This is a genomic window from Rhizobium sp. NLR22b (assembly GCF_019685295.1).
Taxonomy (GTDB): domain Bacteria; phylum Pseudomonadota; class Alphaproteobacteria; order Rhizobiales; family Rhizobiaceae; genus Rhizobium.
In genome coordinates this window covers 1-106,631 of record NZ_JABDWM010000005.1, presented here as the reverse complement: position 1 = coordinate 106,631, position 106,631 = coordinate 1, and the positions used below count along the sequence as shown (strand labels likewise).

The following is a 106,631-nucleotide window of genomic DNA, read 5'->3' as shown; positions in this document are numbered from 1 at the left end:
CGTTATGCGTGAACGATCTTTTTTAGAAGTGCTAAAAATAATCTCTTTTAAATGGGATAGCAACGCGACGGCGTGCTTTGCAGGCTTTGCGCGAAGGTTCTGGCAAAACACGCGCCGCACCCGCCGCATCTTCGCAGCGGCGGGAACTGCTATTCCTGGTAGCTCCTCACTGTTGTAATGCCGATCCATCAATGATCGGCGTCGCGATTCTCGTTGGCCATCGCCGGACACTTGGCTTAAAAGCGGGGCCACCCGTTTCCGAGACCGATGGATAATCCCGCCATGCCAGCCAAGCTCTCCGTGAACCTCAACGCTATTGCCATGCTGCGCAACCGGCGTGATCTGCCCTGGCCGAGTGTCGAAGTCCTGGGGCGCATAGCCCTTGCATCAGGCGCCAGCGGCCTGACGGTGCATCCGCGCCCCGATCAGCGGCATATCCGTTTTTCCGACCTGCCCGTTATCCGCAACCTGATCGACGATGAATTCCCCAAGGCCGAGTTCAACATCGAGGGATACCCGACTGACGAATTCCTCAATCTCTGCGCCGGCGCTGCACCCGAGCAGGTGACGTTGGTGCCCGACGATCCCTCCCAGGCGACCTCCGATCACGGCTGGGATTTCCGCAAACATCAGGCGTTCCTCACCGATGTCGTCGCCCGGCTGAAGAAGATGGGATGCCGGGTCTCGCTCTTTGCCGACGGCGACGGCGATGCGGAAGCGGTCAAGATCGCCAAGGCGGTCGGCGCCGACCGAATCGAACTCTATACCGGCCCCTATGGCGGCTGCTACGACGCGCCCGAACGGGCGGCTCCCATCCTCGAAGCGCTGGGAAAGACTGCAGACGCGGCGCTGGCGATCGGCCTTGGCGTCAATGCCGGGCACGATCTGACGGTCGCAAACCTGCCTGATCTGGTGAAGCGCATTCCAGCGCTTGCCGAGGTTTCCATTGGCCATGGACTGACTGCCGATGCGCTGGAATATGGCATGGCGGAAACGGTGAGGCGTTTTTGCAGGGCATGCGGGCAGAAGGTTTGAGGAAGGCCGTTGCCTCTGTGTTTTGACCGGAATCGAGTCATGACGTTTCTGGCGGCAGGCGCAGTGGGCGTATTGGGTCGTCAGCGCCCAAGGACTTGGGCGCACTGGATTCCTGCGACAAGCACAGGAATGAGGGAGATCAAAATAAGCGCTGTTGCCAGAATTTCCGGTCGTCATTGAGACAGCAGGTAACGGGAAGCGTTACCTTTCCGCCCCTCATTCCTGTGCTTGTCACAGGAATCCAGCCACGGCGCGTCCGCGCCGTGAATGACTCGTTTGCAGTAACGAGGTTTTCTCATTCAAAACCTGACCGCTCATCCCTGCGACACGCGCAGGGATGAGCGGAATGTTCAATGGGCATCGGCGCCAGCAGCCGTCAACGCAGCCTTATGCGCCACGAAGAAATCCTTCAGCGGCTGCGGCTGTTTACCCGTCAGCTTGATGAAGTCTTCGGTCATGATCTCGAACTTGCCGGCGCGGATGTTGGCGTCGGCGGAGACCAGCATGTCGGCGATGAAGCCGGGGAGGCCGGCGCCGCGGATGCCCTGGCCGAGCTGCTCGTCATTGACGTCGACCACGTCGAGCGGCTTGCCGGCGGCCCCGGAGACGGTGGCGGCGACCTGCCGGTTGGTCAGCAGTTCAGTGCCGGTCAGGGTATAGGTGGCGCTTTCGGAGGTGCCGGAGGCAAGCGCTGCGGCGATCGCCAGGGCGCAGTCGTCGCGTGCAATAGTCGAGATCTTGCCGTCGCCCGTGGCGCTGTACCATTTGCCGCCTTGCAGGTTGTGCGGCATGCCGTGCAGGTAATTGTCGTGATACCAGGCGTTGCGGAAGATCGTATAGGCGATGCCGCTCGCCTTGATAGCGTTTTCGGTGCCGAGGTGGTCGGGTGCGAAGATGACGAGCGAATTGTCCGGGGACGGCATCGAAGTATAGGCAATGTGTTTGACGCCTGCCTTGGCGGCGGCAGCGACGGCAGCCTTGTGCTGGGTGAGGCGCTTGCCGGGGGTATCGAGCGCGTCGGTGCTGATGATCAGCAGCCGGTCGACGCCGGCGAAGGCCTTCTCCAGGCTGGCCGCATCATCGAAATCGGCCTTGCGGGTGGCGACGCCCTTGTTCGCCAGCTCAACGAGCTTTTCCGGGCTGCGCGTTGCCGCGACGATCCTGCCTGGGGCGACCTTGTAGGTGTCGATGAGGTGATGGATGACACGCTGGCCGAGCTGTCCGGCGGCGCCGGTGACCAGGATGGTTTCGCTCATACGTCATTTCCTTCTGCGTTTGATGACAGTCTCAAAAAGAGACTAACACTAGAATAGGAATTGACTTGGCGGTGTAAAGCAGGCAGTTTTTCGGCTCTACGTTACCAAAAGGGAACCAGCAGATGAGCGGCGAGGTCCTCAGTTTGAAGAACAGGATGCCGGAGATGCGGCGCGAGATCGATCTCGCTGGTCTCGATTTTTCCAACTGCCCAGTCAGGGACATGATGCAGCATATCGGCGGCAAATGGTCGACGTTGCTGCTTGAGATATTGGCGGCTCGGCCTTGCCGGTTTGGCGAGTTGCGGCGGATGCTCCCCGATATCTCACAGCGCATGCTGACGCAGACGCTGCGCGACCTGCAGAGGGACGGTTATGTCAATCGCGAAGTCTTCCCCACCAAGCCGCCGAGCGTCGAATATTCGATGACCGATCTCGGCCGTTCGCTCTACCAGCCGCTGTCGCAGCTCTTGAATTGGGCGGAAGCGAACCACGAAGCGGTTCGTGACGCTCGCTTGCGCTTCGATTCTGCAGAGAGCTAAAGCATGTCGCGATCTTTCAGATTCGCTATCATGCTTTAGGTCTTTGTTTTTCCGCATGTCTTAATCGCAAAACCGCTGCACGCTTTTGCGAGACATGCTCTAGGCTTTGTTGCCACGCCCTTCCGTCAGGAACAGCAGGAAGGCCAGCGCAGGGAAGGCGAAGCCGATCCACGACGTCATCGTCCAGCCGCCGGTCGCATAGGCCCAGCCGCCGAGCGCCGAGCCGAGCGCGCCGCCGCCAAAGAAGGTGGCCATGAAGAGGCCGTTCAGTCGGCTGCGATGTTCCGGGTTAAGGCCGTAAATGGCGCGCTGGCCGCAGACGAGATTGGTCGTGACGCCGAAATCGAGCATGATCGCGGCAACGGTGAGAAGGATCAGGGCGGCGAGCGAACCGTCGCTTGCGAGGTGGCTGATCAGGAAGGAGGCCATGCCGAGCAGCATGGCGATCGTCGAGGCGATTCTGGTCATGCCGCGGTCGGCAAGGCGGCCGGCGATTGGCGAGGCGACGGCGCCGGCGGCACCGGCAAGCGCAAAGAGGGCGATGCCGTTCTGCGTCAAGCCAAAAGCCGGGCTCGCGAGCAGCAGCGGCGTCGTCGTCCAGAACAGGCTGAAGGCGCCGAACATGCCGGCCTGGTAAAGGGCGCGGCGCTGCAGCACCCGCGAGGTCAGGGCCAGACGGGCCATGGAGGCCAGCAGTTCGCCATAGCCGAGCCTCGTCTTCGGCACACGGACCGGCAGGTTGGCGCGCAGCACGATGGCGAGCACGAGCATCAACGCTGCCGTGACGTAATAGACCATGTGCCACGAGGAGGCCTCGGCGACGAAGCTCGCGAAGGGCCGCGCCAACATGATGCCGCAGAGCAGGCCGCTCATGACATTGCCGACGACCTGGCCGCGTGTGGCATCCGGCGCCATGTTCGCGGCAAAGGGTACGAGCACCTGGACGGCGACGGAGGCGAGGCCAATGGAGAGCGAGGCGGTGAGAAACATCGCAGGCGTCGTCGACAGGGCGGCGCCGATCAGTGCCACGGCAGAGACGGCGATCAGCAGCAGCACCAGCCGGCGGTTTTCCGTGAGGTCGCCGAGTGGCACGATCAGCAGCAGGCCGAGGCCGTAGCCGATCTGCGTCAGCGTGACGATCAGGCCGGTTGCGGCAGGGGAGAAGCCGAGATCGGCACTGATCGGGCCGGCAAGCGGCTGGCCGTAATAGAGATTGGCGGCGACCAGCCCGCAGGCGGCGGCGAAAAGGAAGGTGAGCCAGGGGGATAGTGCGCGTGGAATGGCTTTATCCGGCGTGGTGGCTGAAATGCTCATCAGAAACTCCGGTATTCAAAGATCGTGAAAGTTGAATGCAAAAATGCTGGCTGCGGCCACCCGATCCTTGAGCGGATGCCACTATTTCGATCGTCTGGACGTACCCGTTCAGGTCACGAGCTTCATCGCCGCTTCGGCTGCGGCAACCATCTCCTGCCTGCTGCGTCCTGTTTTGCCGATGACGCGCAAGCCCTTGGTAAAGCAGAGAAAGGCGAGGGCGGCGGCATCAGGGTCCACCGTCTGCGGGATGGTGTGGTCGGCCTGGCCGATGCGGATGAGATCGGCCATCAGCTTCTCGTCAGCGGCAAAGGCAGTGGCGACATGGGCGGCCGTTTCATCGTCGAGCAGGGCGAAGTCATTGGCACCGCCGACGACGAGGCAGCCTTTGCGGCCGGCCTCGCCATGGGAGAGCTCCGTATAATACATCACCATCTGGAAGACCTTTTCGCGGCCTGTTTCCGCAGACGCGATCATGGCTTCCAGGCGCCGCCGGCCGAGTTGGCGATAACGGGAAAAAGCGGCGACAAAGATACCGCGCTTGTCCTTGAACGCCTTGTAGATGCTGCCCGAGGCAAGGCCCATCCCCTCGGCCAGATCGCTGATGGAGGTGGCGTGATAGCCGCGTTCGGAAAAGACCCGCAGGGCCGCATCCAGGGCCGCGTCCATATCGAACTCCCGCGGACGGCCACGGCTGCGGGTTCTTTGATCTGATGTGAGGTCGGCGATGGTCATGGCCCCTAATTAGGGAACGATCATTTCCAAATCAAGCGGAATTTTCTGCTATGCAGCAAATTCAGAGATCGAGTACCCATGTCTGCCCGTTCGCTTCCGGGCCGAACATCCGATGTCTCTCCTCGGAGACAAGTCGGAAGCCGGCCTTGACGTAGATCGCGCGGGCCGTATCCAGCATGTCGTTCGTCCAGAGCGAAAGCTGGCGATAGCCCTTGTGTCTGGCGAATCGGATGCATTCCTCGACCAGTAGCTTGCCGAGCCCGAGCCCGCGGGCGGATTTGTCGACATAGAGCAGGCGCAGCTTGGCGATGCCGTCGCCGCCATTGGTGACGAGGACCGAGCCGATATTGACGCCGCCGCGCTCGGCGATCCAGCAATATTCCTTCTCGGGATCGAAATTGGCGAGGAATTTGCCGGCGACCTCGGCGATCAGCGCCTCGAAGCGCAGGTCCCAGCCATATTCGTCGGTATAGAAGCGGCTCTGGCTCTCGACGATCCAGCCGATATCGCCGGCGCGATGGGCACGGATGATCGCCGGCACGGGCTTTGCCGCCGGGTCGAGCAGGGCGCGGATCGTGTTCATGGCCGAGACGACCGCCTGCGGCTCGCTGGCTGCAAGCGTGTCGAAACGGGCGGCGATCTGCGCATTGGCGCGTCGGCCGAGTTCTTCGAACTCTTTGCGTCCCCGGTCGGTGATAGTGATGATCTGGCTGCGCAGATCGGCTGGATCGGCGCTGTTATCGATCAGCCCTTCGGCGCGGAAACGCTTGAGGATGCGGCTGAGATAGGCCGGATCGAGATGCAGGTCGCGGGCGAGTGCGGTGGCGCTGACGCCCGCATGCGAGCCGATCTCGAAAAGGATGCGGGCATCCGTCAGTGTGTAGGGCGAGTCGAGATAGGCCTTGTTCAGGAGGCCGAGGAAATTCGTGTAAAAGCGGTTGAAGTCGCGGGCGGTTTCGATGAGGGCGATGTCGGACATGGTGATCTCCAGGGGGAGATCTCGCCAGACTGCTGACAAGGCCCGCTCCTCGCTCGCCGTCATCCTCGGCCTTGTGCCGAGGATCTGCTACCCTATCGACCGGAAGCAGACGCTCGGGACAAGCCCGAGCATGTCGAAAGAAGGGTTGGTCGACTGAGTCAACACACTGACAATAGTCTCCGTATGAAGACTATTGTCATGCATTTAGTTGACTGAGTCAACTACATGTCGACGCGCATCAAGCGGCTTCCTCTTCCACATCTTCCTCTGCGCCAAGGACGAATTCGACCGCAGCCCGTGCATGGATCGCCGTGGTGTCGAAGCCCGGCAGCGGCAGACGGTCGGGATCGAGGATCAGACAAATCTCGGTGCAGCCGAGGATGATACTGTCGGCGCCGTTTTCCACGGCGCGGTCGATGATATCGATGAGCTTCTCGCGCGAGCGGTCATGCACCTTGCCGGCGCACAGTTCGTTGAAGATGATGTCGTGCACAGTGGTGCGGTCGGCGGCGTTGGGCACCATGATGTCGATGCCAAGGTTCTTCATGCGGTCGGCGTAGAAGCCGTGCTCCATCGTGTAGCGGGTGGCAAGCAGCAGCGGGCGCTTGCGGCCGGCCGCATGCAGCGATTTCGCCGTTTCGTCGATGATGTGGATCAGCGGCACGGAAATCCTTGCCGCGACTTCCTCGGCGATCAGGTGCATGGTATTGGTGCAGATGAGGACGCAATTGGCCCCGGCGATCTGCAGGCGCAAGGCCACGTCGGCGAGGCGGCGGGCGGCTCCATCCCAGTTGCCGGCCTTCTGAAGCGCGACGATCTCTTCAAAATTGACGGAATGCATTATGACCTCGGCCGAGGCGAGGCCGCCCTTGCGGGTGCGCACCATCTCGTTGACCAGCCGGTAATAGACCGCCGAACTTTCGAAACTCATGCCGCCGATCAGGCCGATCGTTTCCATCTCTTCATGCTCCCATGCTTCAACTTTCGGAAATGATGCCGCAATGCCCGCGCGACGTGTTTGCGTTGTTTGTCCTGCGCGTCTAATGTGTGCTATTATTTTGCGCGGTTTGGAGGGGTGGCGCAAAATTAAGGCGGAGGGTTCACTTCTCACACATGCTGGATGATCGCGACAGACGTATTCTCGATATGCTGCAGAAGGATGCGGGCATCTCCGTAACCAACCTTGCCGAGCGCGTAGCGCTTTCGGTGTCGGCCTGCTCGCGGCGCATCCAGCGGCTGGAGGAAAGCGGCCATATCGCCCGGCGCATCGTCGTGCTCGACCGCGAAAGGATGGGCGTTCCGACGACGGTCTTCGCGCTGGTGAAGACGGCGCATCATTCCGATGAATGGACGGAAAGCTTCCGCCGGATCATCAGCGACATTCCCGAGATCGTCGAGGCCCACCGGTTGACCGGCAATCACGATTACATCCTGAAGATCGTCCTGCCGCGCGTCGAGCACTACGACGTGATCTACAAGCAGATCGTGCGCAAGCTGGAACTCTTCGACGTCTCGGCGTCGATCTCCATGGAAGAATTGAAACATGGAATGGCGATACCCGTGGGTTACGCCCGGTGAACCGTGCCATGCGGAAAAAATAAGGTCGGAATGCAGGAGGAGCCGATAATCCTCAGTGCCATCGGCAGCGATTAATTTGTCTCGATACGGAACGTTTTTCGTTATATTATGTTCACCTTTGGTTCAGGAGGAGGGGAGGATATTCCTCCTCTTGGAGGAAGAGGAGAACAGTCATGAGAAAGCTGGCAATCGTCACGTTGGCCTTGATCGTGGGTGCCCCCGGCGTCACGCCGGCTCAGGCGTTTCCGGCTATCAACCCACCCAGGATCGAAGCACAGCAGCAAATCGAGCAAGTGCAGTGGCGTGGCCACGGCGGTCATTGGGGTGGCGGTTATCATGGAGGCGGGTATCACGGCCATCATCACCACAATGGATCGGGCTGGGGCTGGGCCTTGGGCGGTCTAGCCGTTGGCACCATCATTGGCGGCGCGTTGGCGCAGCCCTATTACGGCTCGTACTACGGTTCACCCTACGGCTATTACGGTTCGCCTTACCGCTATTATGGCTCGCCCTACGGCTACTACCGCCGGCCTTTCGGGTATTACGGCGGCTATTATGGCCGGCCCTATCGGGCCTATGCGTCGTCTGCCTACTATGGAGGGGGCGGCAGCCACGAGAGCTGGTGCTATGCCCGGTATCGTTCGTACAGAGCGTATGACAATACCTTCCAGCCCTATTCTGGCCCCCGTCGTCAGTGCATCGGTCCCTATTGATCGGCACTGACGCCATCTGCGTTATGATCTGGTTTCAGGCCGCCCAACTTCTTCGGATCCGTCGGGCGGCCTTTTCGGCTGCGATCGGCGCAGGGGAGACATGCCGAAACGGCGGTTGGCAAGCTTTGCGCCGAGGCCCACATTGGCTTTCAGCGAAATGGCGCAAAAGGGGCAGGTCATGGGCGATCATCACGTCGTCGTTGTCGGCGGCGGATTCGGCGGGCTGCAGCTCGTCAACGGGTTGAGAGACGCAGGCGTGAAGATCACGCTCGTCGACCGGCGCAACCACCATCTCTTCCAGCCGCTGCTCTATCAGGTGGCGACGACCATTCTATCCACCTCGGAAATCGCCTGGCCGATTCGCCGCCTCTATGCCGATCGGCCCGACGTGACGGTGCTGCTCGGCGAAGTCACCGATGTCGACAGTGGCGCAAAGACGGTCTCGTTACGCAGCGGCATGACTCTGGGTTACGACACGCTGGTGCTGGCGACCGGGGCGACACATGCCTATTTCGGCCATGACGAATGGGAGCCGGTGGCGCCCGGCCTCAAGACGCTGGAGGACGCGACGACGATCCGCCGGCGGGTGCTGCTCGCCTTCGAGAAGGCGGAGATGGAGGCCGATCCGGCGATACGCGATGCGCTGCTGACCTTCACCATCGTCGGCGCCGGGCCAACCGGGGTCGAGCTTGCCGGCATTATCGCCGAGCTCGCGCATTTCACGCTGCCGGACGAATTCCGCAACATCGATACGCGCAAGACCCGCGTCGTGCTGGTCGAGGCCGGCCCGCGGGTGCTGCCGACCTTCGCCCAGGAGCTTTCGGCTTATGCACAAAAGGCGCTGGAGAAACTCGGGGTCGAGGTCCTCCTCGGCAAGCCGGTGACGGAGTGCGGCGCCGACGGCGTGCAGATCGGGGAGACCTTCATCCCTAGCCGGACGATCGTCTGGGCCGCCGGCGTTACGGCTTCGCCGGCCGCCCGGTGGCTTGACGTGCCGGCCGACCGGGCGGGGCGTGTGGTTGTCGAAAAGGATCTGAGCGCGCCCGGCCTGCCCGATGTCTTCGTCATCGGCGACACGGCCTCCGTGATGCGCGAGGACGGCAAACCGGTGCCGGGTATCGCACCCGCCGCCAAGCAGCAGGGCGCTTATGTCGCCAAGGTCATCCGCGCGCGTCTTTCGGGCAAGCCGGCACCGGCGCCCTTCAAATACTGGCACCAGGGCAGTCTGGCGACGATCGGCAAGAGTGCCGCGATCATCGATTTCGGCCGGATCAAGCTCAAAGGCTGGATTGCCTGGTGGATCTGGGGCCTTGCCCATATCTACTTCCTGATCGGCACCCGCTCGCGCTTCTCCGTCGCCTGGAGCTGGCTGTGGATTTATCTGAGCGGCCAGCACAGCGCCCGGCTGATCACTCAGCGGGAGACGATGCGGGAGGAGGGGTAGGCTGCTTCTTGGGGCAAGTCACAACCGTCCTTGCCGGGGCCATCCAGGTCTCGTTGCTGATCCTGGGCGTTGCCTCGCTGCTTCAAGCCTCGCCGCTTGCTTTCGACATTCTGCGCTGGGCGGGAGCCGCCTATTTGGCCTGGCTGGGCGCCAACCTTATTGCGGAGCAGGCCGACACGGCGCCGGCGCAAGGGCGGCGGCGCGGTCCGTCTCGACTGCGGCAGCGCTTCGCGAGGGTACGATCAACAATCTCACCAATCCGAAGGCGCTCGTCTTTCTCTTTGCCTTCCTTCCGCAATTCGTCAATCCTGAGAGTTCCTGGCCGGTGGCGGTTCAGCTTCTTGTTTTCGGGGCGGTGACGAAACTTTCAAATTTCGTCATCCTCAGTTCCGTCGCATTCGGCGCGAGCACGCTCGGCGGCTGGCTCTCGCGCCGTCCGATGCCGATCGTATGGCAGGAGAGGTTCGCCGGTATCATGATGGTCCTCCTCGGCCTCCGGCTCGCCTTTTCAGGGGATGCCCGAGTTGCCCGATAGCCGTCATCTTCAGCAGACACGAAGACCGCCGCCGAAGTCGAGCTTTCCGACTTCGGCGGCTGCCGGCATGTCACATTGGCGCGGCTGTCGGAGCAGCCGCCTCCCCCTATCTTCAGGCCGCCAGCGAGGCGATGTCGATGACGAAGCGGTAGCGGACGTCGCTCTTCAGGACGCGTTCATAGGCTTCGTTGACCTGGTCGATGTCGATCTTCTCGATCTCGGAGACGATGTTGTGCTTGCCGCAGAAATCCAGCATTTCCTGGGTCTCCTTGATCGAGCCGATCATCGAGCCGGAGATACTCTTGCGGCCGGGGATAATCGAGAAGGCATGCACCGGGATCGGATTCTCCGGCGCCCCGACGACCACGAAGGAGCCGTCCACCTTGAGAAGGCCGAGATAGGCGTTCCAGTCGATCTCGGCGCTGACGGTGCAGATGATCAGATCGAACGTGCCGGCAAGCTTCTTGAAGGTTTCCGGGTCGTTGGTGGCGTAATATTCCTTGGCGCCGAGCTTCAGCCCGTCTTCCTTCTTGGAAAGGCTCTGGGAGAGAACGGTGATATCGGCGCCCATGGCCGAACCCAGTTTTACGCCCATATGGCCGAGGCCGCCCATGCCGACGATCGCGACCTTCTTGCCGGGGCCGGCATTCCAGTGGCGCAGCGGCGAATAGAGGGTGATGCCGGCGCAGAGCAGCGGCGCGGAGGCGTCGAGCGGCAGGTTGTCGGGGATGGACATGACATAGCCCTCCTTGACGACGATCGAGTCGGAGTAACCGCCTTGGGTGCGCGTCTTGCCGTCGGCTTCGAAGTCATTGTAGGTGCCGCTGAGACCCGGCATGTACTGTTCGCGATCGAGGTCGCGCTCGGCGCAGCCGATGCAGGAATCGACGAAGCAGCCGACGCCGACGCGGTCGCCGACCTTGAACTTGGTGACAGCGGAGCCGACGGCCGTGACGATGCCGGCGATCTCATGGCCGGGCACGATCGGATAGACGGCGTTCTTCCATTCGTTGCGGACGGTGTGGATGTCTGAATGACAGATACCGGCAAACTTGATGTCGATGACGACATCATCTGGTCTGGGGTCGCGGCGCTCGAAGGTGAAAGGAGTCAGCGGCTTGGAAGCGTCGGTGGCGGCGTAGCCTCTTGCAATCGGCATGGGAACCTTCCTTTTCGTTTTGGGAGGGGTTGAATGGGATGGCGGACTATTGCCCGGAACGACGGGAGAGGGTTAGAGCGATCCTCTCAGCTTTTTGCACGATCCTGCAAAAGTGAGGCGCCTATCTGTTTGCGAAACGGCCGTGGCACTCTAGATAGAGACGGTATCGCCGGCTCAGACAGTTGACAGAAAGAGTTGCCGCATGACTTTGCCCTTCAGCCCCTATCAGGAAATCGTCGACATCGCGATGCGCTTTGCGCCCAGCGACGGCGAGTTCTCGACTGCCATCGGCAATCTTCATGTCAGTCGCCGGTCCAAGCCGAGCGATCCCTTGCACAGCAGTTATCGGCCCTGTTTCGCCTTCGTGCTGCAGGGCGCCAAGAGCCTGCAGCTTGGGACGGAGCAGATCAGCTACGGGACCGGCGATTATCTCCTGACCTCGCTCGACCTGCCGGTCGCTTGGCGGGTCACGGAGGCGAGCCCCGAGGTGCCGCATCTCTGTCTTGGGCTGGCAATCGATTCCGAGAAGCTGCTGGAGTTGCTCAGCCGCATCGACGTTCCGCGCCCGGCCGCCCATACCGATGGGCAGCGCGGGATGGTGGTGAACGTCGCGCCGCCGGAGCTGATGGATGCCGCCGTCCGCCTGCTGCGCTTGCTCGATCGTCCAGGTGACATTCCGGCCATGGCGCCGCTGATCGAGCAGGAAATCCTTTACCGGGTGCTGACCGGGCCGCACGGCGCGCGGCTGATCAACATCGCCACGGCAGACAGCCACAGCAACCGGATTGCGCGCGCCGTTGCCTGGCTGAAAGAGAATTTCGCGCGGCCGCTGCGCATCGAAGACCTTGCCGAGCGCGTCAATATGAGCGTGTCGTCCTTCCATCACCATTTCAAGTCGGTGACGGCGATGACGCCCGTCCAGTATCAGAAGCAGCTTCGTCTGCACGAGGCGCGCCGGCTGATGCTCGTCGAGCGGCTCGACGCGGGCACGGCTGGCCACCGCGTCGGTTATCAGAGCCCGTCGCAATTCAGCCGCGAATATAGCCGCCTCTATGGCGCGTCGCCGGCCCGCGATGTCGACGGCGTGCGCGAGATCATCGCGGCGGAATAGCGCTGAGGGGCGTCGGCGCGGCTGCCGGCCAGCCATTAAAGGATGTTTGACCTTTCCCGGCTAGGCTGGCGCCATCAAACAAGCAGGCACCGCCGTCCGCATGACGCAAGCACCGTTACTTTCCATCGTCGCGCCTTGTCATAACGAGGAAGACGGCCTGCGCGAATTCTGCCGCCGCGCCGCCGCCGCTGCGCAGAGCGTCGCCGGCGACGCCTTCGAGCTCATTTTGGTCGATGACGGCTCGTCGGACGGCACCTGGGAGATCATTTCGGATCTGGCGGCAAAAGTGCCGCAGGTGCTCGGCGTCCGTCTCCTGCGCAATCACGGCCATCAGCTGGCATCGACGGCCGGCCTTTCGGCGTCGCGGGGCGAGCGCGTGCTTTTGATCGACGCCGATCTTCAGGACCCGCCCGAACTGCTGTTGATGATGATGCCGATCATGGAGCGCGGCGCCGATGTCGTTTACGGCCAGCGCACGCGTCGCGAGGGCGAAACCTGGTTCAAGCTCGCCTCCGCGTCGCTCTTCTATCGCACGCTCTCGAGACTCGCTTCCGTGACCATTCCGCGTGACACCGGCGATTTCCGGCTGATGCGCCGGCGCGTCGTCGATATCCTGCTGGCGATGCCGGAGCGCGATCGTTTCATCCGCGGCATGGTCAGCTGGATCGGCGGCCGGCAGGTGGCTCTGCCTTACGAGCGGGACGCCCGTTTTGCCGGCACTACGAAATATCCACTGCGCAAGATGATCAATTTCGCGCTCGATGCGATCACCAGCTTTTCAACGACGCCGCTGCGCATCGCCACATGGCTCGGCATGATCAGCGCCGGTGTGGCGGTGGCGCTGCTCGTCTATACCCTTGTTCGCTGGCTGCAGGGCGAGACCGTCACCGGCTGGTCGTCGATCATGGCCGCCGTCAGCGTATTCAGCGCCATCCAGCTGATCTGCATCGGCATCATCGGCGAGTATCTTGGTCGTCTCGTCCAGGAGAGCAAGCGGCGGCCGATGTTCATCGTCGAGACGATCCTGCGGGGCAGCTACCATGCCGAACTGCCGACGGCTTTTTCGGAAATGAGCGCCGGCGACCGGCGCGCGGCGCTGGATTCGGCCTTCGCGCCGACAGAGCCGCCGCGGCCGCAAAGGAGCAACCGGACCAAATAATGAATCGAATTGCTGCGCCTATTCATGCCGCGGCCGGGCCGGAGGATTTGATCGCCCGGCAAGACTCCACCATAGCGATCGCCGTGTTCGTCACGCTTGCGGCTGCATTGGTCGGCCTGTTTCACTTCCCGCCGGTTCTCGACTACGCCAATCACTACGCCCGGATCTGGCTGCTTTCGGGCGGCATCGGCGAACAGCCGTTCCCTGAGATCTATGCGATCGATTGGAACCGCACCTTCACCAATGTCGGAATCGATCTTGTCGCCGTCTGGCTGGGGCCGCTCGTCGGCGCCGACAGGCTGGCGCGGGCATTGCTTTTTCTGGCGATCGTGTTGCCGCCGCTTGGTGCGATCGGGCTGCACCGCGCGCTGTTCGGCGGCCGGCACTACTGGCAGATCGCCATGCTCTCGTTTAGCTGGTGCGCCACGATGATCGGCGGCTTCATCAATTTTCAGATCGGCCTCGGCATGGCCTTGTTCTTCTCGTGCATCGATCTGCGGCTGCAGGGCGGAAATCCGGTCTGGATTTTTGCCTGGCGCCTCGCCGCCGCATTGCTGCTGACAGTGATGCACATCTTCTCGCTCGGGTTCTATATCGCCATCGTCTGCGGCCTCGAATTTTCCTGGCGCATCGACATATTGCGATCGAGGGTGGGGTTGGCAAGGCTTGCCGGCCGCTTGGCGCTCGTGGTCAGTGTCTGCGCCCTACCGCCGCTCGCTTTGTACCTCCGTACTGCTGCTTTACCGGATGCCGGCGGGAGCGGCCTTGGACTTGCCTGGAACGATGGCGTCATCCTGATCCTGATAAACATTGTCTCCGCCATCACGACTTATCTTCCGTTGGTTGACGTCGTGCTGCTTCTGCCACTGATCCTCATCTGCACGCGGGCCGCACGGACGGGCGACATTCAGGTGCATGCAGGGCTCGCGGTCACCGCCTGCGGATTGTTGCTTCTTTCCTGTATTTCGCCGCGACACGCTCTCGGCACCGGCTGGATCAGCTGGCGCTTTCCGATCATGACAGCACTCGTGGCCATGGCGATGGTGTGCCCGTTTGCCAATTTGACGCGCCGGCAGGCGCTGTCGCTGGCGCTGATCATCAACCTTGCGGTCTTCGGCCGAGCCGCCTGGATCGGCTGGAATTGGTGGCTGGCGCAGAAAGATGTCGCGGCTGTCGAGACTGCGCTGAGAAAGATGCCTGCCGGCGCGGCCGTGCTGCCCCTGGGGCATGAACCGGAGACCGCCAGCAGCCTTGCCCATTCCAATCGGCACTTCGCCTGGGGATTGGATACCTTCCGGCATCTGCCGACGCTCGCCGTGCCGTTCTCGCATGCTTTCGTGCCGACGCTCTTCACGGCAAAAGGCAAGCAGCCGCTTTCCGTCCTGCCGCCATGGTCTCATATCGCGGTTCCCGAGGGCAATCTGGTGTCGATCGGCGTACTTTCATGCCCGGCAATGATGCGGGAGTATGAGGGCTTTACGCCCTATCTTTCGGATTGGCGCAGGCGTTTCGATTTCATCCTCGTCGCCAATGCCGATATCCCTGACCGCTACGTCGGCAACTCAATGCCGGCGGGGCTGACGCTTATCGAGGATGCCGGTTTCGCCAAGCTTTATGCGATCGACAAGGTAACGCCGGCGGAGCCTCTCTCGCTCCCGGCCGGTTGCGCCAGGGCGTCTTAGACTTAGCTGCCGATGCCGTGCATGTCCGGCTCTACGAACTGCCGCTCGTCCTGAGCTCGCCAGCAAGCTGTTGTGCCTGTCGTGCAGTGTCTTCATCGCAAATCAACACGTTGCCGAGGCCGGACAGCAGCACGGCTGCGATAGCCTGCGCCTTGTTCCAGCCGCCTGACGCGAAGACGACATTGGGAATGGAGCGCAGAGCTTCCAACTCGGGAGCGATCGCGCACCTGTTTATCGCATGGTCGATCGGCCGCCCGATCTTATCGACGAACTGGCCGAGCACGTCACCACAGGCACCGGCTGCGAGCAATTCCTCAATGTTGATGTTGCGCGGCAAGCCGTAGCGCATCAGCAGCGAACGCTCGGTCATGTCGCCGATGCTGAGCACGATGACGTCATTGGTCTCGATCTGTCGAAAGGCCGATTCAAAAACATCCTGTTGGATGATTGCCGTCCGCGATTCCGGGCTGCCGGCGTAGATCGGCGCAGCAAGATAGGAGCATTCGGCATTGAGCTGGCGAGCAAGGTCGCTCGCAATGTCAAAGGTATTGATTTCGATGCCGTGCGTCAGCCCGCCCATGACCGAATTGACGCAGATATCAGGCCGTTTGAGGGAGGGCATATGACGCACCATCTCGCGGAGCGTCGCTCCCCACCCGACGCCAACGCCGCGGATATTGCCGCCGTTCAGCAACTGGACGAGATAATCGGCGGCCGCCTGGCCGAGCAGGACGGGGATCAGTTCCGCATCCTCCGGCGTCGGTACGATAATTGCCCGATTGAGGTTGAATTCTGCCGCCAGCTGCTGCTCCAGGGCGATACAGGAGGTCAGCCGGGAATTGAGGGTGATCGTCACAAGGCCGGATCGGCGCGCCTCGGCGATGATCTTGTTGACGCGAAGCCTGTTGGTCGAAAGCGCTTCGGCGATTTCACCCTGGGTGCGTCCCTCCATGTAATAGAGCCAGACGACGCGCACCTGCATCTGCTCGTCCGGCAGCGCAACGGGCGCGGAAGAAGCACTTCTGTTCTGTGACATGCAATAATCTGCGCCTCCGTTCGACGCCATGGATCTCAAATCCCCGGCGCTTGTCAATCGCAGGGGCCCGTCGTCGGCCGCTTCACCGCGGTCAGTCGGTTCGCCGGCCGGTCGACTTGCTGAAGGGATGCAAACCTTCCATGCGTACATGGCACGAAATGCGGTCGTGTTCCTGCAGACGCCGATCGCTAGGCACGCTCGCGACGATGTGCTTCCGGCTGTCGTCGATGCGCAGATGCACGTTGTTCTCATCGCCAACGGTTTCGATCAATTCGACATAGGCGTCGAACCGGAGATCATGCGCCGATCCGACCCCGAGGTTGATCGAACCAGGTCTGACGCCGACGAGATCGGTGTCTTTCGGAAGCGCGATGTCGCTGAGGCCGAGTTCATCCAGTTCGATCAGATTCATCGGCGGCGAACCGATGAAGCCGGCAACGAAGACGGTTTCGGGACGGCGATACACCTCGATCGGTGTCCCGATCTGCTCGATTCGGCCGCCGTTCATGACGACGAGCCTGTCGGCGAGGGTCATCGCCTCGAGTTGGTCGTGCGTCACATAGAGGCTGGTCGTCTCGAGCTGCCGCTGCAACCTGCGGATTTCGACGCGCATTTGCACGCGAAGCTTCGCATCCAGATTGGACAACGGTTCGTCAAAGAGGAAGGCGGCTGGATCGCGGACGATGGCGCGGCCCATGGCAACGCGTTGGCGCTGTCCGCCTGAGAGCTGACGAGGGCGGCGCTCGAGGAATTCGCCGATTTCCAGAATGTCGGCGGCGTCAGCGATCCGCCGGTCGATCTCGTGGCGAGGAACGCGGCGGTTCTTGAGTCCATATTCGAGATTCTGCCGAACGGTCATATGAGGATAGAGCGCGTAGTTCTGGAAGACCATCGCAATGTTGCGGTCGGCCGGATCGACACGGCCAACGTCGTTGCCTGATATCCTGAGGTGCCCGGAGCTTATGGCTTCGAGCCCCGCGATCATCCGCAGCAAGGTCGATTTCCCACATCCTGATGGCCCGACCAATACGATCATTTCGCCGTCCGCGACGGTCAGATTGATCCCTTTTACCGCGGGAACCGGTCCGTAATTCTTCCTCAGGTCGATCAGTTCGATAGCGGCCATGGCATCCTTCCTCCTGGATCGTCATACATTTGTAACATGCTATTGACATTTGTAACAAGTGACCCCAACCTTGTTTTATCGCCACTCTGGGAGGGGTTGACCGACGCTCGACGCCCGGTCGGCGAACAAGGCAATGGAGAGGAAAACCAAATGACGGCAATGTCTTCGATAAGGTCCCGCATGGGGCTGACGATCCGGTCATTCGCGGCGGGCGCTGCACTGATGACGCTCGGATTGGCAAATGCGGGCGACGCCAGCGCAGCCGATCGCGTCAAGATCGAATGGTGGAATGCGGCAGGCGGCCGCCTGGCTGAAATCACCAATCAGTTGATTAAGGACTTCAACGCCTCGCAGGACAAATACGAGGTCGTCGGCATCGGCAAAGGCAATTATGAAGAGACCATGGCGGCAATGGTGGCAGCCTACCGCGTCCATCAGCAACCGGTGCTGATCCAGGCGGCCGAGCGCGGCTTTCTGACCATGTACAATTCCGGCGCGATCATTCCGGTGCCGGAGCTGATGGAGAAGGAAGACTACAAGATCGACTGGAACGATTTCGTCGCTCCGGTCGCCGGTTTTTATCTCGTCGACGGCAAGCCGGCGGCAATGCCCTTCAACAGCTCGACGCCGATCTTCTGGTACAATGCCGATCACTTCAAGGCAGCCGGGTTCGACAAGCCGGGCGAGACCTGGCAGGAGCTCGACAAGCAGCTGCGCGCCATCAAGGACAAAGGCGTTTCAAAATGCCAGATGGCGCTTGCGAACGACTTCTACTGGAGCCTGATCGAGAACTATGCCGCGATCCAGGATCAGCCTTACGGCACCAAGGCGAATGGTTTCGGCGGCCTCGACACCGAATTCATCTTCAACAAGAGCCCCTTGCTGGTGGGTCAGGTGACGCGCCTCAAGACGTGGATGGACGCCGGCATCCTGCAGATCGCGGGGCAGGGCCTCTCGCCAGACCAACTGTTCACCTCTGGAACCTGCTCGACCTATGTGGCCTCCACCGCGGCGCATGCCGCCGTCGAGAGCGGCGCGAAATTCAATTGGAGCGCAACGTTCCTGCCGCATGAGGAAGGCGTCGAGCCGAAAAACAGCACCATTGGCGGCGGTGCGCTCTGGGTTCTCAAAGGCAAGACCGAGGAAGAATACGCCGGCGCGGCCGCCTTCCTGAATTTCGTCGCCTCGCCGAAGACGCAGGTCTGGTGGAGCAAGCAGACAGGCTACGTCCCGGTTACGAATGCCGCCTATGAGCAGGCCAAGTCCGAGGGCTACTTCAAGGACCACCCGACCCGCGAGATCGCCATTCTCCAGCTCACGCGCGGCACCCCGACCGATAATTCGCGCGGCTTCCGCTTCGGCAATCATAATCAGGCGATGGCGCTTCTGGTGGAAGAGATCCAGGGTGTGTGGACCGGCCAGAAGACACCACAGCAGGCGCTGGATGCCGCGGCGGCCCGCGGAAACCAGATCCTCCGCCAGTATGAGCAGCTTCATGCAGCAAAGTAGAACCCTGGGAAAGATGGAAGGCGCCGCCCGGCGCCTTCGTATCCCCGATCTTCTGTCGACGGGCCGCTCGGTTGCGCAGCCGTCGGAGGCCGGGTTGAAGTCCGCCCACTTCAGCAAGCCGTGGCTCGCCTTCGGCCTGGTTGCGCCGCAACTGGTGATCCTGCTGTTCTTCTTTTTCATCCCATCCTACAAGGCGCTGTCGCTGGCTTTCGTTCAGGTCGATCCCTTCGGCGGCACGCAGATTTTCGTCGGGCTGGAAAATTTCCACAATCTGTTCACAAGCCCGGAATATCGCGCCAGCGCGCTGTTCACGCTCTGGTTCACCGTCGCACAGAACGCCGCAACGCTTCTGCTTGCCGGGCTCTTTGCCTTCGCGACCGATTTCGTGATCAGAGGTAGGGGGATCTACAAGAGCATCATCCTACTTCCCTATGCGATCGCGCCTGTCATATCGGGCGTGATCTGGGCCTTCCTGTTCAATCCGGCGGTGGGGCCGATCGCGCAGCTTCTGCACGGGTTCGGCTTCGAATGGGATCCGAACCGGCGGCCTTTCGATGCGCAGCTTCTGGTGACCATCGCTTCCGTCTGGAAGAATGTCTGCTACGACTACATCTTTCTCGTCGCCGCATTGCTCGCCGTGCCGGTCTCGATTCTGGAAGCGGCAAAGCTCGACGGCGCAAGACCCGTCCGGCGCTTTTTCACGATTTCGCTTCCGCTGATCTCGCCGACGATCTTCTTCCTCGTGGTGATGAACTTCGTCTACGGCTTGTTTGAAACCTTCGGCATCATCGATGCCGTCACGCGCGGCGGCCCAGCGGGGGCGACGAACAGCCTGGTCTACAAGGTCTATCAGGACGGCTTCGTGCAACTGGATCTCGGCGCGTCGGCCGCCCAGTCGGTGCTTTTGATGCTGATCGCCGTCCTGTTCACCATCGTTCAATTCCGCGCCCTCGAGCGCAAGGTCAATTACCAGGTGTAGTCATGCCCGAACGTCATCTCGGTCTGTCGATCTTCTGCCACGCGATCTTGCTCGTCGGCGCGGTTTTCGTCTGCCTGCCTCTTTATTTTGCCTTCGTCGCCGGGTCGCTCACCTTGCAGGAGGTTCAGCAGGCGCCGTTCCCGGTGGTGCCGGGCAGGCATTTCTTTGAAAACCTGGCAGCGGCCTGGCAACAGGGCGAATTCTCCCAGCTGTTCCTGAATTCGATCATCGTCACCGCCGGCATCGTCATCGGCAAGCTGGCGATCTCGCTGATCGCCGCATTCGGCGTGACCTATTTCCGCTTCCCATTTCGCATGACGGCCTTCTGGCTCATCTTCGTGTCGCTGATGCTTCCGGTCGAGGTCCGCATCATTCCGACCTACGAGGCGGTCGCCGATGCCGCCGGCCCGATCCGCTGGCTGGTCGGGACCGTCGGGCTTTCCGGCGTCGTGGAACGGCTGACAGGATACAGCATCGAAGCCTCGTTGAAATGGAACATGGTCAACAGCTATGCCGGCCTGATCCTGCCGCTGATTGCCTCCGCCTCCGCAACATTCCTGTTCCGACAGTTCTTCCTGACAGTTCCGGATGAACTTTGCGAGGCGGCCAAGCTCGACGGCGCCGGTCCGCTGAAATTTTTCAAGGATATCCTTCTTCCGCTGTCGAGCGCCAACATCGCGGCCTTGTCGATCATCCTGTTCCTCTATGGCTGGAACCAGTATTTGTGGCCGCTGCTCTTCACCACGGACAAAGAGATGGGAACAGCGGTGCTCGGGCTGAAGCAACTCGTTCCGGTCTCCGACTCCGCACCCGCCTGGAACATTGCGATGAGTGCTGCGCTGCTCGTCATGCTTCCGCCGGCAGCCGTCATTCTCTTCATGCAACGCTGGTTCACCAAGGGGCTGGTGGACTCCGGGAAGTAAACGCCGAATCTCAAGGATATTCAGACGATGGTGCATATCATCGGCCACCGCGGTGGCCGCAATCTCTGGCCCGAGAACAGCCTCTCGGGCTTCCGTAAACTTGCGCAAATGCCGGTGGATGGCGTGGAATTCGACATCCACCTGACACGATCGGGAGAAATGCTGGTCATTCATGATCCGACGCTCGATCGCACGACCGATGCGCAGGGCATGGTCGCCGATCTCGGCCCCCGACAACATCGCGAAATCCGTCTCAAGGAAAGCGTTGGGGAAACGATCCCGGCGCTGGAAGAGGTCCTCGCCGTCTTCAAGAACACGCCCCTCGAGCTTCATATCGAGCTGAAGACCCAGGCCGATGGGACGCCTTACGAGGGGCTCGCCGCCACGGCATTTGCCGCCGTCGAGCGGCTTGGTCTTGTGGAGCGCTCGATCCTGACGAGCTTTCATCCCGATGTGCTTGCCGATATTCGCAAGGTCGCTCCTGGAATTCGCATCTTGTCGTCCTTCGACACCAAGTCCGCCGAACGCCTCGGCCTTGCGAGCGGCCTCAGCCTGATGAAGCGATGCTCGGATATCATCGCCGTCGAAAAATCTCTCCTGCAGGCGAAGTGGGACGAGATCACCCAAATTGTGCCGCTGGACCGCCTCGGCGCCTGGGTTCCGAACGAACTGAGCGATCTCGACTATTGGCTTGCCAAACCGATCCGGCAGATCACGACGGACCGTCCGGATCTCGCCTTGCAGGCGCGGGGTTGAGACATGCTCAATAGCCGCATCGATTATCCCGGCATCCCAGGCGCCGTGGACAGCATCGACCTCGTGATCTTCGATTGCGACGGCGTGCTGATCGACAGCGAGCCGATCGCCAGCCGCACACTGGCAGATACGCTCCAGGGCGCAGGCATTGCGATCACCGCAGCCGAGGCGCATGTCAAATTCACCGGAAATTCGGAAAGCATCATCGCCGAGATGTGCCGGCGTGAATACGGGATCATCGACGTCGCCGCGCTGTTCGAGAAATGGCATCTTCACCTGTTCGAGGAATTCGCGCGCTCGCTGACGCCCATTGCCGGCATCGCCGAGGTCGTCAACAGTCTCGACCGCCCTAAATGCGTCGCATCGAACAGCACGATGCGGCGGTTGCGCAACAGCCTGGGCAAACTCGATCTCTGGAGCGCCTTCGGCGAAGACGTGTTCAGCGCCGAATTCGTCTCCCGGCCGAAGCCGGCGCCCGATCTGCTGCTATATTGCGCCGAGCGTTTTCGGGCCCGGCCGGCGAGATGCATCATGATCGACGACAGCGTTCATGGTGTGACGGCGGCAATCGCCGCAGGCATGACGGCCATCGGATTCGTCGATCCGGCCGATCCGAGGCCCGGCCGCCGCGCCGTGCTCGATGCCGCCGGAGCCACCGCCGTTGCGAAAGGGGCAGGGGAGCTTACCGCCATTCTGGAAAATGTCGGAGGGAGGCTGTGAGGCGCCCCGGGCGGTGGGCGCGCTCGGTGCCCAGCCTCCTTGCCATGTCGCCGTGACCGCGTAATGTCAGCCTCCCTGGAGGCGGGACTCTTTCCAGACAACAGACTTCGAAATTCGACCCCAGCCGCTAATCAACCCGATCCTTGGCGATCTGAAACGAGAGACCATGAGCGACACATCTCATACAGCGGAAGCCGGCGCTAAATATGTCATCGGCGTCGATGTCGGCACCGGCAGCGCTCGAGCCGGCCTGTTCGATATGGCCGGCCGCATGCTTGCCTCCGCCAAGCGAAATATCAGCCTGTTTCATGAAGCCGGTTCCATCGTCGAACAATCGAGCAGCGAAATCTGGAGCGCCGTTTGCGCGGCCGTGCGAGAGGCGGTTGCCGCAGCCGGCGTCGACCCGGCTTCCGTGGTCGGGCTCGGATTCGACGCCACCTGCTCGCTCGTCGTCCTCGGCGAAGGCGGCAAGTCGCTTCCCATCGGGCCTTCGGAAGATCCGGACCGGGACATCATCGTCTGGATGGACCATCGCGCCGTCTCGCAGGCGGAGCGCATCAATGCGTTTGGGCATGAGGTGCTGCGTTATGTCGGCGGTCGTATTTCGCCCGAAATGGAAACACCCAAACTTCTCTGGCTCAGGGAAAACCGCCCTGGCGTCTTTGATGCTGCCTGGCAGTTTTTCGATCTTGCGGATTTCCTTACCTGGCGGGCGACTGGCGATCTGTCGCGCTCGACCTGTACAGTCACCTGCAAATGGACCTATCTCGCTCATGAAAAGCGGTGGGACAGCGGTTATTTTCATCAGATCGGTCTCGGCGTGCTGGCAGACGAAGGGTTTGCCCGCATCGGAAAAGTCATTGTCGAGCCCGGTTCGGCACTCGGCCAAGGACTGACTGCGGCAGCGGCGAAGGAGCTCGGCCTGACGCCGGGCACGGCCGTAGCAGCCGGGCTGATCGATGCCCATGCCGGCGGTGTCGGAACCGTCGGTGCCGATCCGGAAGCAAATCTTGCTTATGTTTTCGGGACCTCTTCCTGCACGATGACGTCGACGGCAGAACCGTCTTTCGTGCCCGGTGTCTGGGGACCTTACTATTCGGCGATGGTGCCGGGCCTGTGGCTGAACGAAGGCGGCCAGAGTGCCGCCGGCGCGGCGATAGACCACCTCCTCTCCTTCCACCCGGCGGCCGGCGAGGCGAAGGAGCTTGCAAAGAGCGCCGGTATTGCTCTGCCGGTCTTGCTTGCCGACATGGCCACCCGCAAGGCGGGGCGTTCTTCCGGCGCCGTCAAGCTGGTGGCCGGGCTGCACGTCGTACCCGAATTCCTCGGCAACCGTGCGCCCTTTGCTGATCCGCATGCCCGCGCGGTCATTGTCGGTCTCGGCATGGAGCGGGATGTCGACAACCTGGTCGCGCTTTATATCGCGGGGCTTTGCGGCATTGGCTACGGCCTCAGGCAGATCATCGAAACGCAGGGCGAGGCGGGGGTGACCATCGAGAACATCGTCATCAGCGGCGGGGCCGGCCAGCACGATTTCGTCCGCCAATTGCTCGCCGATGCGAGCGGCAAGCCGGTGGTGGCGACGAAGGCCGAGGAGCCGGTATTGCTGGGAGCGGCCATTCTCGGAGCCGTCGCCGGCCGGCAGTTTGCGGATGTCCGAGCAGCGATGAGCGAACTCACCCGGGCGGAAACACGGTTTCAGCCATCGGGGGGCGAAATTTCCAATCTCCACCGCAAGCGTTACCAGGCGTTCAAGGAGCTTCAGACGTTGGCGCGCAAGCTTCGCAGCGATGGCTGACATCGCTGTGCGACAAATGCCGCGGGCTAATTATTGATGGCGATGATCGCCCAATGGCTCTCCTCGCAGGCGTTGTCGTCGCAGACTGCACCCATCCAGGCGGCGCCATTTGCGAGCATCACTCCTTCGCTGCTGACGAAGAGATCCTCATACTGCTGGCGGCCGACAGCGCGGCGGGTCTCCTGGGTCACCAGATCGTCGAAATTCTCGATGAAATCCTCGGCGTTTTCGACATCATAGGTTTCGCCATCTGCCTTTACGCTCAGCGGATATTCGGCAAGGCCTGCGATGGTTTCTGCATCGCCGGCGCGCATCGCCTGGACGAGTTGGCGCAGCGGCCGGTCGAACCCGGCGGCATCGCCGTGCAATTCCTCGATGCGGTTATAGACCTCACTATCCGACTGCGCGGCGGCGCGGCCGGTGAAGGACGTCGTTGCCAGGAGCATCGCTCCCGTCAGGAGAAGGGCGGCAGATGGACGCAATATGGAAGACTCCCGGCAAATGATTTTGCGCGGCATTATGCAATCTGCATCCGGTGTCCGCCTATCCAATTCTGGTGCAGCGCCGGCCTTTCCCGTATAAAAATCTGCCTGGACCTGCTTGACGGCCCGATCGGATTGTCGCATAAAGCTCGCGAACCGTACCGTACGGTACGTATAGGGAGCCTTGACCGTGTCCGTCGATACTGCAGAGCCGAACGAATTTTCGTCGCGCCAGAACGCCGTTCTGGAGCAGGCGCTGCGGCTGCTCGTTGATGGCGGCGAGAAGGCGCTGACGACCTCCGGTGTTGCGCGCGCCGCCAATTGCTCCAAGGAAAGCCTCTACAAGTGGTTCGGCGATCGCGACGGCCTCTTGTCGGCGATGATCGCCTATCAGGCGAGCAAGGTGCGCACCTTCGAGCGCAACGGCGAACGGCTGACGGCGACGAGCCTGCACGATCATGTCGTCATCTTCGCGCGGGACCTGCTGGAGGTGCTCGCCGGCGACGTCTCGCTGGCGCTGAACCGGCTTGCCATTGGCCAGTCGCACCGCGACGGCTCGAAACTCGGCAAGCTTTTGCTCGAACGCGGCCGCCGCCAGATCGACCGGCGCGCCATGGCGCTGATCGACGCCGGAAAGAGGGCAGGGCTGCTGCGGTTTTCCGATGCGGACGAAGCCTATCATACGCTTTACGGCCTTGTCGTTTCCGACCTGCATGTGCGCATGCTGCTCGGCGAACCCGGCCTCAAGGATACCGCGCGCCAGGCGGAGAGGGCGGTCACCGCCTTCCTCCGGCTCTACGGCACGGACAAGGTTCTGGCGGAGATGCCGGCTCTCGGCTGATTTCGCCTTAATGACAGTCAACAGGACAAGCACAAGGGAAGGAACTTCAAATGCGCGTCTATTACGATCGTGATGCCGATCTCAACCTCATCAAGGCCAAGAAGGTCGCCGTCATCGGCTACGGCTCGCAGGGCCGCGCCCATGCGCTGAACCTCAAGGACAGCGGCGCCCAGAACCTCGCCATCGCGCTGAAGGCCGGTTCGCCCACGGTCAAGAAGGCCGAGGCCGATGGCTTCAAGGTCATAACCGTCGCAGAAGCCGCCGGCTGGGCCGACCTGATGATGATGGCAACGCCGGACGAACTGCAGGCCGACATCTACAAGTCGGACATCGCGCCGAACATCCGCGACGGCGCCGCCATCGCTTTCGCCCACGGCCTCAACGTTCACTTCGGCCTGATCGAGCCGAAGGCTTCGGTCGACGTCGTCATGATCGCCCCGAAGGGCCCGGGCCACACGGTTCGCGGCGAATACCAGAAGGGCGGCGGCGTTCCCTGCCTCGTCGCCGTTCATCAGAACGCCTCCGGCAACGCTCTTGAACTCGCTCTCTCCTACGCCTGCGGCGTCGGCGGCGGCCGTTCCGGCATCATCGAAACCAACTTCCGCGAAGAGTGTGAAACCGACCTCTTCGGCGAACAGGTCGTTCTCTGCGGCGGTCTCGTCGAGCTCATCCGCGCCGGTTTCGAAACGCTGGTTGAAGCCGGTTACGCGCCTGAAATGGCCTATTTCGAGTGCCTGCATGAAGTGAAGCTGATCGTCGACCTGATCTATGAAGGCGGCATCGCCAACATGAACTACTCGATCTCCAACACGGCCGAGTGGGGCGAATACGTCACCGGTCCGCGCATCATCACCGAAGAAACCAAGGCTGAGATGAAGCGCGTGCTCAAGGACATCCAGACCGGCAAGTTCACCTCCGAGTGGATGCAGGAATACCGGTCGGGCGCCGCCCGCTTCAAGGGCATCCGCCGCAACAACGACAGCCATCAGATCGAGGAAGTCGGCGCCAAGCTGCGCGGCATGATGCCCTGGATCGGCAAGAACAAGCTGGTCGACAAGTCGGTCAACTAAGCTGTTTCAGCAAGGCCGGAGTGAAAGCTTCAGCCTGCAAACTGCTGATAACCCCCGGCTGAGCTGGGGGTTATCTGATTCATTGCGACATGCTGAAGAAAGCTGCTCCCGAACCAGGAGCGAGCTGCGGTTTGTTGGGAACGGAACTGGAGTTGGTCGGTTAGTGGAATCTATTCGATCTGCTTCAGGGACCAGATGCCTAAGGCCGGAATTCTTACCTTTCATCGCTGCATAAATTACGGCTCCTATTGGCAGGCACGCTGTCTGGCCGAAGGCCTTGCGTCCATGGGAGTGGAAGCCGTTCTTCTGGAACATGTGTCCGATCGCGTGAACCGCGCGGAATGGCGATGCGCGCTGCAACCGCTGCTTCCTGCCGCAACGCCAAAGGAAGACTACCCGCTCTACAAAGCGAAGATCCGGAAATTCCTTCACTCGTTTGCCAGCCTACCTCTTTCATCGCCTTTTCCCTTGGAGAACCCAGCGGCGATGGACGACTATTCGCTCATCGTCGTCGGCAGCGACGAGGTGTGGAACCTTCGCCATCCCTGGTATGGCGGGTATCCGCTGTTTTATGGAGAGGGCCTGCGATGCGGGCGTCTTGTCTCCTATGCCGCGACGTTTGGAAGTCTGGCGTCGTCGGAGCGGCTGGAGGGTTGGGCGGAAAAGCTGCGTAAGTTCTCTCATATTTGGTTCGGGACCTCCATTCGGACCGGATCATCCGCGAGACATTGGGACTGGAGCCCGAACTCGTTCTCGACCCGTGCCTGCAATTTCCGCAGACGATGAAGGCGAGCGGGGATGACGGGGAGGTGGCAGCGTATATAGCCGTCTACGGGCACAGTTTTCCCGTGTGGTTTCAGGACGCAGTGCGCCGATGGGCACGAGACCGGGGTCATCCGCTTGTCAGCATCGGCTATCGGAACGATTGGGCCGACGAACAATGGATTGATGCCGGCCCGGAGGACTTCGCCAGCTTCATTTCCAAAGCAAAGGCTGTCGTAACGAACTTCTTTCATGGATGCGTGTTCTCGCTCGTCAACGACAAGCCATTTGCATGTGTGCTCTCCGATTACCGCTCCAACAAGCTTCGCGATCTAACGCGGCTCGTCCGAGCCGAACATCATGTGCTGACCGAAGATACGACGCTCTCGCATCTGGATGTTATCCTCGGTAACCCACTTCCTATGGGCATTTCGCAGCGCATATCTTCGCTGCGCGATACATCCAACGTCTATCTCAGCCATGCCTTGCAATAGCTCCGCTCGACAGAATCGGCTCACGCCGGGCATCGCTCCCAAGGATATTGCAGGCGCCGGCTTCTGCATCGGCTGCGGCTCCTGTGCCGCAAGGTCAGCGCGACTTGATGTGCGCATGGAACTCGACCGGTACGGGCAGATGAAGCCGACAGGCCCGACGACTTGGTTGCGGGGCCGTGATGAAGAATTTGCGCGAATTTGCCCGTTTTCGCCGGTGGCCCGGGACGAGGACGAATTGGTAGCCGAATATTTTGCCGGTGCGAGAAACCGAGACCCTCTGCTGGGCCGTTTCGAGGCTGCCTTTGTCGGCCATGTCGAGGAAGGGGAATATCGTTCGAGTGGCAGTTCCGGCGGCATGGTCACCTGGGTGGCGGCGGAATTGCTGCGCCTGGGGCTTGTCGACGGTGTTGCTCACGTCAAGGCGAGCGATGATCCGCAATCGGAAGGGCGCCTGTTTCATTATTCGCTGTCACGTAATCTGCAGGAACTTCAGGCCGGCGCTAAATCCCGATATTATCCCGTCGAGCTTTCCGGCGTGCTTCAGTCCATTCGCGAGGCGCCCGGCCGGTACGCCGTGGTTGGCATTCCCTGTTTCATCAAGGCGGTGCGACTGGCCTGTGCCAATGACCCGATATTGAAGGAGCGAATTGCCTTCACGCTTGGGCTGTTTTGCGGCCATATGAAAAGCGCGCGCATGGCCGAGAGCTTCGCATGGCAGATGGGGCAGGACATCAGCAGGGTTAAACGGCTCGACTACAGGAAGAAAGCCCAGGATCGGCCTGCGAATTGGTATCGGGCTGAGTTGACCCTCGAAAACGGAGAGACGTGCGCCCAAGACTGGTGGCATCTGGCCGATGGGGACTGGGGCGCGGGCTTTTTTCAGAATTCCGCCTGCAATTTCTGCGACGACGTCGTTGCGGAAACGGCCGATATCGCTTTCGGGGATGCCTGGAAGGAGCCCTATTCCTCTGATGGAAGAGGAACGAACGTGATGATCGTCCGCTCAACAGCACTTCTGGATGCGATAGATGCGGGGATCGCTGACAAGAGGATCGTACTGTCTTCAGTGGATTCCGACTTCGTTATCGCCACCCAGGCCGCCGGATTCCGCCAGCGTCGCGAGGGCCTCGCATTCCGCTTGACCTGGCCTCGCATGGGTATGCGCCCGCGTAAACGCGTCCGTGCCGGCAGCCCGAACCTGTCTCGGCAGCGCATGGCGGTCTACATCATGCGCTATGGGATCAGTTTCTGGAGTCATCGCGTCTTTTCGATCGCCGTTTTCCTGCATAGCCCCGGACTTTACATTCTGTGGGCTCGTGCTGCCCTGGCATGCTATCAGGGCGTCGCTTATTCCCGGGGACCGATCGGCAAGATAGCCCAGAGCCTGGGTTTAGCCGGCTCCGAGGGACGCACGTGATTCAAGCCCCAGCAGTCGGGCTGCCGACTTGGCAACGCGCGACACATATCCGCTATCCCTGTGCGGCGCGTAACGGTCGACCATTTCTTCGCAGAAGCCGGCGAATTCTTCGGGCACCAGGGGTGCACTGGTATGGTGCGGCGCGATACCTCGATGCTCCGGAGTGAAGCAGAATGTCACCGTTACGTCAAAATCTTCGAGGGCCCGCATCTGTCGGTCGAACCAATCGAGGGCATTGGGCCGGAATCGGTCTGCCCAGGAAAGCCCGGTACGCACAGATTTCACGCCCAGCCGCCTCATCCAGGCAGCGGCCTCATCCAGCCGCGGATCTTCGAAATGGAACCATTGCACCAGTCCGAAATCCGGCGTGTGTTTGGCAAACTCCTCAAGCGCCGGTTTCGGCGTTCCGTCTTCGCGCAAAATGCCCATATAGTAGTGTCGATAGTAGGAGGAGCCTTCGGCTTCGCGATGACGCGTTGTTGCCTCCCATGATCGTGGGAGGTCGTAGAGGCTGTACCATTGGCAGCGCTCGACTTTGCCCTTGAGCAACTCGGCAGTTCGTTGGAGACCCCACAACTGCACTTCCTCCGCGCCGAAGGTCGAGACGCCCACTTCGCTGACCCAGATCGGCAGATCGGTGACGGCGCGTATTTCGTTGATTTTCTCCGGCCAGTCATGAATCTGCCAGAGGTTCCAGTCGAGCGGGAAACCATGCAGCGCGACGGCATTAAGGTGATCGAGCACACCGTAATTCTTCATGCGGCTGATGAAGAAGGGGTCTATCGGAGATATTCCGCCGAGCACCTTCGTCAGTTCCGGATTCTTGGCTGCGATAGCATCGGCCGCCAGGATTGCCATTTGCGCAAACAGGCTCCATTCGGGATCGATCTCAGGATCCCAGTGCGATTTGTTGTTCGGCTCGTTCCAGATCATTGCAGCTTCGATCATTTGACTTCCCCGGGCAGGATTTAACGAACGGGTTATAAGGTCACTTCGTTGAGCGTCATCACTTTTGCACCCCAGTCGCCGATCACAACCGTCGTGACGGAGGCGGGCGCGATATCAAATCTCGGCCAAGCATCGAGCGGCAGTCCCAGAACATGACAGACCGCCGCCTTGATCACATCGGCATGAGACACCAGAGCTATTCGCTTCCCATTCCCGCAGCTGGTAAGGCTCTCCATGAGGCTGAAAATCCGAGCCTGGATGTCCAGCATGGTCTCGCCTCCGGGCGTGCGGGTGAGGCTGCGTGTGGTATTCCAGCGGCGCCACAGGGGATCGTCGTTGAGAACGTCGAACGTCTTTCCGGACCAATTGCCGAAATTCACCTCGTCCAAAGCATCGTCCGTTTGCGGTAGAGACAGGCCACAGGCCGATGCGATACCTTCTGCCGTCTCCCGTGTTCGTTCGCGCGGGCTGGTGTAGATCTCATTGATGTCCTCGCGCCGCAGCCTCTGCCCGAGACGCTGAACTTGCGAGCGGCCGGCTTCGCCAAGCGAAATACCGGCTGTACGGCCCGCCAGGAAATTCCCGACATTGTCGTGCGCGGCGTGACGCACCAGGAAGAACGTTGCCGTCATTCCGCGGCTCCGCGCAGAACATCCTCCTGGTCATCGATGAAGTTCTGCGTTCGGCGGCGGGCCTCGTAATCGGTGAACTGCTGCGGCGGCGATTTCATGAAATAGCTCGACGGCCCTGTCAGAGCTCCGCCTAGGCCTCGGTCGAGGGCCAGTTTGGCGCAGCGTATTGCATCGATGACCACGCCGGCGGAATTGGGCGAGTCCCACACCTCAAGCTTGAGCTCTGCATTGAGCGGCACGCCCCCGAAAGTGGTACCCTCGAGCCGAATATAGGCCCATTTCCTATCGGTGAGCCACGGAACATGGTCACTCGGCCCGACATGTACATCGTCTGCAGGAAGCGGAATGTCCAATTGGCTGGTGACCGACTGGGTCTTGGAGATTTTCTTTGATTCCAGCCGCTCGCGCTCGAGCATATTGAGAAAATCGGTGTTTCCGCCGAAATTGAGCTGGTAGGTCCGATCTACACGGACGCCCCGTTCGCGGAAGAGATTGACGAGCATTCTGTGGACGATGGTCGCCCCCACCTGGCTCTTGATGTCGTCGCCGATGATCGGCAGCTTTCGGGCGGCGAACTTCTGCTGCCATTCCGGTTTGGAGGCTATGAAGACCGGAATGCAATTGATAAAGGCGCAACCTGCCGCGAGCGCCTGTTCGGCGTACCACTTCGTTGCTTCTTCCGAGCCAACGGGAAGATACGAAACCAGCACGTCCGTGCGGGTTTGCCTGAGGATTTCCGCCACGTCCGCTGAAGGCTCCGTCGATTCCTCGATCCGATCCTTAAGATATCTCCCTATCCCATCCATCGTTCTGCCGCGATTCACCTCGACCCCGAGCGGAGCGACATCTGCGAAACGTTGCGTGTTGTTTGGCTCGGCGTAGATCGCTTCCGCGACATCGCGCCCTACCTTTGAAGCCGCGACATCGAAGGCTGCGGATATCTCAATATCGTGCACGTGATATCCACCGAGATCAATGTGCATGAGGCCTGGAACCGGCTCGTTTTCCCGGGCGTTATCATAGTAGGTAAGTCCTTGAACCAATGACGAGGCGCAATTGCCAACTCCCACCAATCCAACGCGAATGGATTTCGAACGCATGGTTCCCTCCAGGGGCTGCTTGCCGAGGCATCTACAAAGCTAACAAGCGGGAGCCGCCACGGTTCCCGGCCCTCCCGATTATTTCAATCACGTCTGGCGGTCGTCGAGTTCGGGCAGGCATTGCCGCAAAGAGGAGGACCGGATGCTGGTCTATGGCGATGTCGAGCACATCGAGAACGCAGCTGCAGTACGCGCATCGATTTCCAAAATGATGATGGCGTGCATCGACATGCAGCCGAGCCGGCAGCGCCACGAAGCCCTGGTTCGTGCATTCATCCTGACTGGGGAACTGGTTCAGGGACTGGCCGATCAGGAATTCGGGAGAAAGGGCGCGGACGATATGTCCGTGTCTCAGGACGCAGGCGCGAAACTTCTGCGCATGCAGGCACGGGCGATCATGCGATCGTGGCGAAACGGTTTTGCCGGCAGTCTGTCCTTTCCAGAGGATTGGCGAGCCAAACTCGATTGTCTTGCCAGTGCCGATCCGGTGCGGACGAAACGCGCAGAGGGCTACGCTTTTTATGCTGTGTATCCCGAGAGCTATATCGAGTCGGCTTCGATCTCCAATTTGACGCCTAAGACAGTCGTCATCGGGATACGAAGCATAGGAACCGGACTCGCGGCCCTGGTTTCTGCAGCCTTGGGTGCCGAGCCGGCTTATTCGTTGCGCCCGACTGGCCACCCCTTCGAGCGGCGTGTACGTGTCGCACCGGCTCTATCGAAGCGCATTCTTGCCGACCCTGAAACCGATTTTGCCATCGTCGATGAGGGGCCGGGGCTATCGGGGAGCTCGTTCGGTTGCGTTGCGGACTGGTTGCAGGAGAACGGCGTGGCGTCTGGCCGGCTTCATTTTTTCCCGAGCCACACGGGTGAACCGGGCCCGCATGCAAGCGAGCCCCATCGGACCCGTTGGCGAGATCGGCCACGCCATGTCGTCAGCTTCGACGATCTTGTCCTCAAGCCCCAAGATCCGAAACACCGTCTGCAGACATGGGCGGCCGATGTTGTCGGAGTTGCGCGTTCATCGTGGCGGGACCTGTCCGGTGGCGCTTGGCGCGGGGTTCGGTATCGCGATCCTTCACATTGGCCGCCGAGCTACATGCAGATGGAAAAACGCAAATTCCTGATGGAGGCCGAAGGACGGGCCTGGCATGTCAAGTTTGCCGGACTCTGCGGGAGCGACGTCGACAAGGCCAGAAGAGGCTCTTTGCTGAGCGAAGCCGGCTTTATCCCGAAGATTGCCGGCACCTGTTACGGATTTCTCATCGACGAGTGGCTGGATGGAACGCCCCTCGACCATAGCGGCGTCAGCAGGCGCGACATCGTGGATCACCTCGGACGTTATCTCGGTTTTCGTGCCCGTCACCTCCCGGCACGAAGCGGCGGCGCCTCGATCCAGAAACTGTATGAGATGGCCACTCACAATATTGCGGAAGCGGCAGGATCGGACACGGCAGAAAATTTGAGGTGCCTGACAGGCACGCCCGGGCGGCTAGCCGGACGATTGCGGCCGGTCGACACGGACAACCGGCTTCACCCCTGGGAATGGCTGACGACCACCGCCGGGCGGCGCATCGTGAAGACGGATGCGCTCGATCACAATGCGGCCCACGATCTGATCGGGTGCCAGGACATTGCCTGGGACGTCGTGGGTGCCTGCGTGGAATTCGAACTCTCGAGCAAGGAGCGTGATCGTCTTGTCGATCTCGTCGGTCGGGAAGGGGACTGCGATCTCAGCGACGACGTGCTCAGGTTTTTTGAGCCCTGCTATCTCGGTTTTCAGATAGGCCTGTGGTCGCAGGCCAGGGCCAGCGTCGATGGCGCGGAGGCAGAGCGCATTGAAAATACCATCAAACGTTACCTGGACCGCCTGCCGCCAATGATTGGACCATGACTGCGGCGATCTGGCAGTTTATCAGCAAATGACGGAGGCGGTTCCGCCATCGGGTGGCGAGTTCCATGTTCCACCAGATAAACTTCACGTTCCGGATTGGCACGAATGACAAACCCGGCGCTTCTCAGCATCGCTTCGACCGCCGCCTTGTTCGGAATGAACCAATTGGTCGGGTCGCCAGCGTAACGTTGTTCCACGAAATACACTTTGGGAAAGCCGCGCTGCTCAAATATTGTCGTGTTGAAGAAGTCGTAGTTTTCGCTGAGTGCCGCGACTTCCTCTTCACCGCGCTGCATGCATTGAAACAGCATCTGGCCGCCGACAACATGCTCATGCAGAAGGTCGAGCGCCAGCAGCGGATGCCGCAGGTGATAAAGGACACCCATGAAAAGGACCAGGTCAAATCTCTCCTTCAGTTTTTCCACCTCGTACACCGACATCAGCTTGAACTCGATATCCTCACCTGTCTGTCTGGCTGCGAACTCGGCTTGCCTGAGGTAATGCGGGTCGGAATCGATTCCGACGACCCGTCCGGCATTTCTTCTTTTCATTTCAAGTGAATAGAACCCGGCGTTGCAGCCGATGTCGAGAACGCTGCACCCCCGGAGATCTTCAGGCACAACCTGCTGAAAGTGGGCCCATTTGAAGGAGGGGTTAGTCACCAAGGAAATGATCAGGTGCTGTCTGAACGCCGTTAATTCGCAGGTTGTGAAACCATGGCCTCAGGGCTGCGATGTCGCTTTCCAGTCGAGCCTTCTCGTTCATTCCGTGCTCCGATCCGCAGCGTCGATCATTGCTTCGACTGTGCCGCCGAGATGTGTGTTCGGTTACGTTTGAATTTTCTGATCGCCGACCGTATCTGCTCGACGGACCGGGGGCCGATCCCCGGGAGTTGGAGGAGTTCAGCGTTCTTCATATCTGCCAATTGGCTCATTCGGTGAATTCCGCTTCTGCCGAGCGAACGGGCGATCCATCCAGCGAGACAGGTGGTCAATAAGGGATCTTCGGTATCTCCCCCTCCAATCTTCGTCCGCTTTTGAGATACCTGCGGCATGTTCAGCTTTGGCCGGCTTCTTCAGATGTGGTCGAACCCTCTTGATGGTTTTCGGTTCCCGCTGAAGAGAAAAACCCGTCAATTCTGTGCGACATTGTCCTTGTCGGCTCACACAAAGATTTCTGGACGGTGAAACTAATCATCAGAATTGTTCGACGGATTGGTATTGGGCGGCATATCTCCCGGACGGATGATGCGCGAATAACCGGTGTCGGGCGCCGGCTCCACCATCTCGGCGTCGCCGACGGGAGGGGGCCTGAGTTCGCCGTTGCATTCGTCCAGTTTCTTGGAGAGATCTTGGTGGTCATCCGCTGAACCGCGGCTCTGGTTTGGCTGTGACGGGGCGACGCATTTGTCAGGCGGCGCCTGCGCGTTCGCCTGGAGCGGTAGGGGAAGGATCGCCACGGCGAGCGACAGCGCGCTTAGGAGTCGTTTGAACTCCCGGGATGTGGTCGGCATGCCTGAAACCTCCGTTTGTAGTTTATCCAGATGTCATCTCAGTCCTTCTTTCGAATTAGGCCTCCACCAAGTCCTTAGGGGCCGGCCGCAGGGGCAATCTGCATCGGCCCAGGCTGAAACTTGTCCGGCAGTCCGGAAAGTGGTTTTTGGCCGGTCAAGCGCTCGTCGACCGAGGCCTGGTGTCCCTGGGTTTGGGCGGTGGAATTCGTCGGTTCCGTTCCGATGCCGGGGTTCGAAGCGAAGGTCGGCGCTGTTTTCGAATTCGTCGAGCCTTGTGGATTCCCCGATAGCTGATCGGTGCCAATTGGCTGCGGCGTGACTTTGCCGTCGGATGAAGCGACGCGCCAAACGGTGTTGCCGGCATCATCTGCAACAAGCAGCGCTCCCGTCCCATCGATCCCCACTCCGACCGGCCGCCCCTTTGCCTGATCGCCCTGGATAAAGCCAGTGACGACGTCCTGGGCCTTGCCAGATGGCTTGCCATTCTGGAACGGTACGAAGACTACTTTGTAGCCATTGAAGCTATTCCGGTTCCAGCTGCCGTGCTCGCCGATGAAGGCGCCGTTGGCGTATGCGGCTGGCAGCGCGGAATTCATCGAGAAGGTCAATCCGAGCGCGGCAACATGGCTGGACAGGGCGTAGTCCGGTCGGATTGCCTTTTCGATCATATCGGTTCGGGGCGGATGAACGCGAGCGTCGACGTGATTGCCGTAGTAGCTCCACGGCCAGCCGTAGAAGGCGCCGTCCTCCACAGAGGTCATATAGTCGGGAACGAGGTTTGGGCCGAGCTCGTCGCGCTCATTGACGACAACCCAGAGCGCCCCCGTTTCGGGATTGAAGGTGAGACCGTTCGGATTGCGCAGACCGGAGGCGAAAACGCGGGCGGCGCCGGTTTGCCGGTCGACCTGCCAGACCGCTGCACGGCCTTTCTCTGCCTCCAGCCCGTTCTCGACGATGTTGGAATTCGAACCGACCGAGACATAGAGCGTCAGGCCGTCGGGGCTGAGGGCCAGATCCTTTGTCCAATGATGATTGATCGGGCCGCCGGGAAGCGGCGTCAGGATTTTCGGCTGCGCGGTGATGTCGTTCCGGCCGAGTTCGTAAGGGTAGGCAAGGATGGCGCTCGTCGTGGCGACGTAAAGCGTATTGTTTATCCAGGCAAGGCCGAAGGGAGAATCGAGCTTCTTCAGCAGGTCATGGCGTTCATCGACGGTGCCGTTGCGATTGGTGTCACGCAGCAGCGTAATGATATTGCTCTCTTTCTGTTCACCGCTGCCGCCGTGGGCGATAGACATGATCCAGCCGCGGATGAGATCCTTCGGCCGCGAGGTCGGTTCGCCGGTCGGGCCGCGGGACTGGACGACGAGCACGTCGCCGTTGGGCAGGGTATGGACCGTGCGCGGATTGGCAAGGCCCTTCGCATAGGCAGTGACCTTCAAGCCATCGGGAACGGCAGGCGTCTCTCCTTCCTTCCAGTCGACCACTTCCGCGACCTTCAGATCAGATATCAGGGAGGAAGACGGCTCAGGCAGAACCGGGTTCGGGCCGATCTGCTGCGACAGATCGAATTCGGCCTCCTGCGCCGACGTGCCGAATCCGAAGAAAAGCAACAGAACCGACGGGCCGAGAATGAGGGACCTCATCATCATATCCTCCAGGCCAATCTGGCATATTTGCGGGCAGAAACAGCGACTGCCACCAGGCAAAGCGCTGATGTAACGGCCGAGAGCGTCAGCCCATAGGGAACCACGGCAGTCCATCCGTCGCCGGCATGGACAAGGCTGTTCAGGAAGGCGAGGACGAGGATGATCAGGTAGAGAAGCACAGACGGAAAAGCCGACCGCAGCGGACGGGTGCGGGGCCGCGCAAGGTCAATCAAGCCAGCCAGGATCGCAATCGCGCCGAACACCAGGCCGGCGCACAACAGCCAGGCGGAGAAGTTCTGCCACATGAGGTTGTTGCTCTGCCAGAAGGCGATATCGGTCGCGAGCGCAAGCGTGAAGCAGACGAAAGGGAACGGGACGAAGAGCGACTGTATCGGATAGGCGGTCGCGTCCCGATCGTTGGGGGAAAGTATAGCCATGGCATGCTCCGAGCGGCAAGAGCGCAGATATGCGATCCAACCGTGGAGGCAGCGGATAGTTCCGTTGCGGCGGCACCGGTTTGTCGATCGCCTCCTCGGCGAAATCGCGGAATTGCGGCGGCCGCCTTTCGCGTTGCACTACCGGAATGACAATGTTTGGAGGCCCCTCTGTCGGTCATGCCTGCGACAGGCGGAGGAATGAAGGAGGGGCAGCGTTTTCGCCTGAAAGGGCGACGGTGCCAAGACTGCCGCCGAACACGGGGACGAAGCGCCGACCTTTATCGTTGCGCACTCACGATGAGCCAGCGGGTCGGCTTGCCGTCATATCCGCCGCCGTCGCTTTCCTCGACGGCGAGGTTGCGCCAGCCGCCTGCCCTCAGAAGCGCCGACAGCCAATCGGCGGATGGATAGTTGTAATAGCGCCCGAAGCCATCATGCCCTTCGGCTTCTCCCGACTTGAAGCTTGCGTGGAGGATGCCGCCGGTTCTGAGCGCGCGGTGAATACGGGCGAAGATGTCGGGCAGGGCCGATCTCGGGACATGAAGGAGACTCGCTTCGGCCCAGACGCCGTCGAACGCGGCCTGGGCGTTGAGATCCTCAAACAGCATGACCTTGACCTTCCTGCCGATTCGCGCCTCGGCCTGTGCTGCGAGTTCGGGTGAGCCGTCGGTTGGCGTCACGTCAAAGCCTTGAGAGAGCATGTAGGCGCTGTCCTGGCCGCCGCCGCAGCCAAGTTCGAGGATCGCGGCTCCCGGCGCAAGTCGGGCAAGAAAGGCGTCGAGCTTCTGTTTCGGCAGGCTGCGCGCGCGGTTGGCGTATATCTCTGCGTTGTTGTCGTAGAAGGCGGAGGTGCTGTTATGGGGCATGGGGGGTGGCCGGTCCGGGTCGTCGGTTGGATTGGAGATGTCTTTCGGCAAGTCGGTCGGCGCCGATGATGTCGATGACGAGTATGCCGTCGGGTATTTCCCGGTAGAAGGCGACGTGGCGCATGTGGAGGAGGCGGCGAAGGCCGGCGCCGAGCGCGTCACACTCGTCGCCCATGGAGGGCACGCGCGAAAGAAGTATGAAAATCCGGTCCCAGTCGAGAAGGTAGGCATCCGCCTGCGCCTCGCCGAAATGCAGATTGGCATACTCGTCAATGCCTGACAGTACGGCGTCGGCCGTTCGGGTCAGCCTATAGGTTGATGTCACGCAGCTTCACCTTCGTTTCCAACAGGATATCGTGAATGCGCCGGTCGCTGATACCGCTCTCCTCGGCCTGCCTCAGGATCTCGCGCAGTTCGTCGTCGTCGAGCTTACGGTGGTCCTGGTCCTTCACGATCAGCTCCGCCACGAATGCGTCGGCGCTGTCGTATCTGCCGCTTGCGACACAGCGCGAGATGTAATCCGCCAGATTATTCGGAAGCGAGATCGTCATTTTCGCCATTGAATTCGCTGCCGTCCGTGCGTGCCGGTTCAGCCGTCCCTGATGCCCGTTACCATTCCCGACCGTTGATAGAAGCGTTGGCACCCGCAGTCGAGCGCTTGGGTCACATGATGGTCAGTCTTCTTAGCGCTGTAGACGGCGCGTTCGAGATCCTTGACACGGGCGTCGCAAGTCAGGATGCCGGCATCGTGGCGCTCGTGGTCGCGTAAACGATCGTATTGGCGTCAGCCCGACTGCTTTGAAGGCGAGGCCGAGAGCGGCGCCTATCATGCCAGTGTTGGCGCCGCCGTTCGCGTGGAAAGCCTGACGTTCAGACCGGGATGAGGCGCGTCCAGCCGTGCTCATCGTTCGTTACGCCCTTCTGCAGACTGACGAGCTGCTGGCGCAGTTCGCTGGTCAGCTTGCCGGTCTGTCCGTCTCCGACCAGAAACTCGCCGCCGGCATGTCGAACCAGGCCGATGCCCGCCAGGACTGCGGCAGTGCCGCAAGCGAAGGCTTCGACGAGCCTGCCACTGGCGGCATCCTCTTGCCATTCCGCGAAGGAGTAGGGACGCTGCTCCACGCGCAAGCCCCTTTCTTCGGCGAGCACGATGACGGAAGCCCGGGTGATGCCCGGCAGGATCGTGCCGCCAAGGGGCGGGGTCACCATCGATCCATCATTCATCACGAAGAAGACGTTCATGCCGCCGAGTTCTTCGACCCAGCGATGCTCCGCGGCATCGAGGAAGACGACCTGATCGCAACCCCTCTTCGCGGCTTCCGCTTGCGCCACCAGGCTGGCAGCGTAATTTCCGCCGCATTTTGCAGCGCCGGTGCCGCCGTTGGCTGCACGGGTGTATTCGGTCTCGACCCACAGGGAGACGGCCTTCGCGCCGCCCTTGAAGTAGGCGCCGACCGGAGAGGCGATGATGCAGAAGACATATTCCTGAGCCGGACGAACGCCGAGAAACGCCTCGTTGGCGAACATGAAGGGGCGGAGGTAAAGGCTGGCGTCGCCGGACGGAATCCAGGCCTTGTCGACGCGGACCAGTGCTTCGACCGCCTTCAAAAAGAGTTCTTCGGGCACAGGAGGCATCGCCATGCGGGTCGCCGACTGCGCGAAGCGGCGTGCGTTCTCTTCAGGCCGAAAGAGCAGAATCCGGCCATCGTCTGCTTTGTAGGCTTTCATGCCCTCGAAGATTTCCTGCGCGTAGTGCAGCACGGCGCTCGCGGGATCGAGCTCCAAGGGCCGCCTGGGCGTAACCTTCGCGTCGTGCCAGCCCTTGTCGGCCGTCCATCGGGCCAGGACCATGTGATCCGTGAAGAGCTTCCCGAAGCCGGGCGTCTCCAGTGCCTGGATGCGGTCGGCATCCGAGACGGGAGACTTGTGGAGTTCGATTTTGATTTCAGGAGAGGCCGACGTCACGGTCATTGCTGGCACCTTGATAGCAAATAAAATGGTGGCGGCGACACTACCGCCGCGGAGCCGGTTTTGGAAAGGTCTGAAGCAGCCGGTTTCGGCTTTGATCAGAGGAATAATCGCTTGAGGTGGCTGACGTCGAGCAACAAATTTGGAACCGAGCGCCTTCGATCAGGGATGCGTCACCATCAAGTGAAACCGCGACATCAGCATTACCCGAAAGGCTTCGGTCGGTTCGGGAATTTCACTCCTATCGGGAATGACGTTCGCGAATTTTGCACCAAGGCCTTGGAATATGAGATCTCCGACTTGTCACCATGACAAGAAAATAGGTCAGCATTATTGACATAATTTCCGCCGCATGATTTGTCGGCGACATAGAAAATACGAGGAAACCTCCATGCTGAACTGGGACACCATGTTTGCGTCGCGATCGTCGCGCATGCGCGCATCCGAAATCCGCGAGCTCCTGAAGCTTCTCGACCAGCCTGACATCATTTCCTTTGCTGGCGGCATTCCGGATCCGGCGCTGTTTCCAGCCGACGAATTCCAGCGGGCCTATGCGGATATCTTCTCGGGTGCTGCGGTCAACTCGGCGCTGCAATATTCGGTCAGCGAAGGATACAAGCCGCTGCGCGAATGGCTGGCCGGGCAGATGGCGGCGCTCGGCATTCCCTGCGAACTCGACAACGTCTTCATCGTTTCCGGCTCGCAGCAGGGGCTCGATTATCTCGGCAAGCTCTTCCTGTCGCCCAATGATACCGCGCTCGTGACCTGGCCGACCTATCTTGGCGCCCTGCAGGCCTTCAACGCCTATGAACCGGCCTACGACCAACTGACGCCGAACGGCAACCGGACACCCGAATCCTATCGCGTTGCCGCGGCCGCTGCCGGCGGCAAGGTGAAGTTCGCCTATCTCTCGGCGGATTTTTCCAATCCGACCGGCGAAACGGTCGATCTCGATGGCCGCAAGAAGGTGTTGGCGCTTGCCGAAGAACTCGACGTCGCCGTCATCGAAGATGCTGCCTATCAGTCGCTGCGTTACGATGGCGATCCGATCCCGCCGATCCTGGCGCTCGAAATAGCCGAAAAGGGCCATATCAACGATACGCGCACGATCTATTGCGGCAGCTTCTCCAAGACCCTCGCGCCCGGCCTTCGCGTCGGCTTCATCGTCGCCAATGCGCCCGTCATCCGCAAGCTGGTGCTGATGAAGCAGGCGGCCGACCTGCATTCCTCGACGATCAACCAGATGGCGATATCGGATGTCGCCGTGCGCGGCTTCAACAAGCAGGTCGCCAAGATCAAAGCGGTCTACAGCCATCGCCGCGACTGCATGCTGGCAGCGCTCCAGAAGTACATGCCCGAGGGCACGGGCTGGACGAAACCGGAAGGCGGCATGTTCATCTGGATCACGCTGCCGGAAGGCATGGACGGCGCCATGCTGCTGGCGAAATCGCTCGAAACGGCCAAGGTCGCCTTCGTGCCCGGCAACGCGTTCTTCGCCGACGGCTCCGGCGCCAACACCTTCCGCGTCAGCTTCTCCTGCGCGAATGAGCAGATGATCGAGGATGGGATTGGTCGGTTGGGTAGGTTGATCGCTGAGGAAATTGGTGGGTGATTGCTTGAGAGATGAGAAGACGCCGCGGCACTCACCGCCGTCCCTCATTCCTGTGCTCGTCACAGGAATGAGGGACGGCGCGTCCGCGCCGTGATGGACTCTTATTCGTGAAAGACTCTCTCGTGCCCAAGTCCTTGGGCACGCTGGATTCCTGTGACGAGCACAGCAACGAGGGAGGGGAGGGAACTACTTCCGCCTTCTTCTCTCAGAGGAAACGGGTAAGCGGTTTATCCTTCCATTGCCATGCTTTCGGCAAGCCAGCCAGGCGGAACAACAATCAAAAAATCGTCGTCCAGCCCTCGTTCGCCGTTTCGCTCTTGCCGTAGCCGACGCGGTCGGCGACCGCTCCGTCGGTGTTGCGCAGGATGATGTCGCCGCCCCGGTTGGCGAGCTGCGGGCCGCCGGCGGCTGCGTCGAGCGCGATGGTGCGGATCTCGCCTGCGGCAAGCGCTCCCGACAGCGTCTGCGTCCGGCCGTTTTCGTCCTCCAGCTTCCAGCCATCGAGCGATACCGATATGTCGGAACGGTTGATAATCGTCACCGTCTCATTCTCGATGCCGCCTGCGCCGTTCACCGGGTTGATCAGCGCGGCGATGATGCGCAGGGATGAGGCGACGACCGGCTGCGGCCGGCGGGTGCCTTCGCCGCGGCCCTGGCCGCCGCGATTTTCCGAAACCGGATGGCCGGTCGCCGCATCGGTGTTCCAGTTCTGCGACTGGAAGCAGAGGAAGATTGCCGCCCATTCGTCGGTATCGGTGAAATGGACGAGCAGCGCTCCGTCCTGGTTGGGCCCGTTGGTGGCCTTGAAACCGCCACTGTCTCCCTGGTTCATATGGATATCGTGGATGCCGTTGCCCGGCTCGAATTCGAAATATTGGTCGGGTTTGTTGCGCTCGGGCCCCCAGGCTTCGCCGAAGGCATAGAAATGGATGTCGGGATCGGCAATGCCTTCGTCGACGATCGGCTCGATGAACTCGCGAAGATCGTTCTTCGGGCCGGAGAGCTGGAAGGGCGCGACGTTCATGTCCTCGCGCTCGATCAGGCCGCCACGGACATAATCGATCGCAAGCTCCGGACGATCCCTGCGGATGTCGGTCAAGCCCATCGGCAGGGCTTCGAGCGCCTCCGTCAGCGTCCCGTGCTTGAAATCGACGACGTTGGCATAGAGCAGGTCGTGCGGCGATTCCTTGGAGCGGACATTCAGCGCGATGCGGTAGCTGACGCCGTTCGCCTCGATGCGGATTTCGAGATGGGGATCGTTGTCGTCATCAAGGGCGAGCGCGCTCGCGGTGCCTTTCAAGACCTTGTAATTCTTCAGCATGAGAACCTCGCGGGAATGGCGGGACCTCACGATAACACGGCGAAAGCGCATCTTTTGTGATGGCTAAATCGCAGCGCGATCCCTCAGATTCGGTGCCACGATTTAGCTTTTTAATTTCACGCATGTCGTCCCCGCGAAACCGCTGAACACTTTTGCGCGACATGCTTGTCTTTCGCCGTGCAATGGCTGACTTGCAGCTTGGTGCTATTGCTGCAGATGTGGGCCAAAAAGCTCGAGGTCGGCTTCGCCGAGCCTGTCGCTCGCCGTGTTCAGCTGGTGCCAGTAGGGATAGATCACCGGCGGCAGGCTGACGGCGTCGAGACGCTTGCGCTCCTCTCCGGTGAGCTTCAGCTCTGCGGCGGCGATGTTGTCGCGGAACTGGGCTTCGGTGCGCCCGCCGATGATGACCGAGGTGACGGCCTTGCGGCCGACCAGCCAGGCGAGCGCCACTTGAGCGGCCGAAACGCCGCGTTCCTCGCCGATCGCCACCAGCGTCTCGACGATGTTCCAGAGGCGGTTTTCGTCGCGGATCGGCGGTTCGGTCCAGCCGGCGAACTGGCGCGTGCCTTCGGGAGCGGCCTGGTTGCGGCGGTGTTTGCCGGAGAGCAGACCGCCGGCAAGCGGGCTCCAGACCAGCACGCCGAGGCCCTGGTCAATCGAAATCGGCAGCAGCTCGTATTCGGCGTCGCGGGCTTCGAGCGTATAATGGATCTGCTGACTCACGAAGCGTTGGTAGCGGTGTTCGTTGGCAATGCCGAGCGCCTTCATGATGTGCCAGCCGGAATAGTTCGAGCAGCCGACATAACGCACCTTGCCCTGCCGGATCAGCGTGTCGAGCGCTTCCATCGTCTCTTCGAGCGGCGTCTGGCCGTCCCATTCATGCACCTGATAGAGGTCGATTACATCGGTCTTCAGGCGCTTCAGGCTGGCCTCGCATTCGCGAATCAGGTGGTGGCGCGACAGGCCGCGGTCGTTCGGGCCGTCGCCCATGCCGAAGCGGGCTTTGGTGGCGAGCAGCACGCCCTGCGGCCGCTTGCCGGCGAGCGCCTCGCCGATGATATTTTCGCATTCGCCTGACGAATAGACGTTGGCGGTGTCGATCAGGTTGATGCCGGCATCGATGCAGATGTCGATCATCTTCTTCGCCTCGGAGACGCCGAGATCGCCGACCATCTTCGCCCAACCGACGCCGCCGAAGGTCATCGTGCCCATGGTCAAAGTCGAAATCTTCAAGCCGGAACGGCCGAGCAGACGATATTCCATTGAAACTCCTCCTTCATCGAAACGCGATTGACGTACCTCGACGCAATAGCATGACAATGGCGGCATGTTCACGCCTGCGTGAGGGGTCGGCGAGATTGCGGGCGCCCGAGGCTAAGATCAATTGCGCGGCGCTGTGGCGCGGGCAGATCGTACAATATGTGATCGGCTTGTCGACGGAAATCGTTCTGGCGTGGAGACGACGCAACGGGGGGCTGCCGCGGATCAGGTCTCGTCCTTGTTCTTCTTGTGAATGTTGTCGCGGAGCGAAGCGATCGTATCGCGAATCTTGCTCACGGTCTCGGCGTCGAGACCGACGGCTTTGCCGATGCAGTCGAACACGTGGGTCGCGCGGCTCTTGAGGGACTGTCCCTTCTGCGTCAGGCGCAAAAGCACCTGGCGCTCGTCGGCGGGATTCCGGTTGCGAGTGACGAGATCGACATTTTCCAGTCGCTTCAAGAGCGGGGTGAGAGTGCTGGAATCGAGGAAAAGCGTCTCGCCGAGATCCTTCACCGTGCGGTCGTCGCGCGCCCACAAGGCGGTCATGACGAGGAATTGCGGATAGGTCAGATCCAACTCGTCGAGCAGGGGGCGGTAAAGCTGATTGAAGGCGTGGCCTGCCGAATAGATTGAAAAGCAAAGCAATTCATCGATCTTCGGCACGTCGGCAAGACCATTCGATGGCGTGTCTTTCATCACGTTCTCCTCTACGCTCAATATAATTTGCGCACGATCTGTTTGCAAGCTATTGACGACGCGAACGATGAGGGTTATTTATATCGCGCACAAATAAATCGTCCACAAATTATATTCCGATTTGGAAACTTGAAGGCACGCGAACGTACCAGTTCGGCTCCTTTGAACTTCAACCGACGAAAGGAAATGACCCATGTTCAAGTTTGCTGCAGTCGTCGCCCTGGCGGGCGCTCTTCTTTCCGGTGCTGCCGTCGCTCAGTCGGCCAAACCTACCGTCGTCCTCGTTCACGGCGCCTTTGCCGATTCATCCAGCTGGAACGGCGTGGTCGAGATCCTGCGCAAGGACGGTTTCCCGGTCGTTGCTGCCGCCAATCCGCTGCGTAGCGTTTCCGGCGACGCCGCCTATGTTTCCGATGTCGTCGGCAGCATTGCCGGCCCCGTCGTCTTGGTCGGCCATTCCTATGGAGGGCAGGTGATCTCGACCGCCGCGAACGGCCATGACAACGTCAAGTCCCTGGTCTATGTCGCGGCCTTCGCGCCGGAGGCAGGGGAATCGGTTGCGGATCTCGCCGGCAAGTTTCCCGGCGGTACGCTGAGCGGAGCGCTGGCGGTTCCGGTGAAGCTCAGTGCAGGCGGCGTCGATCTTTCCATAGACCAGACCAAGTTCCATGACCAGTTCGCCAGCGACGTGCCGGCTGAGCAGGCTGCCCTGATGGCGGCGGCCCAGCGGCCGATCACCGAAGCGGCCCTGACCGAAAAATCCGGCGAGCCTGCCTGGAAGAAACTGCCGTCATGGTTTGTCTACGGCACCAGCGACAAGAACATCCCGGCCGCAGCTCTTGGCTTCATGGCCGAGCGGGCAGGGTCCAAGCTGACCGTCGTGGTCGATGGCGCATCCCACGTCGTGATGGTTTCGCAGCCGCAGAAGGTGGCGGAGCTCATCGAAGAGGCCGCGAAGTAACGTCTCTCTGAAGGGTGACGGCAATTCAGCAGCACAGGGCGCAGCGCAGCCGCTGCGTCCTGTCACATACCTGTCAACGACCCCTAATAAGGGAGGGTGACGCAATCCCGAGGACCCCTCCCATGAAGACGATCGTTTCCGCCGCTGCTCTTCTCGCCGCGAGCCTTTTTGCCATTCCGACCTCGGCCGCAAACCTCGTTCTCTACACCAGCCAGCCGAACGAGGATGCGCAGGCGACGGTCGATGGCTTCATGGTCGCCAATCCCGATATCAAGGTCGACTGGGTGCGCGACGGCACGCCGAAGATCATCGCCAAGCTCCAGGCCGAGATCCAGGCCGGCAACCCGGTCGCCGACCTTCTGCTCATCGCCGACATGGTGACGCTGGAGCGCTTGAAGCAAGACGGCAAGCTGCTCGCCTACAAGTCGCCGGAAGCCGCGCAATACGACGCCAGTCTCTATGACGCCGACGGCTACTATTACTCGACCAAGCTGATCACGACAGGCATCATGTACAACACCTCGGCCGGCATGAAGCCCGCGGGCTGGAAGGACCTGACCAAGCCGGAGGCCAAGGGCCTCGTCACCATGCCGAGCCCGCTCGCCTCGGGTGCGGCGCTCATCCACGCCCAGACACTGGCTGCCGTTCCCGGCCTCGGCTGGGACTTTTACAAGGCGCTTCAGGCAAACGGCGCGATTGCCGCCGGCGGCAACGGCGCCGTGCTGAAGTCGGTCGCCTCGGGCGAAAAGGCTTACGGCATGGTCGTCGATTACCTGCCGATCCGCGAGAAGGCCAAGGGCGCGCCCGTCGAGTTCGTCTTCCCGAGCGAAGGCGTTTCCGCCGTCACCGAGCCGGTCGGCATTCTCGCCAGCACCAAGAATGCGGAGGCGGCGAAGAAATTCGTCGATTACGTGCTCTCGGAAAAGGGCCAGGAAGGCTTCCTCAAGCTCGGCTATATCCCGGCCCGCAACGACATGAAGCTGCCGGAGGGTTTCCCGGCGCGCGACGCCATCAAGGTGCTGCCGATCAAGGCGGAGGAAGCTCTGAAAAATACCGATCAGGATCTGAAGACCTTCTCGGGCATTTACGGTTCGAACTGATCCTTCCATGCATGGTTATGTGAGATCGGGAAACAGCCAGCCCGCCTGGCTGTTTCCTTTTATCGTCATATCAGTCCTGATCCTCAGCGTGCTGCCGCTCGCCCGCCTCGCCATGGTCGGCATTGCGGCCTTCGCCAACGGCGGAGTCATCGATGTGCTGAGCGAACCGTCGCTCTGGCAGGCCACCTATTACACCATCGTCACCGCGGTCTTGGGCACGATCATCTCGCTTCTCATCGGCTGCCTCTTCGCCTTCCTGCTGACGCTGACCGATCTTCCCGGCAAAGGGCCGCTCAGCTTCTTCTTCGTGCTGCCGATGATGATCCCGCCGCAGGTGACGGCGCTTGCCTGGGTGCAGATGTCGGGGCCGTCGAGCCCGTTGTTGAAGGCGCTCTCGCTTGCGCCGCCGCTGGGGTCGCCGCAGCCGCTCTATTCGGTGGGCGGCATCGCGCTGCTCTATGGCGTGCAGCATGCGCCGCTGGTCTATCTGGCGCTCAGGGCCGGGCTGATGACGCTGCCGCGCGACGGTGTCGAGGCCGCGCGGCTTTCCGGCGCCTCGAGCCTCAGGGTGTTCCGCGACATCATCCTGCCGCTGTCGCTGCCCGGCATCATCGCCGGGGCGGCAATCTCCTTCGTCTCCTGCACCGGCAATTTCGGCATTCCCGCCATTCTCGGCATCCCGGCCTCGATCTATACGCTGCCGACGCTCATCTTCACCAAATTCTCAGCCTTCACCAGCCGCACCTTCGGCGATGTCGCCGTGCTCTCGGGCATCATCGCGATGATCTCGGTCGCAGGGCTGATGATCCAGGACCGGGCGCTCAGAGGCCGGGACTATCGTGTCATCGGCCTGTCAGGGGCAAGTGCCGCTTTCCAGCTCGGCCCCTGGCGCTTCCTTGCCACGCCGCTTCTCTGGGCGATCCTGTTCTTCATGCTGGCCGCACCCTTCTCCGCGCTCGTCGCCGGCGCGCTGGTGCCGGCCTATGGCGTGCCGCTCACCTTCAAGACCATGTCGCTGCATGCCCTTCAGGAGATCCTATTCCGGCAGGCGGTCACGCGCACGGCCTTTGTCAATTCGCTGTCGCTTGCCGGCGCCACCGCGCTTGGTCTGCTCGTCGTGACGGTGCTTGCGGCTTATGTGCTGACGCGGCGCAGAGACCTGGCGTCGCGCATCGTCGCCAGCCTGATCGAGATACCCTATTCGCTGCCCGGCATCGTCTTGGCGGTCGCCTTCATCCTGGTCTTCGCCGCACCCGTCCCGGTCCTCAACATCTCGCTTTACGGCACGATCTGGATCATCCTGATCGCCTATTTCTCCTCCTTTTTCGCCGTCAGCCTAAAACCGCTGATCAGCGCCTTCCACCAGCTCGATCCAGCGCTGGAAGAGGCCGCACGGCTTTCCGGCGCCGGCTTCGTCCGCCGACTCTTCGATATCATCGTGCCGCTGATTGCGCCCGCCGTCGGCGCCTCGATCATCCTCGTCTTCCTGATCGCCTGCGACGAGCTGACGATCTCGGCGCTGCTCTGGTCGGCCGGCACCCAGACGCTCGGCGTCGCGATCTACAATCTCGATGACAGCGGCAGTTCCAACCTTGCTTCGGCGCTCTCAGTGCTCGTCGTGCTTATGGTACTCGTCATGATGCTGCTGCTCGAGCTTCTGGCCAAACGCCTTCCGAAAGGGGTGGTCCCATGGCGCAACTGATCCTCAATCAGGTGGCCAAGGATTTCGGCACCGGAAGGGCGGCCGTCAGCGGTTTTTCGCTCGATGTGCGCGAGGGCGGTTTCCTGGCGCTGCTCGGGCCTTCCGGCTGCGGCAAGACGACGGTGCTGCGGATGATCGCCGGTTTCGAGGCGCCTTCCGACGGCTCGATCCATCTCGGGGAGCGGCTGCTTGCCGATGCGGCGCAATCGCTGCCGCCGGAAAAGCGCAATATGGCGATGGTCTTCCAATCCTATGCGCTCTGGCCGCATATGAGCGTGGCCGACAATGTCGGCTATCCCCTCAAGGTGCACGGCATCTCGGGTGAGGCCTACCGGGCGAAAGTACAGGACGCGCTCTCCACCGTCCGGCTCGCCGATTACGCCGGGCGGCGGCCGGCCGATCTCTCCGGCGGCCAACGCCAGCGAGTGGCGCTCGCCCGCTGCCTGGTGACGTCGCCTGACGTCGTGCTGCTCGATGAGCCGCTCGCCAATCTCGACCGGCACCTGAAGCAGGAGATGGAGGAGACCTTCCGCGAGTTCCACCAGCGCTCGGGCGCGACGATGATTTACGTCACCCACGATCAGAGCGAGGCGATGGCGCTCGCGACCGACGTCGCCGTCATGTCGGAGGGCCGGCTGCTGCAGGTGGCATCGCCGGCCGAAATCTATGCCCGGCCGGACGGCCGCATTGTCGGCGGGCTGATCGGGCGCGGCGCGATCCTGACGCTGCCTGTGATGGGCGGCGAACGCCATCTGGAGTGGGATGAGTTGCAGGATGCGCTGCAGGCGGCCAATATCGATGGCGCCGATATTCTGGTGCGGCCGGAGGATGTGATCATCGGCGGCGAGGGCGCTCCCGCGACCGTCGAATCCGTGCTTTTCGAGGGCGAGCGCTACGCCGTCAAACTGACGCTCGGCAACGGCCAGACGCTGCGCGCCTACAGCCGCGTCGTCGTCGAGGCCGGAGAAGCCGTGCGTGTCGTCATCCGCGCGGGGTGGCGGCTCTGATCGAGATAATCGCATCCGGGGGCGGCAAGAGGGGCGTTTGTCCGCAATTTTCTCGGCCCGCCACCTTTTCCTGCAGCGATTGCCGGATAAGGTACTGCGCGCAACCGGACTCATTCCATGTCGCTTCGCCTCGCCACTTTCAACGTCGAAAACCTGCTCACCCGTTTCGATTTTACGGGTTTTCGCAACCAGCTTCGCCAGGACCGCGTCATCAAGCTTTTCGAGGTGAACAGCGAGGGCGTCTATCAGCAGCTCGAGCAGGCGCGCGTGATCGCCGCCACCGATGATACGAGGCAGATGACGGCGCTGGCGATCGCCGATGCCGACGCCGATATCCTCTGCCTGCAGGAAATCGACAATATGGCCGCTCTTCAGGCGTTCGAATACGGCTATCTCTTCCGCATGGTCGGAAACGGCTATCGGCAGAAATTCCTGGTCGAGGGCAATGACAGCCGCGGAATCGATGTCGCCGTACTGATGCGCGAGGAAACGCGCGACGGTCAGAAGATCGAGCTTCGGGATATCAGAAGCCATGCGATGGCGACCTATCGCGATTTCGATCTCTTCGACGAGGAACTGGCGCTTACCAACCGTATCGACGACAAGATCTTCAAGCGCGACTGCCTGGAGCTCGACCTCCTGATCGGCGGCAGGCCTTTCTCGCTCTATGTTGTGCATTTCAAGTCGATGGGCAATCCGCGCGACGGGCTGGACGGGCGGCAATCGACACTGCCGCTCCGTCGCGCCGAGGCGCGCGCCGTGCGTCGCATCATCGAGGACCGCTTCGGCGCCGGCCACACCGCCTCGAAGAGCTTTGCGATCTGCGGCGACATGAACGACTATCAGGAGCGCGTCGCCGTCGTTGGGCGGCGCGGCACCGGTTATCATTTCGAGCATCAGGCGGAGACCGAAAGCGCGCTCGACGTCTTCAGCCATGACAGTTTTGCGGAAAATGTCGTCCGCCGTCGTCAGCCCCTCGACCGCTGGACGCTTTATCATGCGCGCGGGCCGCAGGAGCAGCACCTCTGCCAGCTCGATTATATCTGGCTTTCGCCCGCACTTGCCGCCCATAATGCCGGCCGCCTGCCCGAGATCATCCGCAGCGGCCAACCCTACCGCACCATCTTCCCGCCGGGGCAGGAGGTGGAGCGTTATCCCCGTACCGGCTGGGACCGGCCGAAGGCCTCCGACCATTGCCCCGTCATCATGACACTGGATCTCCCCTGAAAGCGAACATGAAAACGAATTTGAGCAGAAATTTTCCGAACGCCGATTTTCCCGATGATTTCGCCGGCTGGCCGCCGGAGAACACGGTCTTCCCCATCGCCGGCGTTGATCTCCGCGTCCTGCCCGGCACTCATCCTTTCGTCGCCGCCGAGGAGACGGCGATCCGCGAGAATTGGGTGAGGGAGATCGCCGCCAACCCGGCGCTCTTCGATGGGCGGCTGATTTTCCAGCAGCGGCTGTCGCTCGGTAAGGAAGGAATTTCGGGTGAGGGCTACGTCACGCCCTTTTCCGCCTTCATGTACTGGCGCCGCCAGCCCCAACGCCAAGGCGGGCTGCACATCTTCGCCTATCCCGTGCTCGAAAGCTCCGACGGCGCGCTGGTTGCGATCCGCATGGGTGCGCACACCGCCAATCCCGGCCAGGTCTATTTCGCCGCCGGCTCGCTGGAACCCGAGGATATCTTCAACGGGCGCTGCGACATAGAAGCCAATATGCGCCGCGAGGTTCTCGAGGAAACCGGCCTCAATCTTTCCGATTCGGTGGCGGGGCAGCAGCTCTTTTCCAGCCACGCCAGGCGTACGGTGACGTTGCTGAGGCTCTTCCGTTTCGACCTGACGGCAGACGAGATGGTCGATCGGATCGAGGCCCACATGCTGGTCGCCGAAGACAAGGAGATCGCGGGTGCGGTGGCGATCCGTTCGGCTGATCGTGACGCGTATCCGTATAACATCTCCATGCTGCCGGTGATTGACTGGTATTTCGGGAAGAGTGGCGCATAGGGCGCGGCAATCGGAGGCCGCCCTCGTCCTTCGAGGCCCCTTTCGGGGGTACCACACTCGTCAAGCGCTTCCGAGAAAAAATCGATTTTCATTAACGATCCCGCGCAAATTGCGGGCTGCCGACGTCTCGTGCCGGAGACGGGTTGTTCTTACCCGAGTTAGCGCCTTGCACTCGGTCGCATGGTCGGGCAGGTTGGCGGCGCGACGATCGATTCAAGGAGGCCGATGTGGCGCGAAGCTACAGCGTCTATGACGTGTTCACCGATCGAAAGCTTGCGGGCAATCCGCTGGCGGTGGTTTTCGACGGCGACAATCTCAGCGACGAGGCGATGCAGGCGATCACCCGGGAGATCAATCTCTCCGAAACGGTTTTCGTGCAGCCTTCAACCAATCCCGCCTACGCGGCGAAGCTCAGAATCTTCACGCCGGGCCGCGAGCTGCCCTTTGCCGGTCATCCCACAGTCGGCACGGCGGTGGCGCTGGCCGAGCGGGCTCATGGCGCAGCGGCGCTCGATCTCGTCATGGTGCTTGAGGAAAATGTCGGGCCGGTGCGTTGCGCCGTGCGGCTGAGGCAGGGCGAGGCGAGCTTTGCCGAATTTGACCTGCCGCGCAAATCGCAGCAGGCCGTCATGCCGCTCGACAAGCTCGGTATTGCCGATGCGCTGTCGTTGAAGGTCACCGAAATCGGCTTCGAAAACCACGTTCCGTCGGTCTGGAGCGCCGGCGTTCCGTTTCTGCTCATTCCGGTGCACGATGTCGGCACGGCGCAGCGGGTGGAATTCGATCCGCAGCTTTGGGAAAAGATCGTGCCCTTCGTCGATGGCGCGCTGGCCTCGGCCTATGTCTATTGCCGCGGCGGCGTCAACCACGTGGCGAAGTTCCATGCGCGCATGTTCGCCAGCGGCATGGGCATCGTCGAGGATCCGGCCACCGGGGCGGCGGCGGCCGCTCTCTCCGGCGCAATCCGCCATTTTGACCGGCTGACCGACGGGCACCACCCGATCATGATCGAGCAGGGCGTCGAGATGGGCCGTCCGTCCTTCATCCACCTGCATATCGATGTCGAAGGCGGGACGATTTCCAACGCGCGGATCGGCGGTCAGGCGGTGCGACTGGCGAGTGGCACACTCGATCTTTGAGTTTATGAGAGCGCCGCGCTCCGGCAGGCGGGACGCTCTATCACCTTGAATTGGCGCATCATCCCTCGCGGAGATCGTTTCCGATTTTTAGGATTGTGCGCCGCATTTCGGCGCTGCGGAAAAATCTTTGAGATTAACCAAAGAATTTTCGCTGATGCGCTGGACAAGCCTGCCGATCCTGTTTATACGCCCCGTCACACCGCGCAGCCAAGCGCGAACGGGTGATTAGCTCAGTTGGTAGAGCAGCTGACTCTTAATCAGCGGGTCGTAGGTTCGAGCCCTACATCACCCACCAAAAACCTCTTGAAATGATTGCGTGATCTGTAATGGGCCAAGGGCGTTTTGCGTTCTGGTTTCCAATAAATTGGAAACGGTTTCCAATTCACGTTCCGTTCCTGTTCCTGAAAGCGGACGGTTCGATCTCGCTCCAGCGGCTCTCCATGAGCTTCATTGCATCGCGCGCCAGGCTGCGCAGAGCGACTTCTTTCCCATAGTGCTGAACCATCTGCGCCGACATGTTGCAGATCGCGCCGACCTGGTTTTCGGTGCACCCAACCTCCAGCAGATTGATCACCGCGTTCTTCCGCAAGCCGTGAAACACGATTCGTTCCTCGCGGAATCTTTTGAACGCCTCCTCGTCCATCAACCTCTGCCACTCGGTGCGGAAGCTGTCTGCGGTCTTGTAGAATTTGGTCCGAGATCCGGCATGCAGCATAACGCTGTCGTTGGCCGGTACGCGATCGATCCATTTCCGATAGGCCGAATGGATCGGTATCCAGACGGTCTTCTTCGTCTTCTGAGCCTTGACCGCGATCGTGGTTTCCCCGGCCTTCGGCTTCACCATGGCGATCACGTCACCTTGCCGTTGGCCGGTGAAGAACGCCGACATGGCGATCATCTGCATGTGGAAGGGAGCGTGCTCGAACAGGATCTCGAAAGCCCAATTCGGCCATGGAACCCACGGCTCGCCGCCGGGGATCTTCTCGGTATGTTCGACAGGGTTGCCGGAGCAGTATCCGCGCGGGACGCCCCACGCCATGAGGCGGGACAGGAAGGCGCGGAACTGGTTGGCGCTCGCCGGGGTATCTCCCAGCTCATCGATCATCTGCTGGGCGTCAACGGTCGTAAGATCGGCCGGCAGCTCGTCGCCGACCAGCTCGATGATCATCTTCCCGGACGAAGTATAGCCGCGGCGCGTGGATGCCGAGAGGGCCGTCCAGAATGGGTTGTCGTCATTCTGGAACGTCTCGACCATGGACTTGAAATCTTTGACGCCTTCCCGCCCGCGCTTGAGAAGAGCTTCAAAAGCCTTCTCCGCCGTCGGCCAGAAATCCTTTTCCGTGTGGTCGGGAAGTCGCTTGCCGTCCAGCAGAAAGCCCTTCTCGTCGCGCTCCATGGCTTCGCAGATGGCGACACGGGTCTGGAAGTCACGTTCCAAGGGCTCAGGCAGCGCGAGAGATGGCCACGCGTCCTTGGTGTTCCTGGAGCGGGTATAGAAGGTGTAGACCGTCTCTGCGCCGTTCTTCCGCCGCTTGATAACGCGGTGGACGTGCTTAGGCAGTTCGACCGTTCCGCTTTTCCCTGATCTTCTCACGGAATTTAGCTCCAATGCCGGATGCGGTTTCAGCCACGCCGATGTTCATCGCGCGATCCAGATCATCCCGATACCAAAACTTCCGTCGTGTCGTGTCAACCACGCGTGGCGGCGGATATGTCGTGCCGACGCGATCGAGGAAGTCCTCGACGTGCTTTTCACCGCAATAGCCCGCAGCCAACTCCGCGGTCATGCGGGGCGGCCAGCTGCCGGCCGGTATCAGAGAATGGCGGCGGGCCGTCATCTCGTCTCCTCAGCCGGCTTGAAAAGGGGCTTGGGCGGCAACGTTTGTTTGTTCTGCCGGCGCGAAGCCTTCTCGGATTTCGGGAATCCGGCTGACCTAATCTTGCCGACCGGCCGCAAAACGCCTGAGGCCTTATCGCGCTGCCGGTCGGATTTGCGGATCTGCTGGATATCGCCGCGTGTCTTGAACTTGTTGCAGGTGACGCAGATTGCCCTGCAGTTCTCCAGGCTGGCGTCGCCGCCGAGCTGGTCGGGAACATCGTGGTCGAATATGACGCCGAGTGACAGATCGCAGTTGCAGCGCTGACCTTCCTCAAAGCCGTACCGCTTTCCAGAGGCTTCGCAGCGGTGACCGGAGCGTGCCAGGGCGGCGCGCCTGATGGCGCGGGTGAATTCGGTTCGGCTCATTGGCCTATCTCCCGCAATGCTTCTTCACGCGCGCGATTGAGCTCGGCCATGGCATCGTGTGAGCCGCTGGGAGCATCGGGATGCGCTTTCTTCGAGGCTTGCCGGTACGCTGCGTCAACCTGCTCGCGCGTCACCTTGCCCGGATCGAAGCCCAGAATATCGCGCCATGTACGCTTCGAAGCAGCACCAGGAGCTGGCAGCGCAGCGAAACTGGTGAAGGTGGCGCGCACCAGGGCTAAGGTGCCGTGACGCAGCTCGGTCCGCCGGGCCTCGATGATGTGATGGATCGCCTGCAGGTTCGCTTCAACCTTGGCGTATCGGTCGACCGGAATGCAGACAGTCATTCCGTCCCAGACGAACCAGACTGCGACGCCGGGATCAGATGGCTTCTCCGCGCCGAGGGTTACGTTGCTGGAAATGACCACACTGGACAGCGGCTTTCCGCTGTCCGCGGCGAAGCGCTTCAGGCTGTCTTTCACGTTATTGATGGCGCCAGCGAGCGTCGTGCGGAACTGGCCAGCCTCGCGCGCCCTGGTGTAGCGCGCCATCGTCTCTGGCCATTGGAGAGGATAAGGGATCATCAGTGACGGACCTCCCTCGGGTCGGCGGTATCCGCGATGATCCCGGCCGCCTGCGCGAATGCCGCCGGCAAGGATCCGCGGATGGCTTCGATAAGGTGTGTCTCCGGCGCGTTGATCATGATTTTCATGGTGGCGGCCAGGGACACAGTGAGAGCCGTCATGATCGCCTGGGCCTTTGCCTCCGGAGAGAGACCGGCCATCGCCGGCGCCTTCGTCCATTGGCGGTGGATCAGATCGGCGATCTCCTTGCGCATTGCTTCGGTGCCGACCTCGAACGGGTCAGCTGGGTTGAAGGGTTCCATGGTCATGCCACCCTCGCGATCTGGTCGATGTTCTGTTTGACGACGGTGAAGGTGTAGGCGACAACCCAGGGGTTGGCTTCCCACGCACCGGGACCGTTGATCTCAGTCCAGAGAGACGCGTAGGAAGCTACGGCTGTATCTACGTAGCTATTCCAGCCACCGTCGCGGTATCGCTTCCAGTGGCAGCCGTACGGCAAGAAATCCGTGAACGGCTCGATGCCCTCGGCGATGGCGTCTGCCTCGGTAATGTCCTGCAGCCGCTCCACCCGCACGTCGGTGACGGTGAGCATCAGGCGGGAGGCCCAACGGGGCATGTGGATTGATGGACGCCACCGACCGGGCTTCGAGCGATCCCATTCCGCTGCATAAACAGCAGCGTCGTGGTCATCGTCGGGGCGCAATGTCTGCTGGACGCCTTCACTCATCCGATACGCGGTGCGCGGCACGATAGCGGGGTTTTCCTTTACCCACAGACGATCGCCGCGCTTAATCCTGATGTCTAGTTCGCCCGCATAGTTGCCGTAGACGCTGCGCCGCTCGAATGAATGATACGGTGAACCATCGATAGGCCGGATGGTTTTGCGAATGATGCTGATGCCAAGCGCAGGCTGGAACTTCAGTGTGCGCCGCGTTTGCGTCTTGGTCCCGGCGAGGAGGGCTCGGACCATAGGCCCGCTGAACAGAATGGGCCGATCAGCCATTGGCCTTCTCCATTTCCGCGCGGATCGCGGCGCGATTAGCGGCGGAATCCGATTTGAACTTCTGCAGTGCGAGATTGCTCAGCAGCCCTGTGTCCACGAACATGAGGCATCGGCCGTTCGAAAGCTGAAGCTTTGGGATCAACAGATGCAGGATGCTGGAGTCATCATTGCAATCTCGATAGCTGTAGAGGAGATGAGCGAGCCACACCGGGCATTCGTCCTGGTGTAGGCACCGGTCGCAGTATTCCTCCTCGTAGAGCATGCCTTCGGTGCCGTTTGGAAAATACCCCATATCAGCCTCCAAGCTCCTCGACGGAGCTCCCGAGCGCGTCGGCGAAGAAGTCCAGCGCACTCTCGAGGCTCGTGTTTCCATTGAAAATCGCCCGCATCGATCGGGAGATCGCCTTGGCCTTCTCCTGGCCTTCGGCGGACATCTTCTTGATCTCCGGCGCCCATTCCTTCTCGATCGCCGACAGGACAGAGCCGGTCGTTTCCGCGTTTGCGGCAAGCGGCAGGACATCCTTCGCAAAGTCGATCAGGCGCTGCGTTTCGAGATCACGAGCCTCCGGTGACGGCGAGGGGGTGGTACCATCACCGGAGGGCTCGTCAGCCGACACAGGTCCGCCACGGGATTCCGTTGTGTCGGTATTGGTGGGCACTGCGGAGGAGGGGGACTCCGCAGCGCCGGCAGACGAGAATGAGGGGGGAGGCTCATCTGCGTCCGGCGAGTTCGGCGCGCCGGATTGGAAATTATCATCGTCGGTCAGGATTTCGCCCGTCAGGGCGCTATCGGTCTCGGACTGGACGAACGACCGGTCAAAGCCCTCGCGCGTGCCGGCGGGCTCCTGTGTGGCGTTCTGGCGAAGGCGCTGCATGACAGAGGGTTGCGGGGTGATGTCGCGGGCGTTGTCGGGGCCTTGGAACTGTTCGGCTTCCTCACGGTCGTAGACACCGAGGATGACTTCCGGGGTGTAGCGTCGGGCCCAAGAGCGAGCTGAGAAGTAGCCGAGCTGCTGCGCGGTATCAGTCTTCCAGAGCGGCGAGTTCTTCGGGGTGATCGCCCCGACGGGCGGTGACGTGTAGGAATATTCTTCCCCATCGAGCACGCCTGTGACCGTGCATGTCATCTGATCGCCAGCACCGTCATAGCGATATTTGAGACGGCCCTTTATGCCGGACCGGGTGTTGACAACCGCGGCGATAAGCTGCGCCTCATAGGCGATCGTGCCGTTGACCTGATAGGATTTGCCGGCCACAGCGAACGGGTTCATCTGCCAATCGAGAGCCTGCAGAGCCACGGCCATGCATGCGCCGGCATTGCCGCGCAGGTGCTTCGGGAGTGCGATATCGGCTCGGCACATGACCTCCGCGAACTTGACGACCTCGGCCAGGTTTTGCGGAGCGATCTTGGCGCCGGTTGATCCGGTGGACATGCCGACCGAGTCCATAGGGAGGCGTTCGGTGCGTTCTGCGATCTGGTTCATTATGCGGCCTCCAGCTGGGTTTTGATGCGGGTTTTTGCCCACGACGGCATTTCGGTGTAGGAGACTTCCCGATCGAAGCCGTCGTATCCCGGCCACCGGCTCTCGCTCAGGCAGCGCTTGACGATCTCGATCGCGACACGAGCCTGGCGCTCGCCAAGATCGATGTCCTCGTCCTTCAACTGCATGACGCGCACGTCATAGGGCGGGGCTTTCTCGACGAAGACGAAGGTGAAGCTGCTGAACGCCTCCGGCCCGAGAACATTCCGGACTATCATCCGCAGCAAGCCGGCCTGGACGTGGTAGCCGTGGTTGAAAATCGCCTTGGAAACGCTTTCGTCGTCGACCGCCGCGGCGGTCTTCAGATCGACGAAATCGCCGCTGTCGTTCGGCACGACGTCGGGGCGCGCCTTCAGCCAGATGTCGCCGTCCTTGCAGAACAGGCTTCGCTCGATGCGGCCGTTCAGGATGCCGAGGCGGATGGCCTCTTTTTTAGCGAGGGCATCGGCGATGTTGCGAATATGGCCGATCTCGGTCTCGGTGATGACGACCCGGCCCGACTTCGCCTGCTCGGCCAGCCATGCCTTGCACCAGTTCGACTGGCCGCTCCAGGGCTTGTCATTGCCCTTGTCGTCGGGATAGGTGGCGGGCCGAAGTGAATAGCGCTCCTTGAAGCCCTCCTCGCCAAGGAGAAGCATATGAGCGGCCTTCCCGAACTCCAGGCTATCTTTTTCCGGCCTGTCGAACGGTGTCGGATTGTAAGGCGAAAAGCCCCAATATTCAGACGGTCGCCGCAAAACGGCGCGAAGCCCAGTACTGGAAATTGAAAAGCCGTCGAACAGATCGGTCTTGCCGTGATAGTCGTCGATCGGCACACAAGAATAGACGCCGCGGCGGACGATTGGGTTGCCGTTCCATTTTTGCTCGGCTGTCAGGCCGGCGACCAGGCTGCGCTCGACGGAGCCAAGGGACTGCCATGCATCCCTGTCGACGATCTTATCCATGGCGGATGTTCTCCTGATTTGCGAGCTGCTGCTGGCGAATGCCTTCGTTGCAGCTCGGGATCGATACGAATAGGAAGAGGGACGCGACGATCACCAGCAGGTGATAGCCGACGAGGGCGAAGAACTGCCGGTCTCGCGCCGCTTGGGCCACGCCGGCGCGACGGTTGATCTCAGCCAAGCGGTCTTGGATATCGGTCACGACGTTCCCTCTTGTCTGTGGTTGATCAGGCGTAAAGCTGGTCAGCATCGGTGATGCCCATCATGTTGCGGGCGCGCTTGCTGTATTCGGCGCCGTAGAGCGCATTGCCTTCGATGTACCAAGCGATCGCGACGGCATGCTCTCCCTCGCGACGCTCCTTGGCGTCGGCGTATTCTTCAGCCGCCTTTTCCTGCAGGGCGCAGATGTTGAAGAGATCACGCATAGAGCTGATCCTCATCGGTTATGCCCATGATCTCTCGGGCATAGCGGTAGTGCTCGACGACCGATGCCGTGGCGCCGCGCATCCACGACGGGCCGCGAACGGCGTGCTCGGGACGCTGCAGGAAGACGAAGCCGAGAGCGCCCATGCGCTGCGCTTCGATTGCCTGGTAGACGTCACAGTCAGTCAGCGTGCGAGCTACATTCCAGCGAGCATCGCGCTTGCTCTGCTCGGTCTCGATCTTGCGAATGTGCTGCATGGCGCCCCGTCCTCAGTCGGTTCAGCAGGCCGTTTCGCGGACTTCGCTTAAAGCGGTCTCAATCGGCTGCTGTGAGAATGAACGTAAAGATAAACTATACAGAGCGCAAGAGGCGCTAAGAAAAAAGTTTAGTATGACTAGACAGAAAAAATCGACGAGCGTATGTCTCTGCACATGAGGGGCGCTTGCAGCAGCTGGTGATTCCCTTCGAATTGAGGGGCGACCGGGTGCAACTCCCGAGCTGGTGAAGCCCTAAGCGCGGGAAGCGAAAGTCCTTAAGTGCGCTGCCAGAAAATCAGGACGAGGTCGGTGAATAGCCCCTCTGGCGTGCGTCCCATCCCGGCTCCGGCCTTCAGGACTAGCCATGGTTTCCCCGCCTCATGGGTTGAGTTCCATGGGGTAGGGGGAAGCTATGGCAGGAACCCTCCCTCTCGCAACCTTCAAGAGCTTAAAAGTTGAAGTTGAAGAGAATATCTGGGACAGAAGACAGGTAGTGATTACATGAGGGGCAGCTATTCATCCAAGCACTGGGCCTTGATCATGTCCGCGCGGGCCAGGCGGAACTTCTGAAGCTGCTCATCCATCATCTGCGAACAGGCGACGATCACCTCCTCGCGTTTCGCCCCCGGCGAGCTGATCGGGTGGAGTTCTGCATCCTTTTTAGCTTTGGCGTCCAGCTCACCTGCCTTGACGGTGGCGTCTGCAGCCCTGAGGCCGGAATCGCGCAGCAGCATCTCGATGTTGACCGTACTGCTTTGGGCGAGGCCGGCGCCAGTGTAGGGCGCGCACGCCCAGGCAAATCCTTGATGCGCAATGATTGCCTCGAGCGCCTCGTTGAAGCGAGCATCCACCGCAGACTTATCGGCCTGACACTCCTCCGCGGCGATCGGCGCTGCCGCCAACACCGCAATCCAAAAAACACTTGCAAATCGAACGCTGCGCAGCATGAATCGGCCCTCCCGCCGCCCGTGATCGCTGAAGGGTAGCAAGTTCAGAAAAATATGAAAGTGATGCGTGCGTACGTCCGACCTGGGTACTTTGAGGCGATAGCCTATAAGCCTGACTTCGAGACCTTGCGCCGGCGCTCGATCGGCGACCATTTGGCGATGACGATGTCAGTCACCGTGATTTCAGTATCGCCATCGCCGGAAAGCTCGATATCCGCCTGCCAGTCTGGATCCGTGCTTTCTGGGCGTAGAAGCCACCGGCCGTTTTCCCAGATCAGTGTCTTGGCCGTGTATTCGGCAAGCCCATGCTGCAGGCGACGGACGATTACCAGGTCGCCATGTTCCGGCTCCATGCCGCCGGCGTGCAGCTCGACTGCGTGCAGATATTCGCCACTGGCCGCGACCTTGTTGATGCTGTTTCCTGAGACCCTGTAGAGCCGCTGGCCATAGCCCGGATAATCTGGATGCGTGGCGACCGGCTCATAGGTTCTTTCGAAGCGGACACTTGCCTCTTTCCACATCCCGGCCGCGACTTCGCCAACGACCTCGAGGCCGATCCGGGGTGACGACGGATCTTCGCCTTCGATGCCGTTGAGCAGCCAATGAAGGGGCTTCTTTGTCGCCTCGGCGATCGCCTGAAGCGTCGCGTGACGGGGGCGAACTTCCCCGGACTCCCATTGAGCGACAGCGCCGCGCGTCTTCCCAACAGCGGTCGCAAGCTGCTCTTGGGTCATTTTCGCGTCAGATCGCGCTTTGAATATTCGTTGGTTTAGTTCCATGACGGAAACATAGTCGTCAGGCTGTACAAAATCTCCGATAGTCTCACTTGACGTCATGTTAGTTAAACTGTACATCTTGCTCATCCTCGCTAGATAGGGAGTAGGGACGTGCAGAAGCTGACTGGAATGGATGCGGTACGGGACAGGATGCCTCTGGCACGCCTGGCCCGTGAGATCGGCATCACTCGCGGCGCTGTCGCCCAGTGGGACAAGGTTCCGGCGGAGCGCATCGGCGATGTCAGCCGGGTTACCGGCATCGCCTTCGAAATCCTTCGGCCCGATCTGTTCAACGCAGCGGCTCCGGAGAACGTGTCGTGACCTGGCTCTCGGACATGGGCCCCTTCGGCGCTCTTGCCGTCGTCGTGGCCGCCGTCGCGGTCGCAGTCCTCCTCAAAGACATCTACCTCCGGTGACACCATGACCAGTTCCGTTGACGCGGCCCGCAATATCCACAGCAAGCTCCTGCGGCCAACGTTCCACATCTGCAAGTCCTGCAGCCGCACTCTGTCGGTCGCCGAGTTCATCGAGCGCCACTGCGAGAACTGCAAGCGCGACGTCGAGGTCATCGCGACCAAGGAGCCGGCATGACCGACATCACCGCGATTGCTCAAGACCTCATCCGGACCGATCCCGCGCTGGCTGTTGAGGTTCATCGTCTTGTCTCCGATGTTCGCGCGCTCGACGCCATGAACAAGGTGCAGCTGCCTGCACGCCAGCGCGAAGCCCTTCAGGCGATCCGATCCTTTATCGCAGAGAACGAATGCTCGCCGAGCCTCTCGGAGCTCGCTGATCGTCTTGGTCTCGCATCCAGAAGCAACGTCCATCGGATGGTGGTCGACCTGGAGAAGCGAGGGCTCATCAAGCGCAGCAAGGATCACCACCGAGTCATCTCAGTCGTGGAGCACGCGGCATGAGCGACTTCATCACAGGGTTCATCTATTGCGCCGCCGCCGCCGGCTCCATCGCTACCATCATCTTCTGCGCCCGCCGTTGCAGCCGGTCGTCGGTCGATGAACTCGACTATGGCAACGGCAGGCCCGATGGCTGGGTTGAGCATTCGACGGAGGACCATCGGTGACCGCGATCCTGTCCTTGCTGATCTATTCCTCCGCCGTTTTCGCGATCTGCTTCCAGATCAAGCGTTCAGCCGTTCCCGATGCCGACGGCAATCCCATCACCGCCGAGATCATCCAATTCCCACGAAAAGGGGAGGTTTTCAAGCATGAGTTCCGCCATGGCGCTTCGGGTTCCAAGCTTAGCGTCCGGGTGTCCTACCAATCATTCGGCACAACCAAATAGGGCGACCGCATGAGGGGTCATTGCATTCAAAACAGCTTCGGCGCCCACGCCTGCCAGCTTCGGCGCCTTGCTGCTCTGAGTAAGCGTTTCGGGAGGTCTGAGTAGCGTCCTGGGTCCGTCGGTTCCTCCTGATCTGCAAATAAAAATATCAGGAGAGAGCCGAGCATGAACAGGAAAATCCCAGACCGAATTTTGGCAACCATTAACAACCAGGGAAAGTCGAAAGCGATGTTAGTTTCAGTCGATGCGTTCGGCCCCAGAGAAGCCGATCACTTCGCGAGGAAGATGATCCAGGCCGAGAGCCGGGGCTCTGGCGATCAAATGAACGCAATGGAGAGGGTAGCAACTCGTTGCGGGCTCACCGCGCGCCAGCTCCGCAGATTTCTACAAGGTGAAGTCAAAAGCCCAGGTTGGGACCTGGTTAATGGCATCCTCGCCGGATGGTTCTCCCTTTGGGAGGAGAAGATCCGCGCGATGCAGGATGAGGTGAAGGCCGTCAGAGAGAGGTGCACGGGTGATAGTCACGAGGATCTTATGGCTGAAGTTGCGGCTCTGGAAAGTGACATTGCAGCTCTGGCTGCGAGGGTCAGGCAAGCGAAAGGAAGGTGACGAATGACTGCAGCAGCGACAGTCGGCGATAACACGAAGGCGGACCGCGAGCGGCGCGTCCGGTTCAGCTACTATCACCGCAAGGACAGGGAAATCGCGGCGAAGATCCGCGAGCTCAACGAGCAGAAGAAGTCCAACAGGCAGAACGCCAAGGCCGCCGGCTTCCCGTCTGCAAAGCTCGACCACTATCTCAAGGCCTTCCTGGCGGAAGACCAGCAGAAGCCGGTCGATAAGCACCGGTCTGAACGCGAAAATCTGATCTGGCTGGGCCTGATCCACGACAACCCGCAGGGCGACCTTCTTGCCGATCGAGCCTCCAAGGAACAGCTCATCGCCGCTCAGGGCTTCCATGCCGGTCTGAATGGCCTCGACCGCGTCTCCGGCTATTCCGCCGGCAGCAGCGAGGACAAGACCTGGCTCGAGTCCTACGACGCCGGCCGTAAGGAATACGACACGGTTCTTCCCGACATCGAGGCCCGGATCAACGCCGAGGCGGACAAGGAATCGCCCCCGGAAGGCGGCGACGAAGACTAACGAACCTCCCGGCGGCTCGGCACCTCCCAGCCTTGAGCCGCCCACCTAAGCCGCGCGAATGCGGCGCTTTCTTTTTCTACGAGGGCGCATCGTGATTGTGATGGGACTAGATTTGGCCACCCGTTCTGGCTGGAGTGTCAGGAATAGCGACAAGCACCGGTCATCGATCATCTGCGGCACATTTTCGGTCGCCGAGAACAATCAGGGCGACAAGCTGGAGTGGGAAAGCAAGTACCCGGTCGCCGCCAACCTGTTCTATCGCATCGTCAAGGAACATAACCCCGACTTCGTCGCGATCGAGCGCCCCGAGCACGGCGTCCGCCAGTTCAAGAAGAAGGGCAAAGCCGACCTGACCGGCAAGGAAGAGATCGTTTCGACGATCAACCCAGCCGCGCTGCAGCTGACAGGCATCTTCGGCGCCATCGCCGGCGTCTGCCAGATCCGCGGCATTCCCTTCGGCACTATCGCCGCCGTCTCCTGGCGTCCCGTCTACTTCGGCAAGGGCGTAAAGCCGCCGGAAGGCAAGGACTGGAAAGACCTGGCGATCGAATACGCCCAGCGGGAGCACATCGCCCTCCCGTCCACCAAGGCTGAGCAGCGCGACGCAGCCGAGGCAATCGGCATCTGCACGTGCTGGGCCCAGTGCGCCATCCCCGAAATCAAGTGGATGCAGGAGCGGTTCATGGCTCTCAGGACCGGCGCATTCGATGCGAAACGGAGGGCAGTGGCATGAACCAGCTGATCACCCGCGCATCAATCGCTGAGATCGCCAGACATCGTGACGCCGCCCTGACAGCCTTCGAAGCTGCCCGCCAAGCCGAAGGCTTCGCTAAGCAGAAAATGCAGGAGGCGCACAATCTACTGAAGGTCGCCGCTCCCTTCGCCGCCGGCCTGTTCTCCCATTACGATGCTAAAGATCTCACCGATCGGCATTACATCGACGGTCGCGTCTGGGATTCAGTCATCCACTCATCCGCGCTCAATCACCTTATGGACAAGAAGGCGAAGGACGAGTTTCGCCAGCAACTCCTGACCGAAGCTCCGGAGTTCACCGAAGGGAATGCCTACGCCACCATTGAGCAGTTCGCGGCCGAGGCCGGGATGATCTTCCGCCGCGGCATTGCCGAGATGTTCTCAAACCTCGACCGGCGCTTCCGCTCGCACAGCGGCTGGAAGATCGGCGGCCGGGTGATCCTCTCCGGCGCCTTCGACAGCTGGGGGCACTGGAACTACTACCGGGATCATCGGTCCACTCTGCAGGACATCGAACGGACTTTCCTTATCCTCGACGGCCGCAAGCCGGTTTCTGACTACGCCGGTATTGTCGGCGAGATCGATCGCGCCCGGATGACTGACGGATTCAAAAACGCTCGGCGGACGGAAGTCCAGAGCGAGTTCTACACCGTCCGGATCTTCAAGAACGGCAACGCGCACCTGTGGTTCAAGCGTGATGACCTGGTCACCAGGGCAAACCGGATGATCGGCGAATACTATGGCGAGGTGATTCCGGAAGAGCGCAAGCACGAAGACGATGGCGGCCTGCACGAGCCCAAGCGGGAGATGGCGAAGAATTTCGGTTTCTTCCCGACGCCCGATAGTCTTGCTGATCGAACCGTCGATCTCGCGAGCCTCTATAGCCGCGACGGCGTGCTGAAGGTTCTTGAGCCGTCGGCTGGGACCGGACAGCTTTCCAGGCGCGCGGTCATGGCCGGCGCCGTGGTAGATTGCATCGAATGCCAGCCGCATCGGGCGAATGAGCTGAAAGCCGCCGGCATCTATAGCCGGGTGATCTGCGCCGACTTCCTTGCGCTGAACCCGCGCACCACCGATCTCTATGATCGCATCATCATGAACCCGCCGTTCGATCGCGAGCGGGACATTGACCACGTCATGCACGCGCTGAAGTTCATCAAGAGCGACGGCCTGCTGGTCGCGATCATGTCTGCCCACACCGAGTTTGCCGAGAGCCGCAAGGCCATCGCCTTCCGCGAGCACATCTCCAAGCTAAACGGCGTCTTCTCCGACAATCCGATGAACTCTTTCGCGAGCGTGGGCACCAACGTCAACACGATCACGCTGAAGGTCTGGAAGAGCGGGAGGAAGGTCGGGTGACCAGCTGGTTCTTTGATCCGCTCATGCCGCTGCATTACGAGCTCCTCGTTATCGACTCGCCATGGGATTTCGGCCTTTACAGCGACAAGGGCAACCAGAAGGCGGCGCAGCGGCAATATTCCTGCATGAAGGATGACGAGATCCTGGGGATGCCAGTTGGTCAGCTGGCGTCGATAGATTGCCTTCTCTACCTCTGGGCGACAGCTCCACAGCTTCCTTTGGCAATTGAGTGCTGCAGGGCTTGGGGTTTTGAATACAAGTCCTTCATGGTCTGGCGAAAGCTAACTGCCGGCGGCAAAGAGCGAATGGGGACCGGGTACCGCGTCCGCACCACTGCTGAAATCGTCATTGTCGGCGCGCTGGGCAATCCCAAGCAATCGACAATACCCCGCACAGTGTTCGACGGCATTGCACGCGAGCACAGCCGCAAACCCGACGAGTTCTATGACCTGTGCGATCGCGTCATGCCGCAGGCGCGGCGCGCCGATGTCTTTGCTCGCGAAAGCCGCGCGGGCTGGCATTCCTTTGGAAACGAAGCGACGAAGTTCGATGAGGTGGCCGCATGATGCCGATGCAGACACAACGTCGATCAAGGTCTGAGGATGCCGGCTTCCTCGGCCGCGCGAATGAAGGCGAGCTTAGCTGTCGCGCTGTCAACCTTCCCGTCTATCGCGCCGAGACAGGCTCGTCGAGCAGCGGAAAAGGACTTGCCTCCTTTTGTGGGCCACGAGCTCATGAGGTACGCTACAGCATCGCGCGAGTTGCCGACGCTTCGGAAATGATCGGAATCGATCATCAACTCAATTGGCTTGTCCCACAGATCGCTGCTCATCTTGTCTCCTCCAGCGTGCTGACCGCAGAAGAAATACGCAGCAGACCCACTCGTTCCGCAGATTGCCGCTATGGGACCAAGGTCAGGGGTGCATCTGCGACTAAAGGCCCAGGTGCAAGCAGCATGCGTCGCGCCAACCGCTGGGTCACCTCAGGTATGGCTGATGAGAGAGGCCGCGATCGCAGCCTCTCCACTCGCGCGAATGGATCAGGCGGAAACGCGCCCGCCGCCGGCAGGGGTCTTGATCATCCACGGCTGAATAGCCGGCTGCTTCATCAAGATGCCCTTCTTATTCCCGAACGCGCGAATGGCGTCGCGAGCCACCTGAAGTGGCTTATGCCCGTCGTGAGCCATGTAGCAGGTCTTGAGGGTTGCCTCATGGGCAAGGTCCCGGTCGCGCTCGGGCCAATCTTCAAGAAAGTCAATGGCGTCTGCCAGAGAGTTAATTTCTCGAACCGATCCCTGCCGTTCCTTCAGATAGACGGGGCGATCGAAAATCTTGGAGTTCATTGCTACCTCACTGAAAACGTTGGTGATCAACAAGGATGGCGCGGGAATCCAGCGCCAGCCGAAAATCTATTTTCTCGACTTTTTTGTTTCAAGAGCCGTCGGTGCCTGACAGGGCATTTGTTGCCAGTCTCTGGAGCTGCTGTATGAACGCCCATTCCCGCGACTTCATGGATCGCGTCACCGAAGACGATGTTCTCGAGGCAGAGCAGACGCTTATTGCCTCGGCAATGTTCCTGCCGGAATCCTTCGACAACTGCGGCCTCGAGGCTAATGACCTGTCGATTGGGCTGCATCAGATCATCTTCAAGGCGGCATCGGACCTCCGCGCCGCCCACCAGCACGTCAACCCGGTGTCCCTGAAGCCATACGTTCCCAAGGACGTCCAAGGGCTCAATGTTTCGCCAGCGCAGTATCTGACACGCCTCTCGACCATCGGTGCGCCGCTGCGCCCCGTTGACGTCGATCAGGCGGCGGAGATCGTTAAGGGCAGCGTTATCGCCCGAAGGATCGCCCAGGAGGCGCAATACATGGCCGCGGTGGCCAGCGAAGGCCTCGGGCTTCTGACGATCGGCGACGAGCTCGAGCAGCTGGAAAGCCGGTTGAAGGAGCTTCGGGCTCGGTTCGCCGAAACGACGGCGATATCCTCCCCTGGATCATCCTACCTCACCGCCTTCCAAGCGTCGGCCCGACGCGATGGTGTGATCGGGGTCCCCATCGCACTTCCGGAGATCGCGATGGTTCTGTCTGAGCCGGTGTTTGAGGCCGGAAACCTCTATGGGCTGCTGTCTTCATCGGGTGAGGGCAAATCGTCCCTCACGATGCAGCTCATCTACCACGCGGTGAGCGAAGGTCACCCCGTCCTCTTCCTCTCCTATGACCAGTCATCGGCCCAATGCGTGCGCCAGATGATCGCCCAGGTTCACGGCATTGACGTTCGCCAGCAGCGCGAGCCCAGCCGCCTCATGAGCCAGAAGGAGCAAGACCAGTGCGTCTCCTTCGCGACATGGATCGACCGGCAGCCACTCCAGATCATCCGCTGTCAGCGGGAAGGGGTGACACAGCTCGTCGCCTACGCCCGCCGCTTCATCAAGCAGAAGGCCAACGGCAAGACACCATTCGTGGTGATCGACCATATCGGGAAAGTGAAGCCGCGCGATCCGAAGCTATCGCCAGATCGCATTTCCGGCGAGGTCACTGTCGAGCTAAAGGCGCTCGCAGACGAGACGCAGAGCTCGATCCTCATCCTGAACCAGCGCAACAGCTTCGGAACCCGTCGCGACAATCCACGGCCGATCTCAGCCGACTTGTACGGAGGTGAGGGGGCGCGTGCGGATTACGACGCCGTGCTCACCCTCTACCGGCCTGAGAAATACAAGAAGGAGCGGGAGAAGATCGCTTCGAAGCCTTCAGATTGGACAGCGATCAACAGCGTCTTCGGATCGGATATCGAAGGCATCGCCGAACTCGCCACGATCAAGGTTCGCTTCGGAGATCCCTCGATCGTCGAGAAGGTGAAATTCGAGGCCCGCTTCACCCGCTACGTCTCAATGCGGCCAGAACGCGAGAGGGAGTTGCCACTATGATGTCGTTAGCCAGGAAGGCGCCCTGTGTACTTTGCTGCAAGGAGTTGCCGTTGATGAACAGGACCCAGAACGGATATTTCTGCGACCACGCCAACATGATTTTGACGATGGTCTACGACAACGTGATTGGGTGTCATAGCTATCACACTGAGCTGGATATAATTAGGTCGTTTCTGACGGTCTTCCCATCCCTCGATCACGCGTGGAGGATCGAAGACCGACCCGTCTGGACCGGGAACGACGTTGCCATTAATCTTGATCTTCCAGACGACAAACCGCAGTTCGACAGGGTCAATTGTCAACGAATGGAGGAGAATCGTCCTCCGGTTCCAGTTTACAATTCTGACGACCAGCTCTTCGCCGTCACCAAGATTCGGCAGAACGTCGATTGTTGGTGGAGAGTCGCCGAGCTGAAAATCGGTCTGCTTCTGAGCCGCATCGGCCTGACGATAAAGGCTCCTTATAGTCACTCCGGCTGCTGCGGCGGCGGCCCACCCGCTGAGAGCGCTGACCCATGTGACTATGCAGTTCTGAGTTTGGTCACAAAGCGAATGCTGTGTGATGGGATTGCCGAAGATGGCAACACCTCCAAGTGCGAAGACAACGGCGGGTCCGAGCCAACGCATGATGTGATCTGGGACGAAAGACATAGCCTTACCCTTGCAATTACTTCAGCGACGCACCGGCCGACCAGTTTCAATTTTCTTCATCTTTTCATTGAGAGTCGCATTCAAGGTGATGCCGTCTGCCCCATAGTGAATCCTTCGATGACAATTCGGGCAAAGGGCGATCACGAACCGCGGGTCGTCAGGGCCTCCATCAGAGACACGACGAATGTGGTGCGGTTCCAAGTATGGCGAGCCATTTGCTCGGGCAAATGGTGCGTCGAGCTCGCATCCCTCGCATTTGCCATTCGAACGAGCGAGTACGTAGTTTCGCACATCAGCGGCTCTTTGAAATACGGTTCTCGGAGACGTTCGCGTCCCAACCGAAGGGCTCGAGGCGGCGAATGCTCGTTCCCGGAGGAGTGCGAAATCGATGCCGTTGCTCTCCGGTTCAGCATCAACGACACGAGTGATTGTTTCGAGCGGTCGCAGTTCGAAGACTATCGCTTGGCGCTCTCGTCCGTCTTTTCCGATCGATGGTTCTGTGTGCCATCCTTGACAGACCATCTCGTCTCTGAAGACGACATGACGCTCGGGGTACTGTTTCTCAAAGAAGAGCAGCGACTTTCCTTCGGCGACATGGCTCGCAATAGCACGGTTTCCTCCGGTGAGTTTCATGTCGCCATTTTGTCCTTCGCCAAAATACTCGATCATTCCGTCGGCGTGCTGTCGGTCGTTGTAGCCGAACTCCAACCCACGCTTGCCGCTGATAATAAATATTACCGGGTGTCTGGCAGGTGTGATGATGCCGCTCTGCCATTGGCCCCCGAAGATGGAGTGAATATCCCGCCTACGATTGTAGGCGCTGCCGCGCTCGAATCCCCAGCTCAATGTCAGTCCTCTCGATTTCAGACTCGTCAATCAAACATCGTGAACATTGCCTCATCCTGGAGGGGTGTAGCATGAACGAGTTCGCTGGATTTGCTACTCCTCGTGGCGGCGGCTGGTGGGCTATGACGCGCTTTGCTCGCGACGCCAAAGCCAAGCCGATCCTGGGCGAGGGCGGATCGCCTCTCGTATTTCAAGACGAGCTCTCCACCACGAAGGCGGCTCTGCATCACGTCCTTGCATATTTCAACGGCCACCTAGTTGCGTCGCGCGAGATCGCCGGCTCTTCGATTAGGGAAGCCCGCCGTTCCGCGGCCGATCGGCTGTTTCAGCGCAAAGAGGGTGAACGGGTGGGAGGGCAGAGGGCATGACCGAAATTTTCAAGCTCGAAGCACCAAAGCAGAAGCGGGCCCGCATCCGCCGCGGGGGCTGGTCCTGGGGCCCGGTAGAAGGCGCAAAGCTGCGGGTGCTGTCGCTTGGCGCCGGCATCCAGTCGACCACACTGGCGCTGATGGCCGCTCATGGTGAACTCGACCCGATGCCAGACTTGGCAATAGTCGCGGACATGGAGGAATTGGACGCCACGGAAGCAACTCTCTCCTTCCTCCGTTCGCCAAACGTGTTGCCATTCCCGATCGTGAAGGTCGGCAAAGATAGGCTCCTTTCGGAAGACCTGAAACGACGTGCCGAAGGAACTGGGCGAGGCGTGTCGGTCCCCTTCTACACGAGCAGGGGCCAAGCTAGGCGCCAATGCACCCGCGAATTCAAGGTCGAGGTAATCGAAGCTGAGGTTCGCCGGCGTCTCGGTTATCAGCCTCGTCAGCGCATCCCACCAGCGTCTGCCGAAATCTGGATCGGTTATTCCACCGACGAGGTTGTCAGGGCCGGAGCAGCATTCTCCCCATGGGTCGTGCATCGGTTTCCTCTGCTCGAAAAGCGCCTGTCGATGCGCGACTGCATCTCATGGCTTGAGCGCCACGATTACCCGGTTCCCCAGCGAAGCAAATGCGTCTTTTGCCCGTTCCGCACGAACACCGAGTGGCGCTGGATGCAGGAGAACGAGCCTCACAATTGGCAGAAGGCGGTCGATATCGACAACGCAGTAAGGGCTCACGGGCAGCTCCGCGTCGGTGGTTTTCTTCATCCCAGCTTGAGGCCGTTAGATCAAGCCGACCTCTCTACCGCCGAAGAGCGCGGGCAGGGGAACATGCTCATGGTTTGCGAGGGAGGGTGTGGCCTATGAATGCTCCTCTCCCTCAACCCTTCGACGCAGACGCCTACTGCCGTAACGCAGCAGCCGTCAGAAACCGCCTGATGAACCCGCCAATGCGCCCTACTAAGCCAGTTCTGGTCTCTTCCCAGTCGGAACCGGAGCCGCTCCCTGTGCCTCAGCGCCTGCCCATGTGGCAATGGAGCGATAAGCAGCAAGACGCCCACGTGAAAGCGTGGATGAAGTACAAGATGCACCCGACCAAAGACTACATGCGGCGGCGCTGCAAGGAATTGGGCATCACCATGAAGGATCTGTGCGGCCCGCGTCGGGCGCACCCCCTCGTCGACCACCGCCAGCTCATCATGTGGGAATTGAAGATGATCGTTAAGCCGGAGATTAGTTACCCAGAGCTTGGCAGGTTGTTTCGGCGCGATCATACGACGGCGCTATGGGCTGTCCGCAGGGTTGAGGAACTGAAGGCGAGGGGGCTGTTGCCGTGACAGACGTATTCTGGACCGAGGAGCGCATCGCCAAAGCAGAGAAGCTTTGGAGTGAGGGGCTGTCGGCAAGAGCCATTGCCGACATCGTCGGGTCGAAGAAGAACACGGTCATCAACATGGCGTTTCGGCACCGCGACCGGTTTCCGGCCAGACAAGGACCGCGGCGGCGGGGCCCATATACCCCAACCAAGCCGACCCATTATCCCGATCGTGTGACAAGGATCACGACGTCGGGCGCATCAGTGACGATGCCGCGCGTGCCTACCATTGACGGACCGGCGCCGATCATCCTGCAGATTGCAACAGGGGAGGAAATCCAATGACATCTGTCGAGACTGTCCGCATCACCCCTCGGGAAAAGGAAATCCTGAAACTGGTTGCCGCCGGAAAGACCGGCTGGGAGATGTCCACGATCCTCGCACTATCCGAACACACCATCCGCAGCCACATCCTGAGCGCCAAGCGGAAGTTCGATGCGATGACCATAGCGCACATGGTCGCGCTGGCGTTCCGTGGCAAGATTATCGAGTAGGGGCTGCAATGATCGATCTCTTCGGCAACCCGCCGACCTACGATGCGGAGTTCCAAGGCAAGAACCGCCTGACGCTGAGCCGGTGGTGGGGTGGCGGTCCTCGAGCATGCGTGATCGGCTGCAACCCTTCTACCGCCGACGCCAAGAAAGACGACCAGACCTCGATCTGGTGGAACAAGTGGTTCCATACGAACGGCTTCGGCGGGTACGACGCCGTCAACCTCTATCCATTCTGCTCATCCAGCCCCGCCGAATGCCGGCGCATCGTCTCTACCATCGAGGGCGGCGCCTGGGATGTTCGAGACGATCTGCACTTCGTCAACCTCCCTCATGTTGTCGCGAAAGCTAAAGCCGCGGCTCAGGTCTTCGTCTGCTGGGGAGCAATTGCCTGGGATATGGACTGGATCAACCACGTCGTCGAGGAGATCCAGTCAGGCGAAGCGCCCTATCCGGATTTGTGGTGCTGGGGGAGGACGAGCAGCGGGGCCCCTAAGCATCCGATGGCGCGCGGCCCTCATCGCATCCAAGCCGACCAGAAAGCGATCGTCTGGAGGGCTGCGTGACGGACCCGCAAGACCATCCCGAAGCGCTGGCGATCTTCGCCGAATACGGCATAGCGGTCGTGCCGGCGCATGTGATGCCGTCGGTCGGCCAGACGCGAGCGATCGCCACCCTCGACCGCATCAGAAAGCGCCATGGAGACGCACACGCGCGTTTCGTGGTCATGACGCTGGCAGAGACCGCCAACAACAAAGCTTTTATCGACGAGACCTCCCTGTGGGTGGTCAGCGACATGGTTCGGGCGGCGGCCAAGAACTATCCCGATCTCGTCGAGAACAACGTGTCAGCCTGGTTCTCGTTCTTCGACGCTATCCCGCTGGGCTATCTTCAATACTGGGCCTTCGACCTCGACGGAATTGTCTCCAAACGACACGCGCTGGTGGGGATGTTATACGAGAGGATGCGCCGGCAGTTCGGAGCCATGGCGGTCCAACCCGATCTTCTGGACGATAGACGAGGAGCAGCATGATCACAGGACGCGAAATCGGTGAACGCTTCATCCGTGCGGTGGAAATCAGTATGCGTTCATTCGCATCTGTCGGGCCGAAGGTGGCGCGTCGGGCTGTGTGGATAGAATACCAATATACCCAAGGCGACAAGAACGGGTGGGGTGCCGAGCGGCTTGCAGAGGAGCGCAAGGACTTCTGGTCTACAATGCGCACGCCATCTGCCCGTGAGATCAGCGAAGCCGAGGAAACGCAGCAATGGCTCTTCTACATCGACAAAGAACACGAGCGCCAATGCCTCACTGCATGGGCATGGTGCATGGCAAGGCGCCAATCCTTCAAAGACTGGTGTGCCGAGCAGGGCTTCCATGTCGAAACCGGCCGGCGCAGAAAAGAGCGGGCAATCTTACGTATTTTGTTAGCAATGTCCCGCAAGCCGTTGCAGCATAACGAAATCGATGTCAACGCCATGTTGCCTGACATAGGCGAAATGAGCGATAAACATGCCAACATCGCAGAAGGCGTGACGCACTGGCGAGCTGATGATGCGAAACCGAAAATGGTCTGCGATTTCGATCAGCGGCTGATGGTCTTCGACTGGGCCGATAAGCAGAATGAGCGGCGCAAGCAGCGAGACGCCGAGAGGCGCAAGCGCACGGCCGCATGAATTTGCTATACGCGGGTATAGCATATCCCCTCTCGGGGCGCCCACAAGCCAACGATACGATAGTCAATCGGGGCCGTTGGAGCCAATAACGCAGGCAGGGCAAACGGTAAGCCACGCGGCTCATAACCGCGAAATATCCGGTTCAACTCCGGAGCCTGCAACCATTAGGAGGGGAAGCCGACGCGCTTTCCAGTCAGGCCTTCGATTTCTCGGCCAGCGCGTTCGCCTTCTCTCGCGAATTGCCTGCTTCTTTAATGATCTTGCGGGCCTGGTCCTCAGTGAGGCCATGCTTACGTTTGAAGTAGTTGAGTTCGTAGGCCTGCCCCGCGGCAACGCGACTGCGATCGCGTCCAATGTTCTTCTTGTCGTCTGCCATGGATTCCTCCGGGTTCGTGGCAATTCGAACTGCAAAGCCTGAGGAATGTTCCAAGTTCCACCCGTCGGAGTAGAGCAGCCCGGTAGCCCGCCAGCCTCATAAGCTGGAGGCCGGAGGTTGGAATCCTCCCTCCGCAACCTCGGCTGCGCCACCTATCAGTCGCCTGGGCGCGATCTCTGGCGGGCGCTGTATTTTATGCGGTCGTCCGGAAGACCTGTGGGTTTTCTACGACCACAACCAGGTTTGCGAATTCGGCGGGTATGTGCCCCTGCTGGTAGACGGATTCAGGTAGAGGCATCTGCTGAAACATCTGCAGTAGTTCCGGACCAGGAGGAGCCGCGTAGCCGGACGCCATCCTTGGAGCAATTAAGCGAAGTGGGCGGATTTGACCGCCGGCTATGGGTTCGAGCCATATCGGCACTAGCCAGCACCGATTTTGCCAGATCACGTAGTCCATCATCACGACGCCGCCGCCAAACGGTAACATGAGCTGCCCAGCTATTTCGATTTCTTCCATTCTAGAACCTCTGGCATGTGAAACTAGATTACTTCGTTAACGGCGGTTTCGTACGGGTGAAGGCCCAAGGCGCTGCTGTATCATATCCGCATTTGGAGCATTCAAAGACAGGACCACCCTTTGAAACTCGCGACGGATCTGCATAGCCAACCGACAGCATGATGGTTGGAGGGAACTCGCAATGACATAGCTGGTATCCAAGTGACTTTGCCAGTTCCGCCTCGGCTATAGCCAATTGCTTTTCCGAATTTTCGATGGCCAAAGACGCAACAGCTTGTTTGTCTGCAGGCAGCATGTCCTTTGCATCTTTGAAGACGCCCAGGAGTTGCCGGATCGCCTTAAAGGATGCGGACGCGGCGCTCGCGCCAGCTGCAATATTCTCAGGGGTAATATCCATCGCATTTCCTTTCTGCTTTGCATCGGCAGCAGGCCACATGCTGATGAGTCTGGAAATACTGCTTTCTATCTGCGCGGGTGAAAATTCGCAGTTATCCGCCACCTGTGCACATTGTTCGACTTCTCCACGGGAGATCTGCCATGATCCGCGCGCTGGCAATCCTCATCATCCTCGCCCTCGGAGCGCTTGTCTTCATGTCGTTCCTTTCCATGGCTCACGCCAAGCAGGAACAGGTGAGACCGGAAGGACCGGTACCGACTGCCGAGAAGCATATCCCAGCGCCGCCGAAATGCCGCGAGCCGATCCGGATCAACTTCTGGGTTATGGGCTCGGACGGAAAGCTCAAGCTCACCGGATATCGGATTGTCGAAGGGACATGCTGATGGCGAAGACCACAGCCGCAGAGGCCAAGCGCCGGCTCAACGCTGCCACGAAGACGAAGCCCTCGACCGAGAAGCAGTGGGCAAAGGTCATCAAGACCGCCGAGTCCGTGCTGAAGTCGGCCGGGGTCAAGTTCTGATCCATGCCCGTCCTCAAGAATGCCCGTCATGAGACGTTCGCTCAGTCCGTCGCTAAGGGCAATAGCGCGACGGAAGCTTACGAGGCGGCCGGGTTCAAGCCTCACAGGCAGAACGCCGCGCGTCTGATGACAAATGATGACGTCTGCGCACGCATCAAGGAATTGCAGGCAAAGGCCGTCAAGAAGGTCGAGATCACCGTCGACAGCCTCGCCGCAGAGCTTGAGGAGGCGAGGGCGATCGCTATCACCGAGAAGCAGTCATCGGCCGCTGTCAGCGCCACCATGGGCAAGGCAAAGCTCTTCGGCCTCGGTGTCGAGCATCGCAAACTGTCCGGAACAGTGCAGATCGTCACCATCACCGCCAAGCAACTGGATGCATTGACCGACGATGAGCTTGCACTCCTCGAGACAGCCTATCCCGTTCTCCAAAAGCTCGGGATTGTTGATGGCGATCAAGGAGCAGAGGCAGAGGCGTGACGTCGAGCAGCGCAAGGGCGGCTGGGAAGTCGAGAAACAGCGCTGCGCCGCCGACGTCATCTACTGGTTCGACAACTGGGTGTGGACATACGACCCGCGCCTCGTCGGCAAGCCTGGTGGCGCATATGTCCAGTTCAAGCTGTGGCCGAAGCAGCGCGACGTCGTCCTGTGGCTCAAGGATCGCATCGAAGCCTCGGAAGAGGGGCTGATCGAGAAGAGCCGCGATACCGGAGCGACCTATCTCACGGCGGGCCTTGCCCTGCATCAGTGGCTGTTCTCGCCAGGCTTCAAGGCGACGTTCGGCTCTCGCAAGGTCGATTACGTCGACAAGAAGGACAACCCGGACAGCATCTTCGCGAAGCTCCGGATTATGATGCGGCGCTTGCCGCCGGAGATGATGCCGGAAGGCTTCAACTGGTCGCAGCACGACAACTACATGCGCATCGTCAACCCGGAGACCGGCGGGGTCATCTCGGGTGAAGGCGGCGAGGACATGGGCCGCGGCGGCCGATCGTCGATGTACGTCCTCGACGAGGCGGCCTTCGTTCCGAATGCGGAGACGGTCGAGAAGGCGCTGTCCGGTAATACCGATTGCGTCATCTGGGTCTCGTCGGTCAATGGCATGGGCAACCTGTTTGCCCGCAAGCGCCACTCGGTGCTGAAGCCGCATCAGATCATGCGCCTGCACTGGCGTGACGATCCTCGCAAGACCGAGGAATGGGCAGCCAACAAGCAGGCCAGCTTCTCCGACCCGACAACATGGGCGAGCGAGTACGACATCGACTACAGCGCCTCGGTGGAGGGCATTTGCATTCCGGCCCTTTGGGTGGAGAGCGCCAAGCGGCTGAAGGCTCTTGAGCCTCGCCTGAAAGCCTCCGCGGTTGGCGTGCTGGGCGGTGACGTCGGCGCCGGCAAGGCGAAGTCGGTGGTCATCCCTCGCTTCGGCCCGATCGTGAAGCCGCCGAGGAGCCGCGGTGAACCGGACACGACCGAAACTGCACACTGGATGCTGGACGTGGCCAGCGAAACCGGAGCGTCGACGCTGAACTTCGATGCGCCAGGCGTTGGTGCCGGCGTCTCGTCGACGTTGATGAAGAACCCAAAGGCGGGCTTGAAGGTCGTCCCGGTTAACACTGGCCTGCCGCCAACGGATCGCAAATGGCCGGATGGGCGAACCTCGGAAGAGATGTTCGGCAACCTCAAGGCCGAAGTCTGGTGGCTTTCCCGCACGACGCTGCAGCGCACGCATGAGCATGTCCTCTGGCTCGAAGGCAAGGGCGGTCGCGAGCATCCGCTGACGGATCTCATGGCGCTGCCTTCCGGCGACAAGGACAGTGACCAGCTCTGCCTCGAGCTCTCCCTCGTCAAGTGGGGTAGGAACGAGCGCGGCAAGATCGTGATCGAGAGGAAGGATGAGCTGAAGCGCCGGGGCATCAACAGCCCTGACTATGCCGACGCTCTGATGCTGACGAACGTAGACCCGCCCCGCAAGCACACCACGACATCGGAGCAGCTTAGGATATGAGCAACATCGCCACGCCTGCCGCTGCTGTCGCCGACGCCGAGCAGAAGCGCGCATTGCCGCGCACGCTGATGGGTGGCACGGCTGCGATGCGGAAGGCTGGCAAGGTCTATCTGCCGCAGGAGCCGGCCGAGGATGAAGCGGCTTACAAGAACCGCCTGTCGCGCACCTTCCTCTTCAACGGCTTCAAGAAAACCGTGAAGGATATGGCCGGCAAGGTGTTCACCAAGCCCGTCCAGATGGGCAAAGACGTGCCCGCGCAGTTGCAGGAATACGCCGAGAACATCGACCTGACAGGGCAGGGGCTCAACAACTTCGCCTATGCCATCTTCGAGGGGGGCATGGTCGACGGGATCTCTTACATCCTCGTCGAGATGCCGCCGGCGAACCCTGAAGCGACCCGCGCCGATGACATTGCCAGCGGCCGGCGGCCGTACCTCGTCCATATCGAGGCCTGCAAGATTCTCGGCTTCAAGTCGAAGCTGATCGAAGGCCGGCAGGTGCTGACCCAGGTCCGCATCTTGGAGACGGCAACCGAGGATAACCCGGAAGACGAGTTCGCCGAGGTCTGCATCCCGCAGATCCGCGTCTTTGATCGCACCGACCTGGGCGTCGTCACCTTCCGCGTCTATCGCGAGCAGAAGGGCAAGCGGAACAAGGTCGAGTGGGTGCAGGTCGCTTCAGGCTCCATCAGCCTTAAGGACATCCCGCTCGTCCCAGTCTATGCGAACCGCACCGATTACATGATGGGCGAGCCGCCGCTCGCCGATCTCGCCTTCACCAATGAGGCGCACTGGCAGTCATCAAGCGACCAGCGCAACATCCTGCATGTGGCCCGCGTGCCGATGCTGTTTGCCAAGGGGTTCGACGAAGCAGACACGCTCGTTGTCGGCGCCAACAGCTTCACCCGAAGCAGCAACGAAAACGCCGACATGAAATATGTCGAGCACACCGGATCCTCCATCAGCGCCGGCCGGGACGATCTGAAGGACCTCGAGTTCCAGATGCAGACGCTCGGGCTCGAACTGCTGATCCCGAAGCCTGGCGGCCAGTCGGCAACCGGCGCGGTGATCGACCAGGGCAAGATCAATTCGCCGCTGGCGATGATGGCGGACAACCTCAAGGACGCGCTCGAGCAGGCGTTCGGCTACATGGCCCAGTATGCGGGCATGGGCACGGATGCCGGCGGCTCGCTGACGGTCAACACCGATTTCGGGATCACGCTGCGGGATGCGGCCGACCTGCAGACGCTGCTGGCTGCGGTCAATGCCGGCCAGATTAGCCGCGAGACCTTCCTCAGGGAGCTAATGCGCCGCGGCGTGCTGATGGAGATCGAGCCCGACGACGAGATGGAGCGCATCGAGCAGGATGGCGAAGCGCTCGGCCTGAAGCGCGAAGAGGACGATAATGCCGACGGCGAATGAAGCCGCTCTCGACGCTTCTGTTCGTCACCAGATCGGCATCCTTCGCTATTCCTCGTCCGTCGTCCGGAAGGTCGTCTCGCTGCTGAACAAGGTCGACGATCGGCTGGTCACTGAGATTGCCAAGCGCGGCGTCGGCGACGAGAGCTTCACCCAGCGCCGGCTGGAACTGCTCCTGGATTCGGTACGGTCGATCATTGCCGAGGCCTATGGCAAGGCGACGACATCGCTGAGCGACGAACTGAAGGACTTCTCCGGCTATGAGCGGGACTTCCAGATTGATCTGATGCGCAAGGTGGTGCCGATCGACATCAGCTTCATCAAGCCGACGAGCGCGCAGCTCTACGCCGCGGTAACGGCAAGGCCCTTCGATGGCCGGTTGCTGAAGGACTGGTACACCGACCTCGAGGCAGGCGCCTATCGCAGGCTTCGGGACTCGATCCGCATGGGCTATATCGAAGGCCGAACCACGGATCAGATCATCCGCGACATCCGAGGGACGCGGGCGCAGCAATACAAGGACGGCATTCTCGAAATCTCTCGTAGGGGAGCAGAGGCCACCGTCCGCACCGCGATCAACCACACGGCCAATGTGGCGCGGAACGAGACATATAAGGCCAACAGCGACCTCGTGAAGGGCGTCCAATGGATCTCGACCTTGGACGCACGCACCACCGCGGTCTGCCGGGGGCGTGACGGCAACGTCTACCCGCTGGATTCCGGACCTCGGCCGCCAGCCCATGTCAACTGCCGGTCGTCGACGGCACCGGTGCTGAAGTCGTGGAAAGAAATGGGCATCAACCTGAAGGAAGCGCCGGAAGGCACGCGCGCTTCGATGGACGGGCAGGTGCCGGCATCGATGACCTATTCCGACTGGCTGCGGAAGCAGCCGAAGGACGTCCAGGACGACATTCTGGGGGTGGCGAAGGCGAAGCTGTTTCGCAACGGGGATCTGCCGCTCGATCGTTTTATCGACCGGGCCGGCCATGAATACACATTGGATGAGCTGAGGCGGCGGGAAGCCGCGGCATGGCGCAAGGCGTTCGGTGAGCCTGGTTCATCATCCGACGGTCCGCCGCCGGCGCCACCACCACAACGGCGCCAGATCGCGCCGCGCAATGCCATCGAGAAATCCTACACCGACCGGCTCGGCAAGGACATCGATCCGCGGTTCGTCAAGGCGTTCGAGAAGACGACGCCGGTCAAGATGGTCGACAGTGCGACTGGCGGGTTCTATCGCTTCGACGATCACGCGATGCTCATCCCGGCCGATTGGACCCAGACGCGCGATCGGTTGAAGTGGGTGGGCACCTTCGCCCACGAATACGGCCACGCCATCGACCTCGACGGCCGCAAGGTCGACACGCTCCGCTCAGCAGCGATGGCCCAAGCGATCTCCGAGGACCGGCAGGCGCTGATTGCCGGATCCGTGAAGGGGAAGGCGCTCCCGGATGAGGCTCGCAAGCAGCTCCTGTCGATGGTCGGCGACGATGCGAAGGCGGCCGGCGATTTCGAGCGCCTGATGAAGGATGGCGAGTTCGAAAACGCAATGGACGTTATCGTCGAGGAATTGCGGAGACGAAACCGGGAGTCCAATTATCAGCCAAGCGACGAGATGAGGCTCGACAATTATGCGCTCGGCAACATGATGGACTTCCTTGGCGCCGTCAGCGACCTCGAGCGCGGACACGGGCACAGCAAGGGCTATTACAGCCGGTTCCCGTCGCTGCGCGAGGATGGCAGGGGCGGCCAGGTGACGGCAGGGCATACCGCGGAAGCCTTCGCAAACGCCTATATGGCGAATGTGCTGGAAAAACACGCCCTTTGGTCATATATGATTGATCAGATGGGCCCGAGAACGGCGAGAGCCTTCCGGGCCATAATTGATGAGGTGGCAAATGGCTGATCGCTCAGCCACGCTTGAGGCCGCTCGTCGGCGCTACAACGAGCTCTATCCCGATCGCCCGATCACACGCATCGGCGACACGACGGAGCCCTATTATCATCTCGTGGTCATGAACGGCTCCTGGTTGAACGGGAATCCGCTCTCGGACGAGCAGATCGCCGCCGTCGAGATGATCACTCCGGCCGGCATGTTCTCCTGACCCATGGCCGAGCAATCCAAACGCTTTCGAGTGATACCTGGCGGACCTGCCGGGGATGGTACGGCACAGCCGAAGGCGTATAGGGCACGGAAGCGCGGCGAGCCTGAAGTCCTCACCTGCTCCACCTGCGAGCAGGATACGGGCGTGGCTACGGCGCTCACCTTCGAAATGAAGCAGGGCCGGATGATCCGCGACGGTGTGCCGTTCGGCGGATCGAAGATCATCTACTGCGGCCATTGTCTGGCCCGCGGGAAACTCACCCGCCTCGTCTGAACCTATTTCAGGACATCGCTATGACCGATCTGCTGGCCGCTTCCGAGCGGGCCAAATACGAGCGCATGTGGGCTCGGCCGGAGTACCGCGTCTGGTCACCGGGTAAGGACAGCGCGGAAGAGGCAATCGCCACGTTCGGCGCGTCGTCGGTGATCGACTTCGGGTGTGGTGAGGGCAAGGCGCTCGACCAGTTCCTCGCTTCCGGGATGGAGGTGATTGGCATTGATCTCGTGAGCCTCAGAGAGGGCGTTATCGAGGCGTGCCTGTGGGATTTGCCGGCGGACCTGAAACCCGCGTCCTGGGGCTTCTGCGCGGACGTGATGGAGCATATTCCGACCGACAAGGTTGAAGCTGTGCTCTCGAACATCGCCGGCAAGGTGCGGCTCGGCTGCTACTTCCGAATCTCGACGGAACCGGACGGCATGGGCGCGCTGATCGGCGAACGCCTTCACCTGACCGTCAGGGATGCCGTCTGGTGGGGCCACCGCGTGCGGGAGCATTTCGCTCAGGTCGTGGTTATTCCCTGCGGCGGCTACTGCATCGTCGTGGCGCGCAAATGAGATCGGCGCTTGTGCTCGGTGGCGCGGCCTGCGCCTGGGATGATCTGGCAAAAGCAAGGGAGTTCGGCCCCTTTGACGCGACCATCGCCATCAACGACATGCTGGCGCATTACCAGGGCGAGATTGATTTCGCCGTCTCGCTTCATCCCGAGAAATATCACCTCTGGATGTCGGACCGGGACAGCAAGGGACTTGCAAGGCCGAAGAAGTTCGTAGCCCACGCCGGCAATACGCAGGAGGGCCGGAATGCGGCTTTCCCGGTCGACATCGTCACCGACTACCGCTGGCCGGGGATGAATGCATCGGGCTCCTCGGGGCTCTTCGCCGTCAAGGTGGCGCTCGAGCACGGGTTTGACCGCATCATCCTCTGCGGCGTGCCGATGGACGGCAAGCAGTCGCATTTCTTCGACAACACGCCTTGGACGGAGGTTCAATCCTTCACCGAGGCCTGGGGCATCGCTCGCCCCTTCATTGCGGAATTCACCCGTTCGATGAGCGGGAAGACGAGAGATTGGCTCGGCGTTCCTTCCCTGGAGTGGCTGGGCCGATAAGCAGGCAGACCCGACCACCCGACCGCCGCCCGGTGTGAAACCGAGGCGGCTTTTTCATGGGCGCGATGCCCATCAACCAGCGAGAGGCTGACCACATGCCACTGAAATTCTCCGTCGACTCCCTCGATGACATCTCCGAAGCGCACCGAGACCTTTACACCGAGAAGGATGGCAAATTCTTCCTGTCGGTAGACGGTCTCGAAGACAATGCCGGCCTGAAGAAGGCTCTCGAAACCGAGCGCGAAACGCGCAAGAAATACGAGAAGGAAATCAAGGCCTGGCAGCGCACCGGCAAGACTGCCGATGAGATCGCCGAGCTACTGGCCGCCGCCGAAGAGGCAGAGCGCCAGAAGCATGTGAAGGAAGGCAACTTCGACGCCGTCCTGAAGCAGCATCAGGGCAACTGGGAGAAGGAAAAGGCGGATCTTGTTGCGGAGCTTGAGGCTTCGAAGGCTTCCGAAAAGGGCGCCGTGATTGGCAATTCGCTCCTGACCGCCCTCACCAAGGCCGGCGCCACGGAAGAAGGCCTCGACTTGCTGCCTGATCGCCTCTCGCCACGCATCAATTTCGAACGTGACGGCAATAAGCGCGTCATCTCAATCATGGCCGCGGACGGCGTGACGCCGCTTGCAGGCTCGGCAAAGGACGGCATGGCAACCTTCGACGACCTCGTCAAGGAAGCCGTCGACAAATACCCGTCGCTCTTCAAGGGCAGCGGGCAGGGCGGGAGCGGGAAGCACCCGGACAACAAAGGCGGCGGGAGATCCGGCGTCAGCAAACGTTCCGATCTCAAGACGTCGAAGGAGCGGGCTGATTTCATCGATCAGCACGGTCTGGAAGCGTACAAGGCCCTGCCGGCCTGATCGGACAAATCGAAACCCGGTTTGACTGAAAGGATCTCACAATGGCAACCGGCAAAGCATCTGATTTCAAGGTCTACCAGGAGTACCTGCAGACCCGTATGACCGAAATCCTCACCCAGAACGGCGACCTGTTCAACGTCGCTTCGAATGGCGCGATCGTGATGACGTCCGCGTCCAAACGCGGCGACTACGAATACGAAGCCTTCTTCAAGTCGATTTCGGGCTTGGCATCCCGCCGCGACACGACTTCGACCAGCTCCGCAACTGATCTTGCCCTGACCCAGGACGAGTTCGTTCGCGTCAAGCTGAACCGCAAGATCGGTCCGGTAGCCAACACCCGCGACTCGTTCCGCAAGATCATGGCCCGCTACAGCCAGACCGAGTTCACCGATATCGTCGCCGAGCAGGCCTCCAAGGCCCAGCAGCTCGATATGCTGAACTCCACCCTGCGCGCCGGCCGTGCTGCCCTCGTCAACCAGTCGGCGGTCCTCTACACGATCCCGTCGAACGGCACGATGACCACTGCCGGCCTCGTCAACGGTCTCGCCAAGCGCGGCGACCGTGCCGACGATGTCGTCTGCTGGGTCATGCACTCCAAGGTCTATTTCGACCTCGTGCTGCAGCAGATCTCGGCGAACATCGACGGCCTGTCGAACTTCAACGTCCAGACCGGCACGCCGGTCACGCTGAACCGTCCGGTCGTCATCTCCGACTCCGCGGCACTGGCCGTCACCTCCGGTTCGCCGGCAGTGATGACCTACTACACGCTCGGCCTCACGGCGAACGCCCTCCTGGCGGAAAGCTCCGAGGAAGACGACGTCGTCGTCGACGAGGTGACCGGCAACGAAAACCTGATCGTCCGCATCCAGGGTGAATACGCCTTCAATGCCGGCGTGAAGGGCTTCAAGTGGGACGTCGCCAACGGCGGCGCGAACCCGAACGACACGGCGCTCGCCACCGGTTCCAACTGGGATCCGGCAGTCACCGACTACAAGGACTATGCGGGCATCGTCATCGCTTCCCGCTAAGCGCCTTGAGAAACGGGGCGAGGGGCTTCGGCTCCTCGCTCTCCCTCCACTGGAGACCACGACATGAAAGTCATCATCTATTACGGCCACGATGGCGCCGCGGCGAAGGCTTTTGCCGCAGAGCTCCGCGAAGCGAAGCACGCTGCCCAGGTCCGCCATGCTCCGTTCTTCGATCAGCCTGAAAAGGCAGATGACATCGTCATCCTCGAATGCGTGTCCGACTTTGATCGCGGCCGGATTGAGGCGGCTTACAGGGCGGCGCTTGAGGCAACCGGTGTCTTGCGCCAGGACGGCCCCACCGTAGAGGAATACGTGGCAGCCGGGTACTCGGCTTCGGTATACCCGCCCAAGGGCTATGCCTCGCGCAGCACGCCTGAAGAGATCGCAGCGGCGATTGCTGCCCAAATCAATCCGGCGCCGCCGCCGGCAAATCCCGTTGAACCGACCGACGACGAACTCCGAGCAGCCCTCACGGCGGCTGGCAAGCCTCCGCATCCTCAGACCGGGCGCAAGAAGCTCCTCGAGAAGTACAACGCCCTGAAGGCAACGGAGTAACACCCCATGGCCCTTGATTCCACGGTGGGCGGCGCTAACGCCGACAGCTACGCCTCGCTGGCCGAATTCAAGGCCTATGCCGATGCGATCGGCTTCACCTACACCTCGGTGTATACCGATGACGTGATCGAAATCGCCATGCGCAAGGCGACGCAATACCTCGATCGCGCCTACCGCGGGAAGTGGAAGGGGTTTCGCTCCGATCGCGACCAGGCGCTGGCATGGCCGCGGATGTCCACTCAGAACCTGCCGGTCAACTACCTGACGCCTTCCTTCACGACGGGCGTCATCGACGAGGACGGCTATGAAATCCCGTCGAACACCATCCCGAAGCAGGTCAAGGAAGCCGAGTACGAGGCAACCATCATCAGCCTCGGCGGCTCCGATCTTCTGCCCCCCTATCCGCGCGGCAATGCCATCAAGCGCAAGAAGGTCAAGGCTGGGCCGGTGGAAACCGAAACGGAATACATGGACAGCGCGTCGGCGCGCGATCGCTACCTGAAGATCGAGGGGCTGCTCTACGGCCTCACCACCGGGCAGCCTGGCGCGACGTCCGGTTCCGGCAAGCTGGTGAGGGCGTGAACCAGTGAGCACGACTGTTGCTGCCATCGCGGCGGAGGCCTTCGACGCGGTCGCAGAAGAGATTTCCGGCGTCATCCTGTCCTGCACCGTCACCCGCAATACGCAAGGTGCCTATGACGCCACCACGGGCGCCTACAGCGAGGCCACGACGACCTTCACCGGCCGCGCTGTGATCGCAACCGGCAGCACCGTCGAGGGCGTCGGGAACGCCAAGATCGCTGATCTCTTCCCGGCCTATGTCGCAGGGCCTTCGGACACTGTGATGATCCTCGAGGGCCTGACCAGCGCCCCGAAGGAGAACGACACGATCTCGGCGGGCGGCGTCACCCGCACCATCAAGGCGGTCGGCGACGTCGTCGGAGCCGGAACCCTCTTTCTGGTGATAGCAGCATGAGCAACGTGATCAGCCTGAACGGGGGAACGCCTGCCGCTTGCGGTGAGCCGCAGGAAGGGCTGGTGAAGCTGCTGGAACAACTTCTCGACATGGCCAGGGCCGGCCATCTGCAGAGCTTCGTCGGCACGGGCTTCGCTTCGGATGGCGCCCGCGTATCCATGTGGGGCGGCCTGCATGAGAACGTCTATGAGATGCTCGGGGCCATCGCCTGGCTTCAGCACGAGTACGTCGAGCGCGAGACGGACTGATGGCCCAGAAGGCTTACGATTTCGCCGTCGGCCTCGGGCAGCTGGCGGATGAACTGACCGATGACGCCATCCTGGCGGTGACGAAGAAGGTCACGCTGCAGGCGCTGCGCGGCGTCGTGCTGAAGTCTCCGGTCGACACCGGCCGGTTCCGGGGGAATTGGAACGTCTCGGTCAACGTCGCCGATATGAGCACGTCTGACAGTCTCGACAAGAACGGCGGATCGACCATCACCAGAGGCGCGGCCGTTGTCGAAGCCCTCGTGCCTTACACCGTCGTCTGGGTGTCCAATGGACTGCCCTATGCGCGGCGGCTGGAGAATGGGCATTCGAAACAAGCCCCCGCCGGCGTCGTCGCGCTGACCGTTGCTGAAATCGAGAGCCAATTCAGATGAGCCTGGAAACCGAACGCGCGGCGATCGAAGGCCGGTTCAAGACCCTGTGGGCAGCTTCGGCCTATGCGGCGCTGAAGGTGGGCTATGACGGCCACAAGTTCGATTTCGTCTCTGGCCAGACCTCGGTGCGGCTCCGGATCGCCGACGGCGACGCAGAGCAGATCAGCTTCGGCAATCCCGGTGCCAACCTCGTCCGGCATGTGGGCGTCATCTTCTTCCAGATCGCCACTCCGGGCGGGGTAGGGACGGCAACCGTCCGCCCGATCGAGGAGACGCTCATGGGCTTCTTCCGCAACGTCACCTTCGGCGGCGTCCGCTGCCGCATCCCGTACCTCATGGGCCGGGAAGAGGAACCGCCGTTCCTGATCTCAACTGTCGCATGCCCGTTTGAACGGGACGAATACAACGCCTAAGCAGCCTGCCCGGTTGACGGGCTCTTTCCCTGAAAGGATCCCCTCATGTCGATTGCTGATACCTCGGGCACCCGCCTAGCTTATGTCGCAGAAGTGACGGAAGGCACGACGCCAGCCTCTCCCTCCTTCCAGAACCTCCGCTTCACCGGGGAGTCCATCGTCGGCGAGAAGCAGACGGTCACCTCCAACGAGATCCGCCCCGACGGCAACGTCCCCGACGTCACCAAGGTCGGCGGCATGGTCTCGGGCGGCTTCGATTTCGAACTGACCTATGGCACCTTCGACGCTCTGCTCGAAAGCGCGCTGCTCGGCACCTGGGCGTCGAACGTCCTGAAGAACGGCCGCGACCGCCACGCCTTCACGCTGGAAAAGACCTTTGAAACCGGCGGGACGGACGTCTACCGCCGTTACAAGGGCTGCCTGGTCAACACCACGACCCTGAACTTCCAGGCGAAGCAGATCGTCACCGGCAACATGACGGTCATGGGCCGCGACTTCTCCGCCGGTGCGGCTGCACTCTCCGGCGCCACCTATACCGCGGGCAACACCAAGGCGGTAATGAACTGCTCCTCCGACTTCGCGACGCTGTCGATCGGCGGCATCTCCCCGGCACTGACGGTCAAGGGCATTCGCCTCAACCTCAACAACAACCTCCGGGCACAGGACAAGATCGGCTCCTCCGCTCTCGCCGGCGTCGGTCTCGGCCAGCATGTCGTCACCGGCTCGATCGAAGCCTACCTCGAGAACAAGGCGATCCTCGACCTGCTCGACAACCACACGGCATCGTCGCTGTCCTTCACCGTCGGCTCGGTCACCGGTGAGAAATACACGATCAGTCTGCCGAAGCTTTACATGACCTCGGGCGACGCGGCGACACCGGGCAACAACCAGGATGTCATGGTCAACATGGATTTCCAGGCGATCTATTCGACCGCCGGATCTCCGGCCGACAACTGCTCGATCAAGATCACGCGGGCCGTCTCCTGATGGCAGACGTCCGCATAATCCCCACTCAGGACTTCGACGGCTATCCGGACGGGATCAACAAGCGATCCTTCCAGGCAGGCGTCGAGGCTACCGTCTCCGAAGGATATGCCAAGCTCCTCACCGGCAAGGGCGTGGCGGTCCGCAAGGCTCCAAAGGCATCTCCCGACAAGAAATAGCGCGCGCTAGGCCGTGGCGGGTGTCGGGCTCGCCACGGCCGCCATTCCCGACGAAAGGAATCCCGATATGCAGATTGATGGGTTCATCCCCGCCGACAAGACGATCGCGCTCGAGGAGGGTGTCACCTTCGTCTACGACACGCCCTACGGCAATGTGACGATCATCTCCAAGATCGCCGGCGACGACAACGAAGAGTTCACGCAGGCCTTCGTTAAGCTCTCCCAGCGTCACCAGCGCGAGGCCAAGCTCGGGCAGGTCGATCCGGTGAAGCAGTTCTCCGATATCATCCGGCTCTATGCCACGACTGTTGTCCTTAAATGGTCGACGACGGCCAAGTCCGGCGGCAACGCGATCGAGCCATCCGTCGACAACTTTGTGTCGATGATGGAAACCACCGCCTTCCGGCGCGTCTTTGCGCTCTTCCAGGAAGACTGCGGCGACCTCGCCAACTTCCGCAAGGCGCAGGAGGACGAAGCCGCAAAAAACTGATCGAGGCCCTGCTCTGGCATCTGGAGTGGGGCGATCAACTCGAATTCCTTCAGGGCATCGAGGAAGAGACCGGCAAGCGCCCCGCAGCGCTCGCCAGGCGCATTCTGGTCGACGACGGCAACGAACTGTTCTGGAAAGCCTTCCAGACGCTCAGCAAGGCCCGCAGGCCGGCTTTCGACGGTCTCTCCGATATCCTGATCGCCGATATCGTCGCCTTTGCCGATCTGATCGGCCTGCGTGACCTCGATCTGAGATCGCAGCTCTGCCGAATCATCATCGAGATGGATGCGGCGTTCCTTGAATGGGTGCGAGCCCGCAAACCGAAACCGAAGCAAAAGGCCTGAGCGATGGATAGAGGCGTTTCGATTTACATCGATCCGACCGGCGCGCAGACCGGCGGCCGGGTCGTCAAGCGGGAGCTTCAGGAGATCGGGCAGGCGGCCGTGCAAACGCAGCGCCTGACCGATCAGCTTGCCAAGTCGCAGATGGAGGCGGCCAAGTCGGCCCAAGCTTCGGCGCAGGTCATGTTCCAGCAGCTCGACACGCTGCGCGCCAAGTACAATCCGGTATTCGCCGTCATCCAGCGCTACAAGTCGGCGCAGGACGAGATCCGCCAGGCGCACAGGCTCGGGGCTATTTCGACCAATGAAATGGCGGCAGCGCTGTCGCGTGAGCGTCAGGCGTCGCTGTCAGCCATGCAAGCGATCAAGGGGCACACGACCTCAGTCATCGCGGACAATGCCGCATTGCGCGCCGCCTCGTTCCAGCGCCGCAACTTGATCTTCCAGCTGAACGACATTGCCGTCTCGCTCGCCTCGGGCATGAACCCACTGATGGTTGCCGCCCAGCAGGGAAGCCAGATCGGGCAGATCTACATGGGGCAGGGCGGTGTCGTCACGGCGTTGCGTGAGACTGCGGACATGGCTGGCAATCTGGCGGTCAGGTTCGGCCGCATTGGCGTGGCTGCCACCATCGCAGGCGCTGCCGCGGCGGCTGGCCTGTCGCATATTCGCGACGAGGCGCAGAAGGCCCTGGGCTCAACCGTGACTTGGGGGGAAACGCTCACCGCCACGTTCCAGACGATCTGGGATAGCCTTAAATCGGTCTTCGGGCCCGCTGTCTCCACGCTGCTCGACCCGCTGTTCTATGCCTTCGACAAACTGTCGTCGGCCGCCGTCGATATCGCCGAAATGCTGATCAACGTCTTCCGGGCCTGCGGCTATGACATCGCTCTGGTCTTCGATCAGCTTCCGAACATCATCGGCGCCGCGTTCGTCGGCGGGGTGAACGCCGCCATTGAGGAACTCAACAGCCTCGTCAAGTCGACGTCGGATTCGGTGGATCAGATCATCGCGGCGTTCAACAAGATCCCCGGCATCAAAATCCCGTCGATCAACGCGCCGAGCCAGACGATCGCGCCGCGCGATAACACCTATGCCAAGGAACTGGAGCAGGTTGCGAAGGACCGCGACGAGGCAATCAAACGCATTATGTCGGATACGCCCATCCGCGACTTCGGCGGCGCTATCGCTGATCGCATCGGCACCAACCGCGCCCAGTCGCGTCTCTCCGACCTCGCCAACCTCGATTTCTCGAAGTCCATCCAGAGCGCAACCGGGCTTGGTACGGCAGTCACCGGCATCGCCACTGCGGCAAAGCAGGCATCCAGCACCGTCGTCGACGTCAACCAGCAGATGATGGACGCGCGCCGCCAGTCGCTGATCGGCTTCGAACAGCAGGGCGATCAGCTCCGGACGATGAAGACCGAACTGAAGGACATCCAGGCAACGCTCGCCTCTGCAGCCAAGACGCCGGTCTCAGACGTGTTCGGCCGGGACATCGGAGATGCATCCGGAGCGATCGAAGCTGCCGCATCCTCCATCCAGAAGGTGTTCACCGCTCTCGATGGTGGCCAGATAACCGCACAGACGGCTCATGAAAGCCTCGAACTCGTCAGAGCGAGCCTCAAGGCCATGGGCGGGGATTCAAAAGCTGTCGATGCGTGGGTCAATGCCATCATCAACGGCAGCATCCGGGTCCGCGAACTGGACTCCAACATCAAGACGCTCTCCCAGTCGATCATGGGCATCCCCAACAGGGTCATCCAGATCGGCATCCAGCAGTATACGGTCCCCTCATCGGGCGGCGGAACCAAGGGCGTCAACGTCTATGGCGGCAATGCCGATTTCAGCTACCAGCAGTACAATGTCGGCGGCAAGACGATCGGCGTCTCGGGCGGCAACGGCTCCTATGGCCTTCAGCACGGCCTCATCGACGCTGCCGATTACCAGGCGATGTACGAGACGCTCGGCTATGGCGGCGCCCGTGCAGCCGGTGGCCCGACCGATGCCGGCAAGACCTATCTCGTCGGTGAGAAGGGTCCGGAACTGCTGACCATGGGCGGCGCCGGCAACGTCACCAATGCCGACTCCACCGCATCGATCCTCTCCGGCGGCCGGGACACGCTGTCCCTGATTGAGGATCACGACTTCAACACCCTGCAGGAACTCAGGATCCATACCAACTACTTCGAGACATACGAGAGCGACTTCACGGAAATGCTCGCCTGTCTGAAGGCGGTCGAATCCGGCATCGCCTCGGCGGTCACGGCGGCACGCTCGACGGCCAGCGTCTCATATGGCTCCTCGGGCGGCGGTTCTTCCCGTGGCGGCGGTGGCTTCGGCTCGGGCTATGGCTCGGGAGGGACGGGCGGCTCGCCAAATTACAATTCGATCTATTCCGGAATTGGCATTACCTACACCAATGGCACGGGCGCCATTGGCTATGGCACCTACAACATCAGTCCGGGCGTCATTGGCTATCAGAAGAACCCCGGCCTGCATGGCTTTGCGACCGGCGGCCAGATCATGCCGGGTGAAGACCAGAAGGTCGAGTTCTTCAAGAAGAATACCGAGCGGGTGATCGTCGTCGACGACAAGAAGGTCTCGGATAGCCGGAGCGGCGGGCAGGCGGCGGAAAAGCCGACGATCCACGCCCCGATGAACTTCCACTTCAACGGCAATCTCGGCGACCAGAAGTCCCGCCAGGCGATGGCCGACGACATCCGCCGCACCGTCCTCCAAGTCTTGCAGAGCCGATAAATGGTCGATCATCCCAACGCCATCCTCTCCGACAAGCTGGCGGTCGGCTATACCTCGGGCCCTGAGTTCCTCACGGCCATTACGACGGTATCGAGCGGCTTTGAGCGCCGGAACGCACGCAGGGCAAACCCCCGCTGGCGGTTCGATTTCTCCATCGCCGAACTCAATGACGACCAGATCCGGCAGATGCTGGACTTCTACATGGGCCGGCGCGGTCCGCTCTATTCGTGGCTGCTGAAAGACCCGTGGAACTATCAGCTGATCGATGAAACGATCCTGACGGCCGCCGGCGGCGAGACCACAGCGCAGATCATCAAACGCTATGACATCGGCGGCAACCCCTATTCGCGGACCATCCGTTACATAGCCTCCGGCACCCTGAAGGTATTCGTCGACGGCTCGGAAGATACCGGCGCCACGCAGACGAACGGGCTGATCACCCTGTCCGGCGCTCTGTCGGCCCGCGAGGTGGTGACGGTCGGCTCTGAGGCAAGCCCGACCGAATATTACTTTCCGGTCCGGTTCCGCAACGATTTCGCCGGCCTGCAGATGTCATCGCAATCGGCCAATTACGGCTCCATCCAGAGCTTCGACGCGCAGGAGGTGCTGGAATGAGGTCGGCCTCGGCGGCGCTGAAGAGCGCTGCGGCATCGACAGTGACGACGCTCGGCTGGCTGTGCCGTGTCACCACGATCGACGGAGCCGACATCTTCCTCAACAACTTCGGCAAGAACGTCACGGTCGACGGCGACCTCTACCTCGGCAAGCCGGGGTTCGACATTGGCAATATCCGGGTGACCGACGGCCGCGACCCGCCATCTGTCGAACTGATCCTCCCGATCGATGACGGGACACCGATCCTTTTCAATGCGGCGGCGCGGCGGAAGCTCGACCAGGCCCGCATCCGCCTCTATGTCATCGACCACTCGTCGCTCGAGAAGGTCGAGATCGGCTTCCAGTGGTATGTCGGGCAGGTGATTGCGCAGGACAGCCGCAAGGCAACGCTCGACGTCAGGGCAGCCGAGCGGGCGCAGCGCGAGCTGATGCTGAAAGTCTATAAGCCCGGATGCCAGTGGAACCTCGGGGAAGCCGGCTGCGGCGTCAATGTCGCCGGCTCGTGGCAGGACAGCGTTGCCGTCGCCACCTTCACCGATGCCTTCACCTTCACGATCACCGGTGCGCGTCCGGCGGCCATCGATGACTTCTACGCCAACGGCGCGATCAAATTCACCTCCGGCGAGAACGAGGGCTTTTCCTATGCCGTCCGGCGATGGGTGGACGCCACCAACACCGTGAAGCTCTGGGAGCCACTGCGCGCCCCTGTGGCGGCATCTGACACGGCGCTGATCCATGCCGGCTGCGACAAGTCGACCGGCGCCAATGGCTGCGCCCGGTTCTCGAATATCGCTCGGCGGTTTGCCTTCGAGGACCTGCCGACCGGCGATCTAACCTTCAACGTCGTGCAGGTCGTTCCGGTGCAGGCACCGCAGCAAGATGATGACGACTCCGGCGGCGGCTGGGCGTTGGGATATTAACAGAGGCATCTGATGGCGGGTTGGGGTCAAGAACTTCGGTATGGCGTCGGGTTCGGCAGCTACAGCTCGTCGAACGAGCCTGTCGTCACGACAACCCAGACCAGCACCGAGACCAGCATCGGCCTGCCGTCACCGCTGGGCGACAAGATCCCGCAGGGGATCGGCACATTCCCGGTCAACGGTCAGCTCATCGTCGATCCCGATCTGCTCGGCAGCGTCTCCCAGAGCGACACGGCCACGCGGGTCAATCTCGTTCTTGGCTTCTGCGAGACCTCGCTCGGCGGCACGGTCCAGCTGATCAACCTGAAGGCCAACGATGCGTATATCTATCGCACCGAGGCGCCGACCAGGAGCTTTCCCGGCACGATCCGCTTCTATGGCGGCAACCAGGCGGCGCTTGACCCGCTGCTAAGCTCCCATCTCAGCCATCCGACCTATTGGCCGAAGCTCTCCTATGCGGTGCTCGAAGGTTTCGACATCGCGCCCTATGGCAACCAGCTTCCATCCTTCACGGCGGAACTGGCGACCGTCGCAACCGTCAGCACGCTATCCCATGAAGAAGCGACGCTGACCTTCGGCGCCACCTTCGACGGCGGCGGCGCGCATGAGAACGCCATCGATAAGGTCCGGAACCACTATTACACCTCGGATTTCAACGACACGACGGGAGACGTCTATGTCGTCACTTTCGACATCGCGACCAACACCGAGGTCTGCCGCGCCAAGCTGATCCACTCGACGACAATCTATTACACCGGCTATTGGGTGTCGCTCGATGGCTCGGACTATATCGTCGGCGCCCTGAACGAGACGAATCTCGGCCTTTACCGGATGGCCCTGATCAACACCGTCACCGGGCAGGTCGTTACCCTTCTAGCCAACCTTGAGGAGTCGGGAACCACATTCGAGCCTTGTCCGATGGCGGCGCAGCTGATCGCCAGCGATGTGGCGACCAAATACATTGTCTATTCCGACGCGCTCGGCACGATCGACAACGGCAATGCCAGGATGATGGTGACGATCGCCGACATCACGGCTGGCACTCTCACAAACATCGCGCATCAGTTCTCCAACCCTGTCGCGGCGGCCGGTTCGGGCGAAACCTCATCTCTCGCGCTCGGTCCCGTCATCGGCGGCCAGGCGATCATATTCTTCATCGTCGCCGATGTCGGCGGCGGCGAGGACAACGTCGTCTGGAAAGCCCTGTTCTCCCAGGCGGGGCTGGTCTCGGCATCAACCGTCTTCACCGGCACCAACTGCCGAGGCGTGGCCTATGATTTCTCGGACGGTCGGATCGTCATCTATCAGGCAGACGGCCAGCTGACGAAGGTGGATTCCGCCGGCGCCGTGATCTACTCCGTCGCTTCCGGGCTGAGTCTTCTTCGCCTCAACTATCTGGTCTACGAGACCGGCGGCCTGTTCCAGTTCAAGACGCGCATGGGCTTTGCGGCCGGCCGGCTGTTCGGCTCGCATGACATGTACCTGATCGACCTCTCGACCGGGTCGACCACGCTCATCATGGACGGCGATCTGTTCGTCTCGAACTATGACTATTACGACCAGACGACGGGCTATGTCGCGACCTGGGATTCCATCAACGATCCCGGCATGACCCGCTGGACGCTGCCGCAGGCGACGATCCCGACCTCCGATCTGCAGAACATCTACACCAAGCTCGCGGAGTATCGCGGCAAGTTCTCGTCATCGGATCTGATCTTCGACGGCTTCACTGGGGGCGAATGCTATGGCGTCGTCTATTCCTCGGACACGACGCTCGACAATGCCGAGCAGGACGCCAACAACATCTTCGATGTGAAGATCGTCCCGTCCGACGGCAAGCGCAAATATGTGAAGGCGAAGCGCGACGGCTCGTTCGCTCTGGACGATACGATCGATGCTGACGCCATCATCGAGCAGGCGGATTTCAACGTCCAGAAGACCATGGATTCTGACGAGCAGTCTTTGGTCGGAGCGCGCATCTCCTATATCGACAAGAACGCCAATTTCGAACGGACCGATCAGGAATACCGGCGCCCGGTCGGGATCTACTCGGTCACCCGCTCGGACCGGGTCGAAGACGTGTCGACCAACTTCGTCATGTCGTCAGAACAGGCGATGCAGGCGGTCACCACCAAGGTCTACCGCTCCAACTTCGGGCTGGACGTCTATTCCTTCACGCTGGCGCCGGAGAAGTTCTATCTCGAGCCCGCCGACATCGTGCAGTTCGATTTCGAGGGCTTCACGATCGTCGGGCAGATCAACGAAGCCAATCTCTCGGGCGAGCTCTTCACCCAGGAGCTGACCGTCACGCAATATGTGCAGGCGATCGATGCGAGCTTTGCGGGCGTAGACATCAACCTGCCTGACCTGAGCGACCCATCACGGCTGACGCGGTTCCTGTACCTCGATGCGCCGCTGCTCAGCCTCGGCGATGATCTCGGCGGCGCAGCTGTGCGCCAATATGCGATGATGTCTGGCTACGGCTATACCGCGTTCCAGGGCGCCACGCTTTACCGCTCGTTCGATGGCCAGAACTATGGGGTGGTGACCTCCCGTTATGGGGTGACGCCTGTCGTCGGTGTCCTGAAGACCCTCACAGGCTCGCCCGATGCCACCGTCGAAGCCATCGACCACACGACTGTGCTCGAGGTGGCGATCCTGTCCGGCGATACGGACGATCTGGCGACGATCACCGAGGCGCAAATGCTGACGGGTCGGAACAAGGCGCTGATCGGCAAGGCCGGGCGGTGGATCCTGGTCTATTTCCAGACCGTGTCCGTCACGGACAAGATCGCCACGATCTCGAACATCGTCTGGTCATCGCCCTTCTACCAGGCATTCCTGGACGCGCTTGCGGCTGGGGATTATTTCGTTCTGCTTCAGGCTGGCCATCACGTCAGGTTCTCGGGTGATGTGACCAGGCTCGGCGACGAGATTTTCTACAAGGCCGCGACCGATGCTTTCCCGATCACATCGGTGCCGACGGAATCGCATGCCCTCGTCGGTCGCGCGGAAATGCCGTTCCCTCCGCTTCACCTGAACGCGGTCATCGACGGTTCCGATATCGATCTGTCCTGGGATTGGCGCTCGCGCCTCTATGCCGGCTCCATCCTGCCGGGATCGGACAACAGCCCGCTCGGCGAGGCGACGCTGGCCTTCGAAATCGACATCATGGACGGCTCGACGGTCAAGCGGACGCTGACGGCAACGACCAACAGCAAGACCTATCTCGATGCCGACATCACCGCCGACTTCGGCTCTATGCCAGATGAGCTGACATTCCGGGTCTACCAGATCAGCGCGCTCGTCGGCCGCGGCTATGTCGCCGAAAAGACCATCAGCTTCGGCGGGGCAGGATCGGTAGGCGCAGCTGCCGGCGTGGCTGCGGGCGCAGCGGTTGGCCAGGCAAGTATCGCCGCTGTTGGCGCGGCTTCCGGCGTGGGCGCGGCTACTGGTGTCAGCGCAGCCGCTTCGGCATCGGTTGGGGCCTCCAGTGGCACGGCCACCGCGGCAGCAGTTGGCGCAAGTATCGCTGACGCCGTGGCTGCGGCCTCCGGCACCTCGACCGCTGAGGCTGTAGAAGGGCTTCCCGGTGATGGCGCTGGTGATGCAACAGGGACCAGCACCGCGCAAGCTGTTGGTGCATCCGCAGCAGCGGCGACAGCCGGCGCCGCCGGCACTGGAGCGGCGTCTGGAGTCGGTGCAAGTACGGCCGCAGCTACCGCCAGTGCTTCGTCCACAGGGGCGGCTTCGGGTGTTGGTGACTCAAGCCTAAGCGATCCCAACTTCTCGAGTGTCAAGCTGCTCCTCGGCTTCAATGGTACCGACGGTGCAACATCGACAACTGACGAAAGCGGTTCGCCGCACACCATAACCTTCGTTGGTAATGCTCAGCTTGACACGGCGCAGGCCAAGTTCGGTGCCTCCTCGTTGCTGCTGGATGGGTCTGGTGACTATCTCACGCTCACGGATAGCGCTGACTGGGACTTCGGCTCCGGTCAGTTCACTGTCGAGCTCTTTGCGCGACATGCGAGCGGCTTCGGTACCAACGAAGCCTACATCGGTCAGTGGGGTAGCACGAACGCAGAACTGTCGTGGTTCCTGTTCCTCAACGCCGGCTCACTGACGTTCCGGTTCAGGGATACAGGTGGCACTCTTAGAGATACGACTGTTTCTTGGACGCCAACGCAGGATGCCTGGTACCACCTCGCGGTTGATCGTGACGCCAGCAACAAATTCCGCATTTATCGCGACGGCGTGATGGTGGCCAGCAACACCTTCACTCAGACGATACAGAACGGCACAGGCGTCATGGGTATCGGGCGTGTTCCGACATTCACCAGCTTTGATTTCAATGGCTGGTTTGACGAAATACGCATCACCAAGGGCGTTGCCCGCTACGCCAGCGATTCCGGCTTCACCGTTCCAACCTCCGCGTTCCCCCGTTCATAAGAGCGCTCAAGCGCTCGAATACGGCGCTCGAAACCCCAGCAAAAGCCAAGCCTTGAAAGGAAAGGACATCGTATGTCTAAGGGCAACACGTGGGAGAATGATCTCCTGAAACTGATCTTCAATGCGACGGCCATCGCCAACATCGCAGACAACGCAGCGTCGTCGCCGCTCACCAACCTTTACGTCTCGCTGCACACTGCAGATCCTGGCGAGGCTGGCGACCAGACGACGAGCGAGGCGACCTACACCTCCTATGCCCGCGTCGCAGTTGCCCGCACCTCCGGCGGCTGGACGGTCACCAACAACTCGGTGTCGCCGGCCGCTGACATTGTCTTCCCGGCCGCAACCGCCGGCACGAACACCATCACCCATTTCGGCATCGGCACGGCATCATCGGGCGCAGGCAAGCTCCTCTATTCCGGCACGGTCACCCCGAACATCTCGGTATCCAGCGGCGTCACGCCTCGCCTGACGACCGCCTCGACCGTCACCGAGGACTGATCCTCCTCCCGCAGCGGGAACACCCCCTATGAAACTGATCCGCAACAAGCGCCGCGTGCTCACGTGGTCGCTGGCCCTTTGGCCTGTCTACCTCGCAGGCCTGCTGGGTCTCGCGCCTTACATCGTGCCGTTCCTCGACGGGTGGCTGCCCCGGTGGGCGCTGGTCCTCATCCTGGCGCTTTCACCGTTCGGCCGCGTCATCGAGCAGAAGAAACTCAAGGAAACCGACGATGCCGATCAATAAGATTAGCGCCACCAACCGCGGCAAGGCTGCGATCGCGGCTGCCCTCATCGCCGCTGCAGCCGGCGGATGGCAGAGCGTCAAGGACACATCGCCGACGGTTCACCCGCCGGCCGTCATCCTCGCCAAAAAGGCCCTGATCGAAACGTGGGAAGGCATGGTGCTCGAGGCCCATTACGACCCTTTCGCCAAGATCTATGACATCTGCTACGGCAAAACCCGGATCGCCGGCAAGCTGATCGCCAAGGGCATGAAGTTCACCAAGGAGGAATGCGCCGCCTTCCTCGAGGACGACCTCTACGCCGACTATTACCAGCCGCTCGTCAAGAAGGTCCCGGCCTACACGACGTTCCCGGTCAGCGTCCAAGCCTCGCAGCTCTCCGGCGCCTACAACTTCGGTGTCGGCGGCATGGTCAATTCGACGGCAATGGAACTCGCCCGTGAGGGGAAGTTCCGGGAAGCCTGCGAAGCCCAGACCAAATGGAACAGGGCAGGGGGCCGGGTTGTGAACGGCCTCGTGAAGCGGCGCGAGATGGGAGACGCCCAGCGCATCGGCGAAGCTGAGCTTTGCGTCTCAGGACTTTGACATGTGGTCCGTCCTCGTATGGTTTGCCGGGTCCAAGATCGGCCGGCTCATCCTAGGCATCGGGATCATCGCTTTTTTTATCTTCAGCTTCCGTGTGTGGCTCGCCTGGCACGACGCATCCTTGGTCAAGCAGGCCACGGCTCAGATGGTCACGAAGTTCGAGCGCGACGCCATCGCCGCGCAGCTCGCAAAGGAAAGGCGAGACGCGGCTGCGGCGGCACAATCCCTTGAGGAACACAGAAAACGTCTGGACGCGGCCCTGAAGTCCGAAGATGCAGCGGCCGAACGTCGCGAAGCGGAGATCGCCGATTATGAGAAGCGCCTACGTGAGGCTGGCCGCGCCTGCCTGCTTGATGCTGACGATATTAAGTGGTTGCGCCGGAAGCATTGACCGACGGCTGAATATCGCGGCGACTGCCCAGGGGGAGGCTCAAGCCGCGCCCCAAGCGGTGATTGTTCCAGATGACTGCCGGAAGCAGGAACCCCATGCGGCGCTTCCCGAGGGCGCCGAAAAGCTCTCTGTTCTCGATCGGGAGCGCGACGCGCTCGATCGCGCCAACGCGCGGGTGATCCGCTGCGCCGACCATATCGACGATTTCAACGCCCGCCAGACCGGCGGTCAATCCACCCCGAACGCAGATGGGAAAAATAATGCCAGATGATATCCGTTGGCTGATCGGGGCCTTAATCACGGTGTCGACGTTTGTCGGTGGGCTCGTCTTTGCGACCTTCAACAACATCAAGACGCGGATCAATGCTGTGGATGAGCGGCTATCGGGAAAGATCGAAGCGGGCGATGACGTCCTGCATGACCGGCTGAATAGGATCCGGGACGAGTACGTCCGCCGCTCCGATCTCGACGGCCACATCCACCGCCTGGAATCCAGCATTAAGGATCTTCGCGAAGAGCACCGGGAGACGTCCAAGGAAACCACCCGACGGCTCGACGCCATCATCGCGTCACTGGCCAAAAACAACGCGTGAGAGAAAGTCGGGCCGTGCGGAGCGTCGCTTGGGAGCGGACCGGAAAATTGCCTCCGCACGACCCAACTCTGGGGAGTTTGGATCGCTAAGAGGAAGTGCATTATGCGAACTGAAGGTACTGACTTTCCCCCGCGATCCGGTGAGTTAACCTTATTGTCCCAATGTGGTTCCGGTACGATGCCGGACAAAAAAGCCCCGCCGAAAGCGGGGCAAGTTTTGACAACAAAGAGGGACTGACCAAGTTCCACTACGGCGTTGGACATAGTTTAACTCAGCTTGGCAACAAAGGTGTTATTTGCTTTGCCAGGGAGGTTCTGACTGGATACACAGCAACATTGCTAAAACCTCCCTGGCGTCCTCTCGACAAGGATGAAGAAAATCTATCTCGAATCTTACCGAGAAGAAGATGGACTAAGGTCGGGCTATCGGGCGCCGAGGCTTGTATAGCGGTTCCAGTATCAATCCGACAAAAAAGCCCCGCATTTTCGCGGGGGGTGAGCACCATGGGGTTATTTTGTAAGGCATTGCGCACTTAGGCGCCGCACAACAATGTTGCTCGAAATTCTCTTTAATGACAATAAGTAGTACTTTATCATTTAGACTTACAGAACGACCGATATGCACGCGGCCTTTCACATTCAGGCAATCTCCGCGTTACGATTTCGATTTCCGCCAGCCGGCGGTCCAAGCTTCAAACTCGGAGCAGAACCACCGTTCGCCATACTGAGGGCTGATCTTCGTCTGCTCGTAGTATTTCTGCCCCGGCACATGGAAGATGCGCTCGCCAGTCTCGATGGAGATGTTGCCCTTGATCCTGCACGATAGCCCGGAGCCGCCAGATGCGTTCCATGAGGCCAGCATGTCGCTGGCGGTCCACCCGCCGGCCGCACCAAAGGCGACCGCACCGATGACCAAACCCGGCGCCCTTAGCAGCACCGATTTCTTCTGTGGAACGCGATACCCCCGACGCATGCCCCATCCCCGCCATTTCGCGCGAAGATTGTATCCGTGCTAGAGCACGGCGAATATCTATCCAAAAGGCTTATGCGGCAGTGCTGAAGGTCAATAAGAAGCGCATCACCCAGCTTAATGGACCACTGTGACAAGCGTGGGTTCCTGTTTCACGTTGCCCGCTTTGAAGTTGAGTAACGCATATAATCAGGCATAGTCAGGGCATGCTTGATCTCTCGTTCCCTTGGGCCATCGGTCCCATCCCCATAGCCTTAGCTGCCTGGGCATCTTATGGTCTTTACCGTGCAGTTGTTACTCGCGACGGGGTTACGTGGGCGTCAGTAGTTTCACTGCTTGGTCTGGTGCCATTCATGGCTGCACTCACTGTCTATTTAGTGAAGCCAGTTATCGACCAAACACTTGTGCTGATAATAGCCCAAACTATCGCTACGGGAGTGTGCTTCTCGCTCGGAAAGCTGCTTTGGTCCGTTCAAAAAACGAAACCTGAACTGTCTCTCAGGCGTCCCGACGGGAACGTGTTTTACGGCATGTGCATCTGTCTGAGCTTCCTGATTTTCATCGACGGACTTTTCTTTTTATTCCCCAACGCCTGGAAGTGTGAACCTTTCAGAGGAGTCATTGCTAATAAGTGTGTCGGGCAGGAATTGTTTATCGGAATTCGTGACCTTCCAATCGCAGTTTATTTTTGGGTTCTCATGGGCATTCCCCCACTGGCTGGACTGAGTCTCGGAATCTGGGCGCTGCTTACCGGCGACCGAAGTGCGAAAGACAGTGCCGGCTGAGGTCCGTTGGGTTGGCGGTCGGCTGGCTTAGTCGCACCAATCGTTCCTCAGTTTTGGACTCCAACTGCGAGCGAATCCTTCCGTGAGCAGCTTCTTTCCGATCTCTTCCCCGTTCGTTCGATAGATGTTGATGAGCGGTCGGTGCGATGGCGTCCTGTCGACCGCGCCGCTGAAGACGACCCTCAAGCCCTTTTCAGCCAAAAGCTCTTTCAGCCTGCCCTTAGCAATCAGCGCCAGTTTTCGTTCCTTCAAGCACTTCGCGTGGCTCCCGATCTCCGGCGTATCGATGCCCGATACGAACGGAACTCCTTCCCCCAGCAGTCGCATGTTCTGCCCATCGCATTTCACGGTGTCGCCGTCGACGGCCGTCAGCGAGGCGCAGAGGATCAGTCCAGCAATCATATCGAGGAGCTCCGTTTCCTCACTTCATTCCATGTGGTCGCCGCCCGCCAGGCCCCATGCTCCCGTTGTGTGTCGGGGCTGCGGAAAAATAACGCCGTTTCAACTGTAATTGTCTCCCCGCATTTGCGGCATGATATGACTGAGACGGGGCCATATGATGCTGTCGGCTGGTGCCCGCAGCGGCAGCGGTCAAGGCGCGGAACTGTGTCGTCATCCATCTCGATCGGCAGCTTCGAGCTTTCTTCTGAGCGCCTGCTCTTGCTCATAGTTTTTGTACGGGAAATGCTCCCAGCACCACCAGCGGACAGGAATCGCTTTGGATGGGCTATGACCGAAGCCGCCCCACTTCTGGCACCCGGTCTCCTCGCAATAGTGCTCGAAGTGCACGGTCGAGCCGGGTGCGGTTGAATGGTTCGTGATGCTCATTTGCTAAACCAAAGTGAGTTGCGGATCTGCCGCGGCCAAAGTCGCCACAGGCGGTAACAGGACGATTTGACCGTCCGGCAAAGGCCGCTGCAGCTTGCATGCCTCGTCCCATGGGGCTGACAGCCACGTTTCAACTTCATCCTGGCTGGACAATATAACGGGCATCGCCTTTTGATGGATTGGCGCAACGACTGCATTTGGCTCCGTGGTGAGGAAGGCGAACCGGTCGGTCGTGATCAGTCCTTCCTTGATCTTCCGCACGCTCGTCCACTGCGGGACCCAAAGCCCTGCGAAGAACATCAGAGTCCCGTCAGGCGCGCCAAACCACGCATTCGGCGTCCTTCCGCCTTCCGGCTTATTCGTTGGGTCCGGCTCGGCAAAGCGCGTGAATGGAACCACACAACGATTTTCAATGCCAAGCCAGCGTCGCCAATGTTTGCTGCTCACATTGCGGACGTTTGTCGTGCCGCCATCTGGCTCCATCTTCAGGAGTTCGTCGAAGTCGACGGCCTTTCCCTTCTTGCGCAACCCGTCAGCGCGTTTGGTCGTTGCGTCGAATAGAGCCTTCGACGAGCTCGGCAGCCCCCATCGAACGTTGGCCAGTTCTCGGCCCGCCGGCGTGTTGCGGACGATCGGCGCCATCCGGTCCGGCCAGATCTCTTGTTGCGGCTCCATATTGCCGGTGCTGTCGACCATCGCGCGGGTGATGGCTCGGATTTCCTCTTGGTTACTCATCACCCGGTACAGATTGCACACATCGCCCTCCTTCGGCGTCCACACGCCTTTGCTGCTCACTTCGTCCGTGTCGATGAATTGACCGTTCCAACGGTCCCTGAACTGCCTTGCAGCTTCGCGGCTGCCAAAGCAAAAGACAAGATAGGTGTCCCACTCCACATGCGCCCAATAGGACTTTGAAGCGCGATCGATGGCCGGCGCAGAGTTGATGATTTCACCTCGTTGGCGGAAGGCGTGGGCAGCCTCGCCCGCTTCATAGTTGCCCCACCATATGATCACGTGGTGCGGAAGATCGGCATTCAGGCGCCAGCGGGCGAGGGGGTTGTTTCGTCGGCTAGCCATCTCTCAACCCCTCGTTCAGGCTCGATCGTATGTCGGCCGCCAGCCGCGCGTCATGCCTCGGCCCATCGCGCCTTCGGTCAATACCAGCTGCCAGCGAAGGTGACGGATGTCTGCGAGGAGGGTTCCAATGGCGGCCTGCGCGTCGCCTTTGTGATAAGCAAGCACCTCTCCAATCTCATCATCAACCATGGCTTCGCCAATCGGCTGCTCGCGCATATCCGTCTCCATACTTCCAGTTTTCAGATTGGCGGCCGCCTCGCCGATGTTCTTATTATGTTCACGTCAGCGATGGAGTCAATAATGCTCTGTCGCTTTTTAGGGGCTTATGTGTCCTGGATGCGTGCCCAGCAAATGCCAAAATCAATTAATACTACATTCGATCATAAAAAATGCCCCGCCGAAGCGGGGCAAGTTACACAACACGGATCGCACAGGAGGAACACCCGTGCTTTCCTAGCGATTAACGAAGTAGCGTTGAGCTATGTTCCACTACGTTGTCAATAGAATTTATTGCGCGGCGACGGATTAATACCTATTCCGGGTCAATTGCTTTTTATGACGTTGCTGCTGAACTGCGGGGATGACAAAGCCGCCACGCAAGCCTTCACAGCCGCTGCTCGGTGAACCCGAAGCGCCGATCCGCAGCCGCCCGCGTAAGAAGCGTGACCCGGCGCAGCATCAGCTCACCCTCGATCCAATGCCGGCGCGCATCGATCCCTGCCTGGCGCTGCTGAAGCCGCGGCCGCCGAAAGGCCGGCAATGGGCGTTCGAGGTGAAATGGGACGGGTACCGTCTGGCCGTTCATATCGAACCGAAGGGCGTCAGGATCCTGACACGCGGCGGCCACGACTGGTCCGACCGCTTCCCTGCCATCGTGGCCCAGGCGAAACGTCTTCCTGTCTCGACAGCGATATTGGACGGCGAGGCTGTCGTATTCGACGAGCACGGCCGGTCTGACTTTGGAAAGCTTCAGCAATCGCTCGGCGGCCGCGGCGGAAAGCGGACATCGTGGGAATCGGTCCTGATGGCCTTCGACCTGCTCTACCTCGACGGCCATGATCTCACCGGGACAGAGCTCACCGCTCGGCGTCATCTCCTCGAGGGGATAGTCCCGGCCGGCGGTGAGGAGGCTATTCGTCTCTCCGAGGAGATCGAGGCGGATGGTGACAAGCTCTTTCGCATCGCGTGTGAGCATGGGCTCGAGGGCATCATCGCGAAAGACCGGAACAGCACCTATCGCAGCGGCCGCGGCGGCGAATGGCAGAAGATCAAATGCATCCAGAGCGGCGGCTTCGCCATCGTCGGCTATCAGAAGTCCAGCTCGGCATTCGGGAATATCCGCGCGCTGCTGCTTGCGGCGCGAAAAGAAGGCGAGCTGGTCTATGTCGGATCAGTCGGAACTGGCTTTAAGGCAAACCAGGCATTGGAGCTTCGCGCTGCGATGGACAAGCTTAACGTGTCGGCGCCTGCTGTGAGATATTCCGGCGGCCGCAAGAATCTGGCTTGGATCAAGCCTACACTCGTCGCCGAGATTGAATTTCGTGCCTGGACGCATGACGGAAAGCTGCGGCATCCGTCATATAAGGGGCTCCGGGATACGGCTGATGAGGCGACGGTTTATGAGATACCCACTGAGCCATGATAGCGCTGCGCTAACGATGCGCGCAGTCGTATCGCGATATATCGAAGCGATGTCTTCGTTTCGGAGATTTCGGCTTAGACATTGAGAGATCGAGTTATATTTGGTATATTTTTCCGTTCTCTAAAATAGTGAGGAGGAATTGGTCATGGCATTTACTAAATATCCCGATATGCCCGAGCCGATTAAGTTCGATGAGGCAGCAATAAAGAAAATGATCGAAGAAGCGATTGGAAAATGGATTGATATTCCGATCAACAAATACATCGGACTTGATCCACCACGGCAAAAAGAGGTGATGGACTCTGTTGTAGCCAACTTGCAAGAGCTTCAGTCTCAAATTCCCGACAGTAGCGAGGTTCTGAATTCAGCAGTTCAGGGTGTGACTGATGCGTAAGCGCGAATTTCTATGCGCCTTTTGAAGCGGAGTGCTCTGATGCATGAAGTGTCCACCAAAAACAGGTGGACACCAAATCATGGACGATGCTCCTAAACTGCAGGTGCGGCTTGTTGGCCGCGA

130 protein-coding genes, 3 tRNA genes and 2 pseudogenes are annotated in these 106,631 nt (G+C 60.8%); 85 read left to right on the top strand and 50 right to left on the bottom strand.

Annotated features, from left to right (window positions below; all coding sequences use genetic code 11):
* The first annotated feature begins 282 nt into the window (after positions 1-282).
* Positions 283-1,035 carry a pyridoxine 5'-phosphate synthase gene (locus HJC00_RS10420; RefSeq protein ID WP_210630696.1) on the top strand — a complete coding sequence of 251 codons (753 nt, stop codon included), beginning with the start codon at positions 283-285 and terminating at the stop codon, positions 1,033-1,035.
* 350 nt (positions 1,036-1,385) lie between these two features.
* Here the strand turns inward: HJC00_RS10420 and HJC00_RS10415 are convergent, their stop codons facing one another.
* Entirely contained in the window at positions 1,386-2,291 is a 906-nt protein-coding gene (locus tag HJC00_RS10415; RefSeq protein WP_221145481.1) for an SDR family oxidoreductase, read from the bottom strand.
* A 122-nt stretch (positions 2,292-2,413) separates the two neighbouring features.
* Here HJC00_RS10415 and HJC00_RS10410 point away from each other — a divergent pair, with 122 nt between their 5' ends.
* Entirely contained in the window at positions 2,414-2,830 is a 417-nt protein-coding gene (locus HJC00_RS10410; RefSeq protein ID WP_210630699.1) for a helix-turn-helix domain-containing protein, read from the top strand.
* Positions 2,831-2,929: 99 nt separating this feature from the next.
* Here the strand turns inward: HJC00_RS10410 and HJC00_RS10405 are convergent, their stop codons facing one another.
* The 4 genes from HJC00_RS10405 to HJC00_RS10390 all read right to left on the bottom strand — a co-directional run bounded on the left by HJC00_RS10405 (position 2,930) and on the right by HJC00_RS10390 (position 6,813).
* Positions 2,930-4,144 (bottom strand): MFS transporter, encoded by a 1,215-nt coding sequence (locus HJC00_RS10405; RefSeq protein ID WP_221163992.1) that lies wholly within the window; start codon positions 4,142-4,144, stop codon positions 2,930-2,932.
* A gap of 108 nt (positions 4,145-4,252) precedes the next feature.
* Positions 4,253-4,876 carry a TetR/AcrR family transcriptional regulator gene (locus tag HJC00_RS10400; protein WP_221163991.1) on the bottom strand — a complete coding sequence of 208 codons (624 nt, stop codon included), beginning with the start codon at positions 4,874-4,876 and terminating at the stop codon, positions 4,253-4,255.
* A gap of 61 nt (positions 4,877-4,937) precedes the next feature.
* Positions 4,938-5,855 (bottom strand): helix-turn-helix domain-containing GNAT family N-acetyltransferase, encoded by a 918-nt coding sequence (locus tag HJC00_RS10395; RefSeq protein WP_210630705.1) that lies wholly within the window; start codon positions 5,853-5,855, stop codon positions 4,938-4,940.
* Positions 5,856-6,093: 238 nt separating this feature from the next.
* Entirely contained in the window at positions 6,094-6,813 is a 720-nt protein-coding gene (locus HJC00_RS10390; RefSeq protein WP_221163990.1) for an aspartate/glutamate racemase family protein, read from the bottom strand.
* 155 nt (positions 6,814-6,968) lie between these two features.
* On the opposite strand from HJC00_RS10390, the gene HJC00_RS10385 reads away from it, so the two are divergent.
* The 5 genes from HJC00_RS10385 to HJC00_RS32420 all read left to right on the top strand — a co-directional run bounded on the left by HJC00_RS10385 (position 6,969) and on the right by HJC00_RS32420 (position 10,125).
* Positions 6,969-7,433: an Lrp/AsnC family transcriptional regulator gene (locus tag HJC00_RS10385; RefSeq protein ID WP_210630708.1), complete on the top strand. Its 465-nt coding sequence runs from the start codon at positions 6,969-6,971 to the stop codon at positions 7,431-7,433.
* Positions 7,434-7,606: 173 nt separating this feature from the next.
* Positions 7,607-8,146 (top strand): BA14K family protein, encoded by a 540-nt coding sequence (locus HJC00_RS10380; RefSeq protein WP_210630710.1) that lies wholly within the window; start codon positions 7,607-7,609, stop codon positions 8,144-8,146.
* Positions 8,147-8,324: 178 nt separating this feature from the next.
* Positions 8,325-9,590: an NAD(P)/FAD-dependent oxidoreductase gene (locus HJC00_RS10375; protein WP_210631593.1), complete on the top strand. Its 1,266-nt coding sequence runs from the start codon at positions 8,325-8,327 to the stop codon at positions 9,588-9,590.
* Positions 9,518-9,949, top strand: a complete 432-nt coding sequence (locus HJC00_RS32995; RefSeq protein ID WP_311044170.1) for a LysE family transporter — start codon at positions 9,518-9,520, stop codon at positions 9,947-9,949. Before HJC00_RS10375 ends, HJC00_RS32995 begins: the two co-directional genes overlap by 73 nt.
* Positions 9,832-10,125, top strand: coding sequence for a LysE family translocator (locus HJC00_RS32420; RefSeq protein WP_282615061.1), 294 nt, complete (start codon positions 9,832-9,834; stop codon positions 10,123-10,125). The genes HJC00_RS32995 and HJC00_RS32420 overlap by 118 nt, the downstream gene beginning before the upstream one ends.
* 112 nt (positions 10,126-10,237) lie before the next feature.
* Here HJC00_RS32420 and HJC00_RS10365 read toward each other — a convergent pair whose 3' ends face one another.
* Positions 10,238-11,284, bottom strand: coding sequence for an NAD(P)-dependent alcohol dehydrogenase (locus tag HJC00_RS10365; RefSeq protein ID WP_221145476.1), 1,047 nt, complete (start codon positions 11,282-11,284; stop codon positions 10,238-10,240).
* A gap of 202 nt (positions 11,285-11,486) precedes the next feature.
* Between HJC00_RS10365 and HJC00_RS10360 the strand changes: the two genes are divergently transcribed.
* From HJC00_RS10360 to HJC00_RS10350, 3 genes are all read left to right on the top strand, one after another.
* The gene (locus HJC00_RS10360) at positions 11,487-12,395 is read left to right on the top strand and encodes an AraC family transcriptional regulator (protein ID WP_210630714.1); all 909 of its coding nucleotides are present in this window, start codon (positions 11,487-11,489) and stop codon (positions 12,393-12,395) included.
* 100 nt (positions 12,396-12,495) lie between these two features.
* Positions 12,496-13,554: a glycosyltransferase family 2 protein gene (locus HJC00_RS10355; protein WP_210630715.1), complete on the top strand. Its 1,059-nt coding sequence runs from the start codon at positions 12,496-12,498 to the stop codon at positions 13,552-13,554.
* Complete coding sequence (locus HJC00_RS10350; protein WP_221163989.1) at positions 13,554-15,236, top strand: hypothetical protein; 1,683 nt, start codon at positions 13,554-13,556, stop codon at positions 15,234-15,236. The genes HJC00_RS10355 and HJC00_RS10350 overlap by 1 nt, the downstream gene beginning before the upstream one ends.
* A gap of 31 nt (positions 15,237-15,267) precedes the next feature.
* On the opposite strand, the gene HJC00_RS10345 is transcribed toward HJC00_RS10350, so the two are convergent.
* Positions 15,268-16,272 carry a sugar-binding transcriptional regulator gene (locus tag HJC00_RS10345; protein ID WP_210630719.1) on the bottom strand — a complete coding sequence of 335 codons (1,005 nt, stop codon included), beginning with the start codon at positions 16,270-16,272 and terminating at the stop codon, positions 15,268-15,270.
* A gap of 91 nt (positions 16,273-16,363) precedes the next feature.
* Positions 16,364-17,398 carry a sn-glycerol-3-phosphate ABC transporter ATP-binding protein UgpC gene (ugpC, locus tag HJC00_RS10340; protein ID WP_210630721.1) on the bottom strand — a complete coding sequence of 345 codons (1,035 nt, stop codon included), beginning with the start codon at positions 17,396-17,398 and terminating at the stop codon, positions 16,364-16,366.
* Positions 17,399-17,548: 150 nt separating this feature from the next.
* Here ugpC and HJC00_RS10335 point away from each other — a divergent pair, with 150 nt between their 5' ends.
* The 6 genes from HJC00_RS10335 (at position 17,549) to HJC00_RS10310 (ending at position 24,083) form a co-directional block, all read left to right on the top strand.
* Positions 17,549-18,907, top strand: coding sequence for an extracellular solute-binding protein (locus HJC00_RS10335; protein WP_210630722.1), 1,359 nt, complete (start codon positions 17,549-17,551; stop codon positions 18,905-18,907).
* 13 nt (positions 18,908-18,920) lie between these two features.
* Positions 18,921-19,886: an ABC transporter permease subunit gene (locus HJC00_RS10330; RefSeq protein ID WP_221164031.1), complete on the top strand. Its 966-nt coding sequence runs from the start codon at positions 18,921-18,923 to the stop codon at positions 19,884-19,886.
* A 2-nt stretch (positions 19,887-19,888) separates the two neighbouring features.
* Positions 19,889-20,809, top strand: a complete 921-nt coding sequence (locus HJC00_RS10325) for an ABC transporter permease subunit (protein ID WP_210630724.1) — start codon at positions 19,889-19,891, stop codon at positions 20,807-20,809.
* A 27-nt stretch (positions 20,810-20,836) separates the two neighbouring features.
* Positions 20,837-21,565 carry a glycerophosphodiester phosphodiesterase family protein gene (locus HJC00_RS10320; protein WP_210630726.1) on the top strand — a complete coding sequence of 243 codons (729 nt, stop codon included), beginning with the start codon at positions 20,837-20,839 and terminating at the stop codon, positions 21,563-21,565.
* 3 nt (positions 21,566-21,568) lie between these two features.
* Positions 21,569-22,285 (top strand): HAD family phosphatase, encoded by a 717-nt coding sequence (locus HJC00_RS10315; protein WP_221163988.1) that lies wholly within the window; start codon positions 21,569-21,571, stop codon positions 22,283-22,285.
* A 166-nt stretch (positions 22,286-22,451) separates the two neighbouring features.
* Positions 22,452-24,083, top strand: coding sequence for an FGGY-family carbohydrate kinase (locus HJC00_RS10310; protein ID WP_221145469.1), 1,632 nt, complete (start codon positions 22,452-22,454; stop codon positions 24,081-24,083).
* Positions 24,084-24,109: 26 nt separating this feature from the next.
* On the opposite strand, the gene HJC00_RS10305 is transcribed toward HJC00_RS10310, so the two are convergent.
* Positions 24,110-24,601, bottom strand: coding sequence for a hypothetical protein (locus tag HJC00_RS10305; protein ID WP_221163987.1), 492 nt, complete (start codon positions 24,599-24,601; stop codon positions 24,110-24,112).
* A 154-nt stretch (positions 24,602-24,755) separates the two neighbouring features.
* On the opposite strand from HJC00_RS10305, the gene HJC00_RS10300 reads away from it, so the two are divergent.
* From HJC00_RS10300 to HJC00_RS10285, 4 genes and pseudogenes are all read left to right on the top strand, one after another.
* Entirely contained in the window at positions 24,756-25,406 is a 651-nt protein-coding gene (locus tag HJC00_RS10300) for a TetR/AcrR family transcriptional regulator C-terminal domain-containing protein (RefSeq protein WP_210630733.1), read from the top strand.
* 50 nt (positions 25,407-25,456) lie between these two features.
* The gene (gene ilvC / locus HJC00_RS10295) at positions 25,457-26,476 is read left to right on the top strand and encodes a ketol-acid reductoisomerase (RefSeq protein ID WP_221163986.1); all 1,020 of its coding nucleotides are present in this window, start codon (positions 25,457-25,459) and stop codon (positions 26,474-26,476) included.
* A 195-nt stretch (positions 26,477-26,671) separates the two neighbouring features.
* Positions 26,672-27,732, top strand: a pseudogene (locus HJC00_RS32990) (polysaccharide pyruvyl transferase family protein).
* A 115-nt stretch (positions 27,733-27,847) separates the two neighbouring features.
* Positions 27,848-29,149: a Coenzyme F420 hydrogenase/dehydrogenase, beta subunit C-terminal domain gene (locus HJC00_RS10285; protein WP_221163985.1), complete on the top strand. Its 1,302-nt coding sequence runs from the start codon at positions 27,848-27,850 to the stop codon at positions 29,147-29,149.
* Here HJC00_RS10285 and HJC00_RS10280 read toward each other — a convergent pair.
* From HJC00_RS10280 to HJC00_RS10270, 3 genes are read right to left on the bottom strand one after another with little or no spacing between them, the layout of a single operon-like run.
* On the bottom strand, positions 29,123-30,097 hold the full coding sequence (locus HJC00_RS10280; protein ID WP_221163984.1) for a beta-xylosidase: 975 nt from the start codon (positions 30,095-30,097) through the stop codon (positions 29,123-29,125). The two genes, HJC00_RS10285 and HJC00_RS10280, sit on opposite strands and share 27 nt — an antisense overlap.
* 32 nt (positions 30,098-30,129) lie before the next feature.
* The gene (locus HJC00_RS10275; protein ID WP_210630742.1) at positions 30,130-30,729 is read right to left on the bottom strand and encodes a histidine phosphatase family protein; all 600 of its coding nucleotides are present in this window, start codon (positions 30,727-30,729) and stop codon (positions 30,130-30,132) included.
* Entirely contained in the window at positions 30,726-31,829 is a 1,104-nt protein-coding gene (locus HJC00_RS10270) for an inositol-3-phosphate synthase (RefSeq protein ID WP_210630743.1), read from the bottom strand. Before HJC00_RS10270 ends, HJC00_RS10275 begins: the two co-directional genes overlap by 4 nt.
* Before the next feature lie 142 nt (positions 31,830-31,971).
* On the opposite strand from HJC00_RS10270, the gene HJC00_RS10265 reads away from it, so the two are divergent.
* Positions 31,972-33,723, top strand: a complete 1,752-nt coding sequence (locus HJC00_RS10265) for a hypothetical protein (RefSeq protein WP_221163983.1) — start codon at positions 31,972-31,974, stop codon at positions 33,721-33,723.
* Here the strand turns inward: HJC00_RS10265 and HJC00_RS10260 are convergent.
* The 9 genes and pseudogenes from HJC00_RS10260 to HJC00_RS10220 form a co-directional block, all read right to left on the bottom strand.
* Positions 33,687-34,488 (bottom strand): annotated as a pseudogene (locus HJC00_RS10260) (TIGR04290 family methyltransferase). The gene HJC00_RS10265 and the pseudogene HJC00_RS10260 sit on opposite strands and share 37 nt — an antisense overlap.
* Before the next feature lie 25 nt (positions 34,489-34,513).
* The gene (locus HJC00_RS10255; RefSeq protein ID WP_210630747.1) at positions 34,514-34,777 is read right to left on the bottom strand and encodes a DNA-directed RNA polymerase subunit alpha C-terminal domain-containing protein; all 264 of its coding nucleotides are present in this window, start codon (positions 34,775-34,777) and stop codon (positions 34,514-34,516) included.
* Positions 34,778-34,912: 135 nt separating this feature from the next.
* Positions 34,913-35,236 (bottom strand): hypothetical protein, encoded by a 324-nt coding sequence (locus HJC00_RS10250; RefSeq protein WP_210630749.1) that lies wholly within the window; start codon positions 35,234-35,236, stop codon positions 34,913-34,915.
* 74 nt (positions 35,237-35,310) lie between these two features.
* Complete coding sequence (locus HJC00_RS10245; RefSeq protein ID WP_221163981.1) at positions 35,311-36,882, bottom strand: sorbosone dehydrogenase family protein; 1,572 nt, start codon at positions 36,880-36,882, stop codon at positions 35,311-35,313.
* Entirely contained in the window at positions 36,882-37,319 is a 438-nt protein-coding gene (locus tag HJC00_RS10240; protein WP_210630752.1) for a DUF2231 domain-containing protein, read from the bottom strand. The genes HJC00_RS10245 and HJC00_RS10240 overlap by 1 nt, the downstream gene beginning before the upstream one ends.
* 278 nt (positions 37,320-37,597) lie before the next feature.
* A complete protein-coding gene (locus tag HJC00_RS10235; protein WP_210630754.1) occupies positions 37,598-38,185 on the bottom strand; it encodes a cyclopropane-fatty-acyl-phospholipid synthase family protein in 588 nt (195 codons plus the stop codon).
* Complete coding sequence (locus HJC00_RS10230) at positions 38,175-38,510, bottom strand: type II toxin-antitoxin system RelE/ParE family toxin (protein WP_221145455.1); 336 nt, start codon at positions 38,508-38,510, stop codon at positions 38,175-38,177. The genes HJC00_RS10235 and HJC00_RS10230 overlap by 11 nt, the downstream gene beginning before the upstream one ends.
* Complete coding sequence (locus HJC00_RS10225; RefSeq protein ID WP_210630758.1) at positions 38,494-38,745, bottom strand: type II toxin-antitoxin system ParD family antitoxin; 252 nt, start codon at positions 38,743-38,745, stop codon at positions 38,494-38,496. Before HJC00_RS10225 ends, HJC00_RS10230 begins: the two co-directional genes overlap by 17 nt.
* A gap of 310 nt (positions 38,746-39,055) precedes the next feature.
* A complete protein-coding gene (locus HJC00_RS10220; protein ID WP_221102477.1) occupies positions 39,056-40,156 on the bottom strand; it encodes a branched-chain amino acid aminotransferase in 1,101 nt (366 codons plus the stop codon).
* Between the two features lie 388 nt (positions 40,157-40,544).
* On the opposite strand from HJC00_RS10220, the gene HJC00_RS10215 reads away from it, so the two are divergent.
* Complete coding sequence (locus HJC00_RS10215; RefSeq protein WP_221163980.1) at positions 40,545-41,765, top strand: PLP-dependent aminotransferase family protein; 1,221 nt, start codon at positions 40,545-40,547, stop codon at positions 41,763-41,765.
* A 277-nt stretch (positions 41,766-42,042) separates the two neighbouring features.
* On the opposite strand, the gene HJC00_RS10210 is transcribed toward HJC00_RS10215, so the two are convergent.
* The 3 genes from HJC00_RS10210 to HJC00_RS10200 all read right to left on the bottom strand — a co-directional run bounded on the left by HJC00_RS10210 (position 42,043) and on the right by HJC00_RS10200 (position 45,042).
* On the bottom strand, positions 42,043-43,086 hold the full coding sequence (locus HJC00_RS10210) for a DUF2278 family protein (protein ID WP_221163979.1): 1,044 nt from the start codon (positions 43,084-43,086) through the stop codon (positions 42,043-42,045).
* A 204-nt stretch (positions 43,087-43,290) separates the two neighbouring features.
* A complete protein-coding gene (locus HJC00_RS10205; protein WP_210630764.1) occupies positions 43,291-44,349 on the bottom strand; it encodes an aldo/keto reductase in 1,059 nt (352 codons plus the stop codon).
* 222 nt (positions 44,350-44,571) lie between these two features.
* Entirely contained in the window at positions 44,572-45,042 is a 471-nt protein-coding gene (locus HJC00_RS10200; protein WP_221163977.1) for a MarR family winged helix-turn-helix transcriptional regulator, read from the bottom strand.
* Between the two features lie 193 nt (positions 45,043-45,235).
* Here HJC00_RS10200 and HJC00_RS10195 point away from each other — a divergent pair, with 193 nt between their 5' ends.
* From HJC00_RS10195 to HJC00_RS10160, 8 genes are all read left to right on the top strand, one after another.
* The gene (locus HJC00_RS10195) at positions 45,236-46,003 is read left to right on the top strand and encodes an alpha/beta fold hydrolase (RefSeq protein ID WP_210630768.1); all 768 of its coding nucleotides are present in this window, start codon (positions 45,236-45,238) and stop codon (positions 46,001-46,003) included.
* A 122-nt stretch (positions 46,004-46,125) separates the two neighbouring features.
* Complete coding sequence (locus tag HJC00_RS10190; protein WP_221153447.1) at positions 46,126-47,103, top strand: ABC transporter substrate-binding protein; 978 nt, start codon at positions 46,126-46,128, stop codon at positions 47,101-47,103.
* A 7-nt stretch (positions 47,104-47,110) separates the two neighbouring features.
* Complete coding sequence (locus tag HJC00_RS10185; protein WP_221163976.1) at positions 47,111-48,805, top strand: iron ABC transporter permease; 1,695 nt, start codon at positions 47,111-47,113, stop codon at positions 48,803-48,805.
* Entirely contained in the window at positions 48,793-49,812 is a 1,020-nt protein-coding gene (locus HJC00_RS10180) for an ABC transporter ATP-binding protein (RefSeq protein ID WP_221153449.1), read from the top strand. The genes HJC00_RS10185 and HJC00_RS10180 overlap by 13 nt, the downstream gene beginning before the upstream one ends.
* A gap of 117 nt (positions 49,813-49,929) precedes the next feature.
* The gene (locus HJC00_RS10175; RefSeq protein WP_221163975.1) at positions 49,930-51,039 is read left to right on the top strand and encodes an endonuclease/exonuclease/phosphatase family protein; all 1,110 of its coding nucleotides are present in this window, start codon (positions 49,930-49,932) and stop codon (positions 51,037-51,039) included.
* A gap of 8 nt (positions 51,040-51,047) precedes the next feature.
* Positions 51,048-51,818 carry an NUDIX hydrolase gene (locus HJC00_RS10170; RefSeq protein ID WP_210630777.1) on the top strand — a complete coding sequence of 257 codons (771 nt, stop codon included), beginning with the start codon at positions 51,048-51,050 and terminating at the stop codon, positions 51,816-51,818.
* Positions 51,819-52,045: 227 nt separating this feature from the next.
* Entirely contained in the window at positions 52,046-52,957 is a 912-nt protein-coding gene (locus tag HJC00_RS10165; RefSeq protein ID WP_210630779.1) for a PhzF family phenazine biosynthesis protein, read from the top strand.
* A 219-nt stretch (positions 52,958-53,176) separates the two neighbouring features.
* Positions 53,177-53,252, top strand: a tRNA-Lys gene (locus tag HJC00_RS10160).
* A gap of 87 nt (positions 53,253-53,339) precedes the next feature.
* Here the strand turns inward: HJC00_RS10160 and HJC00_RS10155 are convergent.
* The 14 genes from HJC00_RS10155 to HJC00_RS10090 all read right to left on the bottom strand — a co-directional run bounded on the left by HJC00_RS10155 (position 53,340) and on the right by HJC00_RS10090 (position 61,759).
* The gene (locus HJC00_RS10155) at positions 53,340-54,551 is read right to left on the bottom strand and encodes a hypothetical protein (protein ID WP_221163974.1); all 1,212 of its coding nucleotides are present in this window, start codon (positions 54,549-54,551) and stop codon (positions 53,340-53,342) included.
* Positions 54,511-54,795, bottom strand: coding sequence for a hypothetical protein (locus tag HJC00_RS10150; RefSeq protein ID WP_259672222.1), 285 nt, complete (start codon positions 54,793-54,795; stop codon positions 54,511-54,513). The genes HJC00_RS10155 and HJC00_RS10150 overlap by 41 nt, the downstream gene beginning before the upstream one ends.
* Positions 54,792-55,202, bottom strand: a complete 411-nt coding sequence (locus HJC00_RS10145) for an HNH endonuclease (protein WP_221163973.1) — start codon at positions 55,200-55,202, stop codon at positions 54,792-54,794. Before HJC00_RS10145 ends, HJC00_RS10150 begins: the two co-directional genes overlap by 4 nt.
* Positions 55,199-55,750, bottom strand: coding sequence for a J domain-containing protein (locus tag HJC00_RS10140; RefSeq protein WP_259672221.1), 552 nt, complete (start codon positions 55,748-55,750; stop codon positions 55,199-55,201). The genes HJC00_RS10145 and HJC00_RS10140 overlap by 4 nt, the downstream gene beginning before the upstream one ends.
* A 32-nt stretch (positions 55,751-55,782) precedes the next feature.
* Positions 55,783-56,091 carry a hypothetical protein gene (locus tag HJC00_RS10135; protein ID WP_221163971.1) on the bottom strand — a complete coding sequence of 103 codons (309 nt, stop codon included), beginning with the start codon at positions 56,089-56,091 and terminating at the stop codon, positions 55,783-55,785.
* Positions 56,088-56,786, bottom strand: coding sequence for a hypothetical protein (locus HJC00_RS10130; protein ID WP_221163970.1), 699 nt, complete (start codon positions 56,784-56,786; stop codon positions 56,088-56,090). The genes HJC00_RS10135 and HJC00_RS10130 overlap by 4 nt, the downstream gene beginning before the upstream one ends.
* A complete protein-coding gene (locus HJC00_RS10125; protein WP_221163969.1) occupies positions 56,779-57,090 on the bottom strand; it encodes a hypothetical protein in 312 nt (103 codons plus the stop codon). Before HJC00_RS10125 ends, HJC00_RS10130 begins: the two co-directional genes overlap by 8 nt.
* A complete protein-coding gene (locus HJC00_RS10120) occupies positions 57,080-58,270 on the bottom strand; it encodes a recombinase RecT (protein WP_221163968.1) in 1,191 nt (396 codons plus the stop codon). The genes HJC00_RS10125 and HJC00_RS10120 overlap by 11 nt, the downstream gene beginning before the upstream one ends.
* Positions 58,270-59,271, bottom strand: a complete 1,002-nt coding sequence (locus HJC00_RS10115) for a PD-(D/E)XK nuclease-like domain-containing protein (protein WP_221163967.1) — start codon at positions 59,269-59,271, stop codon at positions 58,270-58,272. Before HJC00_RS10115 ends, HJC00_RS10120 begins: the two co-directional genes overlap by 1 nt.
* Entirely contained in the window at positions 59,264-59,470 is a 207-nt protein-coding gene (locus HJC00_RS10110) for a hypothetical protein (RefSeq protein ID WP_221163966.1), read from the bottom strand. Before HJC00_RS10110 ends, HJC00_RS10115 begins: the two co-directional genes overlap by 8 nt.
* A gap of 25 nt (positions 59,471-59,495) precedes the next feature.
* Positions 59,496-59,693, bottom strand: coding sequence for a hypothetical protein (locus HJC00_RS10105; protein WP_221163965.1), 198 nt, complete (start codon positions 59,691-59,693; stop codon positions 59,496-59,498).
* Positions 59,686-59,949 carry a hypothetical protein gene (locus HJC00_RS10100; RefSeq protein WP_221163964.1) on the bottom strand — a complete coding sequence of 88 codons (264 nt, stop codon included), beginning with the start codon at positions 59,947-59,949 and terminating at the stop codon, positions 59,686-59,688. Before HJC00_RS10100 ends, HJC00_RS10105 begins: the two co-directional genes overlap by 8 nt.
* A 512-nt stretch (positions 59,950-60,461) precedes the next feature.
* On the bottom strand, positions 60,462-60,896 hold the full coding sequence (locus HJC00_RS10095; protein ID WP_221163963.1) for a hypothetical protein: 435 nt from the start codon (positions 60,894-60,896) through the stop codon (positions 60,462-60,464).
* Between the two features lie 104 nt (positions 60,897-61,000).
* Positions 61,001-61,759: a helix-turn-helix domain-containing protein gene (locus tag HJC00_RS10090; protein WP_221163962.1), complete on the bottom strand. Its 759-nt coding sequence runs from the start codon at positions 61,757-61,759 to the stop codon at positions 61,001-61,003.
* Between the two features lie 24 nt (positions 61,760-61,783).
* On the opposite strand from HJC00_RS10090, the gene HJC00_RS10085 reads away from it, so the two are divergent.
* The 10 genes from HJC00_RS10085 to HJC00_RS10040 all read left to right on the top strand — a co-directional run bounded on the left by HJC00_RS10085 (position 61,784) and on the right by HJC00_RS10040 (position 66,795).
* Positions 61,784-61,993 (top strand): YdaS family helix-turn-helix protein, encoded by a 210-nt coding sequence (locus tag HJC00_RS10085; RefSeq protein ID WP_311044169.1) that lies wholly within the window; start codon positions 61,784-61,786, stop codon positions 61,991-61,993.
* 99 nt (positions 61,994-62,092) lie between these two features.
* On the top strand, positions 62,093-62,263 hold the full coding sequence (locus tag HJC00_RS10080) for a hypothetical protein (RefSeq protein WP_221163961.1): 171 nt from the start codon (positions 62,093-62,095) through the stop codon (positions 62,261-62,263).
* Positions 62,260-62,589, top strand: coding sequence for a LexA family transcriptional regulator (locus HJC00_RS10075; protein WP_221163960.1), 330 nt, complete (start codon positions 62,260-62,262; stop codon positions 62,587-62,589). Before HJC00_RS10080 ends, HJC00_RS10075 begins: the two co-directional genes overlap by 4 nt.
* On the top strand, positions 62,586-62,753 hold the full coding sequence (locus HJC00_RS10070) for a hypothetical protein (RefSeq protein WP_221163959.1): 168 nt from the start codon (positions 62,586-62,588) through the stop codon (positions 62,751-62,753). Before HJC00_RS10075 ends, HJC00_RS10070 begins: the two co-directional genes overlap by 4 nt.
* Entirely contained in the window at positions 62,750-62,974 is a 225-nt protein-coding gene (locus HJC00_RS10065) for a hypothetical protein (RefSeq protein ID WP_221163958.1), read from the top strand. Before HJC00_RS10070 ends, HJC00_RS10065 begins: the two co-directional genes overlap by 4 nt.
* Positions 62,975-63,139: 165 nt before the next feature.
* Complete coding sequence (locus HJC00_RS10060) at positions 63,140-63,583, top strand: hypothetical protein (protein ID WP_221163957.1); 444 nt, start codon at positions 63,140-63,142, stop codon at positions 63,581-63,583.
* A gap of 3 nt (positions 63,584-63,586) precedes the next feature.
* Positions 63,587-64,117 carry a hypothetical protein gene (locus HJC00_RS10055; protein WP_221163956.1) on the top strand — a complete coding sequence of 177 codons (531 nt, stop codon included), beginning with the start codon at positions 63,587-63,589 and terminating at the stop codon, positions 64,115-64,117.
* A gap of 112 nt (positions 64,118-64,229) precedes the next feature.
* Positions 64,230-64,850: a hypothetical protein gene (locus tag HJC00_RS10050; RefSeq protein ID WP_259672220.1), complete on the top strand. Its 621-nt coding sequence runs from the start codon at positions 64,230-64,232 to the stop codon at positions 64,848-64,850.
* Positions 64,847-66,229: a DUF4942 domain-containing protein gene (locus HJC00_RS10045; protein WP_221163954.1), complete on the top strand. Its 1,383-nt coding sequence runs from the start codon at positions 64,847-64,849 to the stop codon at positions 66,227-66,229. The genes HJC00_RS10050 and HJC00_RS10045 overlap by 4 nt, the downstream gene beginning before the upstream one ends.
* Positions 66,226-66,795, top strand: coding sequence for an MT-A70 family methyltransferase (locus HJC00_RS10040; protein WP_311044168.1), 570 nt, complete (start codon positions 66,226-66,228; stop codon positions 66,793-66,795). The genes HJC00_RS10045 and HJC00_RS10040 overlap by 4 nt, the downstream gene beginning before the upstream one ends.
* A 23-nt stretch (positions 66,796-66,818) precedes the next feature.
* Here HJC00_RS10040 and HJC00_RS10035 read toward each other — a convergent pair whose 3' ends face one another.
* Positions 66,819-67,061 carry a DUF982 domain-containing protein gene (locus HJC00_RS10035; RefSeq protein WP_221163953.1) on the bottom strand — a complete coding sequence of 81 codons (243 nt, stop codon included), beginning with the start codon at positions 67,059-67,061 and terminating at the stop codon, positions 66,819-66,821.
* Positions 67,062-67,268: 207 nt separating this feature from the next.
* On the bottom strand, positions 67,269-67,571 hold the full coding sequence (locus HJC00_RS10030) for a DUF982 domain-containing protein (protein ID WP_221163952.1): 303 nt from the start codon (positions 67,569-67,571) through the stop codon (positions 67,269-67,271).
* Between the two features lie 143 nt (positions 67,572-67,714).
* Here HJC00_RS10030 and HJC00_RS10025 point away from each other — a divergent pair, with 143 nt between their 5' ends.
* The gene (locus HJC00_RS10025) at positions 67,715-69,154 is read left to right on the top strand and encodes a DnaB-like helicase C-terminal domain-containing protein (RefSeq protein WP_221163951.1); all 1,440 of its coding nucleotides are present in this window, start codon (positions 67,715-67,717) and stop codon (positions 69,152-69,154) included.
* Between the two features lie 5 nt (positions 69,155-69,159).
* Here HJC00_RS10025 and HJC00_RS10020 read toward each other — a convergent pair whose 3' ends face one another.
* Positions 69,160-69,804, bottom strand: coding sequence for a hypothetical protein (locus tag HJC00_RS10020; protein ID WP_221163950.1), 645 nt, complete (start codon positions 69,802-69,804; stop codon positions 69,160-69,162).
* 21 nt (positions 69,805-69,825) lie between these two features.
* On the bottom strand, positions 69,826-70,326 hold the full coding sequence (locus HJC00_RS32405; RefSeq protein WP_259672231.1) for an HNH endonuclease: 501 nt from the start codon (positions 70,324-70,326) through the stop codon (positions 69,826-69,828).
* Between the two features lie 395 nt (positions 70,327-70,721).
* Between HJC00_RS32405 and HJC00_RS10010 the strand changes: the two genes are divergently transcribed.
* The 9 genes from HJC00_RS10010 to HJC00_RS09970 all read left to right on the top strand — a co-directional run bounded on the left by HJC00_RS10010 (position 70,722) and on the right by HJC00_RS09970 (position 74,730).
* Positions 70,722-71,018 carry a hypothetical protein gene (locus tag HJC00_RS10010; protein WP_221163948.1) on the top strand — a complete coding sequence of 99 codons (297 nt, stop codon included), beginning with the start codon at positions 70,722-70,724 and terminating at the stop codon, positions 71,016-71,018.
* Positions 71,015-71,890 carry a hypothetical protein gene (locus HJC00_RS10005; protein ID WP_259672219.1) on the top strand — a complete coding sequence of 292 codons (876 nt, stop codon included), beginning with the start codon at positions 71,015-71,017 and terminating at the stop codon, positions 71,888-71,890. Before HJC00_RS10010 ends, HJC00_RS10005 begins: the two co-directional genes overlap by 4 nt.
* Before the next feature lie 206 nt (positions 71,891-72,096).
* Entirely contained in the window at positions 72,097-72,360 is a 264-nt protein-coding gene (locus HJC00_RS10000; RefSeq protein ID WP_221163947.1) for a helix-turn-helix domain-containing protein, read from the top strand.
* The gene (locus HJC00_RS09995; RefSeq protein WP_221163946.1) at positions 72,357-72,683 is read left to right on the top strand and encodes a GcrA family cell cycle regulator; all 327 of its coding nucleotides are present in this window, start codon (positions 72,357-72,359) and stop codon (positions 72,681-72,683) included. The genes HJC00_RS10000 and HJC00_RS09995 overlap by 4 nt, the downstream gene beginning before the upstream one ends.
* The gene (locus tag HJC00_RS09990) at positions 72,680-72,892 is read left to right on the top strand and encodes a helix-turn-helix transcriptional regulator (protein WP_221163945.1); all 213 of its coding nucleotides are present in this window, start codon (positions 72,680-72,682) and stop codon (positions 72,890-72,892) included. Before HJC00_RS09995 ends, HJC00_RS09990 begins: the two co-directional genes overlap by 4 nt.
* 8 nt (positions 72,893-72,900) lie before the next feature.
* Positions 72,901-73,455 (top strand): DUF1643 domain-containing protein, encoded by a 555-nt coding sequence (locus tag HJC00_RS09985; RefSeq protein ID WP_221163944.1) that lies wholly within the window; start codon positions 72,901-72,903, stop codon positions 73,453-73,455.
* Positions 73,452-73,922 carry a hypothetical protein gene (locus tag HJC00_RS09980; RefSeq protein WP_311044167.1) on the top strand — a complete coding sequence of 157 codons (471 nt, stop codon included), beginning with the start codon at positions 73,452-73,454 and terminating at the stop codon, positions 73,920-73,922. The genes HJC00_RS09985 and HJC00_RS09980 overlap by 4 nt, the downstream gene beginning before the upstream one ends.
* Entirely contained in the window at positions 73,919-74,566 is a 648-nt protein-coding gene (locus tag HJC00_RS09975) for a DUF6362 family protein (RefSeq protein ID WP_221163943.1), read from the top strand. The genes HJC00_RS09980 and HJC00_RS09975 overlap by 4 nt, the downstream gene beginning before the upstream one ends.
* A gap of 89 nt (positions 74,567-74,655) precedes the next feature.
* A tRNA-Ile gene (locus tag HJC00_RS09970) sits at positions 74,656-74,730 on the top strand.
* 29 nt (positions 74,731-74,759) lie between these two features.
* On the opposite strand, the gene HJC00_RS09965 is transcribed toward HJC00_RS09970, so the two are convergent.
* The gene (locus HJC00_RS09965; protein WP_221163942.1) at positions 74,760-74,942 is read right to left on the bottom strand and encodes a DUF3606 domain-containing protein; all 183 of its coding nucleotides are present in this window, start codon (positions 74,940-74,942) and stop codon (positions 74,760-74,762) included.
* Positions 74,943-75,004: 62 nt separating this feature from the next.
* On the opposite strand from HJC00_RS09965, the gene HJC00_RS09960 reads away from it, so the two are divergent.
* Positions 75,005-75,079, top strand: a tRNA-Met gene (locus HJC00_RS09960).
* A 56-nt stretch (positions 75,080-75,135) separates the two neighbouring features.
* Here HJC00_RS09960 and HJC00_RS09955 read toward each other — a convergent pair.
* Both HJC00_RS09955 and HJC00_RS09950 read right to left on the bottom strand, forming a co-directional pair.
* Positions 75,136-75,459 carry a hypothetical protein gene (locus tag HJC00_RS09955; RefSeq protein WP_221163941.1) on the bottom strand — a complete coding sequence of 108 codons (324 nt, stop codon included), beginning with the start codon at positions 75,457-75,459 and terminating at the stop codon, positions 75,136-75,138.
* A gap of 28 nt (positions 75,460-75,487) precedes the next feature.
* Positions 75,488-76,015 carry a hypothetical protein gene (locus HJC00_RS09950; protein WP_221163940.1) on the bottom strand — a complete coding sequence of 176 codons (528 nt, stop codon included), beginning with the start codon at positions 76,013-76,015 and terminating at the stop codon, positions 75,488-75,490.
* Here HJC00_RS09950 and HJC00_RS09945 point away from each other — a divergent pair.
* From HJC00_RS09945 to HJC00_RS09800, 31 genes are all read left to right on the top strand, one after another.
* Positions 75,997-76,239: a hypothetical protein gene (locus tag HJC00_RS09945; RefSeq protein WP_221163939.1), complete on the top strand. Its 243-nt coding sequence runs from the start codon at positions 75,997-75,999 to the stop codon at positions 76,237-76,239. The two genes, HJC00_RS09950 and HJC00_RS09945, sit on opposite strands and share 19 nt — an antisense overlap.
* On the top strand, positions 76,239-76,376 hold the full coding sequence (locus HJC00_RS09940; protein WP_221163938.1) for a hypothetical protein: 138 nt from the start codon (positions 76,239-76,241) through the stop codon (positions 76,374-76,376). Before HJC00_RS09945 ends, HJC00_RS09940 begins: the two co-directional genes overlap by 1 nt.
* Positions 76,377-76,379: 3 nt before the next feature.
* Entirely contained in the window at positions 76,380-76,853 is a 474-nt protein-coding gene (locus HJC00_RS09935; RefSeq protein WP_221163937.1) for a terminase small subunit, read from the top strand.
* Positions 76,822-78,378 (top strand): hypothetical protein, encoded by a 1,557-nt coding sequence (locus HJC00_RS09930; RefSeq protein ID WP_221163936.1) that lies wholly within the window; start codon positions 76,822-76,824, stop codon positions 78,376-78,378. The genes HJC00_RS09935 and HJC00_RS09930 overlap by 32 nt, the downstream gene beginning before the upstream one ends.
* Complete coding sequence (locus HJC00_RS09925; protein ID WP_221163935.1) at positions 78,375-79,799, top strand: DUF4055 domain-containing protein; 1,425 nt, start codon at positions 78,375-78,377, stop codon at positions 79,797-79,799. The genes HJC00_RS09930 and HJC00_RS09925 overlap by 4 nt, the downstream gene beginning before the upstream one ends.
* Entirely contained in the window at positions 79,783-81,702 is a 1,920-nt protein-coding gene (locus HJC00_RS09920) for a minor capsid protein (RefSeq protein ID WP_221163934.1), read from the top strand. Before HJC00_RS09925 ends, HJC00_RS09920 begins: the two co-directional genes overlap by 17 nt.
* Positions 81,695-81,901, top strand: coding sequence for a hypothetical protein (locus HJC00_RS09915; protein WP_221163933.1), 207 nt, complete (start codon positions 81,695-81,697; stop codon positions 81,899-81,901). Before HJC00_RS09920 ends, HJC00_RS09915 begins: the two co-directional genes overlap by 8 nt.
* Before the next feature lie 144 nt (positions 81,902-82,045).
* Complete coding sequence (locus HJC00_RS32400; RefSeq protein ID WP_259672218.1) at positions 82,046-82,174, top strand: hypothetical protein; 129 nt, start codon at positions 82,046-82,048, stop codon at positions 82,172-82,174.
* Between the two features lie 20 nt (positions 82,175-82,194).
* The gene (locus tag HJC00_RS09910; protein ID WP_221163932.1) at positions 82,195-82,734 is read left to right on the top strand and encodes a bifunctional 2-polyprenyl-6-hydroxyphenol methylase/3-demethylubiquinol 3-O-methyltransferase UbiG; all 540 of its coding nucleotides are present in this window, start codon (positions 82,195-82,197) and stop codon (positions 82,732-82,734) included.
* A complete protein-coding gene (locus HJC00_RS09905) occupies positions 82,731-83,285 on the top strand; it encodes a hypothetical protein (RefSeq protein ID WP_221163931.1) in 555 nt (184 codons plus the stop codon). The genes HJC00_RS09910 and HJC00_RS09905 overlap by 4 nt, the downstream gene beginning before the upstream one ends.
* A gap of 56 nt (positions 83,286-83,341) precedes the next feature.
* The gene (locus HJC00_RS09900; protein WP_221163930.1) at positions 83,342-84,148 is read left to right on the top strand and encodes a hypothetical protein; all 807 of its coding nucleotides are present in this window, start codon (positions 83,342-83,344) and stop codon (positions 84,146-84,148) included.
* A 41-nt stretch (positions 84,149-84,189) separates the two neighbouring features.
* Entirely contained in the window at positions 84,190-85,176 is a 987-nt protein-coding gene (locus HJC00_RS09895) for a major capsid protein (protein WP_221163929.1), read from the top strand.
* Positions 85,177-85,239: 63 nt separating this feature from the next.
* The gene (locus HJC00_RS09890) at positions 85,240-85,731 is read left to right on the top strand and encodes a hypothetical protein (RefSeq protein ID WP_221164035.1); all 492 of its coding nucleotides are present in this window, start codon (positions 85,240-85,242) and stop codon (positions 85,729-85,731) included.
* 6 nt (positions 85,732-85,737) lie between these two features.
* The gene (locus HJC00_RS09885) at positions 85,738-86,313 is read left to right on the top strand and encodes a DnaT-like ssDNA-binding protein (RefSeq protein WP_221163928.1); all 576 of its coding nucleotides are present in this window, start codon (positions 85,738-85,740) and stop codon (positions 86,311-86,313) included.
* Positions 86,314-86,317: 4 nt separating this feature from the next.
* Complete coding sequence (locus tag HJC00_RS09880; RefSeq protein ID WP_221163927.1) at positions 86,318-86,707, top strand: hypothetical protein; 390 nt, start codon at positions 86,318-86,320, stop codon at positions 86,705-86,707.
* Positions 86,704-86,955 (top strand): hypothetical protein, encoded by a 252-nt coding sequence (locus HJC00_RS09875; protein ID WP_221163926.1) that lies wholly within the window; start codon positions 86,704-86,706, stop codon positions 86,953-86,955. Before HJC00_RS09880 ends, HJC00_RS09875 begins: the two co-directional genes overlap by 4 nt.
* Complete coding sequence (locus tag HJC00_RS09870; protein ID WP_221163925.1) at positions 86,955-87,347, top strand: HK97 gp10 family phage protein; 393 nt, start codon at positions 86,955-86,957, stop codon at positions 87,345-87,347. The genes HJC00_RS09875 and HJC00_RS09870 overlap by 1 nt, the downstream gene beginning before the upstream one ends.
* Complete coding sequence (locus HJC00_RS09865) at positions 87,344-87,760, top strand: hypothetical protein (RefSeq protein WP_221163924.1); 417 nt, start codon at positions 87,344-87,346, stop codon at positions 87,758-87,760. The genes HJC00_RS09870 and HJC00_RS09865 overlap by 4 nt, the downstream gene beginning before the upstream one ends.
* Before the next feature lie 45 nt (positions 87,761-87,805).
* The gene (locus HJC00_RS09860; protein ID WP_221163923.1) at positions 87,806-88,747 is read left to right on the top strand and encodes a phage tail tube protein; all 942 of its coding nucleotides are present in this window, start codon (positions 87,806-87,808) and stop codon (positions 88,745-88,747) included.
* Entirely contained in the window at positions 88,747-88,923 is a 177-nt protein-coding gene (locus HJC00_RS09855) for a hypothetical protein (protein WP_221163922.1), read from the top strand. Before HJC00_RS09860 ends, HJC00_RS09855 begins: the two co-directional genes overlap by 1 nt.
* A gap of 67 nt (positions 88,924-88,990) precedes the next feature.
* Complete coding sequence (locus HJC00_RS09850; RefSeq protein ID WP_221163921.1) at positions 88,991-89,413, top strand: hypothetical protein; 423 nt, start codon at positions 88,991-88,993, stop codon at positions 89,411-89,413.
* A gap of 347 nt (positions 89,414-89,760) precedes the next feature.
* A complete protein-coding gene (locus HJC00_RS09845; protein WP_221163920.1) occupies positions 89,761-92,514 on the top strand; it encodes a phage tail length tape measure family protein in 2,754 nt (917 codons plus the stop codon).
* Positions 92,515-93,129 (top strand): DUF2460 domain-containing protein, encoded by a 615-nt coding sequence (locus HJC00_RS09840; RefSeq protein ID WP_221163919.1) that lies wholly within the window; start codon positions 92,515-92,517, stop codon positions 93,127-93,129.
* Positions 93,126-94,049: a DUF2163 domain-containing protein gene (locus HJC00_RS09835; protein WP_221163918.1), complete on the top strand. Its 924-nt coding sequence runs from the start codon at positions 93,126-93,128 to the stop codon at positions 94,047-94,049. Before HJC00_RS09840 ends, HJC00_RS09835 begins: the two co-directional genes overlap by 4 nt.
* A gap of 12 nt (positions 94,050-94,061) precedes the next feature.
* Positions 94,062-98,501 (top strand): LamG-like jellyroll fold domain-containing protein, encoded by a 4,440-nt coding sequence (locus HJC00_RS09830; RefSeq protein WP_221163917.1) that lies wholly within the window; start codon positions 94,062-94,064, stop codon positions 98,499-98,501.
* 72 nt (positions 98,502-98,573) lie between these two features.
* Positions 98,574-99,002: a hypothetical protein gene (locus tag HJC00_RS09825; RefSeq protein ID WP_221163916.1), complete on the top strand. Its 429-nt coding sequence runs from the start codon at positions 98,574-98,576 to the stop codon at positions 99,000-99,002.
* A gap of 28 nt (positions 99,003-99,030) precedes the next feature.
* A complete protein-coding gene (locus tag HJC00_RS09820) occupies positions 99,031-99,246 on the top strand; it encodes a hypothetical protein (RefSeq protein WP_221163915.1) in 216 nt (71 codons plus the stop codon).
* Positions 99,233-99,829, top strand: coding sequence for a lysozyme (locus tag HJC00_RS09815; protein WP_221163914.1), 597 nt, complete (start codon positions 99,233-99,235; stop codon positions 99,827-99,829). Before HJC00_RS09820 ends, HJC00_RS09815 begins: the two co-directional genes overlap by 14 nt.
* A 1-nt stretch (position 99,830) precedes the next feature.
* Positions 99,831-100,220, top strand: coding sequence for a hypothetical protein (locus tag HJC00_RS09810; RefSeq protein ID WP_221163913.1), 390 nt, complete (start codon positions 99,831-99,833; stop codon positions 100,218-100,220).
* A complete protein-coding gene (locus HJC00_RS09805) occupies positions 100,183-100,491 on the top strand; it encodes a hypothetical protein (protein ID WP_221164034.1) in 309 nt (102 codons plus the stop codon). Before HJC00_RS09810 ends, HJC00_RS09805 begins: the two co-directional genes overlap by 38 nt.
* Complete coding sequence (locus HJC00_RS09800; protein ID WP_221163912.1) at positions 100,481-100,813, top strand: hypothetical protein; 333 nt, start codon at positions 100,481-100,483, stop codon at positions 100,811-100,813. The genes HJC00_RS09805 and HJC00_RS09800 overlap by 11 nt, the downstream gene beginning before the upstream one ends.
* A 654-nt stretch (positions 100,814-101,467) precedes the next feature.
* Here the strand turns inward: HJC00_RS09800 and HJC00_RS09795 are convergent.
* Positions 101,468-101,785, bottom strand: coding sequence for a succinoglycan biosynthesis protein exoi (locus HJC00_RS09795; protein ID WP_221163911.1), 318 nt, complete (start codon positions 101,783-101,785; stop codon positions 101,468-101,470).
* Between the two features lie 350 nt (positions 101,786-102,135).
* On the opposite strand from HJC00_RS09795, the gene HJC00_RS09790 reads away from it, so the two are divergent.
* The gene (locus tag HJC00_RS09790; protein ID WP_259669231.1) at positions 102,136-102,567 is read left to right on the top strand and encodes a hypothetical protein; all 432 of its coding nucleotides are present in this window, start codon (positions 102,136-102,138) and stop codon (positions 102,565-102,567) included.
* 27 nt (positions 102,568-102,594) lie between these two features.
* Here the strand turns inward: HJC00_RS09790 and HJC00_RS09785 are convergent, their stop codons facing one another.
* The 4 genes from HJC00_RS09785 to HJC00_RS09770 form a co-directional block, all read right to left on the bottom strand.
* Positions 102,595-102,969 (bottom strand): thermonuclease family protein, encoded by a 375-nt coding sequence (locus tag HJC00_RS09785; RefSeq protein ID WP_221163910.1) that lies wholly within the window; start codon positions 102,967-102,969, stop codon positions 102,595-102,597.
* A gap of 210 nt (positions 102,970-103,179) precedes the next feature.
* Positions 103,180-103,395 carry a hypothetical protein gene (locus HJC00_RS09780; RefSeq protein ID WP_221163909.1) on the bottom strand — a complete coding sequence of 72 codons (216 nt, stop codon included), beginning with the start codon at positions 103,393-103,395 and terminating at the stop codon, positions 103,180-103,182.
* Positions 103,396-103,398: 3 nt separating this feature from the next.
* Positions 103,399-104,472 (bottom strand): SOS response-associated peptidase family protein, encoded by a 1,074-nt coding sequence (locus HJC00_RS09775; RefSeq protein WP_311044166.1) that lies wholly within the window; start codon positions 104,470-104,472, stop codon positions 103,399-103,401.
* Between the two features lie 15 nt (positions 104,473-104,487).
* Positions 104,488-104,688 carry a hypothetical protein gene (locus HJC00_RS09770; protein WP_221163908.1) on the bottom strand — a complete coding sequence of 67 codons (201 nt, stop codon included), beginning with the start codon at positions 104,686-104,688 and terminating at the stop codon, positions 104,488-104,490.
* A gap of 364 nt (positions 104,689-105,052) precedes the next feature.
* Between HJC00_RS09770 and ligD the strand changes: the two genes are divergently transcribed.
* Together ligD and HJC00_RS09760 are read left to right on the top strand one after the other, a co-directional pair.
* A complete protein-coding gene (gene ligD, locus HJC00_RS09765) occupies positions 105,053-106,114 on the top strand; it encodes a non-homologous end-joining DNA ligase (protein WP_221163907.1) in 1,062 nt (353 codons plus the stop codon).
* 145 nt (positions 106,115-106,259) lie between these two features.
* On the top strand, positions 106,260-106,508 hold the full coding sequence (locus HJC00_RS09760; protein ID WP_221163906.1) for a hypothetical protein: 249 nt from the start codon (positions 106,260-106,262) through the stop codon (positions 106,506-106,508).
* Positions 106,509-106,631: the final 123 nt, after the last annotated feature.

What these genes read in the sequence shown, in the direction of transcription:
- HJC00_RS10420 (WP_210630696.1), top strand. Translation starts at nt 283, where the DNA reads ATGCCAGCCAAGCTCTCCGTGAACCTCAACGCTATTGCCATGCTGCGC.
- HJC00_RS10415 (WP_221145481.1), bottom strand. Translation starts at nt 2,291, where the DNA reads ATGAGCGAAACCATCCTGGTCACCGGCGCCGCCGGACAGCTCGGCCAG.
- HJC00_RS10410 (WP_210630699.1), top strand. Translation starts at nt 2,414, where the DNA reads ATGAGCGGCGAGGTCCTCAGTTTGAAGAACAGGATGCCGGAGATGCGG.
- HJC00_RS10405 (WP_221163992.1), bottom strand. Translation starts at nt 4,144, where the DNA reads ATGAGCATTTCAGCCACCACGCCGGATAAAGCCATTCCACGCGCACTA.
- HJC00_RS10400 (WP_221163991.1), bottom strand. Translation starts at nt 4,876, where the DNA reads ATGACCATCGCCGACCTCACATCAGATCAAAGAACCCGCAGCCGTGGC.
- HJC00_RS10395 (WP_210630705.1), bottom strand. Translation starts at nt 5,855, where the DNA reads ATGTCCGACATCGCCCTCATCGAAACCGCCCGCGACTTCAACCGCTTT.
- HJC00_RS10390 (WP_221163990.1), bottom strand. Translation starts at nt 6,813, where the DNA reads ATGGAAACGATCGGCCTGATCGGCGGCATGAGTTTCGAAAGTTCGGCG.
- HJC00_RS10385 (WP_210630708.1), top strand. Translation starts at nt 6,969, where the DNA reads ATGCTGGATGATCGCGACAGACGTATTCTCGATATGCTGCAGAAGGAT.
- HJC00_RS10380 (WP_210630710.1), top strand. Translation starts at nt 7,607, where the DNA reads ATGAGAAAGCTGGCAATCGTCACGTTGGCCTTGATCGTGGGTGCCCCC.
- HJC00_RS10375 (WP_210631593.1), top strand. Translation starts at nt 8,325, where the DNA reads ATGGGCGATCATCACGTCGTCGTTGTCGGCGGCGGATTCGGCGGGCTG.
- HJC00_RS10365 (WP_221145476.1), bottom strand. Translation starts at nt 11,284, where the DNA reads ATGCCGATTGCAAGAGGCTACGCCGCCACCGACGCTTCCAAGCCGCTG.
- HJC00_RS10360 (WP_210630714.1), top strand. Translation starts at nt 11,487, where the DNA reads ATGACTTTGCCCTTCAGCCCCTATCAGGAAATCGTCGACATCGCGATG.
- HJC00_RS10355 (WP_210630715.1), top strand. Translation starts at nt 12,496, where the DNA reads ATGACGCAAGCACCGTTACTTTCCATCGTCGCGCCTTGTCATAACGAG.
- HJC00_RS10350 (WP_221163989.1), top strand. Translation starts at nt 13,554, where the DNA reads ATGAATCGAATTGCTGCGCCTATTCATGCCGCGGCCGGGCCGGAGGAT.
- HJC00_RS10345 (WP_210630719.1), bottom strand. Translation starts at nt 16,272, where the DNA reads ATGTCACAGAACAGAAGTGCTTCTTCCGCGCCCGTTGCGCTGCCGGAC.
- ugpC (WP_210630721.1), bottom strand. Translation starts at nt 17,398, where the DNA reads ATGGCCGCTATCGAACTGATCGACCTGAGGAAGAATTACGGACCGGTT.
- HJC00_RS10335 (WP_210630722.1), top strand. Translation starts at nt 17,549, where the DNA reads ATGACGGCAATGTCTTCGATAAGGTCCCGCATGGGGCTGACGATCCGG.
- HJC00_RS10330 (WP_221164031.1), top strand. Translation starts at nt 18,921, where the DNA reads ATGGAAGGCGCCGCCCGGCGCCTTCGTATCCCCGATCTTCTGTCGACG.
- HJC00_RS10325 (WP_210630724.1), top strand. Translation starts at nt 19,889, where the DNA reads ATGCCCGAACGTCATCTCGGTCTGTCGATCTTCTGCCACGCGATCTTG.
- HJC00_RS10320 (WP_210630726.1), top strand. Translation starts at nt 20,837, where the DNA reads ATGGTGCATATCATCGGCCACCGCGGTGGCCGCAATCTCTGGCCCGAG.
- HJC00_RS10315 (WP_221163988.1), top strand. Translation starts at nt 21,569, where the DNA reads ATGCTCAATAGCCGCATCGATTATCCCGGCATCCCAGGCGCCGTGGAC.
- HJC00_RS10310 (WP_221145469.1), top strand. Translation starts at nt 22,452, where the DNA reads ATGAGCGACACATCTCATACAGCGGAAGCCGGCGCTAAATATGTCATC.
- HJC00_RS10305 (WP_221163987.1), bottom strand. Translation starts at nt 24,601, where the DNA reads ATGCCGCGCAAAATCATTTGCCGGGAGTCTTCCATATTGCGTCCATCT.
- ilvC (WP_221163986.1), top strand. Translation starts at nt 25,457, where the DNA reads ATGCGCGTCTATTACGATCGTGATGCCGATCTCAACCTCATCAAGGCC.
- HJC00_RS10285 (WP_221163985.1), top strand. Translation starts at nt 27,848, where the DNA reads ATGGAACTCGACCGGTACGGGCAGATGAAGCCGACAGGCCCGACGACT.
- HJC00_RS10280 (WP_221163984.1), bottom strand. Translation starts at nt 30,097, where the DNA reads ATGATCGAAGCTGCAATGATCTGGAACGAGCCGAACAACAAATCGCAC.
- HJC00_RS10275 (WP_210630742.1), bottom strand. Translation starts at nt 30,729, where the DNA reads ATGACGGCAACGTTCTTCCTGGTGCGTCACGCCGCGCACGACAATGTC.
- HJC00_RS10270 (WP_210630743.1), bottom strand. Translation starts at nt 31,829, where the DNA reads ATGCGTTCGAAATCCATTCGCGTTGGATTGGTGGGAGTTGGCAATTGC.
- HJC00_RS10265 (WP_221163983.1), top strand. Translation starts at nt 31,972, where the DNA reads ATGCTGGTCTATGGCGATGTCGAGCACATCGAGAACGCAGCTGCAGTA.
- HJC00_RS10255 (WP_210630747.1), bottom strand. Translation starts at nt 34,777, where the DNA reads ATGCCGCAGGTATCTCAAAAGCGGACGAAGATTGGAGGGGGAGATACC.
- HJC00_RS10250 (WP_210630749.1), bottom strand. Translation starts at nt 35,236, where the DNA reads ATGCCGACCACATCCCGGGAGTTCAAACGACTCCTAAGCGCGCTGTCG.
- HJC00_RS10245 (WP_221163981.1), bottom strand. Translation starts at nt 36,882, where the DNA reads ATGATGAGGTCCCTCATTCTCGGCCCGTCGGTTCTGTTGCTTTTCTTC.
- HJC00_RS10240 (WP_210630752.1), bottom strand. Translation starts at nt 37,319, where the DNA reads ATGGCTATACTTTCCCCCAACGATCGGGACGCGACCGCCTATCCGATA.
- HJC00_RS10235 (WP_210630754.1), bottom strand. Translation starts at nt 38,185, where the DNA reads ATGCCCCATAACAGCACCTCCGCCTTCTACGACAACAACGCAGAGATA.
- HJC00_RS10225 (WP_210630758.1), bottom strand. Translation starts at nt 38,745, where the DNA reads ATGGCGAAAATGACGATCTCGCTTCCGAATAATCTGGCGGATTACATC.
- HJC00_RS10220 (WP_221102477.1), bottom strand. Translation starts at nt 40,156, where the DNA reads ATGACCGTGACGTCGGCCTCTCCTGAAATCAAAATCGAACTCCACAAG.
- HJC00_RS10215 (WP_221163980.1), top strand. Translation starts at nt 40,545, where the DNA reads ATGCTGAACTGGGACACCATGTTTGCGTCGCGATCGTCGCGCATGCGC.
- HJC00_RS10210 (WP_221163979.1), bottom strand. Translation starts at nt 43,086, where the DNA reads ATGCTGAAGAATTACAAGGTCTTGAAAGGCACCGCGAGCGCGCTCGCC.
- HJC00_RS10205 (WP_210630764.1), bottom strand. Translation starts at nt 44,349, where the DNA reads ATGGAATATCGTCTGCTCGGCCGTTCCGGCTTGAAGATTTCGACTTTG.
- HJC00_RS10200 (WP_221163977.1), bottom strand. Translation starts at nt 45,042, where the DNA reads ATGAAAGACACGCCATCGAATGGTCTTGCCGACGTGCCGAAGATCGAT.
- HJC00_RS10195 (WP_210630768.1), top strand. Translation starts at nt 45,236, where the DNA reads ATGTTCAAGTTTGCTGCAGTCGTCGCCCTGGCGGGCGCTCTTCTTTCC.
- HJC00_RS10190 (WP_221153447.1), top strand. Translation starts at nt 46,126, where the DNA reads ATGAAGACGATCGTTTCCGCCGCTGCTCTTCTCGCCGCGAGCCTTTTT.
- HJC00_RS10185 (WP_221163976.1), top strand. Translation starts at nt 47,111, where the DNA reads ATGCATGGTTATGTGAGATCGGGAAACAGCCAGCCCGCCTGGCTGTTT.
- HJC00_RS10180 (WP_221153449.1), top strand. Translation starts at nt 48,793, where the DNA reads ATGGCGCAACTGATCCTCAATCAGGTGGCCAAGGATTTCGGCACCGGA.
- HJC00_RS10175 (WP_221163975.1), top strand. Translation starts at nt 49,930, where the DNA reads ATGTCGCTTCGCCTCGCCACTTTCAACGTCGAAAACCTGCTCACCCGT.
- HJC00_RS10170 (WP_210630777.1), top strand. Translation starts at nt 51,048, where the DNA reads ATGAAAACGAATTTGAGCAGAAATTTTCCGAACGCCGATTTTCCCGAT.
- HJC00_RS10150 (WP_259672222.1), bottom strand. Translation starts at nt 54,795, where the DNA reads ATGACGGCCCGCCGCCATTCTCTGATACCGGCCGGCAGCTGGCCGCCC.
- HJC00_RS10145 (WP_221163973.1), bottom strand. Translation starts at nt 55,202, where the DNA reads ATGAGCCGAACCGAATTCACCCGCGCCATCAGGCGCGCCGCCCTGGCA.
- HJC00_RS10140 (WP_259672221.1), bottom strand. Translation starts at nt 55,750, where the DNA reads ATGGCGCGCTACACCAGGGCGCGCGAGGCTGGCCAGTTCCGCACGACG.
- HJC00_RS10135 (WP_221163971.1), bottom strand. Translation starts at nt 56,091, where the DNA reads ATGACCATGGAACCCTTCAACCCAGCTGACCCGTTCGAGGTCGGCACC.
- HJC00_RS10130 (WP_221163970.1), bottom strand. Translation starts at nt 56,786, where the DNA reads ATGGCTGATCGGCCCATTCTGTTCAGCGGGCCTATGGTCCGAGCCCTC.
- HJC00_RS10120 (WP_221163968.1), bottom strand. Translation starts at nt 58,270, where the DNA reads ATGAACCAGATCGCAGAACGCACCGAACGCCTCCCTATGGACTCGGTC.
- HJC00_RS10115 (WP_221163967.1), bottom strand. Translation starts at nt 59,271, where the DNA reads ATGGATAAGATCGTCGACAGGGATGCATGGCAGTCCCTTGGCTCCGTC.
- HJC00_RS10105 (WP_221163965.1), bottom strand. Translation starts at nt 59,693, where the DNA reads ATGCGTGATCTCTTCAACATCTGCGCCCTGCAGGAAAAGGCGGCTGAA.
- HJC00_RS10100 (WP_221163964.1), bottom strand. Translation starts at nt 59,949, where the DNA reads ATGCAGCACATTCGCAAGATCGAGACCGAGCAGAGCAAGCGCGATGCT.
- HJC00_RS10095 (WP_221163963.1), bottom strand. Translation starts at nt 60,896, where the DNA reads ATGCTGCGCAGCGTTCGATTTGCAAGTGTTTTTTGGATTGCGGTGTTG.
- HJC00_RS10090 (WP_221163962.1), bottom strand. Translation starts at nt 61,759, where the DNA reads ATGAGCAAGATGTACAGTTTAACTAACATGACGTCAAGTGAGACTATC.
- HJC00_RS10080 (WP_221163961.1), top strand. Translation starts at nt 62,093, where the DNA reads ATGACCAGTTCCGTTGACGCGGCCCGCAATATCCACAGCAAGCTCCTG.
- HJC00_RS10075 (WP_221163960.1), top strand. Translation starts at nt 62,260, where the DNA reads ATGACCGACATCACCGCGATTGCTCAAGACCTCATCCGGACCGATCCC.
- HJC00_RS10070 (WP_221163959.1), top strand. Translation starts at nt 62,586, where the DNA reads ATGAGCGACTTCATCACAGGGTTCATCTATTGCGCCGCCGCCGCCGGC.
- HJC00_RS10060 (WP_221163957.1), top strand. Translation starts at nt 63,140, where the DNA reads ATGAACAGGAAAATCCCAGACCGAATTTTGGCAACCATTAACAACCAG.
- HJC00_RS10055 (WP_221163956.1), top strand. Translation starts at nt 63,587, where the DNA reads ATGACTGCAGCAGCGACAGTCGGCGATAACACGAAGGCGGACCGCGAG.
- HJC00_RS10045 (WP_221163954.1), top strand. Translation starts at nt 64,847, where the DNA reads ATGAACCAGCTGATCACCCGCGCATCAATCGCTGAGATCGCCAGACAT.
- HJC00_RS10035 (WP_221163953.1), bottom strand. Translation starts at nt 67,061, where the DNA reads ATGAGCAGCGATCTGTGGGACAAGCCAATTGAGTTGATGATCGATTCC.
- HJC00_RS10030 (WP_221163952.1), bottom strand. Translation starts at nt 67,571, where the DNA reads ATGAACTCCAAGATTTTCGATCGCCCCGTCTATCTGAAGGAACGGCAG.
- HJC00_RS10025 (WP_221163951.1), top strand. Translation starts at nt 67,715, where the DNA reads ATGAACGCCCATTCCCGCGACTTCATGGATCGCGTCACCGAAGACGAT.
- HJC00_RS10020 (WP_221163950.1), bottom strand. Translation starts at nt 69,804, where the DNA reads ATGTCTTTCGTCCCAGATCACATCATGCGTTGGCTCGGACCCGCCGTT.
- HJC00_RS32405 (WP_259672231.1), bottom strand. Translation starts at nt 70,326, where the DNA reads ATGGTCTGTCAAGGATGGCACACAGAACCATCGATCGGAAAAGACGGA.
- HJC00_RS10010 (WP_221163948.1), top strand. Translation starts at nt 70,722, where the DNA reads ATGAACGAGTTCGCTGGATTTGCTACTCCTCGTGGCGGCGGCTGGTGG.
- HJC00_RS10005 (WP_259672219.1), top strand. Translation starts at nt 71,015, where the DNA reads ATGACCGAAATTTTCAAGCTCGAAGCACCAAAGCAGAAGCGGGCCCGC.
- HJC00_RS10000 (WP_221163947.1), top strand. Translation starts at nt 72,097, where the DNA reads ATGAAGTACAAGATGCACCCGACCAAAGACTACATGCGGCGGCGCTGC.
- HJC00_RS09990 (WP_221163945.1), top strand. Translation starts at nt 72,680, where the DNA reads ATGACATCTGTCGAGACTGTCCGCATCACCCCTCGGGAAAAGGAAATC.
- HJC00_RS09985 (WP_221163944.1), top strand. Translation starts at nt 72,901, where the DNA reads ATGATCGATCTCTTCGGCAACCCGCCGACCTACGATGCGGAGTTCCAA.
- HJC00_RS09975 (WP_221163943.1), top strand. Translation starts at nt 73,919, where the DNA reads ATGATCACAGGACGCGAAATCGGTGAACGCTTCATCCGTGCGGTGGAA.
- HJC00_RS09965 (WP_221163942.1), bottom strand. Translation starts at nt 74,942, where the DNA reads ATGGCAGACGACAAGAAGAACATTGGACGCGATCGCAGTCGCGTTGCC.
- HJC00_RS09955 (WP_221163941.1), bottom strand. Translation starts at nt 75,459, where the DNA reads ATGGAAGAAATCGAAATAGCTGGGCAGCTCATGTTACCGTTTGGCGGC.
- HJC00_RS09945 (WP_221163939.1), top strand. Translation starts at nt 75,997, where the DNA reads ATGATCCGCGCGCTGGCAATCCTCATCATCCTCGCCCTCGGAGCGCTT.
- HJC00_RS09940 (WP_221163938.1), top strand. Translation starts at nt 76,239, where the DNA reads ATGGCGAAGACCACAGCCGCAGAGGCCAAGCGCCGGCTCAACGCTGCC.
- HJC00_RS09935 (WP_221163937.1), top strand. Translation starts at nt 76,380, where the DNA reads ATGCCCGTCCTCAAGAATGCCCGTCATGAGACGTTCGCTCAGTCCGTC.
- HJC00_RS09930 (WP_221163936.1), top strand. Translation starts at nt 76,822, where the DNA reads ATGGCGATCAAGGAGCAGAGGCAGAGGCGTGACGTCGAGCAGCGCAAG.
- HJC00_RS09925 (WP_221163935.1), top strand. Translation starts at nt 78,375, where the DNA reads ATGAGCAACATCGCCACGCCTGCCGCTGCTGTCGCCGACGCCGAGCAG.
- HJC00_RS09920 (WP_221163934.1), top strand. Translation starts at nt 79,783, where the DNA reads ATGCCGACGGCGAATGAAGCCGCTCTCGACGCTTCTGTTCGTCACCAG.
- HJC00_RS09915 (WP_221163933.1), top strand. Translation starts at nt 81,695, where the DNA reads ATGGCTGATCGCTCAGCCACGCTTGAGGCCGCTCGTCGGCGCTACAAC.
- HJC00_RS09910 (WP_221163932.1), top strand. Translation starts at nt 82,195, where the DNA reads ATGACCGATCTGCTGGCCGCTTCCGAGCGGGCCAAATACGAGCGCATG.
- HJC00_RS09905 (WP_221163931.1), top strand. Translation starts at nt 82,731, where the DNA reads ATGAGATCGGCGCTTGTGCTCGGTGGCGCGGCCTGCGCCTGGGATGAT.
- HJC00_RS09900 (WP_221163930.1), top strand. Translation starts at nt 83,342, where the DNA reads ATGGGCGCGATGCCCATCAACCAGCGAGAGGCTGACCACATGCCACTG.
- HJC00_RS09895 (WP_221163929.1), top strand. Translation starts at nt 84,190, where the DNA reads ATGGCAACCGGCAAAGCATCTGATTTCAAGGTCTACCAGGAGTACCTG.
- HJC00_RS09890 (WP_221164035.1), top strand. Translation starts at nt 85,240, where the DNA reads ATGAAAGTCATCATCTATTACGGCCACGATGGCGCCGCGGCGAAGGCT.
- HJC00_RS09885 (WP_221163928.1), top strand. Translation starts at nt 85,738, where the DNA reads ATGGCCCTTGATTCCACGGTGGGCGGCGCTAACGCCGACAGCTACGCC.
- HJC00_RS09875 (WP_221163926.1), top strand. Translation starts at nt 86,704, where the DNA reads ATGAGCAACGTGATCAGCCTGAACGGGGGAACGCCTGCCGCTTGCGGT.
- HJC00_RS09870 (WP_221163925.1), top strand. Translation starts at nt 86,955, where the DNA reads ATGGCCCAGAAGGCTTACGATTTCGCCGTCGGCCTCGGGCAGCTGGCG.
- HJC00_RS09865 (WP_221163924.1), top strand. Translation starts at nt 87,344, where the DNA reads ATGAGCCTGGAAACCGAACGCGCGGCGATCGAAGGCCGGTTCAAGACC.
- HJC00_RS09860 (WP_221163923.1), top strand. Translation starts at nt 87,806, where the DNA reads ATGTCGATTGCTGATACCTCGGGCACCCGCCTAGCTTATGTCGCAGAA.
- HJC00_RS09855 (WP_221163922.1), top strand. Translation starts at nt 88,747, where the DNA reads ATGGCAGACGTCCGCATAATCCCCACTCAGGACTTCGACGGCTATCCG.
- HJC00_RS09850 (WP_221163921.1), top strand. Translation starts at nt 88,991, where the DNA reads ATGCAGATTGATGGGTTCATCCCCGCCGACAAGACGATCGCGCTCGAG.
- HJC00_RS09845 (WP_221163920.1), top strand. Translation starts at nt 89,761, where the DNA reads ATGGATAGAGGCGTTTCGATTTACATCGATCCGACCGGCGCGCAGACC.
- HJC00_RS09840 (WP_221163919.1), top strand. Translation starts at nt 92,515, where the DNA reads ATGGTCGATCATCCCAACGCCATCCTCTCCGACAAGCTGGCGGTCGGC.
- HJC00_RS09835 (WP_221163918.1), top strand. Translation starts at nt 93,126, where the DNA reads ATGAGGTCGGCCTCGGCGGCGCTGAAGAGCGCTGCGGCATCGACAGTG.
- HJC00_RS09830 (WP_221163917.1), top strand. Translation starts at nt 94,062, where the DNA reads ATGGCGGGTTGGGGTCAAGAACTTCGGTATGGCGTCGGGTTCGGCAGC.
- HJC00_RS09825 (WP_221163916.1), top strand. Translation starts at nt 98,574, where the DNA reads ATGTCTAAGGGCAACACGTGGGAGAATGATCTCCTGAAACTGATCTTC.
- HJC00_RS09820 (WP_221163915.1), top strand. Translation starts at nt 99,031, where the DNA reads ATGAAACTGATCCGCAACAAGCGCCGCGTGCTCACGTGGTCGCTGGCC.
- HJC00_RS09815 (WP_221163914.1), top strand. Translation starts at nt 99,233, where the DNA reads ATGCCGATCAATAAGATTAGCGCCACCAACCGCGGCAAGGCTGCGATC.
- HJC00_RS09810 (WP_221163913.1), top strand. Translation starts at nt 99,831, where the DNA reads ATGTGGTCCGTCCTCGTATGGTTTGCCGGGTCCAAGATCGGCCGGCTC.
- HJC00_RS09805 (WP_221164034.1), top strand. Translation starts at nt 100,183, where the DNA reads ATGCTGACGATATTAAGTGGTTGCGCCGGAAGCATTGACCGACGGCTG.
- HJC00_RS09800 (WP_221163912.1), top strand. Translation starts at nt 100,481, where the DNA reads ATGCCAGATGATATCCGTTGGCTGATCGGGGCCTTAATCACGGTGTCG.
- HJC00_RS09795 (WP_221163911.1), bottom strand. Translation starts at nt 101,785, where the DNA reads ATGCGTCGGGGGTATCGCGTTCCACAGAAGAAATCGGTGCTGCTAAGG.
- HJC00_RS09790 (WP_259669231.1), top strand. Translation starts at nt 102,136, where the DNA reads ATGGCTGCACTCACTGTCTATTTAGTGAAGCCAGTTATCGACCAAACA.
- HJC00_RS09785 (WP_221163910.1), bottom strand. Translation starts at nt 102,969, where the DNA reads ATGATTGCTGGACTGATCCTCTGCGCCTCGCTGACGGCCGTCGACGGC.
- HJC00_RS09780 (WP_221163909.1), bottom strand. Translation starts at nt 103,395, where the DNA reads ATGAGCATCACGAACCATTCAACCGCACCCGGCTCGACCGTGCACTTC.
- HJC00_RS09775 (WP_311044166.1), bottom strand. Translation starts at nt 104,472, where the DNA reads ATGGCTAGCCGACGAAACAACCCCCTCGCCCGCTGGCGCCTGAATGCC.
- HJC00_RS09770 (WP_221163908.1), bottom strand. Translation starts at nt 104,688, where the DNA reads ATGCGCGAGCAGCCGATTGGCGAAGCCATGGTTGATGATGAGATTGGA.
- ligD (WP_221163907.1), top strand. Translation starts at nt 105,053, where the DNA reads ATGACAAAGCCGCCACGCAAGCCTTCACAGCCGCTGCTCGGTGAACCC.
- HJC00_RS09760 (WP_221163906.1), top strand. Translation starts at nt 106,260, where the DNA reads ATGGCATTTACTAAATATCCCGATATGCCCGAGCCGATTAAGTTCGAT.